This is a genomic window from Rhodanobacter sp. B04 (assembly GCF_002001125.1).
Lineage (GTDB): Bacteria > Pseudomonadota > Gammaproteobacteria > Xanthomonadales > Rhodanobacteraceae > Rhodanobacter.
This window is the reverse complement of record NZ_MUNV01000012.1, coordinates 1-113,111: the sequence shown is the minus strand read 5'-3', so window position 1 is coordinate 113,111 and position 113,111 is coordinate 1. Positions and strand designations below refer to the sequence as shown.

The 113,111-nt window shown below is 64.9% G+C and carries 103 protein-coding genes and 1 riboswitch (1 of these 104 running past the window's edge); of the genes, 44 read left to right on the top strand and 59 right to left on the bottom strand.

Features of this window, described 5'->3' with window-relative positions; all coding sequences use genetic code 11:
- From B0E46_RS11470 to B0E46_RS11445, 6 genes are all read left to right on the top strand, one after another.
- On the top strand, positions 1–1,692 hold the 3' portion of the coding sequence (locus tag B0E46_RS11470) for a pitrilysin family protein (RefSeq protein ID WP_077555922.1). The gene continues 1,179 nt to the left of window position 1, outside the view; 1,692 of the gene's 2,871 nt are visible here — the last part of the coding sequence; the start codon falls outside the window, past its left edge; it ends in the stop codon at positions 1,690–1,692.
- Positions 1,693–1,795: 103 nt separating this feature from the next.
- Positions 1,796–2,200, top strand: a complete 405-nt coding sequence (locus B0E46_RS11465) for a DUF4156 domain-containing protein (RefSeq protein WP_077555921.1) — start codon at positions 1,796–1,798, stop codon at positions 2,198–2,200.
- 146 nt (positions 2,201–2,346) lie between these two features.
- The gene (locus B0E46_RS11460) at positions 2,347–2,841 is read left to right on the top strand and encodes a MarR family transcriptional regulator (protein ID WP_077555920.1); all 495 of its coding nucleotides are present in this window, start codon (positions 2,347–2,349) and stop codon (positions 2,839–2,841) included.
- 3 nt (positions 2,842–2,844) lie between these two features.
- The gene (locus tag B0E46_RS11455) at positions 2,845–4,959 is read left to right on the top strand and encodes an FUSC family protein (RefSeq protein WP_077555919.1); all 2,115 of its coding nucleotides are present in this window, start codon (positions 2,845–2,847) and stop codon (positions 4,957–4,959) included.
- Positions 4,949–5,149: a DUF1656 domain-containing protein gene (locus B0E46_RS11450; RefSeq protein ID WP_077555918.1), complete on the top strand. Its 201-nt coding sequence runs from the start codon at positions 4,949–4,951 to the stop codon at positions 5,147–5,149. The genes B0E46_RS11455 and B0E46_RS11450 overlap by 11 nt, the downstream gene beginning before the upstream one ends.
- Before the next feature lie 8 nt (positions 5,150–5,157).
- Complete coding sequence (locus B0E46_RS11445) at positions 5,158–6,162, top strand: HlyD family secretion protein (RefSeq protein WP_077555917.1); 1,005 nt, start codon at positions 5,158–5,160, stop codon at positions 6,160–6,162.
- 41 nt (positions 6,163–6,203) lie between these two features.
- On the opposite strand, the gene B0E46_RS11440 is transcribed toward B0E46_RS11445, so the two are convergent.
- Complete coding sequence (locus B0E46_RS11440) at positions 6,204–9,701, bottom strand: patatin-like phospholipase family protein (RefSeq protein ID WP_077555916.1); 3,498 nt, start codon at positions 9,699–9,701, stop codon at positions 6,204–6,206.
- A gap of 219 nt (positions 9,702–9,920) precedes the next feature.
- On the opposite strand from B0E46_RS11440, the gene pssA reads away from it, so the two are divergent.
- Positions 9,921–11,321: a CDP-diacylglycerol--serine O-phosphatidyltransferase gene (gene pssA / locus B0E46_RS11435; protein WP_077556049.1), complete on the top strand. Its 1,401-nt coding sequence runs from the start codon at positions 9,921–9,923 to the stop codon at positions 11,319–11,321.
- On the opposite strand, the gene B0E46_RS11430 is transcribed toward pssA, so the two are convergent.
- Both B0E46_RS11430 and B0E46_RS11425 read right to left on the bottom strand, forming a co-directional pair.
- Positions 11,305–11,940, bottom strand: coding sequence for a GNAT family protein (locus tag B0E46_RS11430; protein ID WP_077555915.1), 636 nt, complete (start codon positions 11,938–11,940; stop codon positions 11,305–11,307). The two genes, pssA and B0E46_RS11430, sit on opposite strands and share 17 nt — an antisense overlap.
- Before the next feature lie 30 nt (positions 11,941–11,970).
- Complete coding sequence (locus tag B0E46_RS11425) at positions 11,971–12,177, bottom strand: DUF465 domain-containing protein (protein ID WP_077440623.1); 207 nt, start codon at positions 12,175–12,177, stop codon at positions 11,971–11,973.
- A 111-nt stretch (positions 12,178–12,288) separates the two neighbouring features.
- On the opposite strand from B0E46_RS11425, the gene ttcA reads away from it, so the two are divergent.
- The 5 genes from ttcA (at position 12,289) to B0E46_RS11400 (ending at position 16,971) form a co-directional block, all read left to right on the top strand.
- The gene (gene ttcA, locus B0E46_RS11420; protein WP_077555914.1) at positions 12,289–13,152 is read left to right on the top strand and encodes a tRNA 2-thiocytidine(32) synthetase TtcA; all 864 of its coding nucleotides are present in this window, start codon (positions 12,289–12,291) and stop codon (positions 13,150–13,152) included.
- A 42-nt stretch (positions 13,153–13,194) separates the two neighbouring features.
- Complete coding sequence (locus B0E46_RS11415; RefSeq protein ID WP_077555913.1) at positions 13,195–14,397, top strand: amino acid aminotransferase; 1,203 nt, start codon at positions 13,195–13,197, stop codon at positions 14,395–14,397.
- Positions 14,398–14,491: 94 nt separating this feature from the next.
- Entirely contained in the window at positions 14,492–15,409 is a 918-nt protein-coding gene (locus B0E46_RS11410) for a recombination-associated protein RdgC (protein WP_077555912.1), read from the top strand.
- A gap of 120 nt (positions 15,410–15,529) precedes the next feature.
- On the top strand, positions 15,530–16,300 hold the full coding sequence (locus B0E46_RS11405; RefSeq protein ID WP_077555911.1) for a YgjP-like metallopeptidase domain-containing protein: 771 nt from the start codon (positions 15,530–15,532) through the stop codon (positions 16,298–16,300).
- Between the two features lie 92 nt (positions 16,301–16,392).
- Positions 16,393–16,971, top strand: a complete 579-nt coding sequence (locus B0E46_RS11400; RefSeq protein ID WP_077556048.1) for an isoprenylcysteine carboxylmethyltransferase family protein — start codon at positions 16,393–16,395, stop codon at positions 16,969–16,971.
- A 9-nt stretch (positions 16,972–16,980) separates the two neighbouring features.
- Here B0E46_RS11400 and B0E46_RS11395 read toward each other — a convergent pair whose 3' ends face one another.
- From B0E46_RS11395 to B0E46_RS11385, 3 genes are all read right to left on the bottom strand, one after another.
- Positions 16,981–17,565: a sterol desaturase family protein gene (locus B0E46_RS11395; RefSeq protein WP_077555910.1), complete on the bottom strand. Its 585-nt coding sequence runs from the start codon at positions 17,563–17,565 to the stop codon at positions 16,981–16,983.
- A gap of 152 nt (positions 17,566–17,717) precedes the next feature.
- Entirely contained in the window at positions 17,718–18,707 is a 990-nt protein-coding gene (locus B0E46_RS11390) for an alpha/beta fold hydrolase (RefSeq protein WP_254425128.1), read from the bottom strand.
- A 67-nt stretch (positions 18,708–18,774) separates the two neighbouring features.
- Positions 18,775–20,631 (bottom strand): M1 family metallopeptidase, encoded by a 1,857-nt coding sequence (locus B0E46_RS11385; RefSeq protein ID WP_077555908.1) that lies wholly within the window; start codon positions 20,629–20,631, stop codon positions 18,775–18,777.
- Positions 20,632–21,208: 577 nt separating this feature from the next.
- Here B0E46_RS11385 and B0E46_RS11375 point away from each other — a divergent pair.
- Positions 21,209–22,003: a hypothetical protein gene (locus B0E46_RS11375; protein ID WP_139350515.1), complete on the top strand. Its 795-nt coding sequence runs from the start codon at positions 21,209–21,211 to the stop codon at positions 22,001–22,003.
- A gap of 141 nt (positions 22,004–22,144) precedes the next feature.
- Here the strand turns inward: B0E46_RS11375 and pip are convergent, their stop codons facing one another.
- The 6 genes from pip to rmuC form a co-directional block, all read right to left on the bottom strand.
- Positions 22,145–23,095 (bottom strand): prolyl aminopeptidase, encoded by a 951-nt coding sequence (gene pip / locus B0E46_RS11370; protein ID WP_077555905.1) that lies wholly within the window; start codon positions 23,093–23,095, stop codon positions 22,145–22,147.
- 40 nt (positions 23,096–23,135) lie between these two features.
- Positions 23,136–23,465, bottom strand: a complete 330-nt coding sequence (locus tag B0E46_RS11365; RefSeq protein ID WP_077555904.1) for an EF-hand domain-containing protein — start codon at positions 23,463–23,465, stop codon at positions 23,136–23,138.
- A complete protein-coding gene (folE, locus tag B0E46_RS11360; protein ID WP_077555903.1) occupies positions 23,465–24,058 on the bottom strand; it encodes a GTP cyclohydrolase I FolE in 594 nt (197 codons plus the stop codon). Before folE ends, B0E46_RS11365 begins: the two co-directional genes overlap by 1 nt.
- A gap of 104 nt (positions 24,059–24,162) precedes the next feature.
- Positions 24,163–25,014: a hypothetical protein gene (locus B0E46_RS11355; RefSeq protein ID WP_077555902.1), complete on the bottom strand. Its 852-nt coding sequence runs from the start codon at positions 25,012–25,014 to the stop codon at positions 24,163–24,165.
- A 114-nt stretch (positions 25,015–25,128) separates the two neighbouring features.
- Complete coding sequence (locus tag B0E46_RS11350) at positions 25,129–25,707, bottom strand: FUSC family protein (protein ID WP_077555901.1); 579 nt, start codon at positions 25,705–25,707, stop codon at positions 25,129–25,131.
- Positions 25,704–27,167: a DNA recombination protein RmuC gene (gene rmuC / locus B0E46_RS11345; protein ID WP_077555900.1), complete on the bottom strand. Its 1,464-nt coding sequence runs from the start codon at positions 27,165–27,167 to the stop codon at positions 25,704–25,706. The genes B0E46_RS11350 and rmuC overlap by 4 nt, the downstream gene beginning before the upstream one ends.
- A 355-nt stretch (positions 27,168–27,522) precedes the next feature.
- Between rmuC and B0E46_RS17345 the strand changes: the two genes are divergently transcribed.
- Positions 27,523–27,825: a hypothetical protein gene (locus tag B0E46_RS17345; protein ID WP_139350514.1), complete on the top strand. Its 303-nt coding sequence runs from the start codon at positions 27,523–27,525 to the stop codon at positions 27,823–27,825.
- On the opposite strand, the gene B0E46_RS11335 is transcribed toward B0E46_RS17345, so the two are convergent.
- The 6 genes from B0E46_RS11335 to B0E46_RS11310 all read right to left on the bottom strand — a co-directional run bounded on the left by B0E46_RS11335 (position 27,792) and on the right by B0E46_RS11310 (position 31,871).
- Positions 27,792–28,982 carry a class I SAM-dependent rRNA methyltransferase gene (locus tag B0E46_RS11335; protein WP_077555898.1) on the bottom strand — a complete coding sequence of 397 codons (1,191 nt, stop codon included), beginning with the start codon at positions 28,980–28,982 and terminating at the stop codon, positions 27,792–27,794. The two genes, B0E46_RS17345 and B0E46_RS11335, sit on opposite strands and share 34 nt — an antisense overlap.
- Before the next feature lie 37 nt (positions 28,983–29,019).
- On the bottom strand, positions 29,020–29,355 hold the full coding sequence (locus tag B0E46_RS11330; protein ID WP_077555897.1) for a VOC family protein: 336 nt from the start codon (positions 29,353–29,355) through the stop codon (positions 29,020–29,022).
- 41 nt (positions 29,356–29,396) lie between these two features.
- Positions 29,397–29,834 (bottom strand): hypothetical protein, encoded by a 438-nt coding sequence (locus B0E46_RS11325; RefSeq protein WP_077555896.1) that lies wholly within the window; start codon positions 29,832–29,834, stop codon positions 29,397–29,399.
- Between the two features lie 130 nt (positions 29,835–29,964).
- Positions 29,965–30,429 carry a hypothetical protein gene (locus B0E46_RS11320; protein ID WP_077555895.1) on the bottom strand — a complete coding sequence of 155 codons (465 nt, stop codon included), beginning with the start codon at positions 30,427–30,429 and terminating at the stop codon, positions 29,965–29,967.
- Between the two features lie 57 nt (positions 30,430–30,486).
- Positions 30,487–31,434, bottom strand: a complete 948-nt coding sequence (locus tag B0E46_RS11315) for a serine/threonine protein kinase (protein ID WP_254425147.1) — start codon at positions 31,432–31,434, stop codon at positions 30,487–30,489.
- Positions 31,431–31,871, bottom strand: a complete 441-nt coding sequence (locus B0E46_RS11310) for a hotdog fold thioesterase (RefSeq protein WP_077555893.1) — start codon at positions 31,869–31,871, stop codon at positions 31,431–31,433. The genes B0E46_RS11315 and B0E46_RS11310 overlap by 4 nt, the downstream gene beginning before the upstream one ends.
- Before the next feature lie 54 nt (positions 31,872–31,925).
- Between B0E46_RS11310 and B0E46_RS11305 the strand changes: the two genes are divergently transcribed.
- A complete protein-coding gene (locus tag B0E46_RS11305) occupies positions 31,926–33,008 on the top strand; it encodes a 2Fe-2S iron-sulfur cluster-binding protein (RefSeq protein WP_077555892.1) in 1,083 nt (360 codons plus the stop codon).
- 66 nt (positions 33,009–33,074) lie between these two features.
- Here the strand turns inward: B0E46_RS11305 and B0E46_RS11300 are convergent, their stop codons facing one another.
- The 3 genes from B0E46_RS11300 to B0E46_RS11290 all read right to left on the bottom strand — a co-directional run bounded on the left by B0E46_RS11300 (position 33,075) and on the right by B0E46_RS11290 (position 34,580).
- Entirely contained in the window at positions 33,075–33,521 is a 447-nt protein-coding gene (locus tag B0E46_RS11300; RefSeq protein ID WP_077555891.1) for a rhodanese-like domain-containing protein, read from the bottom strand.
- 105 nt (positions 33,522–33,626) lie between these two features.
- Positions 33,627–34,040 (bottom strand): hypothetical protein, encoded by a 414-nt coding sequence (locus tag B0E46_RS11295; protein ID WP_077555890.1) that lies wholly within the window; start codon positions 34,038–34,040, stop codon positions 33,627–33,629.
- Positions 34,041–34,106: 66 nt separating this feature from the next.
- Complete coding sequence (locus tag B0E46_RS11290) at positions 34,107–34,580, bottom strand: YiiD C-terminal domain-containing protein (protein ID WP_077556047.1); 474 nt, start codon at positions 34,578–34,580, stop codon at positions 34,107–34,109.
- 88 nt (positions 34,581–34,668) lie between these two features.
- Here B0E46_RS11290 and B0E46_RS11285 point away from each other — a divergent pair, with 88 nt between their 5' ends.
- From B0E46_RS11285 to B0E46_RS11275, 3 genes are read left to right on the top strand one after another with little or no spacing between them, the layout of a single operon-like run.
- On the top strand, positions 34,669–35,439 hold the full coding sequence (locus B0E46_RS11285) for a uroporphyrinogen-III synthase (RefSeq protein ID WP_077555889.1): 771 nt from the start codon (positions 34,669–34,671) through the stop codon (positions 35,437–35,439).
- A 54-nt stretch (positions 35,440–35,493) separates the two neighbouring features.
- A complete protein-coding gene (locus B0E46_RS11280; protein ID WP_077555888.1) occupies positions 35,494–36,639 on the top strand; it encodes a uroporphyrinogen-III C-methyltransferase in 1,146 nt (381 codons plus the stop codon).
- Positions 36,636–37,892 (top strand): heme biosynthesis HemY N-terminal domain-containing protein, encoded by a 1,257-nt coding sequence (locus tag B0E46_RS11275; protein ID WP_077555887.1) that lies wholly within the window; start codon positions 36,636–36,638, stop codon positions 37,890–37,892. Before B0E46_RS11280 ends, B0E46_RS11275 begins: the two co-directional genes overlap by 4 nt.
- Before the next feature lie 599 nt (positions 37,893–38,491).
- Here the strand turns inward: B0E46_RS11275 and uvrD are convergent.
- The 3 genes from uvrD to polA form a co-directional block, all read right to left on the bottom strand.
- Positions 38,492–40,687, bottom strand: a complete 2,196-nt coding sequence (uvrD, locus tag B0E46_RS11265; RefSeq protein ID WP_077555885.1) for a DNA helicase II — start codon at positions 40,685–40,687, stop codon at positions 38,492–38,494.
- Between the two features lie 74 nt (positions 40,688–40,761).
- Positions 40,762–40,980, bottom strand: a complete 219-nt coding sequence (locus tag B0E46_RS11260; protein WP_077555884.1) for a hypothetical protein — start codon at positions 40,978–40,980, stop codon at positions 40,762–40,764.
- A gap of 348 nt (positions 40,981–41,328) precedes the next feature.
- Positions 41,329–44,082 (bottom strand): DNA polymerase I, encoded by a 2,754-nt coding sequence (polA, locus tag B0E46_RS11255; RefSeq protein ID WP_077555883.1) that lies wholly within the window; start codon positions 44,080–44,082, stop codon positions 41,329–41,331.
- Positions 44,083–44,172: 90 nt separating this feature from the next.
- Here polA and B0E46_RS11250 point away from each other — a divergent pair, with 90 nt between their 5' ends.
- Both B0E46_RS11250 and B0E46_RS11245 read left to right on the top strand, forming a co-directional pair.
- Positions 44,173–44,652 carry a DUF2782 domain-containing protein gene (locus tag B0E46_RS11250; protein ID WP_077555882.1) on the top strand — a complete coding sequence of 160 codons (480 nt, stop codon included), beginning with the start codon at positions 44,173–44,175 and terminating at the stop codon, positions 44,650–44,652.
- 79 nt (positions 44,653–44,731) lie between these two features.
- A complete protein-coding gene (locus tag B0E46_RS11245) occupies positions 44,732–45,163 on the top strand; it encodes an EamA family transporter (RefSeq protein WP_077555881.1) in 432 nt (143 codons plus the stop codon).
- A 14-nt stretch (positions 45,164–45,177) separates the two neighbouring features.
- Here the strand turns inward: B0E46_RS11245 and B0E46_RS11240 are convergent, their stop codons facing one another.
- A complete protein-coding gene (locus tag B0E46_RS11240) occupies positions 45,178–46,095 on the bottom strand; it encodes a LysR family transcriptional regulator (RefSeq protein ID WP_077555880.1) in 918 nt (305 codons plus the stop codon).
- Between the two features lie 112 nt (positions 46,096–46,207).
- Here B0E46_RS11240 and B0E46_RS11235 point away from each other — a divergent pair, with 112 nt between their 5' ends.
- Entirely contained in the window at positions 46,208–47,212 is a 1,005-nt protein-coding gene (locus B0E46_RS11235) for a bile acid:sodium symporter family protein (RefSeq protein ID WP_077555879.1), read from the top strand.
- A 117-nt stretch (positions 47,213–47,329) separates the two neighbouring features.
- On the opposite strand, the gene purH is transcribed toward B0E46_RS11235, so the two are convergent.
- From purH to cutA, 11 genes are all read right to left on the bottom strand, one after another.
- Complete coding sequence (gene purH, locus B0E46_RS11230; RefSeq protein ID WP_077555878.1) at positions 47,330–48,940, bottom strand: bifunctional phosphoribosylaminoimidazolecarboxamide formyltransferase/IMP cyclohydrolase; 1,611 nt, start codon at positions 48,938–48,940, stop codon at positions 47,330–47,332.
- A gap of 68 nt (positions 48,941–49,008) precedes the next feature.
- Positions 49,009–49,341 (bottom strand): helix-turn-helix domain-containing protein, encoded by a 333-nt coding sequence (locus B0E46_RS11225; RefSeq protein ID WP_077555877.1) that lies wholly within the window; start codon positions 49,339–49,341, stop codon positions 49,009–49,011.
- Between the two features lie 143 nt (positions 49,342–49,484).
- On the bottom strand, positions 49,485–50,330 hold the full coding sequence (locus B0E46_RS11220) for a zinc-ribbon and DUF3426 domain-containing protein (protein WP_077555876.1): 846 nt from the start codon (positions 50,328–50,330) through the stop codon (positions 49,485–49,487).
- Between the two features lie 115 nt (positions 50,331–50,445).
- Positions 50,446–51,396, bottom strand: coding sequence for a 50S ribosomal protein L11 methyltransferase (gene prmA / locus B0E46_RS11215; protein WP_077555875.1), 951 nt, complete (start codon positions 51,394–51,396; stop codon positions 50,446–50,448).
- A 160-nt stretch (positions 51,397–51,556) separates the two neighbouring features.
- Positions 51,557–52,924 (bottom strand): acetyl-CoA carboxylase biotin carboxylase subunit, encoded by a 1,368-nt coding sequence (accC, locus tag B0E46_RS11210; RefSeq protein WP_077555874.1) that lies wholly within the window; start codon positions 52,922–52,924, stop codon positions 51,557–51,559.
- Positions 52,925–52,934: 10 nt separating this feature from the next.
- Entirely contained in the window at positions 52,935–53,396 is a 462-nt protein-coding gene (gene accB, locus B0E46_RS11205) for an acetyl-CoA carboxylase biotin carboxyl carrier protein (RefSeq protein WP_077555873.1), read from the bottom strand.
- Between the two features lie 75 nt (positions 53,397–53,471).
- Positions 53,472–53,930 carry a type II 3-dehydroquinate dehydratase gene (gene aroQ / locus B0E46_RS11200; protein WP_077556046.1) on the bottom strand — a complete coding sequence of 153 codons (459 nt, stop codon included), beginning with the start codon at positions 53,928–53,930 and terminating at the stop codon, positions 53,472–53,474.
- 143 nt (positions 53,931–54,073) lie between these two features.
- Entirely contained in the window at positions 54,074–54,613 is a 540-nt protein-coding gene (locus B0E46_RS11195) for a TlpA disulfide reductase family protein (RefSeq protein WP_077555872.1), read from the bottom strand.
- On the bottom strand, positions 54,613–56,808 hold the full coding sequence (locus B0E46_RS11190; RefSeq protein ID WP_077555871.1) for a protein-disulfide reductase DsbD: 2,196 nt from the start codon (positions 56,806–56,808) through the stop codon (positions 54,613–54,615). The genes B0E46_RS11195 and B0E46_RS11190 overlap by 1 nt, the downstream gene beginning before the upstream one ends.
- 82 nt (positions 56,809–56,890) lie before the next feature.
- On the bottom strand, positions 56,891–57,802 hold the full coding sequence (locus tag B0E46_RS11185) for a DMT family transporter (protein ID WP_077555870.1): 912 nt from the start codon (positions 57,800–57,802) through the stop codon (positions 56,891–56,893).
- Between the two features lie 116 nt (positions 57,803–57,918).
- Positions 57,919–58,242 (bottom strand): divalent-cation tolerance protein CutA, encoded by a 324-nt coding sequence (gene cutA / locus B0E46_RS11180; protein WP_077555869.1) that lies wholly within the window; start codon positions 58,240–58,242, stop codon positions 57,919–57,921.
- Between the two features lie 234 nt (positions 58,243–58,476).
- Here cutA and B0E46_RS11175 point away from each other — a divergent pair, with 234 nt between their 5' ends.
- Together B0E46_RS11175 and groL are read left to right on the top strand one after the other, a co-directional pair.
- The gene (locus tag B0E46_RS11175) at positions 58,477–58,770 is read left to right on the top strand and encodes a co-chaperone GroES (RefSeq protein ID WP_007081521.1); all 294 of its coding nucleotides are present in this window, start codon (positions 58,477–58,479) and stop codon (positions 58,768–58,770) included.
- A 122-nt stretch (positions 58,771–58,892) separates the two neighbouring features.
- On the top strand, positions 58,893–60,545 hold the full coding sequence (gene groL / locus B0E46_RS11170) for a chaperonin GroEL (RefSeq protein ID WP_077555868.1): 1,653 nt from the start codon (positions 58,893–58,895) through the stop codon (positions 60,543–60,545).
- Between the two features lie 107 nt (positions 60,546–60,652).
- On the opposite strand, the gene B0E46_RS11165 is transcribed toward groL, so the two are convergent.
- Together B0E46_RS11165 and B0E46_RS11160 are read right to left on the bottom strand one after the other, a co-directional pair.
- A complete protein-coding gene (locus B0E46_RS11165) occupies positions 60,653–61,042 on the bottom strand; it encodes a hypothetical protein (protein ID WP_077555867.1) in 390 nt (129 codons plus the stop codon).
- Positions 61,043–61,215: 173 nt separating this feature from the next.
- A complete protein-coding gene (locus B0E46_RS11160; protein ID WP_077555866.1) occupies positions 61,216–63,114 on the bottom strand; it encodes an LTA synthase family protein in 1,899 nt (632 codons plus the stop codon).
- Positions 63,115–63,311: 197 nt separating this feature from the next.
- On the opposite strand from B0E46_RS11160, the gene glnE reads away from it, so the two are divergent.
- Together glnE and B0E46_RS11150 are read left to right on the top strand one after the other, a co-directional pair.
- Entirely contained in the window at positions 63,312–66,173 is a 2,862-nt protein-coding gene (glnE, locus tag B0E46_RS11155; RefSeq protein WP_077555865.1) for a bifunctional [glutamate--ammonia ligase]-adenylyl-L-tyrosine phosphorylase/[glutamate--ammonia-ligase] adenylyltransferase, read from the top strand.
- Positions 66,174–66,576: 403 nt separating this feature from the next.
- Positions 66,577–69,498, top strand: a complete 2,922-nt coding sequence (locus B0E46_RS11150) for a ligand-binding sensor domain-containing diguanylate cyclase (RefSeq protein ID WP_168171190.1) — start codon at positions 66,577–66,579, stop codon at positions 69,496–69,498.
- A 39-nt stretch (positions 69,499–69,537) separates the two neighbouring features.
- On the opposite strand, the gene B0E46_RS11145 is transcribed toward B0E46_RS11150, so the two are convergent.
- Positions 69,538–70,515: a mitochondrial fission ELM1 family protein gene (locus B0E46_RS11145; RefSeq protein WP_077555863.1), complete on the bottom strand. Its 978-nt coding sequence runs from the start codon at positions 70,513–70,515 to the stop codon at positions 69,538–69,540.
- Positions 70,516–70,650: 135 nt separating this feature from the next.
- Here B0E46_RS11145 and B0E46_RS11140 point away from each other — a divergent pair, with 135 nt between their 5' ends.
- Both B0E46_RS11140 and B0E46_RS11135 read left to right on the top strand, forming a co-directional pair.
- A complete protein-coding gene (locus B0E46_RS11140; protein ID WP_077555862.1) occupies positions 70,651–71,244 on the top strand; it encodes a malonic semialdehyde reductase in 594 nt (197 codons plus the stop codon).
- A 39-nt stretch (positions 71,245–71,283) separates the two neighbouring features.
- Positions 71,284–71,877, top strand: a complete 594-nt coding sequence (locus B0E46_RS11135; RefSeq protein WP_077555861.1) for a YceI family protein — start codon at positions 71,284–71,286, stop codon at positions 71,875–71,877.
- A gap of 68 nt (positions 71,878–71,945) precedes the next feature.
- Here B0E46_RS11135 and B0E46_RS11130 read toward each other — a convergent pair whose 3' ends face one another.
- Positions 71,946–73,211, bottom strand: a complete 1,266-nt coding sequence (locus B0E46_RS11130) for a Yip1 family protein (RefSeq protein WP_077555860.1) — start codon at positions 73,209–73,211, stop codon at positions 71,946–71,948.
- Between the two features lie 193 nt (positions 73,212–73,404).
- Between B0E46_RS11130 and B0E46_RS11125 the strand changes: the two genes are divergently transcribed.
- The 5 genes from B0E46_RS11125 to B0E46_RS11105 all read left to right on the top strand — a co-directional run bounded on the left by B0E46_RS11125 (position 73,405) and on the right by B0E46_RS11105 (position 80,140).
- Positions 73,405–73,614: a zinc-finger domain-containing protein gene (locus B0E46_RS11125; RefSeq protein ID WP_077555859.1), complete on the top strand. Its 210-nt coding sequence runs from the start codon at positions 73,405–73,407 to the stop codon at positions 73,612–73,614.
- A 77-nt stretch (positions 73,615–73,691) separates the two neighbouring features.
- A complete protein-coding gene (locus B0E46_RS11120) occupies positions 73,692–74,819 on the top strand; it encodes a glycosyltransferase (protein WP_077555858.1) in 1,128 nt (375 codons plus the stop codon).
- A gap of 75 nt (positions 74,820–74,894) precedes the next feature.
- Complete coding sequence (locus tag B0E46_RS11115) at positions 74,895–76,160, top strand: O-antigen ligase family protein (protein ID WP_077555857.1); 1,266 nt, start codon at positions 74,895–74,897, stop codon at positions 76,158–76,160.
- Positions 76,147–76,914: a glycosyltransferase family 2 protein gene (locus B0E46_RS11110; protein WP_077555856.1), complete on the top strand. Its 768-nt coding sequence runs from the start codon at positions 76,147–76,149 to the stop codon at positions 76,912–76,914. The genes B0E46_RS11115 and B0E46_RS11110 overlap by 14 nt, the downstream gene beginning before the upstream one ends.
- Before the next feature lie 895 nt (positions 76,915–77,809).
- Positions 77,810–80,140 (top strand): S53 family peptidase, encoded by a 2,331-nt coding sequence (locus B0E46_RS11105; RefSeq protein WP_168171189.1) that lies wholly within the window; start codon positions 77,810–77,812, stop codon positions 80,138–80,140.
- Between the two features lie 124 nt (positions 80,141–80,264).
- Here the strand turns inward: B0E46_RS11105 and B0E46_RS11100 are convergent, their stop codons facing one another.
- The 5 genes from B0E46_RS11100 to lpxL all read right to left on the bottom strand — a co-directional run bounded on the left by B0E46_RS11100 (position 80,265) and on the right by lpxL (position 85,535).
- Positions 80,265–81,107, bottom strand: a complete 843-nt coding sequence (locus B0E46_RS11100; protein WP_077555854.1) for a class I SAM-dependent methyltransferase — start codon at positions 81,105–81,107, stop codon at positions 80,265–80,267.
- A gap of 86 nt (positions 81,108–81,193) precedes the next feature.
- Entirely contained in the window at positions 81,194–82,351 is a 1,158-nt protein-coding gene (locus tag B0E46_RS11095; RefSeq protein WP_168171188.1) for an acyltransferase, read from the bottom strand.
- Between the two features lie 268 nt (positions 82,352–82,619).
- Positions 82,620–83,696: a glycosyltransferase gene (locus B0E46_RS11090; RefSeq protein WP_077555852.1), complete on the bottom strand. Its 1,077-nt coding sequence runs from the start codon at positions 83,694–83,696 to the stop codon at positions 82,620–82,622.
- Positions 83,693–84,439, bottom strand: a complete 747-nt coding sequence (locus tag B0E46_RS11085; protein WP_077555851.1) for a polysaccharide deacetylase family protein — start codon at positions 84,437–84,439, stop codon at positions 83,693–83,695. The genes B0E46_RS11090 and B0E46_RS11085 overlap by 4 nt, the downstream gene beginning before the upstream one ends.
- A gap of 178 nt (positions 84,440–84,617) precedes the next feature.
- Complete coding sequence (gene lpxL / locus B0E46_RS11080; RefSeq protein ID WP_254425127.1) at positions 84,618–85,535, bottom strand: LpxL/LpxP family Kdo(2)-lipid IV(A) lauroyl/palmitoleoyl acyltransferase; 918 nt, start codon at positions 85,533–85,535, stop codon at positions 84,618–84,620.
- Between the two features lie 94 nt (positions 85,536–85,629).
- Between lpxL and waaA the strand changes: the two genes are divergently transcribed.
- Positions 85,630–86,895 carry a lipid IV(A) 3-deoxy-D-manno-octulosonic acid transferase gene (gene waaA / locus B0E46_RS11075; RefSeq protein WP_077555849.1) on the top strand — a complete coding sequence of 422 codons (1,266 nt, stop codon included), beginning with the start codon at positions 85,630–85,632 and terminating at the stop codon, positions 86,893–86,895.
- Positions 86,896–86,958: 63 nt separating this feature from the next.
- Here waaA and B0E46_RS11070 read toward each other — a convergent pair whose 3' ends face one another.
- Positions 86,959–88,308, bottom strand: a complete 1,350-nt coding sequence (locus B0E46_RS11070) for a TolC family outer membrane protein (protein ID WP_077555848.1) — start codon at positions 88,306–88,308, stop codon at positions 86,959–86,961.
- A gap of 34 nt (positions 88,309–88,342) precedes the next feature.
- Positions 88,343–89,002 carry a protein-L-isoaspartate O-methyltransferase gene (locus B0E46_RS11065; protein ID WP_077555847.1) on the bottom strand — a complete coding sequence of 220 codons (660 nt, stop codon included), beginning with the start codon at positions 89,000–89,002 and terminating at the stop codon, positions 88,343–88,345.
- Positions 89,003–89,269: 267 nt separating this feature from the next.
- Here B0E46_RS11065 and B0E46_RS11060 point away from each other — a divergent pair, with 267 nt between their 5' ends.
- The 3 genes from B0E46_RS11060 (at position 89,270) to B0E46_RS11050 (ending at position 92,784) form a co-directional block, all read left to right on the top strand.
- The gene (locus B0E46_RS11060) at positions 89,270–89,923 is read left to right on the top strand and encodes a TetR/AcrR family transcriptional regulator (RefSeq protein ID WP_077555846.1); all 654 of its coding nucleotides are present in this window, start codon (positions 89,270–89,272) and stop codon (positions 89,921–89,923) included.
- A 43-nt stretch (positions 89,924–89,966) separates the two neighbouring features.
- Positions 89,967–90,062, top strand: a riboswitch (TPP riboswitch).
- Positions 90,063–90,165: 103 nt separating this feature from the next.
- Complete coding sequence (gene thiC, locus B0E46_RS11055; RefSeq protein WP_077555845.1) at positions 90,166–92,043, top strand: phosphomethylpyrimidine synthase ThiC; 1,878 nt, start codon at positions 90,166–90,168, stop codon at positions 92,041–92,043.
- A gap of 144 nt (positions 92,044–92,187) precedes the next feature.
- Entirely contained in the window at positions 92,188–92,784 is a 597-nt protein-coding gene (locus B0E46_RS11050) for a DUF892 family protein (protein ID WP_077555844.1), read from the top strand.
- A 53-nt stretch (positions 92,785–92,837) separates the two neighbouring features.
- Here B0E46_RS11050 and B0E46_RS11045 read toward each other — a convergent pair whose 3' ends face one another.
- Together B0E46_RS11045 and B0E46_RS11040 are read right to left on the bottom strand one after the other, a co-directional pair.
- Positions 92,838–93,854, bottom strand: a complete 1,017-nt coding sequence (locus B0E46_RS11045; RefSeq protein WP_077555843.1) for a zinc-binding alcohol dehydrogenase family protein — start codon at positions 93,852–93,854, stop codon at positions 92,838–92,840.
- Between the two features lie 192 nt (positions 93,855–94,046).
- Positions 94,047–95,267: an MFS transporter gene (locus B0E46_RS11040; RefSeq protein ID WP_077555842.1), complete on the bottom strand. Its 1,221-nt coding sequence runs from the start codon at positions 95,265–95,267 to the stop codon at positions 94,047–94,049.
- A 101-nt stretch (positions 95,268–95,368) separates the two neighbouring features.
- Here B0E46_RS11040 and B0E46_RS11035 point away from each other — a divergent pair, with 101 nt between their 5' ends.
- Entirely contained in the window at positions 95,369–96,289 is a 921-nt protein-coding gene (locus tag B0E46_RS11035) for a LysR family transcriptional regulator (protein ID WP_077555841.1), read from the top strand.
- Positions 96,290–96,318: 29 nt separating this feature from the next.
- On the opposite strand, the gene ppa is transcribed toward B0E46_RS11035, so the two are convergent.
- From ppa to B0E46_RS17340, 7 genes are all read right to left on the bottom strand, one after another.
- Complete coding sequence (gene ppa, locus B0E46_RS11030) at positions 96,319–96,864, bottom strand: inorganic diphosphatase (RefSeq protein ID WP_077555840.1); 546 nt, start codon at positions 96,862–96,864, stop codon at positions 96,319–96,321.
- Between the two features lie 104 nt (positions 96,865–96,968).
- Positions 96,969–97,811, bottom strand: coding sequence for a 2OG-Fe(II) oxygenase (locus B0E46_RS11025; protein ID WP_077555839.1), 843 nt, complete (start codon positions 97,809–97,811; stop codon positions 96,969–96,971).
- Positions 97,812–97,941: 130 nt separating this feature from the next.
- A complete protein-coding gene (locus B0E46_RS11020) occupies positions 97,942–100,032 on the bottom strand; it encodes a prolyl oligopeptidase family serine peptidase (protein ID WP_254425146.1) in 2,091 nt (696 codons plus the stop codon).
- 229 nt (positions 100,033–100,261) lie between these two features.
- Complete coding sequence (locus B0E46_RS11015; protein WP_077555838.1) at positions 100,262–102,328, bottom strand: sodium-translocating pyrophosphatase; 2,067 nt, start codon at positions 102,326–102,328, stop codon at positions 100,262–100,264.
- Positions 102,329–102,502: 174 nt separating this feature from the next.
- On the bottom strand, positions 102,503–102,877 hold the full coding sequence (locus B0E46_RS11010; RefSeq protein ID WP_077556044.1) for an RcnB family protein: 375 nt from the start codon (positions 102,875–102,877) through the stop codon (positions 102,503–102,505).
- Positions 102,878–103,033: 156 nt separating this feature from the next.
- Positions 103,034–104,311 carry a 6-phosphofructokinase gene (locus B0E46_RS11005; RefSeq protein WP_077555837.1) on the bottom strand — a complete coding sequence of 426 codons (1,278 nt, stop codon included), beginning with the start codon at positions 104,309–104,311 and terminating at the stop codon, positions 103,034–103,036.
- 8 nt (positions 104,312–104,319) lie between these two features.
- The gene (locus B0E46_RS17340; RefSeq protein ID WP_139350512.1) at positions 104,320–104,502 is read right to left on the bottom strand and encodes a hypothetical protein; all 183 of its coding nucleotides are present in this window, start codon (positions 104,500–104,502) and stop codon (positions 104,320–104,322) included.
- 1 nt (position 104,503) lies between these two features.
- Between B0E46_RS17340 and B0E46_RS11000 the strand changes: the two genes are divergently transcribed.
- The 6 genes from B0E46_RS11000 to B0E46_RS10975 all read left to right on the top strand — a co-directional run bounded on the left by B0E46_RS11000 (position 104,504) and on the right by B0E46_RS10975 (position 109,851).
- A complete protein-coding gene (locus B0E46_RS11000; protein WP_077555836.1) occupies positions 104,504–105,088 on the top strand; it encodes an adenylate kinase in 585 nt (194 codons plus the stop codon).
- Between the two features lie 47 nt (positions 105,089–105,135).
- Complete coding sequence (gene mpl / locus B0E46_RS10995) at positions 105,136–106,509, top strand: UDP-N-acetylmuramate:L-alanyl-gamma-D-glutamyl-meso-diaminopimelate ligase (RefSeq protein WP_077555835.1); 1,374 nt, start codon at positions 105,136–105,138, stop codon at positions 106,507–106,509.
- A gap of 62 nt (positions 106,510–106,571) precedes the next feature.
- The gene (locus B0E46_RS10990; protein WP_077555834.1) at positions 106,572–107,174 is read left to right on the top strand and encodes an LON peptidase substrate-binding domain-containing protein; all 603 of its coding nucleotides are present in this window, start codon (positions 106,572–106,574) and stop codon (positions 107,172–107,174) included.
- Positions 107,175–107,231: 57 nt separating this feature from the next.
- Entirely contained in the window at positions 107,232–108,050 is an 819-nt protein-coding gene (locus B0E46_RS10985) for an NAD(P)-dependent oxidoreductase (protein ID WP_077555833.1), read from the top strand.
- Between the two features lie 83 nt (positions 108,051–108,133).
- Positions 108,134–109,381, top strand: a complete 1,248-nt coding sequence (locus tag B0E46_RS10980) for an acetylornithine transaminase (protein ID WP_077555832.1) — start codon at positions 108,134–108,136, stop codon at positions 109,379–109,381.
- Between the two features lie 50 nt (positions 109,382–109,431).
- Positions 109,432–109,851 carry a VOC family protein gene (locus B0E46_RS10975; protein WP_077555831.1) on the top strand — a complete coding sequence of 140 codons (420 nt, stop codon included), beginning with the start codon at positions 109,432–109,434 and terminating at the stop codon, positions 109,849–109,851.
- A 40-nt stretch (positions 109,852–109,891) separates the two neighbouring features.
- On the opposite strand, the gene hemL is transcribed toward B0E46_RS10975, so the two are convergent.
- Both hemL and thiE read right to left on the bottom strand, forming a co-directional pair.
- A complete protein-coding gene (gene hemL, locus B0E46_RS10970) occupies positions 109,892–111,172 on the bottom strand; it encodes a glutamate-1-semialdehyde 2,1-aminomutase (protein WP_077555830.1) in 1,281 nt (426 codons plus the stop codon).
- 10 nt (positions 111,173–111,182) lie between these two features.
- Positions 111,183–111,812, bottom strand: a complete 630-nt coding sequence (gene thiE / locus B0E46_RS10965) for a thiamine phosphate synthase (RefSeq protein ID WP_077555829.1) — start codon at positions 111,810–111,812, stop codon at positions 111,183–111,185.
- Between the two features lie 110 nt (positions 111,813–111,922).
- Here thiE and B0E46_RS10960 point away from each other — a divergent pair, with 110 nt between their 5' ends.
- Positions 111,923–112,120: a rubredoxin gene (locus B0E46_RS10960; RefSeq protein WP_077444990.1), complete on the top strand. Its 198-nt coding sequence runs from the start codon at positions 111,923–111,925 to the stop codon at positions 112,118–112,120.
- Positions 112,121–112,340: 220 nt separating this feature from the next.
- Here the strand turns inward: B0E46_RS10960 and B0E46_RS10955 are convergent, their stop codons facing one another.
- Positions 112,341–112,721: a DUF192 domain-containing protein gene (locus tag B0E46_RS10955; protein WP_254425126.1), complete on the bottom strand. Its 381-nt coding sequence runs from the start codon at positions 112,719–112,721 to the stop codon at positions 112,341–112,343.
- Between the last annotated feature and the right edge of the window lie 390 nt (positions 112,722–113,111).

Below are 113,111 nucleotides of genomic sequence, written 5' to 3'. Positions count from 1 at the left end.
GGCCTGGAGAAGGTCGGTGGTTTCGGCGGCAAGGCGGTGATTCTCGCTGAGGGGCAGGTCTATCGCGGCGATCCGGGTGCCTACAAGAAGGACCTCGTGCGTTCCGCAGCGGCCAGCATCGCCAGCGTCAAGGCTGCGTCAGACAAGTGGCTGAGCAAGGGCGATTACCTGCTCACCGTGCTGCCGGCCGACAAGGGTTTCGATCCGGCCGTCGAAGATGCCAAGGTGATGGCGCTGGGCGCGGCGGCGGGTCGACCGCAGCCGAAATTGCCGCCCGCGCATGTCTACAGCGTGAGCAAGAGCGATCTGGATCGCAGCGCCGGCGTGCCGCAGGTCAGCCGGTTCCCCGAGTTGAGTTTCCCCAAACTCGAGCACGGCAAGTTGAAGAACGGCATCGAGGTGATCCTGGCCGAGCGCCACACCATTCCCGTGACCCAGATGCAGTTGCTGTTCGATTCGGGCTACGCCGCCGATCAGGGTCGCAAGCTTGGCACCGCCAGTTTCACCACCCGCCTGATGAACGAAAGCACGAGGGATCTCGACTCGGTGGAAGTGGCCAGGCGCAGGCAGCGACTGGGTGCGATCACCAATGTCGGCTGCGGCCTGGATAGCTGTGTCGCCTCGCTTGATGCATTGAACGATCAGTTGCAGCCTTCGCTGAGCCTGTTCTCCGATATCGTGCGCAACCCGGCCTTCAAGGCAGCGGACATCGACCGCGTGCGCGGCCAGTGGCTGGCCGGTATTGCACAGGAAAAAACCCAGCCCACCGGGCTGGCCCTGCGCACGTTGCCGCCGCTGCTGTATGGCGAGCATCACGCCTATGGCATTCCGTTCACCGGCTCGGGTACCGAAAGCGAGATCAAGGCGTTGACCGATGCGGATCTGGTCGCGTTCCAGCACGACTGGCTGCGCCCGGACAACGTGAAGATCCTGGTCGCCGGCGATACCACGCTGGCGCAGATCATCCCGCAGCTCGATGCCGTGTTCGGCGACTGGAAGGCTCCCGCCACGGCGGTGCCGAAGAAGAACATCGCCAAGGTGGCGGCACAGGCCAAGCCGCGGGTGTTCCTGATCAACCGCGCCGATGCGCCGCAGTCGCTGATCCTCGCCGGGCTGCTGGCGCCTTCGACCCGCGCCGACAATAACCTGGCGATCCAGGCGGCCAACGGGGCGTTCGGCGGCACCTTCACCTCGCGCCTGAACATGAATCTCCGTGAGGACAAGCGCTGGGCGTATGGCGCAAACAGCATGCTGATGGATGCGCAGGGTCAGCGGCCGTTCCTGTTCTTCGCGCCGGTGCAGACCGACAAGACCGCCGAGTCGGCAGCCGAGGTGCTGAAGGAGGCGCGCGCGGTCATCAGTGACAGGCCGCTGACCGCCGCCGAGATCGCCAAGATCAAGGACCAGCGCGTGCGTGCGTTGCCGGGCAGCTACGAGACCACCAGTGCCGTGCTCGGTGCGATCAGCGGCATCGTGCAGTACGGCCGTCCGGACGACTACGTGCAGACCTTGAAGTCGCAGCTGGAAGCGGTCACGCCCGCGGCGGCGGAGACGGCGATCAAGGAAATCGTGCAGCCCGCGGCGATGACCTGGGTGATCGTCGGCGACCTCGGCAAGATCGAGGTGCCGGTGCGCGCACTGAACCTCGGCGAGGTGCAGGTGATCGATGCCGATGGTCAGTTGATGAAGTGAGGGAGTAAGCCGGCGTACAGCACGCCGGTACATCCCCGCGTTAGGATGGAGGCCGGGCCGGCAAGGGTCTGGCCTCTCTTTCATGTCACTGCGGAGCCTTTACATGCGCAAGTCCCTGTTGTTGCTCGTCCCCGTCTTGTTGAGCGCCTGCAGCTGGGGCATCACCCTGGACGATGCCGCCAGGAACGTCCGCACCGCGTGGAGCGGCGATGTCTCCAGCTGCCGCGATCTGGGCAAGGTCACCGTATCGGTGATGGATCACGTCGGTCCGGTCGACCGCAACGGCATCACCGTGCGCGACGAACTGGAAGTGCTGGCGCGCAACGAGGCGGCCAAGATGCATGCGGACACCATCAAGCCGCTGGCCGAACCGGTCGATGGCTCGCAGCCGTGGGGCGCCTATCAGTGCGGTGCACGCCAGATCAATCCGGTGCGTTCGTCGAACGCTCCCGCAACCCCGAACTCCACGCCAGGCAATGCGCAAACCTTCCCGATACATGGCGGCTGAGACCGCACGGTCTTTCTGAAATGATGGGCGCCTTGATGGCGCCTTTTTCTTACCCGTCCGACGGCAGGCTTGTGCACATTCGCGCGCCGGCATAAAATACACAAATAGATATTACATTTATGTATTAAATGTTGGTGAGCCACCCCATGGCCAGCTTTTTCCACACCGAACAGCGTCTGGCAATTACCCGCCAGCGGCATCCTGCATTTCCCCGTGAACCGGCCGTGCTGGTGCGCTTGATCAAGCACATCTACAAGCGCGTGCACGACGATGCGAATGCGTTGCTCAAGCCATGGGGCATCAATCATCCGGAGTACAACCTGTTGATGATGCTGTACGGCACCGACGGGTATACGCTGAACCCGACGCAGCTGGCCGAGGCAGCTGGCGAGAAATCCGCCAACATCACCCGGCTGACGAACGAGCTGTGCGACAAGGGGCTGATCGAGCGCACCGCCAGCGACGAGGATCGTCGAAAAATTGCGCTCACCCTGAGCAAGGCAGGCATCGCGATGATCGAGAGCTTTCTGCCTGACATCTGCAGCTTGCTGCAACGCCAGGCCTCCGGCCTGCAGCCGCGTGAGATGGCGCAGCTGGAAAAGCTGTTGAAGAAATTCCTCGGCCGGCTCGAGCAGGTCTGAACAGTGTCGACTGTGCCCGCCACCGAACCCGTGCCGGCCTCGTCGCGTTGGCCGTGGCTGGGCGATTTTGTTGCCGGCGAATGGCGCGCCTGGATCTTCGTGGGCAAGTCGCTGCTGGCGATCTATCTGGCCGCGTGGCTGGCGATGTGGCTGCAGCTGGAGCAGCCCTCGACGACCATGATCACGGTGTCGATCGTGATGCATCCGCACAGCGGCATGGTGCTGGCGAAGAGCTTCTACCGCGCGATCGGCACGCTGGCCGGCAGTCTGTTCGGATTGGCCCTGATGTCGCTGTTTCCGCAGCAGCGCGAACTGTTCCTGCTGAGCCTGTCGGTATGGGTGGCGTTATGTGCCGGTGGCGCCACGCTGTACCGCAATTTCATGTCCTATGGTTTCGTGCTGGCCGGTTACACCGCCGCGATCGTCACCTTGCCGGCGATCAACAATCCGCTCGGCGTATTCGACTCGGCAGTGATGCGCGTCAGCGAGGTCCTGCTCGGCATCCTGGTGGCCGCCGTGGTCAGCGATCTGGTCTGGCCCGAACGGCTGCGCCTGCTGCTGCGGCAAAGTGCGCAAGCGCAATTCAATCTGTTCATCGACTTCGTGCGCGACAGCACGGCCGGCAACATGCCGCGCGAGCGGATGGAGCACGCGAACCTCGCGCTGGCACGCGCCGCGGTGCGCCTGGAGGACATGCGCGCATCGGTGATCTTCGAGGATCCGGAAGTACACGCGCGCAGCACCCGCATGCGGCTGCTCAACCAGCGCTACATGGCTGCCGCGACCAGTTTCCAGTCGTTGCATCACCTGATCAACCGCTTGCAGCGCAGCGGCAGTCCCACCGTTGCCGATGCGTTGATCTCGCTTTACCGGCCGCTGGCTGCGGCGCTCTCGCCCGGGCTGGCGCAGCAACATCAGTCCGCCGTGCTGGCGGCGCGTCTGGGCGAATACGTGGCGCGGTTGCCTGCGCAGGTGGTGGCCTTGCGCGCGCCGCTGCCTGCGCCGCTGGCGCAGCTGGAATTCGACACCGGTGCCACGCTGCTGCAGCGTTTTGCCGCCGAGTTGCGCGATTTCGCCACGCTCGAAGGCTCGCTGCGTGAGGCGCAGGTGCGTGGCAGCGTGGAGAAGGTGCACTTTCTGCGTGGCAACGATATTCCCGGTGCCTTGGTCGGCGTGCTGCGCACCTTCCTCACGATGGTGGCGCTCAGCGCCTTCTGGCTGGCCAGCGGCTGGCCCTTCGGCGCCAGCGCGATGTTGCTGGCGACGATCTTCAGTGGCCTGCTGGCCGCTTCGCCGAATCCGGTGAGTGCCGCGACGCACACCTTTTACGGCTATGCGTCCGGCATGCTGGCAGCCTTCGTGGTGGTGTACGGGCTGCTGCCGGGCAGCAACGATTTCGCTTCGCTGATGGGTGCCAGCGCGGGCTTCATGTTGATCGGCCCGTACCTGAGCACGCGCGATACGCTGCCGGGCGTTGGTGCCGGCTATACGCTGGGCTTCGTCTACATCCTCGCGCTGAAGAATCCGATGGTGTACGACCCGACGCACTTCCTCAACGACGGCATTGCGCAGGTTGCTGGCCTCGCGCTGGCGGGTGCCGCCTTCATCCTGCTGCCGAGCGTGATTGGCAGCGGCTGGCAACGCACGCGCCAGTTCCGGCGTTTGCGCGAGCAGGCGGTATTGGCGGCGACCGCTCCGCTGGAAGGTCTGGCGTGGCGCTTCGAAAGCCTGGTTCGCGATTTGTTCCAGCAAGTGGTGACCTATACGCGGCCGGGCAGTGACGAGTCGCGCAGCCTGCTGGCCTGGGCGCTGGCCGTGCAGGAAAGTGGCCGCACGATGATCGAGCTGCGCCAGCAGCTGGCCTCGGGCGGCGACATCGCGCCTGCCGCGCGTCGTGCGGCAACGACGGCAATGCACGCGATCGCGCGGCTGTACCGCGAGCCCGATGCCGCGCGCTGGCGCGAAGCGGACGCTGCCGTGCATGCGGCGATCATCGCCGCCGCCGGGCAACCGGTCCGCCTGCATCTGTACCAGTTGCGCAGCGCGCTACGTGATGATGAGTCGCCCTTCGCCAGGTACATCCCGTCATCTTCGCCGGAGTCCGTTCATGCCGCATGAAATCGCCATCTATGGCGTGCTGGTGCCGGGCTTGCTGCCGGTGTTCCTTGTTTGCCTGCTGCTGATGGTGCTGCTCGACATGCTGGTCGGTCGCCTTGGGTTGTATCGCCAGGTGTGGCATCCCTCGTTGTTCCGGCTTGCCCTGTTCGTCTGTCTGTTCGGCATCGCCGGACTGTTGCTGATCCACTGAGTCATCCCATGAAAACCCAATCGCTGTTGCGCTTCCTGATCACCGCCGTCGTTGTCGTCATCGCGCTGCTGCTCGGCCATGCGCTGTGGAAGCACTACCTGTATTCACCGTGGACGCGCGACGGCCGCGTGCGTGCCGAAGTGGTGCGCATCGCGCCGGATGTGTCCGGGCTGGTGACCCGGGTGGCGGTGCTCGACAACCAGGCCGTGCACAAGGGCGACCTGTTGTTCACGATCGATCCGGACCGCTACAAGTACGCGGTGGCGCAGGCGGAGGCCAACCTTGCCGCCGCGGAAGCAAGTGCGCGTGCCGCCGGGGCCAGCATCAATGCCGCGCTGGCCGCCGCCGCCGCGCGCAAGACCGAGTTCGAGATGCGCCAGCAGCAGGCCGCGCGACGCCAGCAGCTCAGCGACGTGATCGCCAAGGAAACGCGTACCGATGCCGCCTCTGCCGCCGAAGCCGCCCGCGCCAGCTGGCAGCAGGCGCAGGCCAGCGGCAGCCAGGCCAGTGCCGCGCGCGAACAGGCGCTCGCCGCGGTGGAGCAGGCACAGGTCGCGCTGGATACCGCCAGGCTCAACCTCGCCCGCACCGACGTGCGCGCGCCGACGGACGGCTACGTCACCAACCTCGACGTGCGCGTCGGCGACTATGCTGCCGTCGGCAGTCCACGGTTGGCCTTGATCGACAGCCACAGCTATTACATCTACGGCTATTTCGAGGAAACCAAGTTGCCGCAGTTGCGTATCGGCGATCCGGTCGATATCCGCCTGATGGCCGGTGGCGTACATCTCAAGGGCACGATCACCGGTATCGCACGCGGCATCGGTGATCGTGACAACCCGACCGGCAGCGACCTGCTCTCCAACGTCAATCCCACCTTCAACTGGGTGCGGCTCGCGCAGCGCGTGCCAGTGCGCATTGCGATCGACAGCGACCACCTGCCAGCCAACCTTGTGCTTGCCGCCGGCATGACTGCCACGATCGAGGTGCAGCCCGACACGGGCAGGCGATAGATGCTGGCGAAAGTCCGCGCCTGGTTCGACGCCGCATGCGATTACTCGTGTGCCGGCGCGGCCACGGTCGAGGCTTGCGGTATCCAGAATTCGATCACGTCGGATCGGCCACGCAGCCGCACCGGAAGAGGCATGGCAGCGGCCTTGGCTTTTCCAAAGCCCGGTTGCAGATCAAGCCAGTTTGCCATCGCCAGCGCGCAAGCTTGCCCCTGTTCGCTGTAGCTGCTGTAGAGAAACACCGGCTTGTCCCATGCGATCGGCGGTTTGCGACCTGCGCGTGCGGCGGTGGCCATGACGTTCTCGATGCCGGCGGTCGTCAGGCCCATGTCGTCGAGTTGCTGCAACAGAGGCTTGATGCTCTCGCGCTGTGCCTCGGTGTAAATCTGCGTGTAGAGGACAAATCGTTGCGGCGGCACCAGCCCGGTTTTGTTGCATGCGGCGAGCACCGTGCTGGCGGCATCTCCGGCGGTGGCAGTCTGTCCGACGATGCCCGGTTCCGGGGCGGGTGCCGCAGGTGGTGCCGGCGCGGTTGGGCCGGCTGCTGCGCTACCCGGAGATGCGGTAGTGGCCATCCGTGATGACTGATCCATTAAACGCCATCCATGCATCCAGTCGCGCCAGGTTGAAGACGTCGCCGCCGAAGCCTGATACTGGCTGGCCAGGCTTGCCCAGCCGGAGGGAGGGCTGGCTATGGCCGCCAGTCCATGGCTGTCCTGCGTGCAGTCGTTCAGAAGCGGATCGTCCGCGTGCAGCTTGCCGCAGGCGGCGCCGATCTCGGTGGACAGACTGATCAAGGCAGCCTTTACGTTCTCATCGATCTGCAGGCCATCGGAATTCCGCATGAGTCGATAGACCTCGTCATGCAGCGGTTTGTACGGCGAGTTGCTGTCCATGGTCGCCAACTCGGTGTGCAGGCTGTTCATGGCGATCTGGATGGAAGCGACGTCCTGGTGCAGCGCCTTCTGTTGGGATTGGACTGCGCCGAGATGAGCATCCCAGGCCTGCCAGCCGGCAAACAGCGCGGTGACCAGCGCGCCCGCGCTCAACGAGGCGCCTATGGTTGCGCCGATGCGTTGGCGTCGCGTGAGACCGCTTTTCTGTTCCTCGCTGCTGACGGCATTGGCTTGCACGATGACGCCTTTCTTGACCAGCGCCGGCAGGATGTGCAGCAGGGCGTCGTCGATCGGTTCACCGAGTACCGTGCCCAGCTTGCAGTAACTCTCCCACTGGGCTTCGTCGAAGAACTGGTCCGCGGTGCTTTGCTGCGGGAAGTCCTGATTGCGGTCGGCGTAACCTGCCACGTCCAGCGGCAGCTCGCAGGTAAGGCGAGGCTTGACTACCAGCAGGTATCCGGTGGCGTCGCCCGGGTAGCTGATCCGTGCCAGCAGCAGATGCTGCGAGCCGGGGCCGGGCATGATGCTGTCCGGCGTGCCGAAGCAATCACGAAGCACCTGGCGAACGGAAAGGCTGGCCGGATCGATGAACTCGATCCTGGTGTCCAGATCGATGCGCGCCTTGCGCACGAGATTCTCGATGTCGGCGAAGACGTAGCTCGGGTCGGCGCCGCAATCGGCCAGCACGATCAATTCGAGTTTTCGCTTCAGCAGCGGGTAGACGCCGGTATTGTCGAAATGCCCGCCATCGGACAGATACCAGACCGGGCTGCGCACGCCCGGAAAGCGGGCCAGCATCTCCTGCAGGGCGGCCCGCGATTTTCCGAGCCACGACCATGAGAACGAAGCTGCACCCACGGGATTGCGCCACCAGTAGCCCAGGCGAAAACCGCTGAGGAAACACAACGCCGCCAGTCCGGTCCGGGTCAGCGAACCCATGCCCGAGCCGGCAGCCGCACCCGAGATGGCGATCCACTCGGCCAGCGTCGTTCCAGCCAGCGGATGCGCAGGTCCTGGCTGCGCCGGCTGGAACGGCGAGGAGCCGATTTCCATGCCCAGCGAACTCAGACTCAGATAGACGCCCTTGCGGTCGGCGCTATAGACATCGGTGCGGTCGTCGATGGTCTGGTTGATGCAGCAGTTGATCAGGTGGATGGGGCCGCCATGCTCGTGCGGCGCGTAGTCGGGCAGGGCGATATCGTCCCCTTCCAGCAATTCGCTGAGCTTGGCGATCCCGCTGGCCATGCCGGAGGCCTTGCTGGACAGCGGCGACGCCGGAAAGCGGGTGTGCCCCGGCTTGCCGGTGGGTGGGCTATTGCCGACCGAGACATAGGTGCGCGCCAGCCGCGAACGGTAGAACGGATGCAGCGACGAGCGATTGATCTGTTGCAGGTTGCGCCCGGTGAGGATGATGTAGAGCAGGCTAGTGGCGAGGATCATCATCCAGCGCAGCGGCAGACTCCAGAACGACGCGAAGAAGACGAAATACTGCAGCGCGCCCAGCCAGAGCATCGCCAGCAAGACCAGCAACACCATGCCGCTGATATTCGCGATCAGCATGAGTGGAGGCCGGCCAAGCGATGGCTTGCCGTGTGGTTGCAGCAGCGGCAGCGTGAAGCGTCCGAGGGCGGCCAGGATCGCCGTCACGCCGGTCCCGCCGATGATCTGCGCGTGCAACGTACCCTGGGCGAGCTGATCGGCCAGGAACCAGCTGAACAGATCGGCCGCGCCCGCGACCAGCAGGCCGAACAGGCATAGCAGCGTCGCGCTCAACGCGGAGGTGTAGCGAATCCGGCCCTGGGCAGGATTGTCCAGCAGCGTTTTTCCCCGTAGCCATGTCCATATCCTGGCGAGCGGCGCCGCCAGGAGGGCGAGCGCGATCAGCGTCAGGCTCCAGGCGGCGTCATGCCAGCCTTTCGTCAACAGGCACAGGCCAGGTACGAGCGTGAGCAGGCAGATGGCCAGATCGCTCAAGACCGACGCAGGCGAAACGTCCTCGGGGTCCCGCAACCACCAGTAGGCAAAGCCCATGAACATGCCGAGCCAGCCGGGCAGCAGCATGGCCAGCCACCAGAAGGTGATCGGTAGCGGCAACGTGCTGTCCAGCGCGGCATAGCCAAGCAGATGGGGCAGCACGATCAGGACCGATGCCAGCACGATGAGTGCGGCCACTTCGAACTGGGTGGCAAGAAACCCCCGCAGTTGTGCCGCCCATGCCCGCATCAGGTCGCCGGCGCCGGCAGGCGTCAGATAGCGCCCGTTGCTGCGCAACCACCAGAGCAGCAGCGAGGTGTCGTCACGCAAACCTTGCTCGACGCTTGGCTGTGTCGATGTGGGCGCTGGGGGCACCGGATCTGCCGGCGGCACCTGTTGGTTGAACAGCCGTCCAAACGCTGCGCCGGTGTAGCCTCCGCCGGAGACTGTGGACAGATAATCGAAGCGGTGCAGCACACCGTTTCTGGCCAGCGCCCGCAACAGGCCGAGGCAGAAGGTCGCGCTGCGGATGCCGCCGCCGGACAGGGCCAGGCCCATGCCGGGGGCGCCTGGCGGGACGCCGGCCTTTTCCCGTCGATGCCAGAAAGCCTGTTCCTCGCCCGTGGCGGGCAGGGCGCCCGTAAAGGGTTGCGCTTCCGTTACCTGCCCCATGATCGGCCCTCCCGTCTGGCGTCGGTAATGCGCTATCGCAGATTGCCCCCGCGGCAGTTATGCGCCGGCAGGGAACGGCCTGCAAGTGCCGTGCTGGTGCATAGTGACGACGGCTTGGATCGCCTCGCGACGGGCCTGGTCGGGGCGTGTGCTGGCTGCAGCTATGCGCATCTGCAAGGGTTTGCGATGATGCGCGGTGCCCTGGACGCCATGCTTCCCATGAACAAGTTGATGACCACTCCACGTCGCCTGGCGCGGCGCATGCTGTCGCCGCTGCGCAGGCCGGCAACGCAGGCGCTGCTGGAGACGTTGCCGGCGTATGCGGTGCCGGCCATGGCGATCGATGTGCTGCCCGATCCAGCCGCGTTCCGGCAGGCCTTGCTGCGACACATTGCGCAGGCCACCCGCCGTATCGTGATCGTCGCGCTGTACCTGCAGGATGACGAGGGTGGGCGTGAAGTGCTGGATGCGCTGTATGCGGCAAAGGCGCGGCATCCGGCGCTGCAGGTTTCGGTGTTCGTCGACTGGCATCGCGCGCAGCGCGGGCTGATCGGCAAGCAGAAGAGCGAAGGCAACGCGAGCATGTACCGCGATTACGCCGCGCGGCTCGGGCCGGGCGTCGACATCTACGGCGTGCCGGTGCAGAACCGCGAGCTGTTAGGCGTGCTGCACCTGAAGGGTTTCGTGATCGACGACGCCGTGCTGTACAGCGGTGCGAGTCTCAATGATGTCTACCTGCAGCGGCATGGACGCTACCGGCTCGACCGCTATCACCTGCTGCGGCATCAGGGTCTGGCCGATGCGATGGCGGATTTCGTGCAGCGTTGTTTCGCCAAGAGCGATGCGGTGCGTCGATTGAACGTGCCGGACGTTCCCGCCACGCGTGCGCTGCAGACGGCGATCCGCGAATTCCGTCAGCTGCTGCAGCAAGCCCACTATGACGTGCCGCATGCCGCACGGGGGGCGGATGACGTGGCGGTGACGCCATTGCTTGGTTTCGGCCGCGGCGCCAACGCACTCAACGACACCATGCTGGCCTTGCTGCGCAGCACGCGCGAGCGGGCGATCCTGCTGACGCCGTATTTCAACCTGCCGCGGCCGGTGCGGGTCGTGCTCGGCCAGTTGCTGCGGCGAGGCTGCACGATCGACATCATGGTCGGCGACAAGACCGCCAACGATTTCTACATTCCGCCGGGGCAACCGTTCAAGACGATCGGGTTGCTGCCCTACCTGTACGAGAACAATCTGCGGCGCTTCGCACGGGCGCATCGCCGGCAGATCGCCAGCGGCCAGCTCAACCTGCATCTGTGGCGCGACGGCGACAACAGCTATCACCTGAAAGGCCTGTTCGTCGACGACGACATGGCCATGCTGACCGGCAACAACCTCAACCCGCGTGCATGGGCTCTGGACCTGGAAAACGGATTGCTGCTGCATGATCCGGCGCGCCTGCTGCATGCAAGGCATCAGGCCGAGTGGGTGGCGTTGCGACGGCATGCCACCCGGCTATCCGATCATCTGGCGCTGGAAAGCCCGCGGCATTATCCGGCGGAAGTGCGCAAGCAGCTGAAGCGGCTCAATCGCACGAGCCTCGACCGGCTGGTCAATCGCCTGCTGTAGCCGTGCCTGCCGTGGTTGTCCGCGTGTCGCTCAGGCGCTCCAGCCGCAACCCCAGCCATCGATCCACATCCGGCCATTCGCGGGCGAGAATCGAGTAGCAGACGGTGTCGCGCAGCGTCCCGTCGGGACGTCGCTTGTGGGCGCGAAGCACGCCTTCACGCTGCGCGCCGAGGCGCTCGATCGCGCGCTGCGAATCGAGATTGCGGTGGTCGGTGTGGAGCTCCACCGCCACGCAGTCCAGCGCCTCGAACGCGTGCCTGAGCAGCAAGCGTTTGCAGGCGGTGTTGAGATGGCTCTTCTGCCAGCGCTTTGCATACCAGGTATAGCCAATCGCCAGCCGCGGCAGCTCGGGAACAAAGTCGTAATAGCGGGTGGTGCCGACGATGTCGCCGCTCGACCGTTCGCGTACGGCGAACGGCAGCATCACACCGGTGGCCTGGCCTTGCAGGGCCTTCTCGACATAGGCATGCGCCTGGCCCGGTGCCGGTGCGCTGGTGAACCACAGGTTCCACAGTTCGCCGTCTGCGGCGGCGGCTTCCAGGGCTGCCGCGTGATCGAGGCCCAGCGGCTCCAGTACGACGTATTCGTCCTGCAGGCAGGTCGGGGTCAGGCGGTTCATCGATAGTCCGGCGGGCGAGGCGGATGGCGTTCAGGCGTCGAGGTCGGGGATCAGCTTGCTCTCGAGCCGGGCGATGTGGTCCTTCAGCAGGAGCTTGCGCTTCTTCAACCGGGTCAGCTGCAGCTCGTCGCGGCCGATCGCGGAGGCCAGTTGCTCGATGGCCGCATCCAGATCGCGATGCTCCATCTTCAGCTCGGCGAGCAGATGGACGATTTCGGCGTGATCCTGAACCTGCATGGCGGCGGCAACGGCTAGGGAGAACCGCCTTAGTCTAGCGCCGTTTGGCATCTCCGGAAGTCGATCGGCCAGCCGGCTACAATGGCGGTTCCTTTTGCCCGATTGGTCGTCATGTCCGCCCACCCTCATCGTTCCCGCACGCCAGCCGCCGAGGCCGACAAACTGGCCGCGCGCTTACGTCGCCAGGTGGGGCAGGCGATCGGCGACTTCGGCATGATCGGGGACGGCGACAAGGTGATGGTATGCCTGTCCGGCGGCAAGGATTCCTACACCTTGCTGGACATCCTGCTGCAGCTGCAGGCGAAGGCGCCGGTGCGCTTCGAGCTGATCGCGGTGAACCTGGACCAGAAGCAGCCGGACTTCCCCGAACACGTGCTGCCGGAGTACCTGACGGCACGCGGCGTGCCGTTCCACATCATCGAGCAGGACACCTACAGCACGGTGACGCGGGTGATCCCTGCCGGCAAGACCATGTGCAGCCTGTGCTCGCGGCTGCGCCGCGGTGCGCTGTACAGCTGGGCGGCGGCCAACGGCATCAGCAAGATCGCGCTCGGGCATCATCGCGACGACATCCTTGCCACGTTCTTCCTCAACATGTTCTACCAGGCACAGCTGAAGGCGATGCCGCCTAAGTTGCGTTCGGACGACGGTCGCCATGTGGTGATCCGGCCGCTGGCGTATTGCCGCGAGAACGACATTGCCGAGTACGCGGCGCAGCAGCGGTTCCCGATCATTCCGTGCAACTTGTGCGGCTCGCAGGACAATCTGCAGCGCAAGGCGGTGCAGCGCATGCTGGCCGAGTGGGAACAGCTGCAGCCTGGTCGCAGCGAGAACATTTTCCGCGCGCTCGGCCATGTGTCACCCTCGCAACTGGCCGATCGCAAGCTGTTCGATTTCAGTCTGGGCGCGCCGGCGGCGGAAATGTCGGCATGGACGGCCGACGCAGCGGATGAGACCGTGGCCGCGCAAGCTTGAACACCCCGCCTACCTTTCCACACCACCAGCCGAGTAATCACCGTGTCCTTCTTTGCATCCGTTGAAATGGCCCCGGGCGATCCGATCCTGGGTTTGACCGAGACCTACCTGGCCGATCCGCGTCCGGGCAAGATCAATCTGGGCGTGGGCATCTACATCGACGAACAGGGCCGCATCCCGCTGCTGCCGACCGTGCACGAAGTGGAGCAGGCGCTGGTCGCGGCCGGCAAGCCGCGCGGCTACCTGCCGATCGACGGCCTGCCGGCGTACAACCTGCTCACCCAGCAACTGCTGTTTGGTGCCGAATCGCCACTGCTGGCAGCGGGTCGGGTGGCGACCGCGCAGACCATCGGTGGTAGCGCCGCGTTGCGTGTGGCGGCCGATCTGCTGAAGCAGGTGGCCGGCGCTGGCGCGAAGATCGCGATCAGCAACCCGAGCTGGGGCAACCATCATGTGGTGTTCCGCACCGCCGGCTTCGAGTTGCTCGAGTACCGCTATTACGACCCGACCAGCCATGGCCTGGATTTCACCGGCATGCTGGAGGATCTCGGCAAACTGCAGCCGGGCACCGTGGTGCTGCTGCACGCGTGCTGCCACAACCCGACCGGCGTGGATCTGGATGCGGCGCAATGGCAGCAGGTGATCGCACTGCTGCAGGAACGCCGGTTGCTGCCGTTCATCGACATGGCCTACCAGGGTTTCGATCAGGGTACCGAGCAGGATGCCCTCGCGGTGCGCCTGCTTGCGGCGTCGGGGATCGAGGCGTTCGTGGTCGCGAACTCCTATTCCAAGTCGTTCTCCCTGTATGGCGAGCGCGTCGGCGCGCTATCGATGGTCGGTGCCGATCGCGACGAGGCAGTGCGGCTGCTGTCGAAGATCAAGCAGACCATCCGCGCGAACTATTCCAGCCCGTCCACGCACGGCGCCAGCCTGGTCGCCGGCGTCCTCGGCAGTGCCGAGTTGCGCGCGCGCTGGGAGCAGGAACTGGGCGAGATGCGCTCGCGCATCCATGCGATGCGTGCCGGCTTCGTCGACAAGCTGGCCGCGCTTGAGGCACCGGATTTCAGCTTCATCAACAAGCAGGCCGGCATGTTCTCCTATTCGGGCCTGAGCAAGGCGCAGGTGCACCGGCTGCGCGACGAGTACGCGATCTACGCGCTCGACAGCGGCCGCATCTGCGTGGCGGCGTTGAATCGTGCCAACCTCGATACCGTGGCCGCTGCCGTAGCTGCTGTCAGCGGCTGATCCTCTCACCCGTCATCATGCGGTCATTCCGGCCTGGACCAGAATGACCGCATGGCAAACTTCGCCTTCGGGCCGCACCTCATCCGGATCTTGAATGTTCTTTCGCAATCTCACGCTGTTCCGCTTTTCCCCCGCCGTTGCCACCGATCTGAAACGCCTCGATGAAGCGCTGGCCGAACACCGGCTGCGTCCGTGCGGGCCACTCGAGATGTTCACCAAGGGCTTCGTGCCACCGGTTGGTCGCGGCGAAGGCGAGCCGCTCACGCATACGGTGAAACACTGCACCCTGCTCACCGTGGGCGGTGAGGACAAACTGCTACCGGCCGCGGTGATCAACGACGAGCTGCACCGCAAGGTGCAGAAGATCGCCGAGGAGGAAGGCCGCAAGGTCGGCGGCCGCGAGCGCAAGCGGATCAAGGAGGATCTGCTGAACGAGCTGCTGCCGCGCGCGTTCGTGCGCAACTCGCGGATGTCCGCCTATGTCGACACGAAAAACGGCTGGCTGGTGCTGGATACCTCCAGTCGCAAGTCGGCCGAGAACGCCCTGACCCAGGTCCGCGAGGCGCTGGGCAGCTTCCCGGCGGTGCCGCTGGCGCCGGAGGAAGGCCCGCGCGTGCTGATGACCGACTGGCTGGCCACCGGCAACCTGCCGGCCGGGCTGGCCTTGGGCGACGAATGCGAGCTGCGCGACCCGGCCACCGCCGCCGGTGCGATCGCCCGCTGCCGCCGGCAGGACCTGGACGCCGAGGAAGTGAAGGAGCATCTGCGCAACGGCAAGCAGGTCTTCCTGCTCGGTCTCACGTTCGATGAGCGGATCAGCTTCGTGCTGGGCGAGGATCTGATCATCCGCAAGCTGAAGTTCCTCGACGTGGTGATGGACGAGCTGGGCGACAGCCAGCAGGACGCCCAGGCCGAGCTGGACGCCAGTTTCGCCCTGCTGACGCTGGAACTGGAGCGGCTGCTGGGCAAGCTGGAGGAATGGTTCGGGCTGCCGCGCCCCGCCGACAGCTGAACGAATGGCCCATTCCCGTTTGGCCTGCCGCAGCGGCATACTGGTCGTCCGCCCGCTTGCGGGCGGTGCGGACTTCCTGATTTCCAATACCGACAGGCCGGGGTAAGAACGGGCAGGCTCATGGCGCAGCATCTGGAAGGCGATTGGCTGGAACTGGCGACCGTAGGCGGCAGCATCATTCGGGTGCTGAAGGCCGCCCATCCGCGCGCGCGCCGGTTGCGGCTCACCGTCACGCCCAAGGGTGCGCGGGTGACCTATCCGTACGGCACCCACCCTGCCCAGGTCAGCGCGTTCCTGCGCAGCCACGCCGAGTGGCTGGAACAGAAGCTCGACGAGCTGCACCTGATCGTGAAGCCGCTGCCGCCGCTGCGGCTGGGTTATCCCTGCAGCTTCCCGCTGCGCGGCGAGATGGCGGAGCTGGACTGGGCCGAAGGTGCCTATCCGAAGATCGAGCCGCATGCCACGGGGCTGACCCTGGTGATTCCGCGCCCGCATACCCGCGCATTGCCGATCGCCCGCGGCCTGCTCGCTTCACACCTGGAGGCGTTGATCCGCCGTGACGTCTCGCGCTGGCTGGCCGGCTACGTGCCGCAGCTGGGGCTGGCACCGACCGCGCTGAAGATCCGCCCGATGAAAAGCCTGTGGGGCAGCCTCGACACGCGCGACCGCATCAATCTCGATCTGGCGCTGGCGCTGGCGCCGCCGGCTGCCTTGCGTTACGTGCTGGTGCACGAGTTGTGTCATCTCAAGGTGCGCAATCATTCGCCGCGGTTCTGGGCGCAGGTCGGCAACCTGTTTCCGGACTGGCGCGAGCAGCGCGACTGGCTGCGCCAGCATGGCGCGGTGCTGAAGGCGGAACTCGACCGGCTGATCGACGACGTCGCCGATTGAAGCCGGGGCTTTTGCCCGCGGGCGCAGCTGCGCGGGGACGGTAGAGCGGCCGAATCGGGACTTCATGTGGCAGGGGGCGTCTGAGGTCGATGATGGATATCTCGTTCACGACATTGGCAGTGGCGGCGTGGCTGTTCTTCCTGGCCTACTGGCTGTGGAGTGCCCGGCGGCTGAAGCCGTCCACGCGCGCGGAGCCGGCGCTGCCGCGATTCTTCAAATACTGGTTGCCGATCATCCTGGCGATCCTGCTGATGTGGCCGTCAACCTGGCTCGACGGCACGCTGCTAGGCGGGCATTTGCTGCCGGATACCTATGCGACGGCGCTGGGCGGCCTGCTGCTGATCGTGGCCGGCGTGCTGTTCGCCTGCTGGGCACGTTACATCCTCGGCAGCAACTGGAGCAGCGAAGTGCAGCTGAAACAGGATCACGAGCTGATCGAGCGTGGGCCGTATCGCTGGGTGCGCCACCCGATCTACACCGGCATCCTGTTGGCGCTGCTGGGCACCGTGGTGCTGCTGGGCGAATGGCGCGCGTTGTTGGGCTTCGCCATCATGTTCGTGTCGTTCTGGCGCAAGCTGCGACTGGAGGAAACCTGGCTGGGCGAACACTTCGGCCCGGCCTACGCCGACTACATGCGGCGGGTCAAGGCGCTGATACCCGGCATTCTCTGAGAGCCCGGCTCAGCCCTTGCGCGGCTGCCGCACGTAGCGCGTACCCAGCAGCACGTCCCACAGCGGCGTGGTGACCCCGAAATTGCTGTCGGGGTGATAGTGATGGACATGGTGCGACGCGGCCCAGCGGCGCAGCAGCGGTTGCCGGAAGCGTACGTGGTGGATGGTGAAGTGGCTCAGGCCGTAGGCGATGTAGCCAAAGGTCATCGCACCGGCCATCAGCAGTGCGACGCCGAGTGGCATGACCAGCACCAGCAGGCCGGTCAGGCACAGCAGCACCGCCGACGGCAGGAAGAACGGCAGCGAGTCGTAGCCCAGCGGTTGCGCGTGATGCATGCGGTGACCCTGCTCGAACAGCGGGATCCGGGTGTGGAACATCCACCGGTGGAAGAAGTACTCGATGAAGCTGAAAGCGAGCAGGCCGAGGGCGAGCGCCAGCAGCGAAGTCAGCGGGCTGGTGCGGTGCATCCAGCCTTCCACCAGCAGGACCAGGCACAGTGTGACGTCCAGGGCCACCTCGGCCCAGTAGTTCGCCCGGGTGGAGGACATCCGCACGATGGCGTCCACGCCCGTGCGTAGCAGGTTTCGTTTCATCGGTCGCTGCATGGTTCCGTTTTCTTGCATGAAAGCACGCCGCCCTTGGAGGCTGTGCCCGCATTCTCCCATGTTGTCACCGGCAATTCACAATGATGTGCTCCGCCAAGCTGACTCGCATATGACCGGAGGGTCCGATTTTCCAGGCCGGATCAATGCGAAAGCGCGAATCCGGTGAGGATTTGCGCGGTTTCCTCGGGCTTTTCCAGCATCGGCATGTGGTTGCAGCCACTGAGCACGCTGGTGCCGATCGAGCTGGCATGGGTCAGGTTGCTGCGCAGACTGTCCAGCGCCGAGATGTCGGCGATCTTGTCGTCGTGGCACCACAGGCCGAGTACCGGCATGCCCAGCTGGCCCAACCGGTTCTGCAGCGCCAGGTATTGCGACGGGTCGCGCAGTTCATTGAAGTTCCGCTCGATGAAGGTTCGATCCCGCTGGTTGCGTTTGACCAGCACGTCCACGAAGCGGCCAGGGAGGTCGAGCGGCTTCTCGAAGGCCAGCGCGGAGGCACGTGCAAAGCCGGCGCGGTCGTCGAACAGGAATGGGTTCTTGCCGGCGAGTGCTTCGCGGGCAAACGCGTTCTCCTGGGACTTCAGGCCGTAGGCGTCGACCAGCGCCAGTTCCCGCACGTGCTCCGGGTTTTCGCTCGCGTAGACGCCGGCCACGGCGCCACCCAGCGAATGGCCGACCAGCACGAAGTTCTGCAGTCCGAGCGTCTGCGCGAACGCCTGCAGCCGCGCCGCCTGGGCATCGACGTTGTAGCTGGCACCGGTGTTGCGCGAGGACTCGCCCCAGCCGGGCAGGTCGGGAATGATCAGGTGGAAATGCGGCGTCAGCCGTTGCGCGACCTCCAACCATACTTCCTTGTTGGCGGCAAAGCCGTGCAGCAGCACGATGGTCGGGCCGTCGCCGCCCTCGTAGTAAACCCAGCGGGTATCGCCAGCCTGCACGGAATGCTTTGCCAGATGTGCGGCCATTGCCTCGCGCATGAAGTTGGCACGCATCAGCAGCTGCGGCGCAAACAGATAGCTGCCGCCCAGCACGATCGCCAGCACGGCAACCAGCCATGCTAGGAATTTCAGCCGGCGCAGCAGCATGCGTTTCCATAGCGGCGTGGTCGTGGGGTTTGCGGATGACGGCATGGGCAAGTCTTGAAGTGGGGGGAAGGTGGGGCGCGCCCGCATGGCGGACGGACGCGCCATGGACGTCTTACTTTCCGGCTTTCCTGGCCTTGGCAAAGATCGCGTCCACCGCCTGCTGGGTCAGCGGGTGGTAACCGTCCTTCGCCTTGGCGTAGACCTGCTCGGCATAGCTCAGGCCGGCCGGTGTTTTCACCAGCGCCTGGTAGAGCGGCAGGGTGAGATACAGCCGGCCGATCCGCGTCATGTGCTCGGCGGCGGCGGGCCACACGGCCTTGTCGCCGGCGGCGATCGCATGGCTGTACCAGCGCATGCCGATCTCGGCGTTCGGGGTGCCGGTGAGATGCCAGGCGGCATCGAGTTCCTGCATCTTCGCCAGCGGCGGGGCGTCGGGCAGGCGATCGAGGAAGTACATCCATTCCTGCGTGTTCCAGTCTTTGGCGCCGAGCTTGTCGGCCGCCATCTGGCCGGCGAGGAAGGCGCTGCGCTCCTGGTCGATGGTGTCGAAATGCGGCGACTCGGGCAGCGGCGCATCCTTCGGGATGCCGGTGCCGTAGACCCAGTCCTGCACTTCGGCCCAGCTCATCTTGCCGGGGTATTTCTCGATCAGGTTCGGCTTCATGTAGCCGAGCATCTGCTCGGTGGTGATGCTCTGGAACGCGAAGTGGTCGAAGTAGCCCTTGAGGTAGTTGTCGAACGCATCGCGGCCGAAGCGCTGCTCCAGCGTGCGCAGGAACCACGAGCCCTTGTCGTAGGCGACGTCGGACAGCGAATCATCGGCATCGATGCCGCGCGGATCGGGAGCCAGCTTCTGCGAATTCGCGGGCATGTCGCCGATCTCCTTCTGCAGCGCATGGGCCGACAGCAGCGCTTCTTCGTCGGCCAGGCCCTTGCCGTACAGCGCTTCGGTAATGCGGCCCTGCACGTAGGTGGTGACGCCTTCGTTGAGCCAGATGTCGCGCCACGATGCAGCGGTGATCAGGTTGCCCGACCACGAATGCGCCAGCTCGTGCGCGACCAGCGAGACCAGGCTCTTGTCGCCGACCAGCACGGTCGGCGTGGCGAAGGTCATGTCCGGGTTTTCCATGCCGCCATACGGGAACGACGGCGGCAGCACCAGGATATCGTAGCGACCCCAGCGGTACGGGCCGTACAGCTTCTCCGCGGTGGCGATCATCTGCTCGGTGTCCTCGAACTCGTGCGCCGCCTTGCCGACCACCGATGGCTCGGCATACACGGCCGAGCGCGGACCGGTCTCCTTCACCGCGATGTCGCCTGCGCCGATCGCCAGCAGATAGGACGGAATCGGGTGCGGCTGGTCGAAGTGGAAGTCGCCGTTCAACGGATGCTTGGCATCGTTGAGCGCGCTCATCACCACGCGGATGTCCTTCGGTGCACTGACATGGGCGTCGTAGGTGAAGCGGATCGCCGGCGAATCCTGCAGCGGCACCCACGAACGCGCATGGATCGACTCGGACTGCGAGAACATGAAAGGCAGCTTCTTGTCCGCCGTCTGCGCCGGGGTCAACCATTGCAGGCCGGAGGCGCCGGGCGAAGTGGCATAGACGATGCGCACCTGGGCCGGATGCGCGGGCGCGGCGATGGTGAGTTTCTGGCCGAGCTGCTTGTCGCGCGGCGCCAGCGCATATTTCAGCGGCGTGACCTTGCCATCGGTGCCGACTGCTTCGATTTTCGCGATCTTCAGGTCACGCGTGTCCAGCACCAGCGATGGCGCCTGCGGGTTTTTCCAGTCCAGTTTCAGCGTGGCCTGACCGTCGAGTTGCTTGTGCGGAAAATCAATCTTCAGGTCGAGATCGAGATGGGTCACGACCACCTGGTCGGGCTGCGCATACGAATGCGGCTCGCTGGCATAAGCTGTCAGCGGCAACACAAGCACCCCCAGGGTGAAGGCGGAAAGCAGGCGCATGATGAAACTCCGATGCAGGGGGATGACGTAAACCCCGAGTATGCCACCGCCGCGCGGTTGCCCGCCTGTGACGGAAGGCCCGTCAGGTCCAGCCGTCCATGCGAGGTACGGCTGGAAATTCCGGCGGCGCCTCGAGCTTGGTAACCCACGCACGAAAGTTCGCATGCGACATTCCGATGCCTACGGTCCACGTGATTCAGGCGAGGATGGCCATGCCGCCGATGGTGTAGCCCTCATCAGCGATGAATGGCCGCGTCGACGGCCTGCGCCTCAACGCGCCGTGCATTCTTGCGCATGGCTTCGGTCGGATCATGCGGCCGGCATGGTCATTCGCCGGCATGCCTCCAAGTGCTGCGGCGTGCCGATCGCGCTCCTGTTCGAAGCTCATCCAGGGCAGCACTTTGCTGCGTTCGGCCGGCAGATAGTGCCGGAGGCTCGGCCGATTCGTGCGACCGGGTCAACCTGTCATATACATGAACGTTAGAGTAACGATTCGCAAGTTTTTGCTGTGCCGATCCCGATGCCTGCATTCGGGAAGTCGGGCGTCCGGGTAAGTGTGAAGAGGGAGCGACAAGGCATGAAACACCATTTGTTGATCGCAGGGACAGGGCGGGCGGGAACCACGTTTCTTGTGCAGTATCTACACGGTTGCGGGCTGGAAACGCATCTGACGCAGCATCCGAAGGCTTCGTTGTTCAAGCATGCGAACGCCGGGCTGGAAGACATTCCGACCCCGGGAAAGAAGCTGCCGTATGTCATCAAGACACCTTGGCTGTACGAGTTCGTCGACCGCCTTTTGAATCGCGGCGACATCACCATTGATGTCGCCGTATTGCCGATGCGCGATCTGGTCGAAGCCGCATCCAGCCGGGTCACTCTCGAAATGCGCCAGCGTTACGCAACCCTGCGTGACCCCGAGCTGATGGAGGAGTGCACAAAATGGGAAACCTGGGGCAAGACGCCCGGCGGCGTGGTCTATTCCCTGAATCCCATCGATCAGGCGCGAATACTGGCGGTCGGCTTCCATCAGGTGATCCATGCCCTGGTCGGGCGCAGGGTGCCGATCGTGTTCCTGGATTTTCCAAGAATGGTCGAGGACGGCGAATACCTCTACGAGCAGCTCAAACCGTATCTGGGTTCTGCGATCGATCAGGAGGCCGCGTTGGAGTTGCACAGGTCTCTGGCGAATCCCGATCTGGTGAGAGTCGGGAGCGAGCTCAACCCCGAATCATCCGTAGCGCCAGCGAATGAGGCAGCGCAGGCATTCCCATCGGTGGAGTCGCTCGATCGGATGGCGCTGCTGCGCGAATTGAAGGCGGCGAAAAATGCGCGTTCGCCGCTGCTCAAGAGATTGTTCAAACGACGCCAATAAGGTCGTCGAGGCAGTCGCGCCGGTGGGCGCAAGGGTGTTTGCCGGCTTTGGCGCGCAGCCTTGGGAGAATTCACCGGCACCGCGTGCGCCGAAGGCTGCAGCCGGCGCACGACACCCGTTTCTTGCGCCGCATTCGGATATTCAGGTGTAGCGATCCGCCAACCGGTCGGTAGCCTGCACCAGCTGATCGATGATCGCCGGTTCCGACGCGGCATGTCCGGCCAGCACGATGTGGAAGTCGGCCTCTGGCCAAGCGGCGTGAAGGTCGCAGGCGCTCCTTGCCGGGCAGATGATGTCGTAGCGGCCGTGCACGATCGTGGCGGGAATGTGGCGGATCTTCGCCACGTCGCGCAGCAGCTGGCCGGGCTCGAACCAGCCGTGATGGCGGAAGTAGTGCGCCTCGATGCGCGCCAGGCTCAGCGCGACGTCGGGTGTGGCGAAGCTGGCCTCGGTGCCGGGGCTTTCCTCCAGCGTGATGCTGCCGCCCTCCCAGGCGCCCCATGCCTGCGCGGCGGCGAGCTGCACCACCTCGTCGGTCGAGCTGAGCCGGCGCCAGTAGGCTTCCATCATCTCGCCGCGCTCTTCGGGCGGAATCGCTGCGGCGTAGCGTTGCCACTTCTCGGGCAGGATCCACGACGCGCCGCCTTCCTCGTAGAACCAGCGGATCTCTTCAGGCCGGCACAGGAAGATGCCGCGCAGCACCAGGCCGAGCACGCGTTCCGGATGCGTCTGCGCGTAGGCCAGCCCCAGGGTGGAACCCCACGAGCCGCCGAACACCACCCAGCGTTCGATACCCAACTGCTCACGGATCACCTCGATGTCGGCGACCAGATGCCAGGTGGTGTTGTCGGTGAGGTTGGCGAATGGCTTGGAGCGTCCGGCGCCGCGCTGGTCGAACAGCACGATGCGGTAGCGCGCCGGATCGAAGAAGCGGCGGTGGTAACTCGCCAGTCCCGCACCCGGGCCGCCATGCAGAAACACCACCGGCACACCGGCGGGATTGCCGCACTCTTCCACATAAAGCGTGTGGATCGCATCGACCGCAAGGCGATGCGTGCGGTATGGCTCGATTTCGGGGTACATCTCGCGCATGGGGAATTCTCGATATTCCGCTGCAGGAAGGGGCTGGCGGTCAGCCTTGCGGTGGCGCGGTGAGTTCCTGTGCGTTGAGGTAGCCGTGGTGGTGACGGTCGAGCTTGTGGAACTGGCGGCGCAGGTTTTCCTGGTATTCCTTCAGCGTGATCGGCTTGCCGCGGCCGCCCGGCAGCTCGTTGGCCTCCAGGATACCGTCGTGGTTGGCGTCCATGCGGTAGAAGCCCTGGCTCATGTAGGCCACGTATTCGGCCTCGCTGACCTTGCCGTCACCATTGGTGTCGAACTGCCTGAGGTATTCGGCTGGCGTGCTCTGCGCGAACGTGGCGCAGGGAACCGCCAGCGCCAGCGCAAGCAACAGGCGGTGCATCAGCGCACGCCGCCGTGGATGCCGATGAACTGCAGGAATTCCGCGCGGGTACGCGCGTCGTCGCGGAAGGTGCCGAGCATCTGGCTGGTCACCATCGACACGCCGCGCTTGTGCACGCCGCGGGTGGTCATGCATTCGTGGCTGGCGTCGATCACCACCGCCACGCCGGCCGGCTGCAGGGTTTCCTGGATGCACTGGGCGATCTGCGCGGTGAGCTTCTCCTGCACCTGGAAGCGGCGTGCAAAACCCTCGACTACGCGCGCCAGCTTGCTGATGCCGACCACGCGGTTGGTCGGCAGGTAACCCACATGGGCGCGGCCGATGATCGGCGCCATGTGATGCTCGCAATGGCTTTCGAACTCGATGTCGCGCAATACCACCATCTCGTCGTAACCATTCACCTCCTTGAAGGTGCGGCGCAGGTAGTCGCCCGGGTCGCTTTCGTAACCGCTGAACCAGTCGCGGTACGCCTTGACCACGCGCTTGGGCGTGTCGAGCAGGCCCTCGCGGGCCGGGTCCTCGCCGGCCCAGCGCAGCAGGATGCGCACCGCCTCTTCAGCCTGTTCGCGGGTGACGTCGTGCTGGTCGCTCATGGGGATTCCTTCGGTTCTGCGGATTCCCGCCAGTTTAGCGAATGCGCCAGGCAATACCCGTATTTCCACCCTGCAAGGGCATCCCCGCGGTGATGCGCTGGTGCTCAGGGATCGGGCACGAAATGCTCCGGGAACGGTTCCGGCGTGCGCGGGCGCGGCGTCGGCACCACGCCGCGGGCAAGCAGGTGTTCCCAGGTGTCGTAGTACAGCGTGATCACTTCGTCCGGCGTGCGGGAGGCGCGCTCGAAGTCGACGTAGGTGATCGAGGAGTCCTCGCGCTGGCCGTGGCCGGTACCGAGCGGGCCATCGGCCTGGGCCTTGGCCTGCGGCAACAGATTCATGGAAGTTCGGGTGGTCGGTGCAGCCATCGACGGACTGGGAGCGGCGGCGGAACGGGACATCGATTCCGCGGCTGGAGCCTGGGCTGGAGCAGGTGCGGGCATCGGTGCATAGGTTTCACGAGATGCCGCATCGGCCACGGGTGCCGGCATCACCTGCAGAGGGTATACGCGCTGGCGGCGGAACACCGCCACGCCGATCACGCCGACATTGTCGGGGCGACCGGTGCGCACCGCGTAGCTCTGCGCGTAATCCGCAAACACGAAATCGGCGACCTGCGACATGCTCTTGCGCCAGCCGAGCACGTCGGTACTGGCGTAGGGGTCCAGCACATAGCCGGTTTGCGACCAGTCCGCGTTGTCGCCGGAGATCGCATTCACCGCATCGACCGAGAGCACTGCCATCACGTCGGCACCGGCACGGTTGCGCAGGCTGATCTGGTAGCGATGCCCCGGTTCACCGGCGATGTAGTAGCGGCCATCGTGCCGGTACACCGGCAGTGCGCGCTGGCTGTCGCGGTCATACACGCTCAGATCGACCAGGCGGCCCACCGCCAGGGCGGACGAGGCATCGGCCAGGCTCGCCGCGAAGGCGAGCGCGAGCAACAGGGTTTTCATGGGGCGCCTCCGGCATGCATCGCGAACCGATGCATGGGTTGAAACGCCGTAGCGCTGTCGATGGGGTTAACCCACGATCGGATTTCGGCGACGTCCGCCGGGGTCAAGTCGTCTTTACGATGAGGCGCGACCGGCGAACAGGCGTCGTTCAAGCATGTCGAACACGAGCGTCACCAGCAGGGCCGCAGCGGCACCGAGGGTGACTTCGCCCAGCCGGAACAGGGCGAATTGCCAGAATGCACCGGTGTGCGGCACCAGCATGATGATGGTGGTGGTGGTGCCGCTGATGCGGCCGGCGGCGCCTAGGTTGAAGGCCGAGCAGAGCATCATGCCGGCGATCACCGCCAGCACGTAGGCCAGGTAGTGATCATGGCCGAGCATCGCGGCGCCCATGCCGATCAGGCCGCCCATGATCGCGCCGACGAACTGGTCGCGCGACGAGTTGCGCACTTCCGCATAGCTGCTCTGGCTGACCGAGATGGCGGTGATCGCGGCCCAGAAGCCCTGGCCCAAGCCCAGCCCGAGCGCACCGTAGTAGCTCAGGCTCGCAGCCAGCACGGCGCGCAGTGCGTGCGTGAATCCGACGATCAGGCGGTCCCTCGCCGGCAGCGCCTGCCGCAGCCGCAACAACTCATCGGCCAGAAGTCCAAGCTGGAAACGATGTGCAGCCAGCGGTCGTTGCGGTTCGTTCATGCTTCTTCGTCCGCTTCGGTGTCGGGGCCCGTGTCGCCGCCGTCGTCTTCGATCAAGGTCTGGCCGAGAAGTTGGGTGGTGTCTTCGGCAGACAGAGACTCCACACCGCGAAGTTTCTTTTCGATCGTGCGGGTCTTCTTGCCGGCATCGCTGATGCTCTTGCTCACCGTGTTGAGCTGGCGTTCGGCCTTTTCCAGCACGAGGCCGAACTTGCCGAACTCGTTTTTCACCGCCCCAAGCAGCTTCCACACCTCGCTGCTGCGCTTGGCGATCGCCAGCGTACGGAAGCCCATCTGCAGGCTGTTGAGCAGGGCGCTCAGGGTAGTGGGGCCGGCCACGGTGACGCGATGGTCGCGCTGCAGGCTCTCGAACAGCCCGGGCCGGCGCAGCACCTCGGCATACAAACCTTCGGTCGGCAGAAACAGCACGGCGAAATCCGTGGTGTGCGGCGGCGCGACGTACTTGGACCGGATGCGCTTGGCTTCCTCGCGCACGCGGACTTCCAGTGCGCGCCCTGCGGCGGCCGCTCCGTCAGCGTCAGCCGCGTCCTGGGCTTCGAGCAGGCGCTGGTAGTCCTCGACCGGGAATTTCGAATCGATCGGCAGGTAGACGTTCTCACCATCACTCTGGCCCGGCATGCGGATCGCGTACTCGACCCGTTCGCTGCTGCCGGGCACGGTGGCGACGTTGGCGGCGTATTGCTCGTTGGTCAGCAGGTCTTCCAGCAGGCCGCCGAGCTGCACTTCGCCGAGGATGCCGCGGCGCTTCACGTTGGTGAGCACGCGCTTCAGGTCGCCCACGCCGATCGCCAGATTCTGCATTTCGCCGAGTCCGCGCTGCACCGCCTCAAGCCGCTCGGAAACCAGCTGGAACGATTGGCCCAGCCGTGTCTCCAGGGTGCTCTGCAACTTCTCGTCGACGGTGGCTCGCATCTGTTCGAGCTTGGCGGCGTTGTCCTGCTGGATCGCGCCGAGCTTCGCTTCCAGCGTGGCGCGTACTTCGCCCATGCGCTTCTCGTTGTCGCCGGTAAGCGCGGCCAGGCGCTGCTGCTGCTGCTCGCCGAAACGGTTGAGTGACAGGGTGACTTCCTCGCGACTCCTGTGCGCATCTTCGGCGAGGCGTTGCGCCAGCGATTGCAAGCCGTTGTCGGTACGTTCGGTGAGCAGGTTCAACCGCTGGCCGAAGCCGTCGATGCGTTCGGCCTGCTGCTGGTTCATTCCCGCCAACTGTTCGCCGACATGGCCACGGAAGCGATCGAAGCCCTGTTGCAGTTCCTCGCGGCCCGCGCGCTGTTCGTCGCGCAAGCTGCGCTGCAGGCGCTCGTTGTCATCCTTCAAAGCATCCAGCCGGGGACTCAGGCCGGCATCGCCACGACCGCGCAGCAGCGACGCCAGCTGCAGCAGCAACACGGCGGTGACAATCACGACGAGGACGATCAGCAGTGTTTCAGTCGATGGCATGGATGGTTTCCCTGATTCTGGCTGCCAAGTGTACGTGGCGGCGTCTCATCCGCTGCGTTTTGCCGGGTACTTCGCAGGCGCGCGGCTCGGCGCATCATGAGCCATGGGCGGGCATGGAGCACGTCCACGATTATCTGATTGTGGGTGCCGGCAGGACTGCGGATGCGGCCGTGGCCGAGCAGGCCGGTTTGCAAGTCGATGACGGCATCGTGGCCGATGCGCGGTTGCTCACCCGCGCCTCGACATCTGGGCGGCCGGCGACGTCGCCAATTTCTTCAATCCCGTACTCGATCACCGCCTGCGGGTGGAGCACGAGGGCGCAGCGGTCGGCATGGGGCGGCACGCGGGTCGCCCCATGGCGGCCATCGGCGATTTCTGTACCACGTTGCCGTACTTCTATTCGGACCTGTTCGATACTCGGCTGGAGGCGGTCGAGGACTGGTGCGAGCCGCACCGGGTAGGTGTGGTGTATTACCTTGACGCAGGTCGGGTGCGCGGCGTGCTGCCGTGGAACGTGTGGGAGCAGGTGGAAGCCGCGCTTCATGGTCGCGCAGCCGGGGCGATTCGATTCGGCAGTGTTGCGTGGGCGCTTGCCACACGGTTGAGTGCAGGCTGTAGGGGGTGTTATTCCACCCGGCAGAACACCGCCTTCAGATAACGCCCTTCCGGTACATCGGTGCGGAACGGATGGTCGGCCCCGGCGCCACGCACTTCCAGTACCTGGATCTCACGGCCGGCGTTGAGCGCGACCCGGCGCAGCATTTCCAGGAATTCGCTTTCGCCGACCAGGCCGGTACACGAGCAGGTCAGCAGCAGGCCGCCCGGCGGGATGATGTCCAGTGCCATGCGGTTCATCGCGAAGTATTTCTTCAGCGCGTCCATCACCTTGCTGCGGTCGCGGGTGAGCTTGGCCGGGTCGAGGATCACTGCGTCGTACTGCTCGCCGCGCGCGACCGCAGCGCGCACCCAGTCGAAGATGTCGGACTGCTCGAAACTCACGGTGACATTGTTGGCGTTGGCGTTGGCGCGGGCGATCTCCAGGATGCCTGCATCCAGATCGACCCCGACCGCTTCGCGCGCGCCGGCCGCCATCGCATGCACGGCGAAACCGCCGGCGTTGCAGCACAGGTCGAGCACGCGGCGCCCCTTGGCCAGTTCGGCGAAGCGCTTGCGGTTGTCGCGCTGGTCGGCGAAGAAGCCGGTCTTGTGGCCGGAGCCGGGCGCGGCATGGAAGCGCAGGCCGTGCTCGTGCACCTCGAACGCTGCCGGCACGTCGGGGCTGCGACAGTCGAACGATTCCTGCTTCTGCACATGCGACTCGGCGAACCAGTACAACTGGGCGCCGGGGAAATGGTCGAGCAGCGCGGCGTGGATCGCCTCGCGGAAACGCCACATGCCGGCGGCAAAGTATTCGATCACGAGGACGTCGGCGTAACGGTCGACGATCAGTCCGGACAGGCCGTCGCCTTCGCTGTGCACCACGCGCCAGGCATCGCTGAGCTGGTCGAGCTGCAGCCACTCGCGGCGCAGCTGCACGGCACGGGCGATGCGTGCGGCGATCCAGTCCGCATCGATCGCCTGGCCCGGATGACTGTCGAGCAGGCGCAAGGCAATCCGCGCATGGCCGTTCCAGAACGCGCGGCCGACGAAACGGTCCTTCGCGTCCTGCACCTCGACCACGCTGCCCGGCGGCAGCTTCGATTCCGGCTTGTAGATCTGCGCCGACCACACCCACGGGTGACCGGGGTTGCGATCGGATTTCAGGCGAATGACGGGCAGGCTCGGTGCCTGCGGCAACTGGTCGGGAGATTTCATTCGCCCATGATAGCGTGCGCGCCCCGTCGAGCAGGCCTCAATCGGCCTGCATCACCGCCAGCTCATTGCCGTGCGGATCGAGAAACTGGAAGCGGCGACCACCGGGAAATCCGAAGATCGGCCGCACGATACGGGCCCCGGCCGCAATGACCGCGGCCAGCGCGGCCTCCAGGTCGTCCACCGCGATCACCGGCAACGGCGCGCGGGCGGCTTCGGCCAAGTCGCCTTGCAGGCCGATATCAACATCGCCGGTCATGGTGCAGGCGTAGGTCGGTCCGAAACCGGTCAGCTCCCAGCCGAATGCCTGAGTGTAGAAGGCTTTGGCCGCCGCGATATCGCTGGCTGGCAGTTCGATGTAATTGGGACGCGCCATGCTCGGCTCCGGTGCGTGAACGATCGAATTGAGTGAATGGCTCAGCGCAGCCGGAGTACCAGCCACGACAGCAGGGCCAGCAGGTTGATGCCCAGCCGCGAGACGCCAGGGCCGGCCAAGGCCAGCACAAAACCCTGGCTGCCGAAATGCCAGTCGATGCCCAGCCGCGGCGCGGCTTGCAGCGTGGCGAACACATTCACGAAAGCGCCGCAATGCAGCGCATAGCTGAACACCGGCAGCGCGATCAGCGGCAGCTGCAGCAGCTGCGCCCAGCCGGACATGCGCACGCCACGATCGCTGCCATCGAGCAACTGCACGCCGGATGCCAGCACAAACCCGTACAGCGCCAGGCCGAGCAGCGCGATCACGCTTTCGTGGGCCGGGCCGAACGGCAGCAGCCGATGCAGCATCGCCGCCACGCCATACAGGCCGCCGCCGATTTCGAGGATGCCGATCAGGCGGAACAGGATGGTGCGCATGCATGGCCTCGCTGACAAAGACGCAAGCTTAGCCGAGCCGCCAGGCGATCAGCACGACACATGCTTCCTCGATGGTCGCATGCGGCACGAAGCACACGAGTGCAGAGAGGTTCTTGCGACAGCCGTGCAGCTATTCGCATGCCCGCGGTAGTGGCGGAGGCTGCGGAGAGGGCATCAGATCGACGCGCAGGAGTACGCCCAGCATGGCGATTGCCAGCACATTGGCGCCGATAATGAAGTGGACTTCCGACGTGGCACCGGGACGAATGGCCAGCATGAACGACGAACCGAGCAGGCCGCGCAGGCCGAATTCGCTGCCGCCATAAAGCAGGCCGATCGCGCCGGTGTAGAACACGTAGGTGAAGCCGGTCGATTGGATCACGGGAATCTGCGCGAGCAGCAGCAGGCGCGTCCACTGCAGCCCGAGGTCTTCGCCGAACCAGAGTCCTACGGCCGCCGCGCCAATGGTCAGATACATCAGGACGGCCATTGCGCATATCAATCGCGCCCCGAGTTGGGGTGCACCCATGGCCATGATGCCGAGCATGATGCCAATCACCGCGCCCGCGCCCAGCGTCACGCAGATGGCACGCACCAGCTAGTGGGTTTCATGGATCGTCGTCATCGGTTATTTCCCCCTGCGCCTATTCCATCACGTGGCGAGTTCGTCAACCAGTTCATGCAGGTCGGCGATGTGCTGCTCCCACCAGCGCGACTCGGCGGCGAACGGGAACGCGGCGGGAAACGCCGGGTCATGCCAGCGCGCAGCGATCCAGCCGGCGTAGTGCAGCTGGCGCATGGCGCGTAGCGCCGGGATCAGCAGCAGTTCGCCGTCGTCGAAATCGCGGAACTGGCGATAGCCCTCGAGCACTGCATTCATCGCACGCTCGTCGCCGGCGAGCATCCACAGGTCCTGCACCGCCGGGCCGGTGCGCGCATCGTCGAGGTCGACGAAGTGCGGGCCCTCATCGGTCCACAGCACGTTGCCGGGATGGCAGTCGCCGTGCAGGCGCAGCTGCCGCACCGGGCCGACCGCTTCAAGGCGCAAGGCAATCGCGGCATCGATGCGCATCGCCGCCGCCCGGTAATTCGTCTGCAGCGATGCCGGCAGCAAGGACGACTCGAGTACTGCCTGCATCGGTTGCTGCACCATGGTGTCGCGATCGAGCCGACCGCGATGAGCAAACGGCTGGCGCGCACCGACGACGTGCATGCGCGCGATCAGTCGCCCCAGCCATTGCAGTTGATCGGACGCTTCCAGTTCCGGTGCGCGACCACCGCGGCGCGGGGTCAGCGCGTAGCGGAAACCGTCGTGCAGCAGCATGGTGCGGCCACCGAACACGAGCGGCGCGACCACCGGCAACTCGGCCGCCGCCAGTTCCTGGGCAAACGTGTGCTCCTCGACGATCGCCGCGTCGCTCCAGCGGCCGGGGCGGTAGAACTTCGCAATCACCGGCGCGGTATCTTCCAGCCCAACTTGCCACACCCGGTTTTCGTAGCTGTTCAGCGCAAGCAAACGGCCGTCCGGCCACAAGCCGCAGGCGGCGACCGCATCGAGTACGAGGTCGGGGCTGAGGTTGGCGTACGGCGTGTCGTTCAACGCGGGCCCACGACGCGTGCCGGCACCACCGCCATGGTGATGCGCGAGATGCATACCAGCGCGCCTTCCTCGCTCTCGATGCGGATTTCCCACACCTGGGTGGAGCGACCGATATGCAGCATCTTCGCGGTGCCGGTGACGATGCCGCTGCGCACGCCGCGGATATGGTTGGCGTTGATGTCGAGGCCGACCGCGAGCTCCTTCTCCGGATCGAGCGTTAGCATCGCCGCGCTGCTGCCCAAGGTCTCGGCCAGCACCACCGAGGCGCCGCCGTGCAGCAGGCCGTACGGCTGGTGGGTGCGATGGTCGACCGGCATGGTGCCCTGCAGCCAGTCGTCGCCGATCGCGGTGATGCGTATGCCCAGCGTCTCCATCATCGTATTCGCGCTCCAGGCGTTGATCCGCGCCAGGTCGGTGGGCTGTTTCCAGAGGCTCATCGTTGATTCCTGTTTGCCGAGCCCGCATTGTTGTCCGCTGCGATCGCAACGACAATGCACCTGGTGTTTACCGTTACCCTTAAATCCTCCGGCCGCCAGTTTTCGGTCGCCACCGGTGAGACCGTGCTGGAAGCGGCGCAGCGGGCAGGCGTGGCGTTGCCGTATTCCTGCCGGGCCGGTGTCTGCGGCAGCTGCAAGGCGACCTTGCTGCAGGGGTATTGCGAGTACCCGCGCAATCCGCCGCTGGCATTGAGCGCCAGCGCACTGGCACACCATGCGGTGCTGTTGTGCCAGGCGGTGCCGAGCAGCGACCTGCTGCTGGAGGCGCGCGAAGTGACCTCGGTCGAGGACATCGCGCGGCGCCAGCTCGGCATGGTGGTGACCGAAAAATGGCAGCTGGCACCCGATGTGATCGGCCTACGCCTGCTGCCTGCGCACGGCGAGCGCCGGCTCAACCGGTTGCCCGGCCAGTATGTGGACGTGTTGCTGGAGGACGGCAAACGGCGACCGTTCTCGATCGCCAACGGCCCGCAGGCGGACGGCATGATCGAACTGCATGTGCGGCACGTGGCGGGCGGCGGCTTCACCTCGTGGGTCAACGACACGCTGAAAGTGGGCGACCACCTGCGCATCGAGGGTCCGCTGGGCACCTTCGTGCCGCGCGAGGATTCGGAGCGGCCGATGCTGTTCATGGCCGGCGGCACCGGTTTCGCGCCGGTCAAGGCGATCGTCGAGCATTTCATCGCGCTGGGCACGCGCCGGCCGATGCAGGTGTACTGGGGTGCGCGCACGGCGGCGGATCTGTACCTGCTTCCGTTGGCCGAGCACTGGGCGCGCGAGGTGCCGAACCTGCAGTTCCACGCGGTGGTGTCCGATCCGGATCAGGCCGAGGGTCTGCGCACGGGTCTGGTGCATGAGGCGGTGCTGCGGGATCAGCCTGACCTGTCCGGCCACGATCTGTACATGAGCGGGCCGCCGGCGATGATCGATGCGGGTCACCCGCTGTTTCTGGATGCCGGCCTGCCGGAAGAGCGGCTTTACTACGACTCGTTCGACTACGCGCCGGACGTGCTGGCGCAGATCATTGCCGCTCGCGCTGGGATCCATGACAGCGGAGAAGTGAGAGAAAAGGAGTGAGGAGTGAGAGAAGAGCGTCGCTGTGCATGCCTTCTCTCACTCCTCACTCCTCTCAACGCACTCCTGCTACTTGTTGCCCTTGGCCACCGGCAGCTGCGCCGCGTGCCAGGCCAGCACGCCGCCGCCGAGCGTATGCACCTTGACGAAGCCGGCCTTGACCAGCCGCTGCGCGGCCTTGATCGAATTGCCGCGGCCATCCTTGTCCATCACCACCACCGGCAGTTCCTTGGCCTTGGCCAGATCCTTGTTTTCCGGATCGAACTGGCTCATCGCCACGTGCTTCGCACCGGGCACGTGCATCTTCTCGAAGTCGGCGATCGAGGACAGGTCGATCAGCAGCGGTGTCTCGCGGTTGATCAGCAGGGTCAGGCCGGCCGGGGTCAGCTCCTTGGTCTTGCCGAACAGTTCGGCGATCTGCATGGCGATCAACGCCACCAGCAGGATCGCGAACAGGGCCGCCAGGGCCGCATGATTGCCGATAAATTCGGGCAGCTTGTGCAGGATGTCGTTCATCGTCAGTCCACGGGTGCGTGGGTCGCACCGACTCGGGTAAACCGGCGATTATACGGGCAGGACGCGACCGGCAGGCGGCCAGCTGACCGAATCGGCGCAGAGGGTTCAGTCCTGCGTGATATCCGGCAGGCCGCTGATCAACCACCAGTGCTTGCTTTTCTCGTCGTAGTGCCAGGTCTGGTGATCAATGATGGTGCGCTCGGTCTGGGTGTGGATGTTGACCAGGCTGATGTGCACGGTCTGCTTCACCTGACCCTCGCCGGCCGGCACCGGGCCGGCGCCTTCGTCGTATCCGCTGACCTTCACCTGCTGGTAGCGCTCCATGTCCAGCTTGCTCAGCGGATGATCGGCGCGGATCTTCGGGTCGATGAACTGCACGGCGCTCTGGAAATCACCCCAGCGCAGCGTGCTGCTGTAGGCGGTGAGCGTGGTGGTCAGTGTATCGCTGCGCGACTGGGTGGCACAGCCGGCCAGCAGCACGGCGGACAGGACAATCAGAAGGCTCAGGATGCGGCGCATGGGTGGACTTCCCCGATGAATGGCGCGCCCATTCTGCCGCAAGCGACGGTCTGCGTCTGTGCCGGCTCAACCGCGCCGCTTGGCGACAAAGCGCGCGTTCAGCGTGGCAGCGGGCTTGCCATCCTCGCCGGGGATCAAGCAATCGACCTCGATACGTGCCCTGCCGCGTGCGTTCAGCGTGCCGAAGAACGTGCTCCAGTCGGCCTCGGCAGCCAGCCGCGATTCGCTGCGGAAGTCCTGCCACAACGGCGCCAGGTAGCGCACGCTGGATTCGGCCACGAACACGTCACAGTCATGGCCTTGCCGACGCAGTGCCAGTTCCACCAGCGCCCAGCCGCTGAGCGTCATCAGGCTGACCAGGCTGCCGCCGAACGCACAACCCTTGTCGTTGACGTTCGGCGGCAGCGGTGCCAGCAGGCTGAGCATGTCGTCGTTGCATTCACCCAGTTGCAGATCCATCGCGCGGGCCAGCGGAATCTCGTCACGGATGAACTGGATCAGCTGCTGCGCTGGTGTGGTTGCGTCGTCAATGGCGCTCACGTCGATCAAGGCCGTACCGGGGAAGGGACCTACCAGTGTAGGGCGACCGTTACACTGGGGCCATGGCCATGACGGATGCGATGTGCGGATGCAGCGGCAATCCTGGGTGAACAACGAGGGCCTGTGTGGCCGAACCGTGGTGATCACCCGCCCCGCGGGCACCGCGGCGGCGTTGGCGCGCCGGATCCGCGTGCGCGGCGGCGTACCCTTGCTGTTGCCCGGGCTGGCCCTGCGTGGCGTGGCCGATGAAACCCGGGTGAGCAAGGATCTCCGGGCCGCCCTGCGGGACGAGGTCGTGATCTTTACCAGTCCGGCCGCGGTGCGTTTCGCCGCGGCGTTGTTGCCGCTGCGGACCAGGGCGGTGCTACTGGCCGTGGGCCAAGGTACGGCGCGGGCCTTGCAGCGGCACGGTGTCCGCATGCCGCTGGTGCCGCCGCGGCAGGATAGCGAGGGCCTGCTGGATCACCCGGCCCTGCATGACCTGCGTGATCGTCGCGTGGCCCTGATCGGCGCGCAAGGCGGTCGTGGCCTGCTGCGGGAACAGATCGCCGCACGCTGCGCACGGCTGGATGAGCTGCATGTGTATCGGCGGGTGCCGCCGCGGCTGGACCGTCGGCATGTCGATGCAGTGCTGCAGTTGCCGGCGTCTGCCCAGGTGCTGCTGTCCAGTGCGGAGGCCTTGCAGAACCTGCAGCAGCTGCTGCCGCCGCCGGCATGGGCACGACTGTGCGCGGCGACCGCCGTGGTCAGCAGCGAGCGACTGGCCGCAGCCGCCCGTGACCGCGGTTTCTCGCGCATCGCACGGGCTGCTTCGGCACTGCCGGCCGATCTGCTCGACGCGGCCATCCGCGCGGGCTGAGCCTTCACATCAAGCCGCTACGAACGCGGGCGTATGGGCTGTTAGCATGCGCATATGAGCAACGTAGACAAGCCCAACGAGTCCGCTGCGCCCACGGGCGCCCGTCCTGATGTGTCGTCGGCACGAGCCGCGACAGCTACGCGCGAGCCACGACCACGCGGTGGTGGCAGCCTGGCGCTGGCCTTGCTGCTGTCGCTGGTCGCCGCAGGGGCTTGCGGCTATGTTGCCTGGCGCCAGTGGCAGCAGGAACAGGGCAATGCTGCCGACAGCCGGAACGTGACCAGCCTGCAGCAGCGGGTGGCTGCGCTGGAAACCACGTTGTCCGGCGTCAGTGGCGAGCGTACAAGCCTCAACCAGCGCTTGAATGACGCCGCCGCGGTCAACCGCTCATTGCGTGAGGAATTGCTGGGCCAGGCCGAGCGCACGCGCAATCTCGAGGACGCCGTGGCCAAGCTCGCCGAGAAGAGCCTGTCGGGCCACGATGCCACGCTGCTGGACGAGACCGAGTCGCTGCTGCGCATGGCAGGCGAACGTTACACCCTGTTCCATGATGCCCAGGGCGCGGCCGCTGCCTATACCCTGGCCGACCAGGCCCTGGCGGCGGTCAACGATGGCGCATTCTCCGCAGTGCGCCAGAGCATCGAGGCCGAACGCGACGCGCTGGCGAAAAGCCAGCCGGCCACCCAGGCCAGCGCGTTGCAGCAGCTGACCGTTTTGCGCGGCACGCTGGCAACACTGCCGCTGAAGCCGCTGGATGCGCCGGACACCACGCGGGCGCCGGATGCCTGGTCGCGCATCCGCCATGCCCTGGCCGGCGTGATCAGCGTGCAGCGCGACAACGGCGCGCCGCTGGCGGTGGCGGATGCACGCTTTGCGCGCGAACTGGCGGAACTGGATCTGGCCCAGGCGCAGGTCGCGCTGATGGCCTACGACGGCCCGACATATGCCGCTGCGTTGCAGCGCGCGGATACCGCCTTGTCGACCCAGTTCGACGGCCACGCCGCCGAAGTGCAGCAAGCAAGCGCCTCGCTCAGGCAACTTGCCGCTGCGCTGCCGGTGAATGCGACGGTGCAGTTGGGCGCCGCACTGAGTGAGTTGCGCAATCTGCGCACGGTGCATGCGCTGAAACCGGAGGCGGACAATGCCGTGCCGGCGGCACTCGGCAACACGACCAAGCCGGCTGTCGGAGCCAAGCCATGAGGGTATGGCGCTGGATCCTGCTGCTGGTGATCGTCGCCGCGCTGGCCGCGTTCGGCTGGCACTGGGTAGCGGCCGATCCCGGTTATGTTTTGCTGCGTCTGCGCGGCTGGCGGGTGGAAACCACGGTGGTCGCTGCCGTGCTGATCCTGCTGTTGGCGTGGGCGCTGCTCACCGTGCTGTGGCGCTTGCTGCGCTGGCCGTTCGGCGCGTTCTCGCGGCGCCATCGCCGGCTCAGCCAGCAGCGCATGGGCGAGGGCCTGGTCGCCCTGGTCGAGGGTCGTCACGGCGATGCCGAGCGTGACCTCAACCGCGCCTCGCGACTGCACAGCCTGCACGGGCCGGCCCTGCTGGCCGCCGCCGAAGCGGCCTCGCGCCGCGGAGAACACGGTCGCGCGCTGGAAGCCTTGAACCAGGCCTCGCAGTCCGCTCCGCAAGCGGCCCGTGTGCTGCGCGCCCGCGTGCTGCGCCGCGATGGCAAGCCGGCCGAGGCGCTGGCACTGCTGGCGCCGGAAGCCGACAAGGGTACGTTGACGCCAGGCGGTTGGCGCGAAGTGGCGCTGGCGGCGCTGGCCAGTGGCGATATCCGGCGCGCGCGCGACGCGCTCGATCCGCTGCAGAAGAGCGGCGCACTCGGCAGCCGTCCGTACGCTGCGCTGGAGGCAAGGATACTCATCGCGACAATCAACGCCGCAGCGGATGGCGCCGCCCTGAACACACTGTGGTCGCAACTGCCCAAGGCGCAGCGTCGGGTACCTGCCGTGATCGATGCGTATGCGCGCCGTGCGGCGGGCTTCGGCCTGATCCTGCCGGCGATGGACGAGGTCGAATCGGCGCTGCGCCGCGAATGGTCGCCATTGCTGATCGAAACCTACGGCACTCTCGGCGGCGACGATATCGAGGCGCGCCTGCGTCGCGCCGAAAGCTGGTACGACGGCCACCCGAATGACGCCGTGCTCCTGCTCACGCTCGGTCGCATGTGCGTGCGGCTGAAACTGTGGGGCAAGGCACAGCAGCACCTGCAGCGTTCGCTGGCGCTGGCGCCCAGCGCTGGCGCGTGGGAAGCGCTAGGCGATACGTTTGCCGGACAAGGAGAGGCGGAACAGGCGCAGCGCTGTTATCGCAATGCGCTGGCGATCGGTCGCGGTGATGCGCTGACGCCGCTGGCGCAGCGCGCGCAAACTGGCCAACTCGATACCCAACCGATCGCGATCGAGGAGCGCGATGTGCATGGTGTGCCGCGGCTGCGGGAGTAGTCATGCCAGGCAAGCCATTCCTTCGCATCTCAATAGTCAAATCGCTGCTGCTTTTGTCCCGGCTTCCTTACCGGTGGAATGGTTTTCGGCCAGGCGTGGTACCTGCGGAGTTCCTATCAGGAGATCTACGACCGTGCCTTGGTTGTCAGCGTCACTGCGCTCGGAGCTGAGTACGAGAAGCAGTTGAATGGGGAGATGATGAACAAGTCGATCGGCACAATCATTTGCGAAATGCGCGCGAAGTCGTCCGCAGGCGAATGCAGCTGTATATACGGTGGTCGGCTATATTCTTAGCGACGGGAAAATGATCAATCCTCTGGCATTGCCAGCCAATGACGTTGCCTTTTGTTTGAGTCAAGGCATCAGCACGCTGGCTTTTCCGCCGCCACCTGCCCAATACACACCCTATGCCATTGCGATCCGGTTCGATGGCAAGACAGCGCATCGAGTCTCGCCCTTCCCATCGTTCGATCAGCCACCGCCTTCACGCTAATAGAGCTGGCGCATACGACAAAGTGCGGGAATGGGCGTTGCCATCGGTTGGCCGAGGCAAATATGCGGTTTCCAATGGATAAGGGGGAGCGGAAGACAGGAAACATTCACAGCGGCGTCAGATTCGCATAAGCCGCCACCAGCCATTTGCTGCCCGCGCCTTCGAAATTCACCTGCAGCCGCGTATGCGCGCCGCTGCCTTCGGCGCTTAACACCACACCTTCGCCGAAGCTGGGGTGGCTGACGCGCTGGCCGAGTTTCACCGGCAGGGCTTCCTCAAGCGATGACGAGGTTGCGCGCGGGCGGCCGGCATACATCGGGCGGGTGACCTGCACGCGCGGGCGCACTTCGTCGATCAGTTCGGCCGGGATTTCGCCAAGGAAACGCGAGGGCCGCGCCAGCATCTCGGTGCCGTGCATGCGCCGCGATTCGGCATGGGTTACGAACAGTTTTTCGCGGGCGCGGGTGATGCCGACGTAGGCGAGTCGGCGTTCCTCTTCCAGCCGGCCTTCGTCATCGACCGAGCGCTGGCTGGGAAACAGGCCCTCCTCCATGCCGACCAGGAACACCGCCGGAAACTCCAGTCCCTTGGCCGAGTGCAGGGTCATCAGCTGCACGCAGTCGTCCCAGGCCTCGCCCTGGTTCTCGCCGGCCTCCAGGGTGGCGTGCGACAGGAACGCGGACAGTTCGCTCAAGCCCGCGTCGATATCTTCCTGGGTCGGTTCGAAGCGGCTGGCGACGTTGACCAGCTCGTCGAGATTCTCGACGCGCGACTCGGCATTGCCGCGCGAATCCTTCTCGTAGAAGTCGCGCAGGCCGGTATGGGTGATCGCGTGGTCGATCTGTTCGGCGAGGGTGAGCGCTTCGCCGCCGCCATGTCCGACGAAGGCTTGCGCCATCTCCTCGATCAAGGCGAGAAACGCCTTCACCGCATTCTTCGCGCGGCCGGCCAGCTCGCCGCCGCTGCTCAATTCGGTGAGCACGGCCTCCCACATCGAGGTGTTGTCGCCACGCGCGCGGCGACGCAGCGCATCCAGCGTGCGATCGCCGATACCGCGTGGCGGCGTGTTCACCGCGCGCTCGAACGCCGCATCGTCGTGGCGGTTCGCGCTGAGGCGCAGATAGGCCAGTGCATCCTTGACCTCGGCGCGCTCGAAGAAGCGCTGGCCGCCGTAGACGCGATACTTGATGCTGTGCTGGGTCAGCTGCTCCTCGAAGTTGCGCGACTGCGCGTTGGAGCGATACAGGATCGCGCAGTCTTTCGCGTGGCCATGCTCGGCGATGTATTCACGGATGCGCTCGATCACGAAACGCGCTTCGTCCTGTTCGTTGTAGGCGGCGTACAGCGAGATGCGCTCGCCGTCCTCGCCAGCGGTCCACAGCTGCTTGCCGAGGCGGCTGCCGTTGCGCTGGATCACGCTGTTGGCGGCTTTCAGGATGGTCGAGGTGGAGCGGTAGTTCTGTTCCAGCTTGATCGTGCGGGCGCCGGGGAAATCGCGCAGGAACTGCTGCATGTTCTCCACCTTGGCGCCGCGCCAGCCATAGATCGACTGGTCGTCGTCACCCACGGCAAAGACCTTGCTGGTGTTGCCGGCGAGTACGCGGATCCACGCGTACTGCAGCGTGTTGGTGTCCTGGAATTCGTCGATCAGCAGGTGGCGCCAGCGCTGCTGGTAATGCTCCAGCACGGCCGGGTTCTTCAGCCACAGTTCGTGCGCGCGCAGCAGCAGCTCGGCGAAATCGACCAGGCCGGCGCGGCGGCAGGCGTCTTCATAGGCCTTGTAGATGTTGACGAACGTATGCGTGACCGGGTGATCGCGATGCTCGATGCTGTCCGGGCGCTTGCCCTCGTCCTTCCAGTTGTTGATCTGCCAGCTGGCCTGGCGCGGCGGATACTTCGCATCGTCCAGCCCGAGCCCGGCGACGACGCGCTTGACCAGCCGCAGCTGATCGTCGGCATCGAGGATCTGGAAGGTTTCCGGCAGGCCTGCTTCACGCCAGTGCCGGCGCAGCAGCCGATGCGCGATGCCGTGGAAGGTACCCACGGTGAGGCCTTGGGTCCCGCCGGGAATCAGCGCGTCGAGCCGCGCGCGCATTTCGCCGGCAGCCTTGTTGGTGAAGGTGACGGCGAGGATCGCCCACGGCGGCACGCGTTCGACCTGGTTGAGCCAGCCGATGCGGTGAGTGAGTACGCGGGTCTTGCCGGAGCCGGCGCCGGCCAGTACCAGGTAATGGCCAGGCGGGGCGCAGACGGCTTCGCGCTGCGCGTCGTTGAGCAGGTCGATCAGGTACGAGACATCCATCCTGCCCATTCTAGCGGGCCGCACATGAAAACCGCCGCGAAGGCGGCGGTTTTCCATGAGGCCAGCGAACGCATTCAGCGCTTGCTGATGAAGCCGCCGACCGCCAGCAGGCCACCGATCACGATGCCGGCGATGCCGATCCATTGCGGTACGCCCTTGTCATGCGTGGCGGTGATCTTGGCCGAGCCGACCTGCAGCAGCGTATCGGTGTCCTGGTAACTGGCATGGCCGGCGACGATCCAGATGCCGGCCGCCAGCAAGATGATGCCGACGATGATCAGTCCTGCGCGCATGAATGTTTCCCCTCGATGGATGTGGCCCGAGTATGCCGGCTGCCGGTGTGCACAAAAAGTACACGTTGAACGTACCGGCCAAAACGCAGGCAAAAAAAGGCCCCGAAGGTTAGGGGGAACCTTCGGGGCCGGGCGGACGCGAGGGACCCAGGGGAGAGGTTCGCGTCCGTGGCTGCTCAGGGAGGTAAGCTCGCCGTGGATGCCGTTGCGTGCATCCGAAGACTTAGATGCGGATTCGGTGGGAAAGTTTCAACGGCTGACGGAAAAATTTATTGCCGGTTCAGCTGATGAAACCTTAACGCGCAAGCCGTTGTTGCATATGCGATGCTCCGCATCGAGTGCGCGAGCTCAATGTGCCTCGTCCCAGTTCGCGCCCACACCGACATCGACCAGCAACGGCACCGCCAGTTCCGCGGCACCGGACATGCGCTCGATCACGGCAGCGCGGACCACGTCGACTGCATCGGCGCGTACCTCGAACACCAGTTCATCGTGCACCTGCATCAGCATGTTTACGTCATCGCGCCCGTCGATCCATGCGGCCACCGCAATCATCGCGCGCTTGATGATGTCGGCCGCGCTGCCCTGCATCGGCGCGTTGACCGCGGCACGTTCGGCGCCCTGGCGCAGGCCCTGGTTGCGCGAGGCGAGATTTTCCAGATACAGCCGGCGACCGAAGATCGTTTCGACGTAGCCGTCGCGATGCGCCTGCGCGCGGGTGGCCTCCATGAACGCATGCACGCCGGGATAGCGGGCGAAGTAGCGCGCCATGTAATCGCTGGCTTCGCCGCGATCCACGCCGAGCTGACGTGCCAGCCCGAACGCGCTCATGCCGTACATCAGGCCGAAGTTGATCGCCTTGGCGGCGCGACGCTGGTTGGTGCTGACCTCCTCCGGCCTGAGCCCGAACACTTCCGCCGCGGTGGCTCGATGCACGTCGCCGCCTTCACGGAACGCGCGCAGCAGGCCTTCGTCGCCGGACAGGTGCGCCATGATGCGCAGCTCGATTTGCGAGTAATCCGCCGCCATCACCTTCCAGCCCGGCGGTGCGATGAAGGCCTGGCGGATGCGCCGGCCTTCCTCGGTGCGCACCGGGATGTTCTGCAGGTTAGGGTCGGACGAGGATATCCGCCCGGTCGCCACCGCGCCCTGGTGGTAGCTGGTGTGCACCCGGCCGGTGCGCGGATTGACGATGCCGGACAGCTTGTCGGTATAGGTGGAGCGCAGCTTGGCGAGGCCGCGATAATCGAGGATCAGCCGTGGCAATTCGTGCGTATCGGCAATCGCCTCCAGCGCTTCCTCGTTGGTGGACGGCTGGCCGGTCGGCGTCTTCAGCTTGGCCTGTAGGCCTAGTTCGTCGAACAGGATGGCCTGCAGCTGTTTGGGCGAATCGAGATTGAATTCGCGGCCGGCCAGGGCGTATGCCTGTCGCTGCAGTTCCAGCATGCGCTTGCCGAGCTGTTGGCTCTGCTTGCGCAGTTCGTCACCATCGATCAGCACGCCGCGGCGTTCCATCGCGGCCAGCACCGGTACCAGCGGGATCTCGATGTCCTCATAGACCTTGCGCAAGGTCGGTACGCTTTCCAGCTTCGGCCACAGCGCATGGTGCAGGCGCAAGGTGATGTCGGCGTCCTCGGCGGCGTAGCGGCAGGCGGTGTCCAGATCGACCTGCGAGAACGAAATCTGCTTGGCGCCCTTGCCGGCGACCTGTTCGTACTTGATCGTCTCGTAGCCGAGGTACAGCTTCGCCAGCGAGTCCATGTCGTGGCGCGTGGCAGTGGCGTTCCACACGTAGGATTCCAGCATCGAATCGTGCTTCAGGCCCTGCACGGCGATGCCGTAATGCCACAGGATGTTGATGTCGTACTTCGCGTGCTGGCCGAGCTTGGGTTTGTTCGCGTCCTCGAAGATCGGTTTCAGCGCGGCCAGCACGCTGTCGCGATTGAGTTGCCTCGGCGCACCGGGATAGTCGTGACCCAGCGGGATATAGCAGGCATGTCCGGGTTTGATGGAGAGGCTGAGACCGACGATGTCCGCACGCATCGCGTCGATGCTGGTGGTTTCGGTGTCAAACGCGATCAGCTCGGCGCCGTGCAATTTTTCCAGCCATGCGTCGAGTTGCGGCTGGGCAGTGACGAGTTCGTATTCGCCCGGCGCGGACCATGCCGGTTGCAGGAGCCCACCCTGTGCGCGATCTGCTTGCGCAGAAATCTGCGGTTCGGCGTGATCGCGCACAGGCTGCGCTGCTACAGGTACCGCCACGGCGTCGAGTTCCTTCAGCGCCGCCTTGAACCCATAACGCTCGTACAGCTCGCGCAACTGCGCGGTATCGGCCTCGCGCTGGGCCAGCTCGGTCGGGCCGAACTCGAGCGCCACGTCGGTCTTGATCGTCACCAGTTCGCGCGACAGTGGCAGTTGCGGCAGGGCGGCGCGCAGGCTTTCGCCGATCTTGCCGCCGATCTTGTCGGCGTTCGCGATCACACCATCCAGCGTGGCGTATTCGGCGAGCCACTTGGCGGCGGTCTTCGGGCCGCACTTTGGCACGCCCGGCACGTTGTCGACGGTGTCGCCGGTGAGCGCGAGGAAGTCGATGATCTGGTCCGGCCGCACGCCGAATTTCTCCATCACGCCGGCGCTGTCCATCACCGTATTGCTCATGGTGTTGACCAGGGTGACGTGCGGGTTCACCAGCTGCGCCATGTCCTTGTCGCCGGTGGATATCTCCACCTCGATGCCGAGCGCCTGCGCCTGCACGGCCAGCGTGCCGATCACGTCGTCGGCTTCGACGCCGGGCACGCGCAGGATCGGAAAACCCAGTGCGCCGACGATCGCCAGCATCGGTTCGACCTGCGCGCGCAAGTCGTCCGGCATCGGCGGCCGGTTCGCCTTGTACTGGTCGTACAACGTGTCGCGGAAGGTAGGGCCGGGCGCGTCGCTGACGAAAGCGAGATAATCCGGCTTCGCCTTCAGCGTGGCACGCAGCATGTTGACCACGCCGAACAGTGCACCGGTGGGCTCGCCCTGGGCATTGCTCAGTGGCGGCAGCGCGTGGAACGCGCGGTACAGGTAGGAGGAGCCGTCGATCAGGATGAGTTTGGCCATGCACCATTCTCGCATGCAGGGAACGTCATGCTTCACGGAAGGTCTGCTGGTGCACTGCTATGCTCTTGCCATCCGATCGAGGCCTCCGCCATGAAAATCCCTGTTCTGCTGGCTGCGGCCAGCGCTCTGCTCGCTTCGCACGCTTTTGCGCAATCCGCACCGACCAATGTGCCGCCACCCCCTGGCATCAATGATCCGGGCGTGAAGGCGGTGGCGCCAGCGACCGCAGCATCGCAGGGTGGCAATCCGATGACCCGGGAGCCGCCGGCGCTGCCGGCGATGCAGGATGCCGGTAACGGCAGGCAGGCGTCGCTGCCGCAGATCAGGGTGCGCCAGGAAGGCGACAACACCATCCAGGAATACAGCCACAGTGGGCAGGTCTACATGGTGGTGGTCACGCCCAAGCACGGCATACAGCAGACCTACATGGTCGATCCCCAAGGGCGGCTGGTCGACGAGCATGGCAAGAAACCGGTGGGGCCGGCGATGTACAAGGTGCTGGAATGGGGCAAGAGCAAACCGGCCGCCGCGGACTCGAGCGAGACGCCGGCGGACGACGGCAGCCACTGAGTCGGGTGTTGCGTATCGTCACCGGTGCATGGCCTGGTGACGATGCTTGAGACGGATCCCGGGCGGGGAGTACGGCGCAATGCAACTGCGTGAAAGCTGGCTGCTGTTTGCCTTGGGCTCGGCTCTGTTCGCTGCGCTCACCGCCTTGTTCGGCAAGCTCGGCGTGGTCGGCATCAATTCCAACCTCGCCACCTTCATCCGTACCGTCGTGATCCTGGTTGTCACCGCCGGCATCCTCAGCCTGCGCCAGGAATGGGCCAAACCGACCGGGTTGCCGCTGCACAGCTGGTTGTTCCTGGTGCTGTCCGGCATTGCCACCGGCCTGTCCTGGCTGTGCTATTACCGTGCGCTGCAACTGGGGCCGGTAAGCAAGGTGGCGCCGATCGACAAGCTCAGCGTGGCGATGGCGATCGTGCTGGCGCTGGTGTTCCTTGGAGAAAAGCCGAGCCTGCCGCTGCTGATCGGCGGCGGCCTGATCGTGGCCGGTGCGATGGTGATCGCGCTGGCCTGATCCGCATGAGCTGATCAGCCTGGTTTCGACGATGCACGGTGGATCGGCGTCAGCCGTGCTGCCGTTTCGCGGATCTGCGCCCAGACCAGCTCGGCCACCGGCGACAGCGAGCGGTGCCGTCGGCGGATCAGGGTGACGGCGCGTTTGGCCGTGGGAGTCAGCGGGCGTACGGTGAGCTGCTCCGATGCCGGCAGTGACAGGCTGGGCGAGACGCTGATGCCCAGGCCTGCCTCGACCATACGGAAGGCCGTGTGCGTATGCCCGGTCTGCTGCATCACGCGGGCCTCCACACGATGCGCGGCCAGCTGCTGGTCGATCAGCCGGCGGCTGCCCGAGGCGTAGTCGAGCAGCACCAACGGTTCGCCTTGCAGCTTCTTCCATGGCACAGCCGCCAGCCTGGCCAGCGGATGCTCACGCCGGCAGATCAGCACGAACGGATCGTGCAGGATCGTCTCGCTGTCGAAAGCCTCGCTGTCGGCCGGTTCGATCGCCAAGCCGAAATCCACTTCGCCGCCACGCACGCTGTCCAGCACCAGGCTCTGCACTCGGTCGTGCAATTGCACGGTCAGTGCGGGATAGCGGCTGGTGCAGGCGGCAATGCATTGCGGCATCAGTCCGGCCGAAAGCGTGGGCACGGCGGCGACACGCACCTTGCCTTGCTTGCGTTCACTTTCGGAATGGACGTGGGTCAGCACGCCATCGAGTTCCTCGAGTACGCGTTCCACCGCACTTTGCAGATAGCGGCCGGCGTCGGTGGGGATGACCTCGCGCGTGTTGCGGTCGAACAACCGCACGCCGAGTTCGGCTTCCAGGTCCGCGATGTGCCGGCTGATCGCCGGCTGGGTCAGGTGCAGGCTTTCGGCGGCACGGCGGAAATGCTGCAGTCTGGCAACGGCCAGGAAGGCTCGCAGTTGGCGCAGGCTGACATTCATATTCAAATTGTATCAGTGAATAAGATAAAGCGATTTGATTTATCAATGTGATGACGTTGCAATAGTGGCATCCCAATGCCACGCCGTCGTTCGTACGGCATGCAGCCAACCGATGCTCAAACGATTTCTTCCCGATCGCTTCACCTGCGCACTGTTGTGTACCGTGCTGCTGGCCAGCCTGTTGCCGTGCCGCGGAGTGGCAGCGCAGGTGTTCGGCGTGCTCACCGATGTGGCGATTGCGCTGCTGTTCTTCCTGCACGGCGCCAAGCTGTCGCGCGCGGCGGTGGTTGCCGGCGTCACCAACTGGCGGCTGCACGTGACCGTGCTGGCCAGCACCTTCGTGCTGTTTCCCCTGCTGGGTCTGCTGCTGCGGCCGGTTTTGTCGCCATTGGTGACGCCGGATCTGTATCTGGGCGTGATGTTCCTGTGCGCATTGCCGTCGACGGTGCAATCGTCGATCGCATTCACCTCGATCGCACGCGGCAATGTCTCTGCGGCGGTCTGTTCGGCGTCCGCCTCCAGCCTGCTCGGCATCTTCATCACCCCATTGCTGGTGGGCGTGCTGCTGGAGGCGCATGGACATGGCGGCATGTCGTGGGGTGCGGTGGGCGGCATCGTGCTGCAGCTGCTGGTGCCGTTCGTGGCCGGTCAGGTGGCGCAGCATTGGATCGGCAGCTGGGTGCAGCAGCACAAGCCGCTGGTCGGGCTGGTCGACCAGGGCTCGATCCTGCTGGTGGTCTACAGCGCGTTCAGCGCGGCCGTGCTGGAAGGGTTGTGGAAGCAGGCGCCGCTGCCGGTGCTGCTCGGCTTGCTGGCGATCAACGCGGTACTGCTGGCGCTGGCGCTGCTGATCACCTGCTACGGCTCACGTGCGCTCGGTTTTGGCAGGGAGGACGAGATCACCATCGTGTTCTGCGGGTCCAAGAAGAGCCTGGCCAGCGGCGTGCCGATGGCCAAGGTGCTGTTCGCCGGTCATCCGCTGGGGATGATCGTGCTGCCGATCATGCTGTTCCATCAGATCCAGCTGATGACCTGTGCGGTGCTGGCGCGGCGTTACGCGCGGCGCATCGAGGCCGGGGCGCGAGTCTTGGAGGTGGATACGGCACCCGCGGACTGAGGCCTGTCGGATGCGCCAACGAACAAGGCCCGGGTTTGCCCCGGGCCTTGCCGTGTTAGATGCGTGGCTCATTTCCGTCACTTTCAGCGACGAGCCAGTTGGATTTACTTCTGCCACTCAGTGACGGAAGTGGCGCATCCCGGTGAATACCATCGCCATGTCATGTTCGTCGGCGGCGGCGATCACCTCGGCGTCGCGCATCGAGCCGCCGGGCTGGATCACCGCGGCAATGCCGGCCGCGGCGGCGGCGTCGATGCCGTCACGGAACGGGAAGAACGCATCGGAGGCCATCACCGAGCCGCGTACTTCGAGCTTTTCGTCGGCTGCCTTGATGCCGGCGATCTTGGCGCTGTAGACGCGGCTCATCTGGCCGGCGCCGATGCCGATGGTCTGGCGGTCCTTCGCATAGACGATGGCGTTGCTCTTGACGAACTTGGCCACCTTCCAGGCGAAGATCAGATCGTGGATCTGCGCTTCGGTCGGCGCGCGGCGGGTGACGATCTTCAGATCCTCGGCGCCGACCATGCCGAGGTCGGCGCTCTGGATCAACAAGCCTGAGCCGACACGCTTGGAGTTGTTGCCTGGATGGGCGTGCAGCAGGCTGCCATCGGCGGGCAGCGGAATCACCAGTACACGCACGTTGCCCTTCTTGGCGAACGCCTTCAGCGCCTCGTCGGCGTAACCCGGCGCCAGCACCACCTCGACGAACTGGCGCGCCACGATGGCCTGCGCGGTGGCGCCGTCCACCTCGCGGTTGAACGCGATGATGCCGCCGAAGGCCGAAGTGGGATCGGTCTGGTAGGCAAGGTCATAGGCCTTGCCGATACCGTCCAGGCTTACAGCGACGCCGCACGGGTTGGCGTGCTTGACGATCACGCAGGCCGGCTTGGTGAAGCTGCGTACGCACTCCCACGCCGCGTCGGCATCGGCGATGTTGTTGAACGACAGCTCCTTGCCCTGCAGCTGGCGGAACGTGGCGAGCGTGCCCGGCGCCGGATACAGGTCGCGGTAGAACGCCGCCTGTTGGTGCGGATTCTCCCCGTAACGCAGGTCCATCAGCTTCACGAAGCGGCCGTTGGCCTGGCCGGGGAAGGCGTCATGTCCTGCGATGGCGTCCTGCGTCTCGTTGAGCTGCAGCGCCGACAGGTAGTCGCTGATCGCGCCGTCGTAGTTGGAGACGTTGTTGAACGCGGCGACCGCCAGCTTGAAGCGGGTGGGCCGGCTGAGGCCGCCATGCTGTTCGATTTCGGCCAGCGCGGCGTCGTATTGATCGGGCGAGGTCAGCACGCCGACATCGTTCCAGTTCTTCGCCGCCGAGCGCAGCATCGCCGGGCCGCCGATGTCGATGTTCTCGATCGCGTCTTCCAGTGTGCAGCCGGGCTTGGCCACGGTGCTTTCGAACGGGTACAGGTTCAGCACCAGCAGGTCGATCGGCGCGATGCCGAGCTCGGTCATGACGGCATCGTCCGTGCCGCGCCGGCCGAGCAGGCCACCGTGCACCTTCGGATGCAGCGTCTTGACGCGGCCGTCCATGATTTCCGGGAAACCGGTGACCTCGCTGACGTCGGTGACCGCAATGCCGGCCTCGCGCAGGGCCTTGGCGCTGCCGCCGGTGGAAAGCAGTTCAATGCCCTTGGCGGCCAACCGTTGGCCCAGGTCGATCAGGCCGGTCTTGTCGGAGACGCTGAGCAGGGCGCGTCGGACCGGGACGAGCTGGGGCGTGGGCATGAGCGGGTTTCCAGGAGGGGAAAGCCGCTCATTATAGCCGTCTGATTGGTCGACGGCTTCGGCAGGCGTTACAGCAGGCCGTGGGCGGCCAGCTTCTTGCGCAGCGTGGCGCGATTGATGCCGAGTGCGCTGGCGGCGCGGCTCTGGTTGCCGTCATGGAATGCCAGGACCTCGCGCAGCAGCGGCACTTCGACTTCGCGCAGCACCAACGCGTGCAGGCCTTCGGCGCATTCGGTATCGCCGATATCGGCGAGATAGCGGCGCACCGTACGGCTGACGCATTCGCTCAGTGCGCTATGAGAGCCGGCATTCTGCGAGCCGACACCCTTCGAATCGGCGTCCTGCAACGAGGTCTGTTTTGCGGCCTCGACAGCAGGCAGTCTTACGGCATTCACGGACATCTTCCCTCACGGACAAGGCCGCGGCTACATGGGCCGCTGCGTATGGTTATGACTATTGCTGCAGGGTACGCTGCGTATTGAGCGGCGGTTGGCAGTCTGCGCGAAGGGTCGAGTCTACCCGTGCGTGCCGATAATTTTAAGTGCTATTCGAAACCAAATTCGAAGGCCACGGCTTTGTCGCCGGGATCCTCCACCTCCAGCAGCAGCACGGCGCTGGTGCCTGGAGCGAGGCCCCGGCGCAGAATCGCAGGGTCATCGAGGTATTCGTTCGGCTGCAGCCGGCGCATCGCGATGCGCTGTCCATGCGCGTCGGACAGGGTGATCGTGAGCACCGGGTACGGTTGGGCGAATGCGGCATCGTTGCGCACGCTGGCGCTGATCATCAAGGCGCCGGCGACGCTGGGATGCGCCTGCACATTGCTGGCGAGCAGCCGCAGCTGCCGTGGTGCCGAGACCAGCGGAAGCTCGCAGTTGAGCACGTTGCAGCTGCTGCGCAGCCAGCCGCCTACCGTGGGATCGCGGATCAGCGGACTGCGTTCGGCCCAGGCCAGTTGAATAGCGAGCAGCAAGGCGAGCACGCTGCATGCGACAACCCATGGCCAGCGGCGCTCGCCCGGTGCAGGGTTGCGCCGTCGGCGCGCCGGACGTGCGGGTCGGCGCGCGCGCGCCTCGCGGGCAAAGCGTGGCGCAAATACCAGTTGCGAGAAATCTTCGGCGGCAGGTGCTTCCGCTGCCACCGCCTCGCTTTCGATGACCGCAGGCGGATCGGGGCGTGGCCGGTAGACCACCAGATCCACGCACGGCGGCTCGAATGCGGGTTCGTTAACCGGCAATTCGTGGAAGGGTTCCGGCGGCAGTTGTTCGGTCAGCGTGGCGATGCTGTCGAAGCCGGCCTTGCAGTGCCCGCACACCACGTGGCCGTGTGCCTGCACGAGCGTGTGCACATCCAGCGAAAACACGGACAGGCATTCGGGGCATTGGGCGTACATGCGGGCCGCTTCAATCAGTATGCGGCAAGCTTAGCAGGGAGCCCCGACGGGTTCGTGCGCGCACTAGGCAGGCAGAGTGGCGTGGCAACAAACCCACGGCGTGATGCTGCGGTGTTCAGGCGCGGCGGCGGCCGCTGATGCGTACCCAGTCTTCGCGAGTGTCCACGCGCAATTCGTCGAACCATTCGGCATAACGTTGCAGCAGTTCGCCCTGTTGCCCTTGCAGGATGCCGGAGATCGCGAACGGCGCGCCGGGTTTCGCGGCGGCAGCAAAGGTCGGTGCCAGGGCGCCGAGCGGCCCGGCCAGGATGTTGGCGATGAACACGTCGGCTTCCGGCGCGCATGGATGCGCTAGTGCCGCGCGCGCAGAATGCGCAGGAGCGGCCTGCATGTTGAAATCCTCGGGCAGGAACACGGCAAGGCGATCGGCGACCTCGTTGCGTTCGGCGTTGTCGATGGAGGCAATGAGCGCCTGCGGGTCGTTGTCGACTCCGATCGCGCTGGCCGCACCGAGCTTCAGCGCTGCGATCGCGAGGATGCCGGAGCCGCAGCCGTAGTCGGTGACCGTCTTGCCGGCCAGGTCGAGGCCGTCCAGCCATTCCAGGCACAGTGCGGTCGTCGGGTGCGTGCCGCTGCCGAAGGCCAGGCCGGGATCGAGGCGCACCACGACCAGTTCGTCATCGGCCGGCGGTTCGATGTTCCATGGATAGATCCACAGCCGGCGACCGAACGGCATCGGCTTGAACTGGTCCATCCAGGCACGCTCCCAGTCCTGGTCGGCGACCTCGCGGAACGTCAGCTGGTCCGGCTCCAGCCAGGGCAGCAGCTCGCCGAGTGCTTCGGTGAGGCCGCGACGGTCGGTGTGCTCGTCGAACAGTGCGTTCAGCGTGATCGTCGGCCACAGCGGCAATTCGCCCACACCTGGCTCGAAGATCGCCTGTTCGTCCGGTGTCTCCGCATTGGCGTCCTGCAGCGTGATCGACAACGCACCGAGATCGTCCAGCGATTCTTCCGCGTGCGGCTGCTGCTCGACGCGGATGCTGAGGGAGAGTTCGAGAAAGGGCATAGGGTTGAGGAGTGAGTGAGGACGAGTGAATTGAAAGAGGCGCGGGCACAGTGACGAGTGTGTCGGGCTGGAGAGAGACACTTCGGTCCATGGCGAGAAGCGGGGCGTGCCTGCTTCTTCTCAACTCCTCACTCCTCTTCACTCACTTCTTTTCCTTCGGTCAGTGTCCGGTGGCGGGGTGTTCCTTCTGCTCCGCCATGCGCTTCTCCAGATAGTGGATGTTCTGGCCACCATGCTGGAAGCCGACATCGGCCATGATCCGCTGCTGCAGCGGGATGTTGCACTTGACCCCTTCGATGACTGTCTCGGCCAGTGCCAGGCGCATGCGCGCGATCGCGGTTTCGCGATCCGGTCCGTGCACGATCAGCTTGCCGATCATCGAGTCGTAGTTCGGCGGGATCTTGTAACCGTCGTAAAGGTGCGTGTCGACGCGCACGCCGGGGCCGCCGGGTGCCTCGAAGCGCTTCACCGTGCCGGGGCTCGGCATGAAGGTGTCGGGATCCTCGGCATTGATGCGGCATTCGATCGCGTGGCCGCGGATGACGATGTCTTCCTGCCGGATCGACAGCTTCTCGCCGCCGGCGATCAGCAGCTGTTCGCGCACCAGGTCGACGCCGGTGATCAGCTCGGTCACCGGGTGCTCGACCTGGATGCGGGTGTTCATCTCGATGAAGTAGAAGCGGCCGTTTTCGTACAGGAACTCGAACGTGCCGGCGCCGCGGTAGTTGATGCGGATACAGGCATCGACACAGACCTTGCCGATCGCGGCACGCTGCTCCGGCGTGATGCCCGGTGCCGGCGCTTCCTCGACCACCTTTTGGTGCCGACGCTGCATCGAGCAGTCGCGTTCACCCAGATGGATCGCGTTGCCCTGACCATCGGCGAGCACCTGGATCTCCACGTGGCGCGGATTCTCCAGGAACTTCTCCATGTAGACCTGCTCGTTGCCGAACGCGGCCTTGGCCTCGGCCTTGGTCATGGTGATCGCGTTGCCCAGGTGCGCCTCGGTGCGCACCACGCGCATGCCGCGGCCACCGCCGCCGCCGGCGGCCTTGATGATCACCGGGTAGCCGATCTCGCGGGCGATCTTGATATTGGTGTCGACATCCTCGCCGAGCGGGCCGCCGGAGCCGGGCACGCACGGCACGCCAGCCGCCTTCATCGCGCGGATCGCCTCGACCTTGTCGCCCATCAGGCGGATCACGTCCGCGGTGGGGCCGATGAAGATGAAGCCGGACTGCTCCACCTGCTCGGCGAAGTCGGCGCGCTCGGACAGGAAGCCGTAGCCCGGATGGATCGCCTGGGCATCGGTGATTTCCGCTGCCGCGATGATGCGCGGGATGTTGAGATAGCTGTCGACCGACGGGCCTGGGCCGATGCAGATCGACTCGTCGGCGAGGCCGACGTGCTTCAGATTGCGGTCCACGGTGGAGTGCACCGCCACGGTCTTGATGCCCAGACTGTGGCAGGCGCGCAACACGCGCAACGCGATTTCGCCGCGGTTGGCGATGACGACCTTCTCGAGCATCCGGGCGGCCTCAGGCAATCACGAACATGGGTTCGTCGAATTCCACCGGCTGGCCGTTCTCGACCAGGATCGCCTGCACGGTGCCGGCCACGTCGGCCTCGATCTGGTTGAACATCTTCATCGCCTCGATGATGCCCAGCGTTTCGCCGGCCTTGACCTGCTGGCCGACCTTGACGAAGGCCGGGGTGCCGGGCGTGGCGGACGCGTAGAACGTGCCGACCATCGGCGCCTTGACGACGTGGCCGGCTGGCAGCGCGGCCGCCGCCGGTGCTTCAACAGCGGCGGCGACAGGTGCCGAAGCCACCGCGATCGGAGCGGGCGCGGCGGCCACGGCCGCCGGTGCAACGGCCGGCGCGGTGTTCTTGGGTACCCGCGACAGGCGGACGACTTCTTCGCCCTCCTTGATCTCCAGTTCGGCGAGGTTGGATTCCTCGAGCAGGTCGATGAGTTTCTTGATTTTGCGCAAATCCATCGGATCAGCCTTTTCAGTCATGCCACCGCAGGTGGCCGGAAGGGTAGGGGTTGGCCGTGCGGGCCGGGTTTCGCTCTATGCCGCGGCGGGCGCTGGCGTGCGCAAGCGCTGGATTGCCGCTTCCAGGGCCAGTTGATAGCTGTCGCTGCCGAAGCCGCAGATCACGCCGACGGCGAGATCCGCCAGATAGGAGTGATGGCGGAACGGCTCGCGTGCGAACACGTTGGACAGGTGTACCTCGATGAACGGGATCGCCACCGACGCCAGCGCATCGCGCAGGGCAATGCTGGTATGGGTAAACGCGCCGGCATTGATCAGGATCATCGCGGTCCGGTCGTCGCGACCCTGATGGATGCGACCGATCAGCTCATGTTCGGCGTTGGACTGGCACCAGGCCAGCTCATGCCCGGCGGCCTGCGCGCGTTCGGCCAGCCGCTGGTTGATATCGGTCAGCGTGTCGCGGCCATAGATCTCCGGCTCGCGTACACCCAGCAGGTTGAGGTTCGGTCCATGCAGGACCAGGATTTTTGCCACGACATCGTCCAGCTTGCGTCCGGCGGCTCCGGAACCCGGCGCAGTGTGCGCGCAGTCGTGGATGATGTCCAGTTCGCGGCAGATCGACGATGTTTGGCGGAGAAGTCCGGTGTTTCCGTGCGGCAGCGTATGTCGGCGATGATTCAGCGCCTGACTGGCGCAGGTGCCAGCCACTGTTCCAGCTCCGGTGCAGGCAAGGCCCCCGCTTGCGTGGCCAGGATGCTGCCATTTGCATCGATCAGGACGCTATATGGCAGTACTTCATGCGCATCGCCAAATTCCACCGTGGTGCTGGGAGAGTCGAGCTGACCCAGTAAAATCGGGTAATTCACCGGATGTGTGGCCAGAAAGGCGCGGATCCGGGCCGGTTCATCCATCGCAATTCCGAGCACGATCGCTCCCTGTTCGCCGAACTTGGCTTGTGCCCGGTTCAGTGCCGGCATCTCGTCCAGGCATGGGCCGCACCAGCTGGCCCAGAAATTGAGCAGCACGCGGTGGCCGCGATAGTCGCTCAGCGGGTGTGGCTTGCCGTCGAGATCGGCCAGGATCATCGCAGGTGCCGGCTGGCCGATCAGCTTGGAATCCGTGGACACAGGCTGCCGGTGGCGATGCTCTGCATATCCGCCAAGGGCGGCAGCCAGCACGGCCAGGCCGAGGATCAGCCTGTTGCTGCGATCGAGCATCAGCGGGCCGCCTCGGTCAGCGCCTGTTCGACCATCGAGGAAGTCAGCACGGTCGACAGCTGCTTGCCCGGGCCGCCATGTTTTGGAAACACCACGTAGAGCGGCACACCGGGCGAGTGGTACTGCTGCAGGAAGGCGCCGATGGTCGGGTTGACGTCGGTCCAGTCGCCTTTCATGTAGACCGCGCCGGTGCGCTTGAGCAGGTCGCGGAACGCCTCGGTATCCAGCACGGTATGCTCGTTCGCCTTGCAGGTGACGCACCAGTCGGCGGTCATGTCGACGAACACCGGCGTGCCGGCGGCGCGCAGTTCGGCCAGTTTGTCCGGGCTGTACGCGACAACGCCGTCCTCGCTCGCGGCAACCCTGGACGGCGCTGGCACGTGGGCGAGCAGATACATCGGAACCAGGGTGGCCAGCGCGAGGAGTGCGACCAGCGACCGACTGACCGCGCCGCCCGAGCGGTTGCGCTCGAACCACCACAACGTCATCGCCAGCAACACCATCGCCACCAGCACCAGGCCCACCGCGTCGGCGCCGCGCTGGTTGGCCAGTACCCAGACCAGCCACGCCGCGGTCAGGTACATCGGGAACGCCAGCACCTGCTTCAGGGTTTCCATCCAGCGTCCCGGCCGCGGCAGCAGACGTGCCAGTGCGGGCACGAAACCGATCAGCAGGAATGGCAACGCCAATCCGATGCCCAGCGCCAGGAACACCAGCAGGGCGGACAGCATCGGTGCGGCAAACGCATATGCCAGCGCGCTGCCCATGTACGGCGCGGTGCAAGGGCTGGCCACCACCACCGCCAGCACGCCGGTGAAGAAGTCGCCGCTCGGCCCGGAGCGCGTGGCAAGCGAGGCACCGGTATTGCCCAGCGTGGCGCCGAACTGCACCACGCCGGACATCGACAGCCCGACCGCCAGCATCACCAGCGCCAGTGCGCCAACTACGAGAGGCTGTTGCAGCTGCGTGCCCCAGCCCAGCGCGTGGCCGGCCGAGCGCAAGGCCAGGATGCCCAGCCCCAGCGCGGCGAAACTGCACACTACGCCGGCGGTATAGAACAAGGCATGGCGGCGCGCTGTCGCACGGTTCTCGCCGCTTTCCAGCACGCTGACCGCCTTGATCGACAGCACCGGCAGCACGCACGGCATCAGGTTCAGCACCAGGCCGCCGCCGAGCGCGAGCAGCAGCGCGGCGATCAGGCCGACCTGCAACGGAGCCTCGCCGAGATCGGCTGGCGGCGCTGCCGCTGCCGTGGTCTGGCTTGTGGCTGCAACCCCGCTGCCGAGGTCGATGCTTAGCGCACGCGTCATCAGCGGATAGCACAGGCCGCCGTCCTGGCAGCCCTGGAAGCTGGCCTCCAGCGTCAGTTGCCGGCGATCACCGAGATCACCCTCGACCGTTACCGGCAGTTCGACCTGGTCGAAGTACACAGTGACATCGCCGTAATGCGTGTCGTGATGTGCGGTGCCGGCCGGCCACGCCGGTTTCAGGCTGAGGCTGGCGGCATCCTTGAGTTTCAGCGCGGTCTGGTCGCGATACAGGTAGTAGCCTTTCGGCATTGTCCAGCGCAGCAACAACTGATGCGGGTCATGCGCCAGCGCTTCGAGGCGGAACGCCTGTTCGGCTGGCAACGGTGCGCTGTCCATGCCGGCGGGTGCGCCGCGTGCGCGGCTGCCTAGTCGCGCGAGCGCGGCGTCGAGTGGATTGTTGCCGGCAGATGGGTTGGTGCTGCCGAGGGGCGCCGGCAGCGGCAGATCCAGCTGTTCGGTATGCGGCGGGTAGCAGATCTTCGGATCGACCTCGTGGCAGCCCTGATACTGCACGCTCAGTTTCAGCCGCGTGGTGCCGGCAGCGACGGCGTACGGCAATATGGCGTCGATGCCGTGGTGGTACGTCTCGACATCGCCCAGGTATTCGTCGTGGTGCTTCTCGCCATCCGGCAGCTGAGGCTCGCCCAGCGTCACGCCGACGCCGGCCTTGAATTTCATGCGGCCGCGATAGAGGTAATAGTCCGGCGCGATCGCCCAGTGCAGCTTCAGCACGCCTGGCGTGGCGGCATCAGCAGCCAGCTTGTACGCCTCGGTGACCGGCAACAGGTCGGCGGTGTCCTGCGCCAGAGCGGTCTGCGTGCCCGCCAGCAGGACGAGCAGGATCGACAACAGCGCGGCCCGGTGGCCGTGGAAAATCGAGCGCATTGCAACTCCGCAGTTCTGGATCGTGTTTCGACGTGAACGCGGATTATGGCCCAGCTTTCGATCGGTGCCCTGATATGCGGCCTTATGCCTTTTCGGCCTGATCGAGCGGGGCGATGGTGCCCGCCCCGAAATGCAGCATGCCGGTGGTCAGCGCCACGCCGAGCAGGATCACCACGCAGCCGCCGGCCATGGCGACGGTGACCGTCTCGCCGAGGAACAGCGCGCCCCACAGCACGCCGAATACCGGAATCAGGTACAGCACCGCCATCGAGCGGGTCGAGCCGATGCGCGCCATCAGTCGGTAAAACAGCACGTAGGCTAGCGAAGTGCAGGCTGCAGCGAGGCCGAACATGGCGAACCATGCCTGCACCGTCGGCGCTTTCGCCGGCCATAGCCAGACGGTGAAGGGCAGCAGCAGGAGCGCGGCGGCGAACTGGCTGCCGATCGCCACGGTCATCGGCGTCACCACCTGCAGGCGGCGATGGCTGTAATGGGCGCCGACGGTGTAGCAGAGATTGGCGCCGACACAGGCGGCCATCGCCCAGCCGACCGAGCTGCCGCCATGACCGAAACCCAGGCTGCCGCCGATCAGCCACACCACGCCGACCAAACCGATCAGCAGGCCGCTTGCGCGTGAAAGGTCGAGCCTTTCGCCCAGCCATAGCCAGCCGGAGGCCGCCACCAGCAACGGCGCGATCGCGTCGAAGATGGCCGAGAGGCCGGCCGGCAGGCTTTGCGCGGCGTAGGAGAACAGGATGAACGGCAGCGCCGAATTGGCGATGCCGACGATGAGCACCGAGCGCCAGTGCGTGCGCAGCTCGGCCAGGCGCTCACGTGAGTTCAGCAACGGGATGGAGCAGATGGCCGCGCCGATCGCGCGCATGCCGGCCAGCGCCATGCCACCGAACTGGTTGGCACCCATGCGCATGAACAGGAACGAGGCGCCCCACAAGGCGCCAAGCAGCAACAGGGCGGCGGCGTCGGACTTTTTCATGGCATCGGTCGGAATGTGGCGGAGCACACAGGCTAATTCCGCGCACTGACAGGATCTGTCAGCAGTCTTGCCCGGACGCATGCTTGAGGCATGGGGTGTGCGGGACAGACGCCGCATCAGCCGCCGACGGTCTGCCGCACCCAGTCCAGATAAGCGGTGTGACCGAACTCCACCGGTACGGCGATCAGCTCCGGCAGTTCGTAGGGGTGCAGTTGCAGCAGGCGGCCTTTCAGCGCCTCGAAGCGTCCGGCGGTAGTCTTGATCAGCAGCAGTTCCTCGTCGTCGGTGGCCACGCCGCCTTGCCAGCGATAGGTAGAGCGGATGCCGGGCACACGATTGACGCAGGCGGCCAGCCGTTCACCCACCAGCGTTTCGGCGAGCACCTGGGCGCTGGCTGCATCAGGGCAGCTGCAGTAACAAAGCAGGACGGTGTCGTGCATGCCTTCAGCCTAGCGTGCGTTCGTGCGCTCCTCCAAATTTGTGGAGGCATGGAGCCGACGGCCCTTGAAACCCGTCCCTGCCCACCCAATTAGCTGTGCATCCCCGGTTCAAATGTTCTTGCAGCGGCGTGGCATACCCGTAAAATTGGCACTCATTAACCCCGAGTGCTAACAAGACTGCCGATCCGGGTCTTCAAAGCCTTGTCCCACCTCAATAGTCAGCTGGAGTTGTCCATGAGCACACTGCGTCCGTTGCACGACCGAGTCATCGTCAAGCGCCTGGAAGAGGAGCGCGTCTCCGCCGGCGGCATCGTCATCCCCGACAGCGCCACCGAAAAGCCCACCCGCGGCAAGGTCGTCGCCGCCGGCACCGGCCTGATCATGGCCGACGGCAAGGTGCGCCCGATGTCGCTGAAGGCTGGCGACACCGTGCTGTTCGGCAAGTACGCCGGCCAGGAAATCAAGATCGACGGCGAAGATCTGGTCTTCCTGAAGGAAGACGACATCGTGGCCGTGATCGAAGGCTGATAGTCGGGTTTGGGGATTCGCAAGAGCGCGTACCCGCAGCACGCTGATCCTCATACGGCTTCTGATCCTTCTGCTTTAAAAGCAAACCCCATTCTTATTCAATTTTTTGAGGCAAGAAAATTATGTCCGCTAAAGAAGTACGTTTCGGCGAAGACGCCCGCGCCCGCATGCTCAAGGGCGTGAACACCCTGGCCAACGCGGTCAAGGTCACCCTCGGCCCGAAGGGCCGCAACGTCGTGCTCGAGAAGAGCTTCGGCGCGCCGACGATCACCAAGGACGGCGTGTCCGTGGCGAAAGAGATCGAACTGGCCGACAAGTACGAGAACCTCGGCGCGCAGATCGTCAAGGAAGCCGCTTCCAAGACCTCCGACGTCGCCGGTGACGGCACCACCACCGCGACCGTGCTGGCCCAGGCGTTCATCCAGGAAGGCCTCAAGGCCGTTGCCGCCGGCATCAACCCGATGGATCTGAAGCGCGGCATCGACAAGGCCGTGGCGGCCGCCGTCGGCGAGCTGAAGAAGCTGTCGAACCCGACCGCCGACGACAAGGCGATCGCCCAGGTCGGCACGATCTCGGCCAACTCCGACACCAACATCGGCGACATCATCGCCACCGCGATGAAGAAGGTCGGCAAGGAAGGCGTGATCACGGTCGAGGAAGGCTCGGGTCTCGAGAACGAGCTCGACGTGGTCGAGGGCATGCAGTTCGACCGCGGCTACCTGTCGCCGTACTTCATCAACAACCAGCAGAGCCAGCAGGTCGAGCTGGACGATCCGTACATCCTGATCCACGACAAGAAAGTGTCGAACGTGCGCGAGCTGCTGCCGGTGCTGGAAGCCGTCGCCAAGGCCGGCAAGCCGCTGCTGATCGTCGCCGAGGAAGTGGAAGGCGAGGCACTGGCCACCCTGGTGGTCAACACCATCCGCGGCATCGTCAAGGTCGCCGCCGTCAAGGCGCCGGGCTTCGGTGACCGTCGCAAGGCGATCCTGGAAGACATCGCGGTGCTGACCAACGGTCAGGTCGTGTCCGAGGAAGTGGGCCTGTCGCTGGAGAAGACCACGATCGCCGACCTGGGTCGCGCCAAGCGCATCGTCATCACCAAGGAAAACACCACGATCATCGATGGTGCCGGCGACGCGGAGAAGATCCAGTCGCGCATCGGCCAGATCAAGGCGCAGATCGAGGAGACCTCGTCCGACTACGACCGCGAGAAGCTGCAGGAGCGCGTGGCCAAGCTGGCCGGCGGCGTGGCGGTGATCAAGGTCGGTGCCGGCACCGAGATCGAAATGAAGGAAAAGAAGGCCCGCGTCGAAGACGCCCTGCACGCCACGCGCGCAGCCGTCGAAGAAGGCGTGGTCCCGGGCGGCGGCGTGGCGCTGATCCGCGCGCTGAAGGCCGTCGAAGGCCTGAAGGGCGACAACACCGACCAGGACCTGGGCATCGCGATCACCCGCCGCGCGCTGGAAGCGCCGCTGCGTGCGATCGTCGCCAACGCCGGCGAAGAGCCGTCGGTGATCCTCAACAAGGTGAAGGAAGGTCAGGGCAACTTCGGCTACAACGCCGCCACCGGCGAGTTCGGTGACATGGTCGCGATGGGCATCCTGGATCCGACCAAGGTGACCCGTTCGGCCCTGCAACACGCCTCGTCGGTCGCCGGTCTGGCGATCACCACCGAAGCGATCGTTGCCGAGCTGCCGAAGAAGGACGAAGGCCACGGCCATGGCGGCGGTGGCATGGGCGGCGGCATGGGTGGCATGGGCGGCATGGACTTCTAAGTCCACCGTACAATGCAGTAAAGAGAAAACCCCGCCTTGGCGGGGTTTTCTTTTCTGCGGCAGCCGGACCGTGTCGTGTTGTTGTGCGCAGGAGTCGTCAGTGCCGCTCAATGGCCACTGGTATTGGCCGGAGCGCTGGCCGGGCTGACCGTCGCATTGCTGTTCATGGTCGCGGCGCTATCCATGGTGGCACCGGCATCCACGGTGGCACCGGCATCCACCGTCGCGCCGGCATCTATCGTGGCGCCCGCATCCACGGTGGCGCCGCGGTCGACGGTTGCCGAATGGGTGCCGAGGGTTTGCGCGCTCGTCGTCGTGCTGCCGCCGCGTGCCTGGGAGAGGATCTGGCTGAGCGTGCGTGTCGTGCTGGAAGGGGGCGTGCCGGCTTTTGCGCTGGTCGCAATTCTGCCGCTACTGCCCAGATTCACTTGGGCGAATGCGGGGGCGGCGAGTACGCAGGCGCCGACAACGAAGGCAGCTAGCATGGTTGTGCGCATCGGATGAATCTCCAGGATAAGTGTTTGCCGTGAAGTGCACAGTGCGAGGTTGCCTCATGGCATGTGGCGCATGCTAGGCCTTGCCCGCCCCAAGATGTCTGAACAAGGCGATCTGCGATTCAGTCGACAGACAGCCCGGCAGCATCGCATCGTTCGATCGTTAAAAGTCTTGATCAGGGCGGCAGCGCGGCAGGAAGCGGTTGTCCGGATGGCGGGTTGTCGATGTGGGCAATGCCGCCGGCAGAGGGTGTTTCGGCCTTCGGCAGCAGCTTGTCGAGTTTGCCGCTCATGCGCAGCTGGTTGACGCTGGCCATGGCATCGTCGAGTTTCCGTTGCTCGCTGTCTTCGTCCGGTGGCGTGGCTCCGGGTGCTTCGGTCAGTGCGGCGAGCTGCGGGCCGACCAGGCCAGTCAGTGCGAAGTAGGCATCATCATGGATGCCGGCCTGTGCGAGCAATCTGCCGGGAAGCAGCCATGCGGCCGTATCCTCATGCAGCGGCTGGCCCTGATAGTGCGGGTCGACCAGCAGCCACGTGCCTGCCTGGCTCAGCATGTCCTTGTCGTCGACGAAACCGGTGACCTCGTAGCTGCTGCTGAGCGCCGGCAGGTGATCGCCATAGAACAGCACCAGGCTCGGCCGCTGGCGCTGCGCCAGCCATGTCACCAGCCGGCCGAGTTCGGCGTCGGCGTGTTGCAGGTGGTAGAGATAGGTCTGCAGCTCCTGCTTGTCCGTGCCGGCGATGCCGTCCGGCACCGGGATGGCATCGCGCTCGGCACGGTTGGCCGGTTCGACATCGTAGGGGCCATGCGCCTCGATGCTGATCGCGAAGATGAATTGCGGCGGCCCGCTGTCCTTCAGCTGGCGCATGATCTGGTCGGTCATCGCGCTGTCGGCCATGTACTTGCCGTCCGTCGGCGCATGGGTGGGGAAGGATGCTTGCGACACGAAGCGGCTGAAGCCCAGCGACTTGAACGCCGTGGTACGGTTCCAGAAGGCGGGGTCGTTGCCATGCAGCGCGGTGGTTTCGTAGCCATGTGCGTTCAGCGCACGCACCAGGCTCGGCACGGCCTTGTGGCTCATCTGCAGGTAGGGGAATTGCAGGTTTTCGAAGTAGCGCAGCGACAGTCCGGTGAGCACCTCGAACTCGGTGCGGATGGTGCCGCCGCCGAAGGTCGGCACATGCAGGGCGCCGCTGATGCCGTGCGCGGCCAGCCGGCGCAGGTTGGGCGCGAAGTTGCTCTGCTCGTAGCCGCGCATGATGGTGGGGTCGAAGAACGATTCGCTCTGTATCACCACGATGTCGGGCAGCGCCTCGCCCGTGCCGGGGGTGTGCATCGACTGCTGCAGTGCGGCGGCGGACTGGCCGATCAATCGCGTCGCAGCGGCGCCGTCGAGCTTGCGCCTGCCCTGGCCATATTGCAGGTGAAACATCACCAGTGAGCTGATCAGGCCGGAATGCTCGCTGGTGGACGAGGCCGACCACGGCTCCAGCCAGAGTACTTTGCCGTTGTAGATATTCGCCCAGGCGGACTGGCCGACCAGCAAGCTGGCCAGCGTCGCCGCCAGCACGCTGCCGGCCAGCAATCGCTTGCCGCGGGTGCGTGGCGGGAACAGCGGTGGCTCATGGCGCCACATCGCGACGATCAGGGCCAGCCCGGCCAGCAGGCCGAGGTATGGCCACGGGCTGTGCGGCAGGTAGCCGAATAGCAGGTGTGCGCCACCTTTGCGCAACTGGCCCACCATGCGGAAATCATCCGGCAACAGCGGGGTGCCCAGGTTCGCCACCTTCAGCAGGTTGACGGCATACACCAGGCCTTGCAGCAGGAACGCCAGCCCGAACGACAGCAGTGCGCGACGACTGATCATCAGCAGGACGCCGGCCAGCAGCAGGCCGGGCCACGCATTGGCCAGCGGGAAACGTGGTTGATCGAGTATCTGCGACGGGGCCACGCCGATGCCGCCATCCAGCAGGCCGGTCAGCAGCACGAATGCCAGCGCCAGCAACAGCAGCAGCGCGCTGCGGGTCGCCAGCGCGCGCCAGGGGCGAGAGTGGCCAGTGGAATTCAACGACATGGCAGTCCTGCGGTTGCTGTCATGGAGTGGACACAAAAATGTAATTGCATCCAGATGAACCAAGTGTTGGCGCCGGACCGGCAAGTTTCGAGCCGGTGGGTGACGTTGTACAACGTGCCGTCGCGGCAACGGTGTACCCGGACTCCCGGCACTCATTCGGCGCAGCATCCCTTGCCGCACTGCGGCACAATGGCTGGATGCCTGTTCATGAATCCGCTGCGCTGCGAGCGCTGATCGACGACCGCTACGGCGAACTGGTGGCCCGCTGCCGTGCCGCGGGCGTGCCCCTGCACGACGATGCCGGCGTGGCTGAACGCATACGTCGCACCCTGCTGGCCAGCGACTTCGCTTTCGATGTGTGGTGCCGCCAGCCGCAATGGCTGGCGCCGCAGGGGCTGGAGCGCCTGCGCTCGGGCGGCGATGCCAGCGTGCGCATCGATGCCATCAAGCTTTCCGGCGACGAAGCCACCAGCATGGCGGCATTGCGGCGCTTCCGGCACGCCGAGGCGTTGCGGCTGGTGTTCCGCGACGTCAATGGGCTGGACGAACTGCCGGAAACCCTGTCGGCCACCAGCGTGCTCTACGAGGCCCTGCTCGGCGTATCGCTGGACTGGTCCGAGCATGCGCTGGCGACGCGCTACGGGCATAGCCGCACGCATGAAGGCGTGCGGCAGCGGCTGCTGGTGATCGGCTTCGGCAAGCTCGGTGGCAGCGAACTGAACTTCTCCTCCGACATCGACCTGGTGCTGGCCTACCCGCACGGTGGCCAGACCGACGGTGCACGCCCGCTCGACAACAGCGAGTACTTCATCCGGCTCGGCCGCCAGCTGGTGCGCCTGTTGAACGAGCCGACCGTGGACGGCATCTGCGCGCGGGTCGACCTCCGGCTGCGTCCGTTCGGCAACGCCGGCCGGCTGGCATTGTCCTTTTCCGCGATGGAGCAGTACTACCAGAGCGAGGGGCGCGATTGGGAACGCTATGCCTGGATCAAGGCGCGCCCGGTCGCCGGCGACCTTGCCGCCGGCAAGCAGCTGCAGGAGCTGCTGCGTCCGTTCGTGTATCGCAAGTACCTCGACTACACCGCCTTCGCCGGCCTGCGCGAGATGAAGGCGTTGATCGATGCCGAAGTCGCACGCAAGGACCTGGCCGACAACCTCAAGCTCGGCCCTGGCGGCATCCGCGAGATCGAGTTCATCGTGCAGCTGACCCAGCTGATCCGCGGCGGCCGCGAACCCAGCCTGCGCGTGCGCGGCCTGTTGCCGGCGCTCACCGCCTGCGAGGCGCGCGGGCACATCGGCGCGGCGCGCGCGCGCATGTTGCGCGAGGCGTACATGTTGTTGCGCCGGGTGGAGAACCGCGTGCAGATGCTGCGCGACGCACAGACCCATGACGTTCCCGATGACGCATTGAGCCGCGAGCGCCTTGCACTGAGCCTCGACTATCCCGACTGGGACAGCTTGAATGCGGCGCTGGCCAAGCATCGCGCCATCGTCAGCGAGGAATTCGCCGCGGTGCTGATGCCGCAAGGCGGTGCCGCTGCCAGCGTGCCGGCCGCCGATCGCGTGCTGTGGCAGCGCGCCTGTGCCGAGTCGCTCGATGCCGGCGTGCTGGAAGCTTCCGGTTTCACGCCTGGCGCCGAGCTGGCCGAGGCCTTATTGAAACTGCCGCAGGCCGCGCCGGTGCGCGCGATGTCGGCGCGCTCGCGTGAACGGCTGGACCAGCTGATGCCGCAGCTGTTCGCCGCTGCCCGCAGCAGTGCCGCGCCGGTAGCGTGCCTGCTGCGGCTGTGCCGGCTGATGCAGGCGGTGGCACGCCGGTCGTCGTATCTTGCCCTGCTGGAAGAACAGCCTGCCGCGCGCAAGCGGCTGGTACGCCTGTTCGGCGACAGTGCCTTCCTGGCTGAACGGGTGATCGTGCAGCCGTTGCTGCTGGACGACGTGCTCGATCCACGCATCGACCAGCTGCCGTTCAAGCGCGCCGACATTGCGGCGGAAATTGCCCGCGTGCTGACCACGCTGGAGGAGCGTGAGGCCGAGGCGGAACTCGATCGGGTGAACGAATTCAAGGCATCCACCGCATTCCGGCTCGGCCTTGCCTTCAACGACGGCCGGGCCGATGCGGTGGCCACCGCGCGCCGACTGGCAGCCTTGGCCGAATCGGTGGTGGGGGCCGTGCTGGCGCTGGCGGAGCGCGAGTTGATCGTCCAGCACGGTCGCTTGCCTGGTGCAGGTTCCGGTTTCTCCGTACTCGGCTATGGCAGCCTGGGCGGGGAGGAGCTGGGTTTCGCTTCCGATCTGGATCTGGTGTTCGTCTTCGACGGTCGCCGTGCGCAGGCGTTGAGCGACGGCGCGCGCCCGATCGAGGGTTCGCGCTGGTACCAGCGATTGGCCCAGCGCGTGATGAACTGGTTGACCGTGCTGACCCGCGGCGGACGTTTGTACGAAGTCGATGCACGACTGCGTCCGGACGGTTCCAAGGGGCTGCTGGTCAGCAGTCTCGATGCCTTCGCGGCCTACCAGAAAAGCCGGGCATGGACGTGGGAGCACCAGGCGCTGCTGCGCGCTCGCCCGGTGGCTGGAGATGTGGCGCTCAATCACGAGTTGGCCGAAGTGCGCCGCGAAATCCTCGCGGTGCCGCGTGAGCGCAGCACCGTGCTGGAAGAGGTCAGCAGCATGCGCTCACGCTGGCGTGCCGAACGCGATCGTTCGGATGCGAACCAGTTCGATCTGAAGCAAGGCCACGGTGGTCTGCTCGATATCGAATTCGCCCTGCAAGGTCTGGTGCTGGCGCACGCGGCGCAGCATCCCGAGTTGCTGGCGGTCACCGCCAACGCCGCACTGATCGAGGCCTGTCGCGCTGCCGGTCTGCTCGACGCCAATCAGGCTGCCATCCTGACCGTGGCGCATGCCGACCTGTTGCGGCGTGCACTGGCCTGCACGCTCGATCTGCGCTCGCGCATCACGCCGCGCGATGCCGGGCTGCAACAACTGTGCGGCAGTGTGCGAGATGTCACGGATGCGCTCGGCTTCGCATTCGGCCGATCCGCTCATGCGGTGTAGCCCGTCCGGAGCACGAGGTTAGTTGTGCGGGGCGGAGATATCTCGAGTGCCGTCAAGATGCGCAGGCATTCCCTGCAGGATCCTGCGTGCCTTCCTTTCGAAAATGGTCATGTCACGCAACGACTCACGAGGCTGTTGCGTTGGCGGCACTGCGAAAGAGCCGGCGGACGGATCAGTGCCGATGTTGATCCGTCGTCATGTCGGCCCGGTCTGGTGACCGAGCAGGCGGAACTGCCGGCGAGAACGCTTGTATGGCACCTCGCCGACAGGGCAAGATCGCCGCAAGCAAGCTGCGCACTTCGGCTGGAGCGTAGCTTCGGCAAGGGGGAACATGGCTCGGACGTTGTACGCGGTCCTGTTCGCGATACTGATCTGCATATTCGGTATGCGGTCGGCTGTTGCCTTGGATCCACAGACGCCGATTCATGCCTTTGTGGTGGATCACTGGAGCATCGAACAAGGCCTGCCGCAGATCACCGTCCTCGGCATTGCCCAGGATCGCGCGGGCTTTCTGTGGGTCAACACGCAGACCGCGGTGGCGCGTTTCGATGGTGCGCAATTCGTCACGTTTGACCGCGCCGGCACCGGCATCGACACCAGCATGCTCTCGGCGGTGTGGGCGGATCCGCTGGGACAGGTATGGTTCGGCGGAGCACACGGCCTGCTGCTCGAGCATGACGGTCGCTTCACCGCGCTGGGCGGCAATGCGGTCAATGCGATCATCGATGCCGGTGACGGCACGCCGCTGCTGGCCACGTCCCAAGGGCTGGCGCGTATGCAACATGGCCGGATCGTGCCGGTGCCCGGCTACAGCGGCCCAGCCTACAGTTTGCTGCGCCAAGGCGACGGGGTGTGGATTGGCGGCCTGGGGCGTGTGTGTCGTCTTGCTGCCGTGATGAATCCGCCGGCGGCCACATGCACGCAGCAAGACAGCGCCGCCGCGCAGCCGACAGCCATCAACCAGTTGGCGAGTACCCGCGGCAGCCTGTGGCTGGGGACGCACCTTGGACTGATGCGCCTGGACGGAAGGCGCATCGTCCGTTCGGGACTGAGCCCCGAGCTGGATGCCACGTCGATTGAAAGTCTGCTGACCGATCGCGATGGTGCGTTGTGGATCGGTACGGTGCCAGCGGTATACCGGCGCTTGCCTGATGGCACCCTGGAGCACGCGGACGACAGCGATATCGCCCATCACCCATGGGTCGAGGCCTTGTACGAGGATCACGCCGGCAACCTGTGGATGGGTACCCACATCGGAGGCCTGTACCGGGTCTGGAACGGCTGGACGCGACGTGTGTCGCTGCGCGATGGATTGGCCGATGCCCTGGTGTGGAGCGTGGTGCGCGCACCGCAGGGCGGGATCGTGCTTGGCACCAATTCCGATGTGGAAATCTTCGACGGCAAGCACGTAAAGCCGCTGATTCCCGGCAAGGCGCTGCCGAATCCGTCCGCCTACGAGCTCTACTACGACCATCGGGGGCGGCTGTGGATCGGCACGCGCGCCGGCATCGCAGTTTACGAGCATGGCCGCGATGTGACTCCGCCAGCGCTCACTGCGCTGGCCAGCTGGCAGATCAACGATGTGCGCGAACTGACGGAGGACGACATCTGGATCGGCACATCCGGCGGCCTGTACCGCTGGCACGACAGCATCCTCGATCGCGTCGATCCCGGGGCGTCGGTAGCCGCCGCAACCATCCGCTCGATCCTGCCGCTGGCACCGAACCACCTGTATCTGGGTACCGAGGATGGGGTGCGCGAGTGGCGTGACGGCAAACTGAGCGAGCCTGCCTGGGCCGAACCCCTACGCGGCCACTTCGTCTCCCGCGTGGCGCTGCTGACTCCGGGCATGCTGGGTGTGGCCACCACCGATGCAGGCATCGGCGTCATGGTGAACGGCCAGCTGCGCATGATCACCCAGCAGGATGGTTTACCCAGCGACAATGCGTGGACACTCGACATACACGATGGCGAGCTCTACGTCGGCTCGATTGCCGGTGCATGGCGGTTGCCGCTGGCGCAACTGCCGCTGCCGGGCATGCCCGCGCAGCCGCTGGTGCCGCAGCTGCTGGCCGGCGAAGAACGTGCCACCAGCCTGCACAATACGCACTGCTGCAACGGCGGTGCCGGCGCACGCAGCCTGATCGTCGGCGATGTCGTCTGGTACAGCACGACGGACGGAGCCCTCGGGCTGGATACACGGGCACTCGGCACACAGCCGAAATCGCCGCAGGCGCTGATCGAATCGATCGAGCACCAAGGCCACCAGCTTCCGGGCGAGGCCTTCGATCTGCGCCAGGGCGCGCGCGATCTGGCCATCCATTACACCGCGCCATACTTGCGCATGGGCTCGGTGCGCTTCCGCTACCAGCTGGAAGGCTATGACACGGGCTGGCAGGACGTGGGCGCTCGGCGCACCGCGTTCTATACGCATTTGCCGCCGGGGAAATATCGTTTCCGTGTCGCCGCGGCGCTTTCCGGGGGCGCCGCGTTTGGCCCCGAGACGAGCCTGGCGATCCAGGTAGAGCCGCATTGGTATGAGCGCCTGTTGGTGCGGGTCGCTGCGATCCTGCTGTTGTGTCTGGTGATCGCCCTGCTGGTCGGGTGGAGCCTGCGCGCGCAACGTCGCCGCAATGCACGACTGGAAGCGCAGGTCGTGCAGCGCACCGAGCAGCTTGCGCGCGCGATCGAACGCCTGCGCGTGGCCAATCTCGCGCTGGCCGAAGAGAGCCACACCGACGCATTGACCGCCTTGCACAACCGGCGTTACTTGCTGGCCCGATTGCCCGAGGTGCTTTCCGGCGACGAGTGCACCGGGGTGCTGCAGATCGATATCGACTACTTCAAGCAGGTCAACGATGGTTACGGTCATGCGGCGGGCGATGCGGTTCTGCGTGCACTCGGCCGCGTACTTGCGGCTGCGCGACGGGGCAGCGATATCACCGTGCGCTGGGGCGGCGAGGAATTTCTGCTGCTGCTGTCCGGCGTCGATGCTGCCGGTGCGCTGAGCATTGCGGAGCGCCTGCGCCGGGACATCGCGATGCAGGATTTCACGGACGGTCGCGGCGGCAAGATCCGATTGACCTGCTCGATCGGCTTCAGCCTGCATCCACTCGCCCTGCATGCCGACAGCAAGACGTTCGATGCCGCGCTGGAACTGGCCGACCTTGCCCTCTACCGGGCCAAGCAGGATGGGCGCAATACCTGCGTCGGGCTGGTGGCCGCCAGTCCGTTGTCGACCGAAATCCTGTCTAGCCCGCTCGCGCCGCAACTCGATGCGTTGCTTGCCGACGGTCGACTGCGCTGGGTACGTGAAGCGCCATGAAGCATCTTGGGCAGCTGATCGCCGCCTTGAATGGCGTGCCTAACCAGGTTTGCGGCGCAGGATTCGTTCGCGCAGCTCGGTGGCGATCACGGCGGTTTCGCGCAAGGGCGCAGCCGGTTCAGGTGGTGCTGGCGCATCGAGATCCTGCAGCAGCCCGGCTTCGCGCAGCGAATGGTGGAAGCGCGCGATCTTCGGCGGCAGCGATCCCATGACAAAGGTTTGCACCGGGCAGCCGACGGCACAGGCTTCGCTGAGCATGTTGACCGAGTCGGGCGTGACGATGAGGCGATCGGCCCAGCCGAGCACGCCCGGATAGGGATTGCGGCCGTCATCGCGGCCGGCCCAGACCAGGCCGGGCACGCCTTGCAGGTGCTGCCGGAACATATCGATCAGTGCGGGTGGAGTGCGTCGCGAGGCGAGCACCAACAGGCTGCCTCCTGCCTGTCGCTGGCGGGCCAGCAGACGGGTAGCCAGCTGTTGGGCGTAACCGGCATCCAGCGCGATGCCCTTGCGCGGGCCGCCCAGGAGCACGCCGATGCGCGGCTGTGGCAGTTCGGCGAACTGCGGGCAGGATTCGCGACCGTCGGCCAGCCAGGTGTCGTCCACGTTATTCAACGAGCCGAGCGGTTGCAACACATTGGCGCCGTCGAGCTGGTCATGCCGTGGCGCGATCACTGTATCCCAGTGCGCCGGGTCGATGCGCGGATCGAGGATCTGCACGGTATAGCACTGCCCAAGAGACAGCCGACGCAGCAGGCGGGTGAACAGGGCGGCGGCCCGACCGCAGCCGATCGCCACACTTGGCCACGGGGGGGCAAACAACTTGCGTTGGCTGGCTGGCAGGACAAGTGGTTCGCCCAAGCTGAAGCGCGGCGCCAGCCACGACCATGGCGCGCGCGGTGTCAGCACCAGGTGGCGGAACGGTGTCTGCAGGTGTTCGGCCAGTGCCAGTGCCTGCCGCTGGTTGCCGGCGGCGGCATCGGTGATCACCCAGCATTCACCCTGAAGCTTCAGCATGGGCGCTGGCGGCGTGTCATTGTTTCCCTGGTCAACACAGTACGTTCCCCAAGTCGTGATCTGTTGGCGCTCGCGCGCCTATACACTTGCAAGTTGCAGCGCCATATCGGCGCGTCGATTCAGCAGAGGATACCCATGAGCGAGTTGCTTTCCGAGACCGGCCTCGACCAGTTGTTCCGCAACGCCCGCACGTTCAATGCGTGGCAGCCCAAGGACGTGAGCGATGCCCAGCTGCACCAGCTCTATGAACTGGCCAAGTTCGGTCCGACCAGCGCGAACGCGTCGCCGATGCGGGTGGTGTTCGTGAAGTCGAAGGAAGCCAAGGAGAAATTGGCGCCGTTTCTGTCCGAGGGCAACCGTGCCAAAAGCATGGAGGCACCGGTGACGGCGATCATCGCCACCGATCACGAGTTCTACGAGCAGCTGCCGAAGCTGTTCCCGCACGCCGATGCGCGCAGCTGGTTCGTCGGCAACCAGCCGCTGATCGACACCACTGCCTTTCGCAACGCCACCCTGCAGGGTGCCTATGTGTTGATGGCCGCACGCGCGCTCGGGCTCGATTGTGGCCCGATGTCCGGTTACGACCAGGCTGGTGTGGACGCGGCGTTCTTCGCCGGCACCGCCATCAAATCCAATTTCCTGATCAACATCGGTTACGGCGACGCCGACCGCAACCTGTTTCCACGCAGTCCCCGCCTCACGTTTGACGAAGCCTGCACCATCGCCTGAAGCAACATTGCCTTCCCCGTCCTCAAGGAGTCATTAGCCATGCGCGCACTGAAATATCTCGCTCTCGCCGGTCTGCTCGGCGCCGCCGTATCGGTGCAGGCCGCGCCGGTCACCTACAAGCTCGATCCGGGCCACACGATGGTGCTGTTCAGCTGGAACCATTTCGGCTACTCCAACCCCGTTGCCGACTTCGGCCTGGGTGACGGCACCCTGGTGTTCGACGAGCAGCATCCGGCCCGGTCCAGCGTCGAGGTGACGCTGCCGCTGGCCAACCTCGACACCCATGTGCCGGCGCTCGACAAGCATTTGAAGGAAGCCGATTTCTTCGACGCCGACAAATACCCGACAGTGACCTTCAAGAGCACCAAGGTGCAGCCGCTGGGCGGCGGCAAGTTCAAGGTCACCGGCGACCTGACCGTGCATGGCGTGACCAAGTCGGTGGTGCTGGACGCCACCTTGAACAAGGTCGGCCCGCACCCGATGACCAAGGCCCAGGCGATCGGCTTCGATGCCACCGCCACCTTGAAGCGTTCGGATTTCGGTGTCGGCGCGTACGTGCCGAAAGTCAGCGACGAGATCAAGATCCGCATCACCACCGAAGGTGAAGTGCCGAAGGCCGACGCGGCGAAATAAGCACTCGCAGTGTTCATGAAAAAACCGCGCCGGTATGGCGCGGTTTTTTTATGGACCATGCCGCTGGATCAGTTGGATTTCACGCCCGCATCCTTCAGCGATTCCAGTTTGCTCAGGTCGATGCTGGTGACGGCCTGCTTCAGCTGATCGATGCTGTCAGGGTTGCCGTTCGCCTTGACCGTGAAGCGCTGGCCGAGCACCACGCTGTATTCGCCGGACTTGGACTGGGTATCCCATGCCTCGTGCACCATATTGCCGTCGACGGTGTGGGTCTTCTCATAGCTGTGGTCGGTCTCCTTGTCCTCTTCGGGCGCCATCGCGGCGGCCATCGCCACAAAGCCCTTGGCGCCGCCGGTATCGGTGACCTCCAGCGTGATGTGCTGGCCGCTGTCGTTGCCGTACTCGGCGCTGGCATCGGAGACCTGCATGCCCATCGCGTTGTTGCGCTGGGCCGAGATGCTGGTGCGCTTGAGGCTGCCGAGGCTGTCGGGCAGGAAAGCCTTGATCTGATCCGGCGCAAGCGCCTCGACACTGCCGTTGGTGCCGGATACCGCGCCCATCATCTTACCCATCGCGGCCTGCTGCGCGGCGTTGTCGCCGGATTTCTGCGCAGCGTCGAGTTCCTTGCTGGCCTGTTCCGCCTGCTGACCCATCGCGGCCAGCTTGCCGAGGGCGCTGTTGCCGTCGACGCTGACGCTGCTACCGTCGCTGCTGGTGATTTGCATGCCGCTCATCGCGCCGCCGCCTAGCGCGGCAACTGCGAAGACGGAACCGATGACGATGCTGATGATCCAGCCCAGCACGATGGCGATGATCACGCTCACCGCCGTGTAGCCGGCCGCCTTGTCCGACGGGCATTTCATGGTATGCGGCAAGCCCACGTAGAGCAGATAGATCGAGTAGATGCCACCGAGGATCGCGATAAGCCAGCCCAGCCAGGGCACGATCAGGGCAATGCCAGCTACCCAGTAGGCCGTCCAGGCGTAGGCGACGGTCTTCAATCCCTGCGTGGTGTCCTTCTGGCCGCCGAAGCTGGGTGCCAACAGGCTGATGATCAGCGCGACGACATAGGCGAGCACCAGGGTCAGCACATAGCGCAGCAGCATCTCGCCGATGCCAAAACCGATCGGCATGCGTACCGTGATGCCAAATGCGCCGGTGCCGATCAGACTGCCCTTGATGAAGCCGGCGATGGCCGGCAACGCCGCGAGAATCGCGATATAGCCACTGTACAACCCGCTGACCGTCGCCGGTTCGGCCGCAGCCACCGGCCATTCGGTCTGGGGTGTCGTCAAGATGCCCTTGACACGTTCAATGATCTTTCCAGAGTCCATGGTTTGCTCCTGAACGAGTGAATCCCGGCGCATGGCGCCGGGGCGAGGATGTATGTCCGTGCCTGATGAAATTCACATGAATCCAGCCAGCAGACATGGCTGCCGGCTCCCCACGAGCCCCTTCCGTCGCCCCCCGACAGAAGGCTTCAGCCTGCTACCATTTGCGGCCTGATGTCCAGTCTGGAGTTCCCTCATGTCGCGTCCCCTTTCCGCGGCCGTGCCGCTGGTGCCGGCAAATGCCGAAAATCGTTACGAAGTGACGCGTACGGACCTGCCGTTGTCCTGCCCGATGCCGGGCATGGAGCTGTGGAATTCGCACCCGAAGGTGTATCTGCCGATCGTCGATGACGGTGGTGAGTCAACCTGCGCCTACTGCGGCGCGCATTACGTGCTGCGCGATTGACCGGTTGAGTTCATTCGAGCAGCTGGCGGCATTGTTTTTGCTTGCCTCTGGGAATGAAAGCGTCCAGTCCAGAGCTCATGTCCAGCATTGTCGTACCCGCCAGGCTGCTGACTGTGGTCCAGTTGATCCCCGCGCTGCATTCGGGCGGCGCGGAGCGCTCGGCGCTGGAGATCGCACGGGCGCTGGTGCAGGCGGGTCATCGCTCGGTCGTGATCTCGGCCGGCGGCCGGCTGACCGAGCAACTGCTGGCCGAGGGCAGCGAACACATCACGCTCGATCTCGGGCGCAAGTCGCTGGGTACGCTGACCCGCCTTGGCGCCTTGCGGCGTGTGCTGCACGAACTCAAGCCCGACATCGTGCATGCCCGCTCGCGGTTGCCGGCATGGATGGGCTGGTGGGCCCTGAAAGGGATGGCAGTGCGGCCGCATTTCATCACCACCGTGCACGGGCTGAATTCGCCGGGCAGTTACAGCGCGATCCTGTTGCGCGGTGAGCGGGTGATCGCGGTTTCGCAAACCGTGCGTGACTACGTGCTCAGCCATTACCGCTGGCTGGAGCCGGGCAAAGTGAAGGTGATTCCGCGTGGGATCGACCCGGCGGCGTTTCCTTACGGGCATCGCCCGGACGATGCGTGGCAAAAGGCCTTCTTTGCGGAATTTCCGGCACTGATCGGTGCGCCGATGCTGACCCTACCCGGGCGCGGTACACGGCTGAAGGGTCATCACGACGCGATCGAACTGCTGGCCGACCTGAAACGTCGCGGGATCGAGGCACGCCTGTTGCTGCTGGGCGTGATCGAGCCCGGTCGCGAAGCCTACGTGAAGGAACTGCGCGAGCTGATCAGCATGCGCGGGGTCACCACGCAGGTGGTGCTGACGCCGCCGCGTAGCGACATCCGCGACATTTATGCGGTGTCGTCGCTGGTTTTGCAGCTGTCGAACAAGCCCGAATCGTTCGGGCGAACCGTGATCGAGGCCTTGTCGCTGTGCCGGCCGGTACTCGGCTATGCGCACGGTGGCGTCGGCGAATTGCTGGCCGAGCTGTATCCGGCCGGGCGCGTACCGCCGGGTGATCGCGAGCGGCTGGTCGAGCGTGCCGCCGAGTTGTTGCGGGTGGCGCCGTCCATCTCTCCGTTGCAGAGCTATCGCCTGATCGACATGCAGCACAGCACGCTGGCGCTTTACGACGAAGTGGCCGGCAGCTGAAGTCTTGGCGGGCTCCGGGTCCGCGGCTGTGCCCGGTCGCCTACAATGCCGGATCGCCTTCGCCTCGATCCGCGCATGAATTCCTTCGGTACCTCGCTCAAGGCAGCACTGCGTTCCCCGCTGTTGCCGTACTGGCTGGTGGTCGCCTTGCTGCCGTTCGGGCGAAGTTCCGAACTGGGTACCTTTCTTTGCCTGCTCGGAGTGCTGCTGCTGTTTGCACGTGAGCCGTGGGCCTGGCGGCAGCATCCGGGGGCGCGACTGTTGTTGTGGTTGCTGGCGGCTTATGCGGGGGCTGCGCTGTTGTCTGCGTTCGGCTCCGTGGTGCCGGGCAAGAGCTGGGGCACCGTGCTGGCGCTGCTGCGCTATGCGCCGCTCGGCCTGTATGCGTGCTTTGCGATCCGCCGTGACAGCAAGCTGCAGGCGCTGTATGCGGCGGTCGCGCTGGTGCTCGCGCTGTGGACCGTGGATGCCTGGATGCAGGCGCTGACCGGCTGGAGCGTGGCCGGACATGCCGAGGCCGAGCGCATCTCCGGTATCTTCGGCGCCACCGATCTCAAGCTGGGTCCAACCCTTGCCGTGCTGTCGCCGTTTGCGTTGTGGGCGGCGCGCCGGCGCTGGGGCCGGGCAGGTCTGTTGCTTGCGTTCGTGCTGGTGCTGGGCCCGGTGCTTCTGGCCGGCTCGCGTGCGGCGTGGGTGAGTTACGCGCTGGTGGCGCTCGGTTTTGCCTGGCGCGAAGCGCGCTCGCCGCTGCGCTTTGCCGGGCTCTGCGCGATCGGTGCATTGCTGCTGGTGCTTGCCGGCGGCATCGCCTGGAGAACCTCGACGCGCTTTCAGATGCGGATGGATCGCACCCTGCTGGCCTTGCAAGGCACGGGGCAGTCCGTCGATACCGCGCTCAGCGGCCGGCTGGATATCTGGCGTACCAGCGTGAAGATGGTTGCAGCGCATCCGGTCGATGGCGTCGGCGTGCGCGGTTTCCGCTATGCCTATCCGCGTTACGCACCGGCAAATGATCACTTCCTTACCGCGGAGTCCTGCGGCGTGGGCGAGGGCGCGTGTCACCCGCATCAACTGGTGCTGGAGATACTCACCGAAACCGGCGTGCTTGGCTTGTCATTGTGGCTGGCCGCCGGCGTGCTGGCATGGCGTGCATGGCGCAGGGTAGGCGAAGCGGCGCGCATGCGCGCGTTCCCCGCCACTCTGGCGCTGGCTGTCATGCTGTTTCCGTTGAACACCCATCTGGCCTTCTATTCGGCATGGTGGGGTCTGCTGTTCGGCTGGCTGCTCGGGCTATGGTGTGCCGCACTGTATGTGGTGGGAGGTGACGATGAGCCAGCGTGAACCGTTGTCGGTCGTGGTGACCACAATGAACAACGCCGGCACGCTCGACGCCTGCCTGCGCTCGGTAGCCTGGGCCGACGAGATCGTGGTGCTGGATTCGGGCTCGACGGACGCCACGTTGGCGATTGCCGCGCACTACGGTGCACATATCCATAGCCAGCCGTTTGCGGGCTACAGCGCGCAGAAGCAGGCAGCCATCGACCTGGCCAGCCAGCGCTGGGTGTTGCTGCTCGACTCCGATGAGTCGCTCACGCCGGCGGGCGCCGCCATCCTGCAGCAGGCATTGCAGGCACCAGTCCATGCGGGCTATCAGCTATGGCGCCGCGAGTGGCAGTTCTGGCGCTGGCAGTCATTGCACAGCCGGCTCAATCATTACGTGCGGCTGTTCGATCGCCAGCGCGCGCGGATGAGCGATCACCAGGTGCATGAGTCGGTGCTGGTGGATGGTCCGATCGGGGTACTCGACGTGGTGATTGATCATGCCGGCGAACCCGATATAGCCGGACGTGTTGCCAAGGCCAACCGCTACTCCACCATGCAGCTGGCGGATCTGGCTCCGCGCAAGCTGTCCTGGCTGCGTCTGCGCATGGTGCTCTATCCGGCAGTGGCCTTCCTGCGTTACTACGTGCTGCGTGGACATTACCGCTCGGGCTGGGCCGGCTTCATCGCCGCCCGCATCCACGCGTTCTACGCGTTCCTGAAATACGCCAAGTTGTACGAGCTGCGGCGATCTGCTCAGCGAGTGGATCGTTAATGGGGTCTAGAAAAATCGTGCCCTTGCTTGTCATCCCTGCGAACGCGCCGCACAGGATGGTGATGGTTCTGCGAGGTTCGCCGATGCGCATGCGATAACCTTTGGTTATATCAAATGCTGCGCAATTGCTTGCGGATATTTGGCTGCGTGTTGACTACACACTCGCTGGTTTATGCCATTGATTATAATGGCGTGGGAAATTGTTGCTGACGTATTGCCGACGCAATTTATTTCGACACGGGCGAAGCACCATTCCGGATCCATCACGAATGGCTTTGCCTATGCCATTGACTTGCTGGCACATTTGAAATTGATGCCATGAGCTTCGCCGCAATATTTATCTGCAATTATTTTCGCCCATGACGTGAAATCGCAATTTATTGCAATGCGATGACTTTATTGGGATAACGAATTTGGCGATCGAGTTCATGGAAAATTGCCTGCAAATAGCATTGCAGGCATTAATTGGTCGGCGCACACTTCAAGCGGCAACTTGAGACGTTTCCTCATCGGTCTTTATGAAGGCAACGCTACGCAGGGCATGTATCCGGGTGATCGGTGAGGGAATCGGATTTGTATGAATTGCACATGGCTCGTTGCCGTGGGGGGTTCTTTTTTTTCATTGTTGAGCAACGGCAGATCAACACGCGGGAGTTGCTGTTGCCTACGGTGCAGTAAAGGCGAATGAACGGCGTCCCCGTTCATTCGCAGTGGAGGGTGGGGAAGTTTCGGTAGTAGTGGGCGTAGGTGTGCACGCAAGGTGCAGTTCGCAAAGTGGATCTGGCAAGTGCGCCATCGACTTTTTGACCAACTTACATAGGGAGCTACAAAGATGAAACAAAGATATTTCATTCTCAGTGCGTCGATTGCGGCAGCGCTTGCCAGTACGCCAGCCATGTTGCTTGCGCAGGCACCGGTTTCCGTGAAAAACCTGGCTTTGGCGGGTATCAATACCACGGAGGCCTCGAGGGTCACCGGCACGGTCAATAACAACACGCTGGTAGCGCTCCCGAACACGCATCTGGGATTCGTCACCAAGGCGGCAAGCAATCATGTTCCCGATACGGCCAAGATGAACCATATGCAGCTGGTTCTCCGGCCCAGTGCGCAGCGCCAGGCAGCGCTGAAGCAGCTCATCGCAGACCAGCATGATCCGAAATCGGGCAAGTTCCGTCAGTGGCTTACGCCGCAGCAGTTCGGCGAGAATTTCGGCGTGACCGACGGCGATATCGCTGCGGTGACCAGCTGGCTGACCTCGCAGGGTTTCAAGGTCAACAGCGTCTACCCGAACAAGACGCAGATTGATTTCAGCGGTACCGCTGGCCAGGTGCGCCAGGCGTTCCATACCCAGGAGAATGCCTACACGATCAACAAGGTGAAGCACCTGGCGAATGCCACCGACATTGCCATTCCGGTGGCGCTGAAGGACGTGGTGGTTGGCGTGATGGGCCTGAACGATTTCCATGCGACGGCGCAACATGTGAAGCCGAAGATCGCGCAATGGAATGCTTCCACGAAGAAGTTCGATCTCAAATCCGCAGCGGATGTAGCGTCCCAGAAGGCACTTCAGCAAGTGGCGAAGGTGCAGGCAGCCACTGGACAGGCGATCAAGCCACAAGCGATCAACTTCGTGGGTGGCGCACGTGGCCTGGTGCCCTTCGATCTCAACCAGATGTACAACGCCAATGTGTTGCGCAAAGCAGGCGTGACCGGTGCAGGCGTGACCATTGCCGTCGTCGAAGACCAGGACATGGTGCCCGCAGACTGGACCAACTTCGTCAGTACATTCAATCTCACCCAGTACAACGGCACCTTCAGTCAGATCAATCCGGCACCGACCAGCGGCCCGACCAACTGCAATGACCCCTCCGTCGCCGACTTTGGCGAGTCGGGCGAGACCCTGCTTGATGCAGAGTGGTCCACCGCGATGGCTCCGGGTGCAAATATCGAGGTCGCCAGCTGTTCCGATTACACCGCTGATTTTTCGGGCTACGCGACGACGAATTTCTTCGGCGGCGTTTTCATTGCGGCGACCAACCTGATCAACGGTACGACTCTGCCGAACATCATCAGCGCCAGCTATGGCTATGGTGAATATTTCACGGATTCCACCAGCAAGACGGCGATTGATGCCATGTGGGCACAGGCCGATGCCGAGGGTATTTCCGTCTTCGTGTCGACCGGTGACTCCGGTTCCAATCCGAGCTTCAATGGCGGTCTCATTAATGGCTACAACGGCGCTTCGGGCGTCGATGCCAACTCGTTTGCCACCTCACCCAACGTGACGGCTGTGGGCGGCACGGATACCGCTGACGTCCTCGACGGTACCACCAGCAAATACTTTGCCAGCACCACGAACGCCTATGGCGGTTCGGCATGGGGTTATGTGCCGGAGATCCCGTGGAACCAGTCCTGCGGCAATGGCGTGGCTGCCCAATCTTTCGGTTTCAGCTCGGTTCTGGCGTTCTGTCAGGAATACCTGAAGTACGATCCAGAAGGGTATTACGCGACCTCCGAGGCCGGCAGTGGTGGTCCTTCGTCGGTGGATGCCAAGCCAGCATGGCAGTCGGCGGTATACGACGCTGCGCTGGATACATCGCGCGACCTGCCGGATGTGGCCCTGTTTGCCGGCTCGTATGGCGGCGCCACCTGGGTGGTGACTTGCACATCCTATTATCCCTGCACACCCGACTTCTCGGGTCCGGTGGCGCTCAGTGGCGGCACCTCGCTGTCTTCGCCGATGTTCGCCGGCATCCAGGCGTTGATCGATCAGGGCCTGGGCACCGCCGGCAGTCCGGTCAGTTCAGGCAATGCGGCACCCACTCTGTACGCTCTGGCGGGTCAGGAGTACGGCACCAGTACCTCCAATGATCCGGTGCCGACGGCCTGCGCCAGTACGGATCCTGCTCCCGGGAACATCAGCGGTTGCGTGTTCCACAACATCACTCGCAGCGCGATTTCCTCGCAGTGCTATCAGCCGAGCAATCTGGCGTTCACCACGGCGAACTGTTACTACTATGGGACAGTGGAGCAAGGTGCATTCCAGCTGGGTCTGACTACCCGGGACGCGGCGCCCACCAGCTATACCGTCAACAACCGGGCCTTCGGGGCTCGGCCGGGCTGGAGCTTCGCTTCTGGCCTGGGTTCTGTAAATGCGGCGAACCTGTTGGCCGCATGGAAGATCTATGCTGCCACGCCGCCACCAACTGTGGCAGCAACGAAGTAATCGTTTAGCCGCTGCGCGTTTTCAGGCGGCCACCACGAAGCAAAAAATCCCCGGCGGTTCGCTGCCGGGGATTTTTTGTGGTGCGTCCGGAAGGGCGCGCCAGCTTTGAGGTGAAAGTCCGCGTTCAGTCGGATGTTCGGCGTAGCCAAAGGCTTCCGCCATTCATGGGGTTATCGCCAAGCAGCGCGGCCAGCGAGGCGGTATGGCATTCACGGGCTATGGCACTCCCGTAGACCACCTTGAAGCGTGGATTGAAGGCGAGAAAGGCGTGCAGCAGATATTGTTCGTTCCACGAAAAGCCCAATTCGCAAACCCATCGTTGCGGGTAATCGCAAGGCAGAAAAATATCGTGGAAGTGCACGTAGACGCCCGGCGCGAGTATCGGAAGGATATCCAGCACCAGTCGATTCACGTCACTGCCGGTTTTGGCGACATGCGAGGAGTCGATGAACAGGATGTCTCCATCACGCAGGTCCGCGAACATGCCTTCGTCGACTTCCTGCACGCGCTGGCGCAGAAGCGCGATATGTCCGGCTGAGCAGGCCCGAGCCAGGAAAGGGCGGGGATATGGCTCGATGCACGTGATTGCCGCGGTGCCATCCAGGAAGCGATGGTTGACGTCGGTCATGAGAAGCGTGGAATAACCCGAACCCACCTCGACGATGCGTCGAGGTCGAATCATGCGCAACAGGCAGAAGAGTACACGTGGATCCTGCCGGTCGAACTGGCCATTGAAGTCATAGAAGTGATCCAGTTCCTCATCTGGCGATCCGCTGGCGGGGTAGCTGAAGTCTTTGAGCAATGGCGGGAAAACCGTGCCGAGAAGCTCCTCATGCCCTGCAGGATTGAGGTCGACCCCCCTGGTCACTCTTCCCGTTGGCCAGATGCGTTGTGCGTCACGCATTGCCTCATCGGGATCAACGACTGGAGAGTAGAAGTGACCGTCAGGAAAAGCTGGCTGTGCCATTCAATACAATTTCCAGAAATTGCGGACTGGCGAATTGACGTTGTCGCTGGTGATCGCTTGATACCGCCGGTCGTCGTTCCGCGACATCAGGCGATGCGCTTGATGAACTGGATCCATCTGTAGCGAGTTGCCCATTTTTTCCAAAGCTGCGCGGGAACGCGTTTGAGCTTGAGCGCAGGTTTTTCAATGGCATGCCAGGACAATATGCCAAGACTCAGGGCCAGGGGAAATGCCATCAGCGAGTTGGCCAACGGCGGAAGCGTCGGGAAATGGTGCGCAATCACCTGCTGCATGGGGAAACCCCAGATGTAGAGGCCGTAGGAATAATCGCCAAAACGATTGTAGCCATGCCATGGCGTGCAGTAGGCGAATGAAAAACAGAATTGGGCCAGAGTGATGCCAAACGCATACGGATAGACAGCGGTATCTCGCAGCAGGTACGCCGTCACCCCGAGTACAGCGACGCATGGCCAGCCGATAGGAATGATGCACCGATGGAGATAGCACAGCGCACCTAGTGCAAACATGGCAGCAATGTGCAAATAGATATCAGGCAGCATCAGAATGGCGCTGTTCGGCAGGAAGATACCCAGCAGTAGCAGTGCGGCAATCACCAGGCTGCCGAGCCATCGTCGGGACAGCGCGCCAAATAGACCCAACGCGGCGGCCCATAGATACATGCGGGCTTCGGCGGGAAGGGTCCAGATCGAACCATTGATGGTGTCCAACTTTGGATTGTCGACAAATACTCCCGGAAGCTGCCACGCCATGTGAGTCTGCAGCTTGATGTTCTGTATCACATAGTTCAGGACGACCGGATCTTTTAAATAGGCACTGGTGGGCATGTTTGTGTATACCGCACCCAAGACGAAACTGGACACGACAAGACAGAACAAGTAAGCCGGGAAAATTCGCAGAATGCGTGCCCACAGGAAATCGAACAGATGTTTCCGGCGCAAATAGCTTCCGGTAATCATGAAGCCGCTGACCACAAAGAACATGTCGACGGCTAGCTTGCCCGAGTCGATGCCCCATCCCAGCCATGGAAGCAGGTCGCGAAAGCCGCTGCCTCCGGTTACGGCGCCGCCATGGCGATAGATCACCAGGGCGGCGGCCAGGAGTCTCAGCAAGAGAAAATTGTCCTGTTTACCTCGCAGCCCGGTGTCCAGTGCCTTGACTGATTTCAGTATCCGCAACTTGCCGGGATACCTGGACTGATCCGTTTGCTCAGGAGCATGGGTCATGAAAATTCCGGGGTGCCATGATGGCTGAGGTGACCAGAACCAAGCTGATCCTGGCCGCTCGAACAGCAATGTGCAGCCGCTGCATGGAGATCGCGTCTTTGCTGGGGTAAGACCGCCGGCTGCAGTGGCGAAAGTAGGCCTCATTCTGCCGCCGGTGATCAAGCACCTTGTCCGGCCATCGGCATCGTGGCCGGGCTCATGCGGTGCTTGAACCCATAAAACTTGTACATGCCTTGGCGGCAGCCCTCGGATTGGCTCGATGAAGCCATCAGCCCTCGGCCAGTATCCGCTGGAGCTCGTTGGCGATCACGCAAGTGCTGAAGCGTTGCTGCACGTATTGATGTGCAGCCGCGCCCATCGATTCGCGCACGGATGCGTCGCACAACTTCAGTATCGCCACGCGCCACGCGGACACGTCGCCTGGGGGCAACAGCAGCCCGGTCACGCCGGCCTGCAGTGTCTCGGGAATTCCACCGATATCGCTGCCAAGTACAGGAATCCCGGCCGCCTGTGCTTCGATCGAGACCCGTCCGAAGGTTTCGGTCGCGATCGACGGGAAGGCCAGCATCGAGAAGGCGCTGTAATAGGGATGGACATCATGGATCCAGCCGGGGAAATGGTGTCGCCCCGTGGTGGGATGCGCGGCAGCGAGGTCGCGCAGGGCCGCTGCATCCGGTCCATCGCCCAGCCACAGGCAGTGCAATCGTGGCTCCACGGCCATGGCGGCGGTGGCGGCTTCGAACAGCGGGAAAATGCCCTTGCCGTCGTGCATGCGGCCGGTATAACCGAGCACGATCGCGTCCTCGCTGATTCCAAGCGAACGCAGGATCTCGCTGCGTTGCTGCGGATCGAACCGGCACAGTTCCATGTTGACCGGGTTGTACAGCACGCGTACCAGGTGTTCCGGGGTGCCGCGGTCCAGGTAAGCCTGGCGTGCATGTTGCGAAACGGCGAAGAAGCGTTGGGCGAGGCGCGGAATCAGGTAGGCGGAAAGTCGCTTCATGGGCGGCGTGCGATGTCGGAACAGTGCGACCGGCACGCCCAGCAACCGTCCGGCCAGGATCAGCGGCCAGTATTCCTTGCCGAAATTGCCGACCAGCCAGTCGGGTTTCAGATCCCGCGCGGCCTTGAAGACGGCGGCATAGCCGCGCAGGTCGAGCACGTTGCGGAATTTCGCCTTGTACAGCCGCACCCGCGACTGCGCCAGTCCCTGCCAGATCAGGCCGTCGGGATAGATCACCGCACTGACCTCATGTCCGGCTTCGGCCATGGCCTGCACCAGGGCGACGAAGTGGCTGGCGGCCCCGGTGTTCTCGGGATTGGTGCCGACAAAGAGCAGTTTCACCCGCGGCGATCCTCATAACCCGACATCACGCGCATGGCGAACTGTGGCAGCAGGTGATGGCGGGCGATCTGCACCCGCGGCAACTGCCACAGGTCCATGCCGGCGCTGGCCCGGCCACGCGCGGTGGTGGTGGCAGCGGCGAAACCCGCTTCGCGCACCACGCCGGCCACGCGGTGGTCGGCATCGCCGTAGGGATAGCAGAACTGCGTGACCGGCATGCCGAGGCGATCCTCCAGCGTCGCCTTGCTGCCGTGGATCTCGTCACGCAGCTGTACGTCGCTGCATTGAGTCAGGCGAGGATGGCTGTGGGTATGCGCGCCGATCTCCATGCCGCCGCGATGCCACTCGCGCAGCTGCTCCACCGACATCAGCGGCTTGCGCACGCCAAGCCGTTCGGCATCCCACTGGTTGTACTGGCCGATGCTGCCACTGACCACGTAACAGGTCGCGCTGAAGCCGTGTTGCTGCAGGAGCGGCAGGGCGTGCTCGAGGTTGTCCGCATAGCCGTCGTCCAGGGTGATCACCGCGACCCGGCCGCTGCGTTCACCGCGCAGATAGGGCATGGCGGCGGACATGGACAGCCCGGCGTAGCCGAATCGGCGCAGCAGCCACAGTTGCCGCGCGAACGCCCCGGGGCTCACGTACAGGCTGCGCCAGCGGCGGATTCCGCGCGGTGCGCGCGCGATGTTGTGGTAGGTGAGGATCGGCAGGGCGTTGGCCCGCGGCAACGTATCGTGGCTCATGCGGCTAAGCGCCTCAAGCAGGATGTGTGCTGCAGGCAAGCGACGCCGCGCCGGCAGCCACAGCCGCACGGATGCGGTCGCGGCTGGCGCGGGCAGGAATGGATGGGCATGGCGGATAAGGCTGGTGGGACGGCGGGCGCCATTTCACACGCGGCCGCCTTTCGCCCGCCTGTCGAACTCAGTACACCGCCGGCGTATCCGGCGGCCGCGTCTTGAAGCGCTTGTGCACCCACAGGTACTGCTCGGGTGCCTCGCGCACCATCTGCTCGATGCAGGCATTGACGCGGGCGGTATCGGCCAGCACGTCCGGGCTCGGGAAATCCGCCAGCGGCGCGCCCAGGCGCAGTGCATAGCCCTGGTTGCCGGGCAGGCGGCGGTGGAAGAACGGGATCACTATCGCGCCGGACAGCCGCGCCAGGTGATGGGTGGCGGTGATGGTGGCTGCAGGCACGCCGAAGAACGGCACGAACACGCTGTCCTTGCTGCGCATGTCCTGGTCCGGCGCATACCAAAGCGTACCGCCGCCGCGCAGGTATTTCACCGTGCCGCGGATGTCGTCCTTGTCGAACATCGCCTCGGCGTAATGCAGCCGGGAGCGCAGCACGGTCCACTCGAATACCGTCGAATCCATCTTCCGGTACATCCCGGCAATCCGGATGCGCTGCGAGACCAGCCGTGCGCACAGCTCCAGGTGCGAGAAGTGGCCGCCCACCAGCAGCACTCCCTTGCTCTGCGCACGCGCCGCTTCCAGGTGCCGCAGTCCCTCGATGCGGGTCGGGATGCGTGCCATGCGGCGATCGCTGCCCATCCAGCCCAGCGCGAATTCCACCAGCATCATGCCGATGTCGCGCAGGTTGGCATCGACCAGCGCGGCTTGTGCGGCGGCATCGAGTTCCGGAAAACACAGCGCGATATTCGTTTCGGCAATGTGTCGCCGTTGCGACGGAACGCGCAGCACCAGCGCGCCGAGCCGGCGGCCGAGCCACAGCAGCGCCGCCTGCGGCAGCTGCGCGATCAGCCAGATCACGGCCACGCCCAGCCATGCCGGCCAGTGGCGCGGCGCAAGCAGTGAGCGGGTGAAGGTGGGGCGGAACATGCCGGGCATCGTCGGCATTGTAGCGGGCCGCACCTAAACAGGCTCGTGGCGGTCGCTCTCGTTATACTCGCGCGTTGCCGGCAAGGAGCGACTGTTGCGCTATCTCTATACCCTAGCGATGTTCCTGGTGACGCCGTTGCTGGTGCTGCGACTGCTTGCGCGTGGCGTGCGGTCGCGGCCTTATCACCGGCGTTGGCCGGAGCGATTCGGATTCTTCCATGCGCCAGGCTTCAACGGCAGCCTGTGGGTGCATGCCGTGTCGGTGGGCGAGGTGAATGCGGCCGAGCCGCTGATCAAGGCGCTGCGCCGGGATTACCCGGACGCGCCGCTGGTGATCACCACGGTGACGCCAACCGGCACGGCACGCGTGCACCAGCTGTTTGGCGACAGCGTGTTCCATGTCTACCTGCCCTACGACTTGCCTTATTCGGTGGCGCGCTTCCTGAAGAAAATCCGGCCGCGTCTTGCCCTGATCGTGGAAACCGAGATCTGGCCCAACCTGTATTTTGCCTGCCGCCGTCGCGGCATCCCGTTGATGATCGTCAATGCGCGCCTGTCGGAGCGCTCGATGCGCGGCTACAAGCCGATGCGCGGCATGGTGCGTTCGGCGCTGCGTTGCGTGCGGCAGATTGCGGCGCAGTCACGTACGGATGCCGCACGCTACCGGTTGCTCGGCGCTGATCCACAGCAGATCGTGGTGGCCGGCAACATGAAATTCGACATGCCGATCCCGGAAGGCGCGGTGGCCGATGGTGCGGTCATGCGTGAACATTGGGGAGCACGGCGACCGGTGTGGATGGCCGCGAGCACGCATGAAGGCGAGGAGCAGGCGGTGCTTGAGGCGCACCTGCAGGTACTCAGGCACTTGCCGGACGCGTTGCTGCTGCTGGCGCCTCGACATCCGGAACGTTTCCGCCTGGTCGAGTATTCGGTGCGCAGCCTGGGCTTCAACGTCGCCACGCGCAGCGTCGACGGTATTCCGCTGCAGCACACCCAGGTGTTCCTGATCGATGCGATGGGTCAGTTGATGCCGTTCTTCGCGGCGGCCGATGTGGCCTTCGTGGGCGGCAGTCTGGTGCCGATCGGCGGCCACAACGTGCTGGAGCCGGCGGCCTTGTCCATTCCGGTGCTGGTCGGGCCGCATACTTTCAATTTCCAGGAAATCACGCACAGCCTGATCCAGCAAGGGGGCGCCCTGCGTGTGAAAGGGTGCGCCGAACTCGGTCCGGACTTGCTGCAGCTGCTGTGCGATGCGGCGCGACGCGAGCGTATGGGGCTCGCGGCACAACAGGTGTTCGAGCGTGAACGTGGTGCCGTGAAGCGGATCATGCAGCTGATCGATGCCTTGCTGCAGGAGTAGCCACAAAAGCCAACGGCCGGGGGTGAGCCCGGCCGTTGCGCTGATGTGATGCGCGCAGGTGGCTTACTGCAGCAGCGCGTTGATCTCTTCGAGATCCTTGAAGTCGGCGGTGCCGGCCGCCTGTTTAAGCAGCAGCTTGTTCAGGATGAACTGGTGGCGGGCCTGCGAATAGCTGCTCTCCGACGAGGTCAGGGTCTGGATCGCCAGCAGCACGTCGGTCATGGTCTGGGTGCCTACCGAGTAGCCGGCGCGGGTGGCGTCCAGCGCTTCCTGGCCCGATTGCACGGAGGCCTTGCCCGACTGCACCTGGGCGATGCCGGAAAGCACCGAGCGGTAATAGTTCAGCGTGCTGGCCTTGACCTGGCGGCGCTGGGATTCCAGCGAGTCCTGGGCGGCATCGCGCTGGTAGATCGATTGGCGCACCTGCGACTGGGTGAGCCCACCGGAGAAGATCGGCACGCTCAGGGTCAGCCCGATCGTGGTCGAGGCCGGGGTGTTCGAGTGGATGTCGGAGTTCTGGTACCAGCTCGCGCTCTTGCCGTAGCTGAGGTTGGCGCTGATCGTCGGCAGGTGGCCGGCACGGGCTGAAGTAATGTTGTGCTCGGCCGTCTCCACGTTGTCCTTCTGTGCGAGCAGGCTGGGGTTGGATTCCAGTGCGGTCCTTACCCACTCATCCGGATCATTCGGCGCCGGCGGGGTGAGCGGCAGGTCATCGCGCAGCTTTTTCAGGTCGCCGGTCGGCTTGCCGGTGATCTGGCTCAGCGCCTCGCGGTCGTTGTCGAGTGTGTTCTGTGCGGCAATCGTCTGGGCCTTGGCTGCCTCGTAGGCGGCCTTGGCTTGGTAGGAGCCGGTAATCGCCGCAATGCCGACCTTGTACTGCTGATCGGCCTGGTCATACTGCCGCTTGAGGGCTTCTTCGTTGGCCTTGGCAAAGGTCAGCTGATCCTCGTCGGTCAGCACGGTGAAATAGGCCGTGGTGACGCGCACGAACAGGTCCTGCACGGCGGCCTGGTAGGTCTGGTCCTGTGCCGCTGCGGCGGAGTGGGCAGCCTTGAGGTTGGCGTACTTGCTGAAGTCGAACACGCTCTGGCTGAGCTGGCCGCTGATGTCCCGCGTGCGGGTATGGCCGAAACCGCTGGTGCTGATGAATTGGCCGGGATTGTTCGGATCCTCGAAGGTCTGGCTGCCCGAGCTCTTGCTCTGGCTCAGCGTCATGCCGGCGGAAATCTGCGGCAGCAGCAGCGCACGGGCCTGATCCACACCTTCGCCGGTGGACATGCGGGTTGCATCGGCTTGCGCCAGCACCGGGTCGTTGGCACGCGCTTGCTGGTAGGCATCGAGCAGATCTTCGCCATGACTGGGCAGCGAAGTGGCGGCCAGTGCCAAGGCCAGGGTGAGCAGCTTCAAACGCATGGGTTGCCTCGTGGGAAATCGGTCGGGGGCGTAATCAGAAGACAAACCGTTGTGCTGGTTCGGCGTGAGTCAGATAGGGCAGGTCGGTTTCGAACAGGGTTTCTTCGCGGTAGCGGCCTGCGCCCTCCTGGGTCAGCAAGGTGACCTGCTGCACCGGCGACTGGCCATGCACGACCAGCGCGCGACCACCGGGCTTGAGCCAGGTCAGCCAGCGTGGGGGAATTTCGGACACGGCGCCGGTCGCCACCAGCACGTCGAACAGCCCCTGCGGCTGCCAGGCCTCGACTGCTTCGCCAGTGACCAGGGCGGTGTTGGCGATGCCGGCGGCGAGCAGGCGCTGGGTGGCGGCGGCAATGAAGTCGGCGTGGATGTCCAGGCTGGTCACCTGGGCCGACAGTGCCGCCATGCAGGCGGTGAGAAAACCTGAGCCTGTGCCGATTTCAAGCACGTGATCGGCCGGCTGCAAGTCCAGTGCCTGCAATACGCGGCCTTCGACCACCGGCTTCATCATGACCTCGCCATGGCCCAGCGGCAGGCACAGGTCGGCGAAGGCCAGCTGGCGGTGCGCGGCATCGACGAAATCCTCGCGGCGTACACGGCTTAGGACGTCCAGCACCCGGGCGTCCAGCACCTCCCACGGGCGAACCTGGTTTTCCACCATGTTCAGACGCGCCTGTTCGAAGTTCATAGCCATTTGCTGAAGTCCCGTGCGGATCGAAAAAGGTCAAAAAGGATAAGCGCTTGAGCCTGGCCCCACAACGATGATCTGCAATGGTGGCAAGCCTGCCGCTTGTAATCCGGGTCACGAAGTGCCGGAAGTCATCGCGAGCAGCTGACGGCCGTCATCTCGCGCCATCGCTCCGGAATGGAGCGTTGAGAAGTCTGGTGAAGAGCTGTTCTGGAAAATAATTGAACCGCGCCGTATAATAAAGTCTGGCTATTCATTTGTGAAGGTGCGGGCATGGCAATCAGCGCGCAAATCAGCTCCCAGCAAGGTCCTGGTCGCCCGAAGGACATGGAGAAGCGTGCGGCGATCCTGGCGGCGGCCAAGGCACTGTTCATCCGCAATGCGTTTGCCGGCACCAGCATGGATGCCATCGCAGCGGACGCCGGGGTGTCCAAGCTCACGGTGTACAGCCATTTCGGTGACAAGGACAACTTGTTCCGCGAGGTGATCCGCTCGCGCATCCAGGATCTGCTGCCGGAGGAAACGTATGCCTTCGATGCACACGTCGATATCCGCGAGACCTTGCTGCGGGTGGCGTTGACGCATGCCCACCTGGACTGCAATGCGGAAACCGTAGGTACCTTCCGGGCCATTCTCAGCGACTGTCGGCAGGGCAATCCACGCTATGGCCGGCTGATCTGGGAGGAAGGGGAGACACGCACGCATGCCCTGATGGAACGTCTGCTGCAACAGGCGGTTGACGCCGGCCAGCTGGAGATCGAGGACGTGCCGCGTGCCTGCGTGCAGTTCCTCACCCTGATCAAGGGCAATCTGATGATGCGCCAGATGTTCGGCTGTACCGATTGTCCCGACAGCTATGCCCAGGAAATCGAGGCCACCGCGCGGGCCGGCGTCACCATGTTCCTGCGCGCCTATCAGACGCGCTGAACCACGACACTCGCCGATCACGCCGCTTCATGCTTGAATACTCCGGTTGAAGCGGGGGTGCCGGCAGCAAGCCGGCTGAGAGAGTCCCTTTGAACCTGATCCGGTTAGCACCGGTGTAGGGAGCTTCGTCGCACGAGGTCAGCCATCGTGCGTCCGGCGCCGTCGCTTCTGTTGTTGCATGCGAGTTGCTCGCAACCGCACTTTCACGTGTGGAACTTTCAACAGACGCCGGACACCTGCCGATGAATGCCCAACCCTCCGACCTTGCGCGCGCCGCGCAGGAACTCTCCGAAGCCGTTGTTCGCCCGATCCCCGGTTCGCGCAAGATCCACGTGCAGGGCAGCCGGTCCGACCTGAAGGTGCCGCTGCGCGAGGTCTGCCAGGCGCAGACGCCGACCCTGTTCGGCGGCGAAGCGAATCCGCCGATCACCGTTTACGACACCTCCGGCCCGTACACCGATCCGGACTATGTGGTTGACCTGGCCAGCGGCCTGCCCGCACACCGTGCCGCGTGGATCGCCGAACGCGGCGATACCGAGCAGCTCGACGGGCTAAGCTCCGAATTCGGTCGCAAGCGCGCTACCGATGCCAGGCTAGATCCGCTGCGCTTCGCCGCCACCCGTGTGCCGCGTCGGGCCAAGGCCGGCGCCAACGTGACGCAGATGCACTACGCCCGGCGCGGCATCATCACGCCGGAGATGGAATACATCGCGATCCGCGAGAACCAGAAGATCGAGGCACTGAAAGGTAGTGCCCTGCTCGACCAGCATCCGGGCCAGTCGTTCGGCGCCGCGCTGCCGAAGCTGATCACGGCCGAGTTCGTGCGCGACGAAGTGGCGCGCGGCCGCGCCATCATCCCGGCCAACATCAACCATCCGGAAAGCGAGCCGATGATCATCGGCCGCAACTTCCTCACCAAGATCAACGCGAACATCGGCAACAGCGCGGTGAGCTCGGGCATCGCCGAGGAGGTGGAGAAGCTGGTGTGGTCGATCCGCTGGGGCGCGGACAACGTGATGGACCTGTCCACCGGCAAGCACATTCACGAGACGCGCGAATGGATCATCCGCAACTCGCCGGTGCCGATCGGCACCGTGCCGATCTACCAGGCGCTGGAGAAGGTTGATGGCGTGGCCGAGAACCTCACCTGGGAAATCTATCGCGACACCTTGATCGAGCAGGCCGAGCAGGGCGTGGATTACTTCACCATCCACGCCGGCGTGCTGCTGCGTTTCGTGCCGCTGACCGCCAAGCGCGTCACCGGCATCGTCTCGCGCGGCGGCTCGATCATGGCCAAGTGGTGCCTGGCGCATCACAAGGAGAACTTCCTCTACACGCATTTCGAAGAGATCTGCGAGATCATGAAGGCGTACGATGTATCCTTCAGTCTTGGCGATGGCCTTCGTCCGGGCTGCATCGCGGATGCCAACGATGCCGCGCAGTTCGGTGAGCTGGACACCTTGGGCGAGCTGACCCAGATCGCCTGGAAGCACGACGTGCAGGTGATGATCGAAGGTCCCGGCCACGTGCCGATGCACCTGATCAAGGAAAACATGGATCGCCAGCTGGAGAAGTGCGGCGAGGCGCCGTTCTACACGCTGGGGCCGCTGACCACCGACATCGCGCCGGGCTACGACCACATCACCAGCGCGATCGGCGCGGCGATGATCGGCTGGTTCGGCACCGCGATGCTCTGCTACGTGACGCCGAAGGAACATCTCGGGTTGCCGAACAAGCAGGACGTGCGTGACGGCATCATCGCCTACAAGATCGCCGCGCATGCGGCGGATCTGGCCAAGGGCCATCCGGGTGCGCAGGTGCGCGACAACGCGCTGAGCAAGGCACGCTTCGAGTTCCGCTGGGACGACCAGTTCAACCTGGGTCTGGATCCGGAGAAGGCCAAGGAATTTCACGACGAAACCCTGCCGAAGGATGCGCACAAGAGTGCGCACTTCTGCTCGATGTGCGGCCCGAAGTTCTGCTCGATGAAGATCACCCAGGACGTGCGCGACTACGCCGCTGAGCATGGCGTCGAGGCCTTCGAGGCGATCGACGAAGGCATGGCCGAGAAGGCGGCCGAGTTCCGCGCGACCGGCGCCGAGGTGTATCACAAGGCCTGATCAAACGAAGCGTCATGCGGTGAATCCCAGCCAGGTGAGGTTACCATCACCTGGCTTTTTCACGCCCGCACTTACGCTCGGCGGACTGTCACGGCATTGATGGGTGCCGTCGGTGCCACCTTCCCACGTTCGCCGGAGCAAGCCATGGCCAAGAGCAAGCCGTTCGTCAGCGACATCGAGAACATCCGCAAGCGCGCCCGCAAGGACATCGAAAAAGGCGCGATGACCGCGGGCTACAGCGCCGACCGCGCTACCGTGGTCAAGCTGCTCAACCATGCGCTGGCGACCGAACTGGTCTGCGTGCTGCGTTACAAGTACCACTACTACATGGCGTCGGGGATCAACTCGCAAAGCGTCAAGGCCGAGTTCCTGCAGCATGCGAACGAGGAGCAGGCGCACGCCGACCTGATCGCCGAACGCATCACCCAGCTCGACGGCAAGCCGAACCTGTCTCCGGACGGCCTGCTCAGCCGCAGTCATTCCGACTACGTCGAGGGCGACGACCTGGTCGACATGATCAAGGAGAACCTGGTCGCCGAACGCATCGCGATCGACAGCTATCGCGAGATCATCAACTACATCGGCACGGACGACTCGACCACGCGGCGGATGCTGGAAGGCATTCTCGCGATGGAAGAGGAGCACGCCGAAGACATGAACACCTTGCTGGAGCAGCTGGGCAAGAAAGGCGAGCCGGCCAAGCCGGCGCCGGACAAGAAGCCGGCGACCAAACGCGGTTGATCGAATCGGTGCGGCCGGCGCGCGTCTGCGTGCCAGCCGTCATTCGACAGTGATCACCAACCGGCCAAAGCCAGCTTGCCGATCGTCGTGCCTGACTCCAGTCGGCGATGCGCCTCGCGCAGATTCGTGGCATTGATCGGTGACAGCGTTTCGGTACGCGTGCCGCGCAGTTCGCCGGCATCGATCAATACCGCGATGCGCTCGAGAATGCGTCCCTGCTCGGCCTGATCCGCCGTCTTGAAGCGCGGGCGGGCGAACATCATTTCCCAGTGGATGCCGATGCACTTGGCCTTGTACGGGTCGCCAATCTTAAGCGCGCCACTGGGCTCCACGATCAGGCCAACATGGCCTTGCGGCGCCAGCAACTCGCCCAGCGGTTCCCAGTAACGCGAGGTGTCGGCGAGATTGATCGCTGCATCAATCTGCGTGAAACCCAACGCGGCCAGTTGCGGCGCCAACGGCTCACGATGATTGATCACATGCTGCGCGCCCATCGTGCGGCACCACGCGATGGTCTCGGGACGCGAGGCCGTGGCAATCACCGTGAAGCCGGCGCGACGCGCCAGCTGTATCGCGATCGAACCGACACCGCCGGCACCACCAATGACCAGCAGTGACTTGCCTTCGCCACCGTGCTCGCTGTCGAACGGCATGCGCTGGAACAGCAGTTCCCATGCCGTGATCGCCGTCAGCGGCAGCGCCGCCGCGTCGGCCAGATCCAGCGACTGTGGCGCATGGCCGACCAGTCGCGCATCGACCACCTGGTACTCGGCATTGCTGCCCGGGCGGGTGACATCGCCAGCGTAGTACACGCGGTCGCCCGGCTTGAAGCCGGTGACGTCAGTGCCGATCGCTTCGACCGTACCGGCGGCGTCATAGCCGAGCACTTTCGGCTGCGCCTCGACCTGCGGTTTCGGCGAGCGGATCTTGGTGTCGACCGGATTCACCGAGACGGCGGCGACGCGAACCAGCAGATCGTGTACGCCGGCAACCGGTTTGGGGAGCTCGACATCGACCAGGGATTCGGGGTTGTCGACGGGCAAATAGCGGGTGAGGGCGACGGCTTTCATGGCGGAACTCCAATGGCGCCGATGTGGCATGGAGAAGCAATCCGGGCGGCCGGCGGATTGCATTCGGCAAACGGGTCATTTCAACACGGGTGGCACCGCCAAGACGGCGGGATGGTGCAGGTGGCATCGCATCGCGTATCTGTGCGTGACGGAAGGACAAGGTGGCTGAGGGGAGTCGGAATGTCCACGCCTTCAGACCTCGGTACATGCGCACGCGGCGCCGGGCAATGCGCACTGGCGCGCGCTTTCCAGTCGCGAGCCGCTGGCGGCGGCAACGAGACCCAGCAGTGTGACGAGGGCTGCGACCCAGGTCACCGCGCCGAGGCCGGGGCCGTGCTCGATCACCACGCCGCCGAGCCACGCACCCAGCGCATTGCCGAGATTGAAGGCGCCGATATTGAGGCTGGAAGCCAAACTCTGCGCGCCTTCGGCGTTGTGCAGCACCCATAGCTGCAGCGGCGGCACAGTGGCGAACGCAGCCACGCCGAGCAAGCCGGTGAAGATCACCGTCAGCATCTGGTTATGCAGGACAAAACCCATCACGCCCAGTACCGCCGCCAGTGTCGCCAGTGTCAGCAACAAGGCAGGCATCAATCGGCGATCGGCGAGGCGGCCACCGAGCAGGTTGCCGGCGATCATGCCGACGCCGAACACCAGCAGGATCGGCGATACCGCGCTTTCGCCGAATCCGCTGACCTGGGTGAGAATCGGCTGGATGTAGGTGTAGACCGTGAACACGCCGGCGAAACCCAGCACCGTCATCAACAAGCCGAGCAGTACCGGCCGACGGGCGATCGCCTTCAATTCCTCGCGCACCGCAATCGGCGCGGTGTCGGCGTGACCGGGCGGCACCTGGGTGGCGATCACGAGGGTGGCGATCACGCCGATCGCGCTCACCGCCCAGAACGTGGCGCGCCAGCCGAAGTGCAGGCCCAGCCAGGCGCCAGCCGGCACACCGAGCAGGGTCGCCACGGTGAGCCCGGTGAACATGATCGAGATCGCCGAAGCCCTGCGGTCGGCAGGAACCAGACCGGTGGCCACCACCGCGCCGACACCGAAGAAGGTGCCGTGCGCCAGCGAGGTGATCACCCGCGCGAGCATCAGCAGCGGGTAATCCGGCGCCAGCGCACAGGCGAGGTTGCCCAGCGTGAAGATCACCATCAGCGCCACCAACACCGCCTTGCGCGGCATCCGGCTGGTCGCCACGGTGAGCAGCGGTGCACCGACGAACACGCCCAGCGCATAGCCGGAGATCAGCAGGCCGGCGGCGGTGATGCTGACATGCAGGTCGGCGGCGACCTGCATCAACAAACCCATGATCACGAATTCGGTGGTGCCGATGCCGAACGCGCCGACCGTCAGTGCATAAATCGCCAGCGGCGTGCGGGGTTTGGAGTTGGCAGGGATGGCCATGACGAGGTGTCCGGAATATTGCGATGCAACAGGCTAGGCCGTGACATCCTTTTGAAAAACCCGCAGCATGGCTAATAATTTTCAACAAATGATTGATAATCATGGATCGCGTCGGCGACCTCAGCCTGTTTCTGCGCGTACTCGATCTGGGCTCGATCAGCGCGGCTGCACGCAGCCTGGACCTGTCGGTGGCGGTGGCCAGCCAGCGCCTGAAACGGCTGGAGCGCGACCTCGGCGTGCGCCTGCTGCATCGGACCACGCGCCAGCTGCACCCGACACCGGAGGGGGTGGCACTGGCCGAGCGAGGTCGGGTCCTGGTGGAGGACCTGGAAGCGTTGACCGGTGGCCTGCGCCAGAGCGCCACCGAGGTTACCGGTACCTTGCGAGTCACCATGTCGGCCTCGTTCGGTCGTCAGTATGTTTCACCCTTGCTGCCGGAATTCCTGGACCTGCACCCGCGGGTGAAGCTCAGCGTCAACCTCAACGACCAGATGCTGGATCTGGTGGCCTCCGGTTTCGATCTGGCGATACGCGTCGGTGCGCTGGGCGACTCCGGCCTGGTGGCGCGCAAGCTGGCGGCGAACCAGCGCGTGCTGTGTGCGTCACCGGATTACCTGCGTCGACACGGCACGCCACGCGCGCCAGCGGATCTGGCTGAGCACGACTGCCTGTTGCTGGTCGGCAGTCAGGGTCGACAGGACGTGTGGCATTTCGGTGATGGCAAGGGCGGCGAAATCGCGCAGCGAGTGCACGGGCGTTTCGAAAGCAATCTGGGTGAACTGCTGCGAGATGCCGTGGTGGCCGGGCTTGGCATTGCCCTGCACTCGGTCTGGCATGTGCATGAGGAACTGCGTGCGCAGCGGCTGCACGTCGTGCTGCCGGATTATCCGATCGTGGAAACCGGTATCTACGCGGTGATGCCGCAGCGTCGGCTGGTGCCGCCGCGAGTACGCGCCTTCGTCGATTTTCTGGCCGAACGGCTGGGTGAGGTTCCGCCGTGGGAGCGGACGCGCCACCGTTGAAGGGGGGCGCGCCGCCGATCGGTCAGGCCTCAGGCCTTGGCAGGCTGGCTTGCCTGGTAACGCTCGACACCGGCCAGGATCTCTGCCTTCGCCTCATCGGCGCCGGCCCAGCCTTCGACCTTCACCCACTTGCCCTTCTCCAGGTCCTTGTAGTGCTCGAAGAAGTGGCCGATGCGCTCCAGCCAGTGCGGCGAAACGCCCTTCATGTCGTTGATGTGCGCATAGCCCGGGAACACCTTGGGCGACGGGATCACGATCAGCTTCTCGTCGCTGCCGGCCTCGTCGGTCATCTTCAGCATGCCGACCGGATGGCAGCGGATCACCGAACCGGGGATCAGCGACAGCGGCAGGATCACCAGCGCGTCCAGCGGATCGCCGTCGCCGCCCAGGGTGCCCGGCACATAGCCGTAGTTGCACGGGTAACGCATCGGAGTGGACAGGATGCGGTCGACGAAGATCGCGCCGCTTTCCTTCTCCACCTCGTACTTGACCGGCTCGGCATCCTTGGGAATTTCGATGACGACGTTGATTTCGTTCGGCACGTCGCGGCCGGCGGAGACAAGATGCAGACCCATGGGATGTCCTTGCACTGATGAGAAAGTTGGCCTGCAAGGATACGCCAAACGCTGCTGCGTCGCAGCAATAAAGCGAAGATCAGCAGGAGGGCTTATGCCCGTGGTTACTTACGGAAGGGGCGTTCGCGCAGCCATTTGGTGGCGATCCACTTCTCGCCGCGCAGCACCGGCAGGCCGGCATGCAACGAGCTGCGGTCGCCAGTTTCATAGGCGAAATAGACGGCCGAGCCGCGTCGCGCGGTGACCGTCAAGCCGATCTCGGGGAAGGCGGTGCCGCCGCCTTGCTCCGGCGTATTCAGATACATCACCACGCTGGCGATGCGCTGGCCGCCGATCTCGGTGACCGGGCCGTAGCCGGGCTGCTCCGGATCGAACCAGTCGAAATGCGGTTCATATTCCTGGCCGGGCAGGTAATGCAGGATTTGCAGCCCCTCGCCGTGGGCCACCGGCATGCCTAGCAGGGCCGCCAGCCGTTGCTCGATCCGGCCGACCAGTGGCAGCTCGTTCAGCCTGAAGAACATGCCTTCGCTGGTGCGCCGCTGATCCACCTGCTGCTTGCCTTCGGGATCGACGGTGAGCGCGCGCTGCATTCGAGGCTGCGCCAGCGCGATCAGCTCGGTGCACTCCTGTTCGGTGAGGATGCCGTCCAGCACGCGCAGCGTCGGGGTGTCGACGCTGAGCGTGACATGGACCGCGTGGCCGTTGACGGTGACGGTGGGCGCCTCGGGTGGCGTTGTGCGCAGTCCTTGCGGAGCCGCCTTGTCGGTGCCGGCGAGCAAGGCAGCCAGCGGCAGTTTCAGCACTTCGGCGACGATGCTGCGGCTCTGCCGCGGGTCGTAGCCGTTGTCCTTCATCAGCTTGAGCACGTCCGGCACGCCATGTCCGGCTCGCGTGGTGGCGAGAATCCATTCGCGCAGTTCGGGGCTGATCGTGGTGCGTGGGTGCATGGCGATGCGCGTGGATCGAGGAGGTTGAAAGGTTACTTCACGCACGGCGGCAGGCGAAGTTCGACGGGTATCCCAATGACGCGAGCCGGCAACAGCCGGCTCGCGTGGAAGGCTGACGGCGAGGGTGGCCTTATTTCAACTGGTCCCACAGGAAGTCGTAAGCCAGCGCGTGCATCAGCGCCGCCTGCTTGTTGTCGGCGCCGGCGCCATGGCCGCCTTCGAGGTTCTCGTAGAACCACACGTTCGAAATGCCCATCGCCTGCATCTTCGCGGCCATCTTGCGTGCCTGCACCGGGCCGACGCGGTCGTCGCTGGTGGTGGTGTAGAACAGCACCGGCGGATAGTGCGCGTCCTTGTGCAGGTTCTGGTACGGCGAGAAGGTCTTGATGAAGTTCCAGTCGGCGGTATCCGGATTGCCATACTCGGCCATCCACGACGCACCCGCGGACAGGTGGCTGTAGCGCTTCATGTCGAGCAGCGGCACCTCGCTGGCGATCGCGCCGAACAGCTGGGGGTACATCGTCAGCATGTTGCCCATCAGCAGGCCGCCGTTGCTGCCGCCCTCGGCACCGAGATGCTTGGCGGAGGTCACGCCGCGCTTGACCAGATCCTCGGCCACCGCGGCGAAGTCTTCGTAGGCCCGCGGGCGATTCGCCTTCAGTGCAGCCTGGTGCCATTGCGGGCCGTACTCGCCGCCGCCGCGGATGTTGGCCACGACATAGACGCCACCACGGTTCAGCCATGCGCGGCCGATGCTGCCGCTGTAATGTGGCTGCAGCGAGACTTCGAAACCGCCGTAACCGTACAAGAGGGTGCGGTTGGAACCATCCAGCTTCATGCCTTTCGGGGCGATCTCGAAGTACGGCACGCGGGTCCCGTCCTTCGAGCTGACAAAGTGCTGGCTGACCTCGAACTTCGCGGCATCGAAGAACGCGGGTTCGTGCTTGATGGTCTCGGCCGGCACGTTGCCGAGCACGCCGCGCTGCAGCGACGACGGCGTGAGAAAGCCGGTGACGCCGAGCCAGTATTCGTCACTGTGATCCGGGTCGGTGTCGACCACGCCGATCGTGCTCATTGCCGGTGCGCCCGGCATCGCCTCGCGCTTCCAGTCGCCCTCGGGCGTCTCCATCAGCGGCGGGGTCAATACTTCCAGCCGGCTCTTGACGTCGTCCAGCACGTCGAGGATCAGGTGATGCCGGGTCCAGTTGTACGAAGCCAGTGAGGTATGCGCATCCGGCTTGAACAACACGCTGAAGGCCCGCTTGCCGGCCATGAAGTCGTCGAACTTCGTCGCCAGCAGGGCGCCCGATGGATAAGTGGACCCACCGACTGTCCACGGCGAGCGCGTCAATACAAGCAACCACTCCCGATGGGCATCGGCACTGGCGTCGGTCGGTACGTCGACGCGAGTGAGCTTGTCGCCGCTGCGCTGGTACAGCTCGCTGTGGAAGAAATCCTTGGCGACGGAAACGAAGTCGCGCTCGTAGCCTGGCGTACGGTCGTGCGAGGCGCTGACCGCAAGATCGGTCGGCTTGCCCTCGTACACGGTCACGGCGGACGAGAGCGGTGTGCCGCGCTTCCATTGCTTGACGATGCGCGGATAGCTCGACTCGGTCATCGAGCCGGGGCCGAAGTCGGTACCGACGTAGATCGTGTTGTCGTCGATCCAGTCGACCTCGGTCTTGGCCACCGGCAGGTCGAAGCCGCCCTTCACGAAGGACCTGTCGGCGATGTCGAACTCGCGCACGTTCACCGCATCGCCACCGTCCGGCGACAGCGAGATCAGGCAGCGGTCGAACTTCGGCTTCAGGCACTGCACGCCCTTGAATACCCAGCGCTTGTTCTCGGCCTTGTTCAGCGCATCGATATCCAGCAGCAGCTGCCACTTCGGCTCGGCCTTGCGGTATTCGTCCAGCGTGGTGCGCCGCCAGATGCCGCGTGGATGCGCCTGGTCGCGCCAGAAGTTGTACAGCCAGCCGTCCATCCGGCTGACCTCGGGAATGCGCGCATCCGAGTCGAGTACCTCGAGGATGCTGTCGCGGGTCCTGGTGAACTCGGCATTGTCGACGAACTGTTTCGTCGTCACCGCATTCTGCTGCTTCACCCAGTCCATCGAGCGGGTGCCGTGGATGTCCTCCAGCCACAGGTAGGGATCGTCGGTCGCCTGGGTGTCCGCGGGCGCCTTGGCGGGTTTGTCATTCTGGGCATGAGCAGGGTTCATGCCGGTGAGTGTGACGCCGAGCGCCAGCATCAGCCAGACCGATTTCATCATGTGCCCTCAGTGTGCGAATGGACGTGCGTGGGATGCGGCGGACAAGATCCGCGCCGATCGAGCGTAGCCGCATGATCATACGGCTGCCTGTGACTAAAGTCAGGGTGATACGGGTCAGTTTGGTATAAACGAAAAGTCCCGCCGGGGCGGGACTTTCGCTGTCACGGTAACGCGTGGCTTACAGCAGCGGAATCAGCAGCAGCGCCACGATGTTGATGATCTTGATCAGCGGGTTTACCGCCGGACCCGCGGTGTCCTTGTACGGATCGCCCACGGTATCGCCGGTGACCGCGGCCTTGTGCGCCTCGGAGCCCTTGCCGCCGTGGTGGCCGTCCTCGATGTACTTCTTCGCGTTGTCCCAGGCGCCGCCGCCGGTGGTCATCGAGATCGCCACGAACAGGCCGGTGACGATGGTGCCGATCAGCACGCCGCCGAGCGCCTGTGCGCCGGCGACGGACGAGCCGGCGAGCCACTTGAAGCCGAACGCGACCACCACCGGTACCAGCACCGGCAGCAGCGAGGGCACGATCATTTCCTTGATGGCGGACTTGGTCAGCATGTCCACCGCCTTGTCGTACTGCGGCTTGCCGGTGCCTTCCATGATGCCGGGGATGTCGCGGAACTGGCGGCGCACCTCCTCGACCACCGCACCCGCCGCACGGCCGACCGCTTCCATCGCCATCGCGCCGAACAGGTACGGGATCAGGCCACCGATCAGCAGGCCGATGATCACGTAGTGGTTCGACAGGTCGAACAGCGTGTCGGTGCCGAAGTGGGTCTTGAGGTTGTGCGTGTAGTCGGCGAACAGCACCAGCGCGGCCAGTGCGGCCGAACCGATCGCATAGCCCTTGGTCACCGCCTTGGTGGTGTTGCCGACTGCATCGAGCGGATCGGTGACGCCGCGCACTTCGGGCGGCAGGTCGGCCATTTCGGCGATGCCGCCGGCGTTGTCGGTGATCGGGCCGTAGGCATCCAGCGCCACGATCATGCCGGCCATCGACAGCATCGCGGTCGCGGCGATCGCTATGCCGTAAAGGCCACCGAGTGCAAACGCGCTCCAGATCGCGGCGCAGATCACGATCACCGGCAGCGCAGTGGACTTCATCGAGATGCCGAGGCCCGCGATGATATTGGTGCCGTGGCCGGTGGTCGATGCCGCGGCGATGTGCTGCACCGGGCTGTACTGCGTGCCGGTATAGAACTCGGTGATCCACACGATCAGGCCGGTCAGCACCAGCCCGATCAGCGAGCAGTGGAACAGCGCGTGGTTGGAAATCACCAGGCCGTCGCCGGTGGTCAGGCCGTCCGGCAGCAGGTTGCCGGTCACGAACCAGAACGCGACGGCCGACAGCACGGCCGATACGATCACGCCCTTGTACAACGCCCCCATGATCGAGCCGCCTTGCTTCACCTTGACGAAGAAGGTCGCGATGATCGAGGCGATGATGGACACGGCGCCGATGACCAGCGGATACAGCACGGCATTGAGGTTGTTGGCGAAGGTGAGGCCGGCCAGCAGCATCGTGGCGATCACGGTCACCGCATAGGTTTCGAACAGGTCGGCCGCCATGCCGGCGCAGTCGCCCACGTTGTCACCGACGTTGTCGGCGATCACCGCCGGGTTGCGCGGGTCATCCTCGGGAATGCCGGCTTCGACCTTGCCGACCAGGTCGGCACCGACGTCGGCACCCTTGGTGAAGATGCCGCCACCGAGGCGGGCGAAGATCGAGATCAGCGAACTGCCGAAGGCCAGCCCCACCAGCGCGTGCAGGGCCAGTTCGCCGCTGATGCCCATGTGGTTGAGCACCAGCCAGTAGCCGGTCACGCCAAGCAGGGCCAGACCGACCACCAGCATGCCGGTGATCGCGCCGCCACGGAATGCCACATCCATCGCCGCGCTCAGGCCGCGTCGCGCCGCCTCGGCGGTACGCACGTTGGCGCGCACGGATACGTTCATGCCGACGTAGCCGGCAGCGCCCGAGAGGACGGCGCCGACCAGGAAACCGATCGCCGTCGGCCAGTTCAGGAAAAAGCCGATCAGCAGCAGCAGTACCACGCCGACCATCCCGATGGTGGTGTACTGGCGGTTGAGGTAAGCGCGTGCGCCTTCCTGGATGGCCGCTGCAATCTCCTGCATCCGATCGTTGCCCGGCGATTGCGCCAGGATCCAGCGCGCGGAAACCGCGCCATACAAAATCGCCACTACCGCACACGCCAGAACGATCCAGCCATACTGCTGCAACATCTGAGCCTCCCCATGGGTTGTAAGCGGCCGCCCGGAACAGGCGGTCTCATGGAGTATAGGCAGACCTTGTTGCACAGGCTGTTGTGCGGCGCAGCGCGTCGATGCGGGCCATCCGTGGGGCAAAGAAAAGGCCATGCACAGGGCACGGCCTGGGGCATCCGGGCGGACGCGGGCTCAGTGCAGCGCAACGTCGAGGATGATGCCGGTGGCGACTGCTACCAGCAGGAAGTCGTTGTCCGCACGCACCCAGTGATAGCCACGCGGGGGCTGACGCAGGCGGTAGTGGCCATAGTCGCGCACGACATAGGTCGGGCCGTTGTAGCGATGGCCACGTTCCCAGTGCAGCCGTCCGTGATGGCGCGGACCGGCATCGTGATAGCCGTGGCCACGACGATCGCCGCCGTGCCGGCTGCGGTCGTCGTGGCGCCGGTCGTGTCCGTGGCGATCGCGGTCATGGCGGCCATGATCGTCACGATCGGGGGCGGCCAGCGCAAGGCTGCCGGTGGTGAGCAGGGCGGCGGCAACGAGCAGGCGGCTGATGGGTTTCATCACGATCTCCTCCGCGAAAGGTCGTGACCGCAACCGTGCGGTCATCGACTCGGGCAGGATGGAGCGTAAAAACATGCGACTGAACGCAAGGCAGCTGGCGCGCTGCCACTTCAGCCCGGACTCAGCAGGCCGTGATGCGCCGCATGGAATTGCGGATCAGCGCAGGAACGGCGGCAGCTTCTTCGCCACCGCCGTGTTCTTCAGCCGCACATAGCGCGGCAGGCCGTCCTTGCCGTAGGGCAGCTCGGCTTCGCCGCGGATCAGTGGCGCGAGGTAACGGCGTGCGGCGGCGGTGATGCCGAAACCGTCGCGGCTGATGAAGTTCTTCGGCATCTTCTTTTCGCGGTTGGCGATCTTCGCCAGCGCTGCCGGCTCGACCTTCCAGCGATACGGTGCGTCGCTGCTGCGAATGATCACCGGCATCACCGCATTCATCCCGGCCAGCGCGTACTCGACCGCGGCCTTGCCGACGGCGAAGGCCTGCTCGGCGTCGACCTTGGACGCGGCATGCCGCGCGGAGCGCTGCAGATAATCGGGCAACGCCCAGTGGTATTTGTAGCCGAGCTTTTCCTTGACGAGGGCGGCAAGCACCGGCGCCACACCGCCGAGCTGCGCGTGACCGAAGGCGTCGCGGGTACCGGCCTCCGCGAGGAACTGCCCGGCTGCATTGCGCACGCCTTCGGAGGCGACCACGGTGCACCAGCCCACGCGCTCGACGGTGGCTTTCACCTTCGCCAGGAACGTTTTTTCATCGAACACGTTTTCGGGGAACAGGATGATGTGCGGCGCCGCGTCCGCACCTTCGCCGGCGAGCCCGGCGGCGGCGGCGATCCAGCCGGCGTGGCGGCCCATCACTTCGAGGATGAACACCTTGGTCGAGGTCTCGGCCATCGAGGCGACGTCGAGGCTCGCCTCCAGCGTGGAGATCGCGGTGTATTTCGCCACCGAGCCGAAGCCAGGGCAGCAGTCGGTGACGGCCAGGTCGTTGTCCACCGTCTTCGGCACGCCGATGCAGCGGATGTCGTAGCCCATCGCCTTGCCCAGCTGCGAGATCTTCAGCGCGGTATCGGCCGAGTCGTTGCCGCCGTTGTAGAGGAACCAGCGGATGTCGTGGGCGCGGAACACATCGATGAGGCGTGCGTATTCGGCGCGGTTGTCCTCCAGCGATTTCAGCTTGTAGCGGCAGGAGCCGAAGGCACCGCCCGGTGTATGCCGCAACGCCGTGATGGCGCCGGCCGCCTCCTTCGAGGTGTCGATCAACTCCTCGCGCAGCGCGCCGAGGATGCCGTTGCGTGCCGCGTATACCTTCACGCCCTTGGCACGGGCAGCCTCGATCACGCCGGCGGCGGTGGCGTTGATCACGGCGGTGACGCCGCCGGACTGGGCATACAGCAAGTTGCCGGCAACGGTGGACGGGCGGCGTTTCGGGCTCATGGGCATCCTCAAATCAGGCAGTGGCGGGTGGATTGACGATCAACGGCAAAGCTTTTCGCAACAATCACTTGGTCGAAGCCTGCCCATGCCGCTGTTTGACGGCATCGGGTGCAGCGGCTAATTTGACGGTCAATTCTGGCAATCTGGCGTGCTGCCGCAGTGTGCGGCAGCACGCCGAACTTGTGGAGCATTATGCGACTCGTCCTACTTGGTGCGCCCGGCTCGGGCAAAGGTACGCAGGCTGCGCGGCTGAAGGTGGAGCTGGGCGTGCCGCATATCTCGACCGGCGACATGCTGCGCGCCGCGGTCGCGGCAGGCACCGCGATGGGACTGAAGGCCAAGGCCGTGATGGATGCCGGCCAGCTGGTTTCCGACGACATCCTGCTCGGCATGCTGGAAGAGCGTCTGGCCCAGGACGACGCCAGGGCCGGTTTCATTCTCGACGGTTACCCGCGCAACCTGGCCCAGGCCGATGCGCTCGACCACCTGCTGGCCAAGCTGGCCCAGCCGCTGGATGCGGTGGTGAAGCTCGAGGTGCCGAACGAGGCGATCATCGCCCGCTGCGAGATTCGCTTCAAGGCGGAAGGCCGTGCGGACGACAATCCGGACACCGTGCGCAAGCGGCTGGCGATCTATGCCGAGCAGACCGCCCCGGTAGCCGACTTCTACGCCAGGCGCGGCAAGCTGCAGGTGGTCGACGGCGTGGGTGAGCTGGCCGATGTCACCGTACGGGTCAAGCGCGCGCTTGAGCAGGAATCGGCGGCAGCGAACGGCTGAGCCCGTTCCTCTGCGAAGGGCAGAGGGATCTCAAGGACTATTCCAGCATGCGCATGCATATCCTAGGCATCTGCGGCACCTTCATGGGTGGTGTCGCCGCGCTGGCGCGCGAGCTGGGCCACACGGTCGAAGGTTCCGACGCCAACGTCTATCCGCCGATGAGCGATCAGCTCGAAGCGCTCGGCATCGAGCTGATGCGTGGCTACACGGCCGAGCATCTGCAGCCGGGGCCCGATCACGTGCGGCCCGATCTGATCGTGGTCGGCAATGCGATGACGCGTGGCAACCCCGCTGTCGAATACATGCTCGACGCGCAGCTGCGCTACACCTCCGGCCCGCAGTGGCTGGGCGAAACGCTGCTGGCGGGGCGCGAAGTGCTGGCGGTCGCCGGCACCCACGGCAAGACCACCACCACCAGCCTGCTGGCGCATTTGCTCGAACAGGCCGGACTCGCGCCGGGCTTTCTGATCGGCGGCGTACCGGGCAATTTCGGCGTGTCGGCGCGGCTCGGGCAGGGCAAGCCATTTGTCATTGAAGCGGACGAATACGACACCGCGTTCTTCGACAAGCGCAGCAAGTTCGTGCACTACCGCCCGCGTATCGCGATCCTCAACAACCTCGAATACGACCATGCGGACATCTTTCCGGATGTCGCGGCGATCCAGCGCCAGTTCCACCATCTGGTGCGTACCGTGCCGGGCAATGGCCGCTTGATCGTCAACGCTCACGACAGGCATCTGGCCGAAGTGCTGGCAATGGGCTGCTGGACGCCGGTGGAAACCTTCGGCATAGGCTCCGGCGACTGGCAGGCCACGCTGGTCGAGGCGGATGGCTCGGCATTCACCGTGCATCGCCATGGCGAGCGGATCGGCGACGTGCACTGGCCACTGCTCGGCAACCACAGCGTGATGAATGCACTGGCGGCGCTGGCGGCGGCGACGGCGGCGGGTGCCGATCCGCGCGCGCTGCTGCCGGCATTTGCCACGTTCGAGAGCGTCAAGCGACGGATGGAACTGGTCGGCGAAGTGAATGGAGTGCGCGTTTACGACGATTTCGCCCATCACCCCACCGCGATTGCCACCACGCTGGCCGGGCTGCGCGCGAAGGTCGGCACGGCACGCATCCTGGTGGCGCTGGAGCCGCGCTCGAACTCGATGCGCCAGGGCGCGCATGCCGAGGCGCTGGCGCCGTCGCTGGCGGATGCCGACAGCGTGGTGTTCCTGCATCGCCCCGAATTGCCGTGGGATGCCGGCCATGTCACCGCGGCGCTCGGCGGCCGCGGCGATACCGCAGCAACCGTCGATGCGCTGATCGAGGCGTTGCATGCGCAGGCACGGCCAGGCGATCAGGTGATCTTCATGTCCAACGGCGGCTTCGAGGCGGCGCCGCGGCGTTTCGTCGAGCGTCTTCGGCAGGGTTGATCCGGCCGCTGGGGTAGCGCCGGTCGCTGACCGGACGCAATGGCACTGGCTACACTCGCCGCATGGCTGCCCAGTTACCCCTGATCGATGTGCCCCTGTTCCCGCTGGCTTCGGTGCTGTTTCCTGGCGGCCAGCTGCAGTTGCGCATTTTCGAGCCACGCTATCTGGACCTGGTGCGCGAGTGCTCGCGCCATGGTACGGGTTTCGGCGTATGCCTGATTCTTGAAGGGCATGAGGCCGGCGCACCCGCGCTGCCCGCGGCGATCGGCACGATCGCGCGGATCAACGATTTCCATCGTGGCGAGGATGGCTTGCTCGGCATCGTTGCCGAGGGCGGTTCGCGCTTCCGGGTCGCGCGCAGCCGGGTGCGCGCCGATGGCTTGCTGCGTGGCGATGCGCAGTTGTGGCCGGCCGAGCCGGAGCTGCCGGTGCCGGTGGAGTTTGCCCTGCTGCAGAGCATTCTTGAACGGCTGATCGAGACGATGGCGCCGCATTGGCGGCACGCACCGCGCAGCGCCTACGACGATGCCAGCTGGCTAGGCTTCCGGCTGGCCGAGCTGCTGCCGCTGGATGCACGCGAGCAGCAACGCATGCTCGAGTTGAGGGATCCCGTGATGCGACTGGCCGAACTGCGTGACATCCTGCCGCGTTTTCAGAAGCCGTGACCGGCAACCGCTAAACTGTGCCGCCGCAACCGGTACTTTCCGATGGAGTCGATACGCATGGGCACCCTGGCAGGCAAGACCTTGTTCATTACCGGTGCCTCGCGCGGTATCGGCCTGGCGATCGCGCTGCGCGCCGCGCGTGATGGCGCGAATATCGTGATCGCGGCCAAGAGCGGCGTGCCGAATCCCAAGCTGCCCGGCACCATCCACACGGCAGCCGCGGCCGTCGAGGCGGCCGGTGGCAGGGCGCTGGCCTTGCAGGTGGATATCCGCGAAGAGGAACAGGTGCGCGCCGCGGCAGCCCAGGCGGCCGAACAATTCGGCGGCATCGACATCGTGGTCAACAACGCCAGCGCGATCTGGCTGGCCGGCACCGCCGAGACGCCGATGAAGCGCTATGACCTGATGCATCAGGTCAACACCCGCGGCACGTTCCTGGTCACCCAGAGCTGCCTGCCGTACCTGAAGCAGGCGGCGAATCCGCATGTGCTGATGCTGTCGCCGCCGCCGAACCTCGACCCGAAATGGTTTGCGCCGCATACGGCCTACACCATCGCCAAATACGGCATGAGCCTGTGCGTGCTCGGCATGAGCGCGGAGTTCGCCCCGCTCGGCATCGCGGTGAACGCCTTGTGGCCGCGCACGGTGATCGCCACGGCGGCGATCGCCATGATCGACGGCGTGAAGCCGGAGCATTGCCGCAGGCCGGATATCGTCGCCGATGCGGCGCATGCGATCCTGACCCGTCCGTCGCGCGACTACACCGGCCACTTCGCGATCGACGAGAATATCCTGCGCGAAGCCGGCGTCACGGATTTCGATGCTTACGCCATGCAGGCGGGCGTCGCGTTGCTGCCGGATCTGTTCCTAGACTGATCCGGGCACGCGTTCCAAGGGCCTGTTGCAGCGCAGACCGAACCATTCATGGGCATCGCTGCAGGCGAGGCCCGGAGCACATCATGCAAACGCAACACGGCAACGAACCCTCCCTGATCGATCTCGGCAAGCGTTACTGGCTGCCGGTGTACAGGCCGCGCGAGGTGGTGCTCGACCACGGCAAGGGGGCGCGAGTGTGGGATACCGAAGGGCGTGATTACGTGGATTTCGGCGCGGGCATCGCGGTGAACGCGCTTGGCCATCAGGACCCGGACCTGCTTGCCGCGCTCACCACGCAGGCGCACAAGCTCTGGCACAGCAGCAACGTGTTCTACACCGAGCCACCGTTGCGCCTGGCCGAGCAGCTGGTGCGCGTCTCGCTCTTTGCCGAACGGGTATTCCTGTGCAACTCCGGTGCCGAGGCGAACGAGGCGGCGATCAAGCTGGTGCGCAAATGGGCAGCATCGAAGGGGCGCCCCGCCGAGCAGCGCACGATCATCACCTTCAAGGGTTCATTCCACGGGCGCACGCTGGCCACCGTCACGGCGACCGCGCAGCCGAAATACCAGGAAGGCTACGAACCGTTGCCGGGCGGCTTCCGCTATCTGGAATTCAACGCCGCCGCCGCGCTAGAAGCGGCTTTCGCCGAGGGCGGCATCGCCGCGGTGATGCTGGAACCGGTGCAGGGCGAAGGTGGGGTGCTGCCGGCGGCGCCGGGCTTCCTCAAGCGAGTCCGCGAGCTGTGCGATCAACACGATGCATTGCTGGTGCTGGACGAGATCCAGTGCGGCATGGGCCGCACCGGCACGCTGTTCGCGCACACCCAGGATCATGTAACGCCGGACATCGTGACGCTGGCCAAGGCGCTCGGTTGCGGTTTCCCGATCGGCGCGATGCTGGCCGGTCCCAAGGTGGCCGAGGTAATGCAATACGGCGCCCACGGCACCACCTTCGGCGGCAATCCGATGGCGGCGGCGGTGGCCTGCGTGGCCCTGGCCAAGCTGGCCTCGCCGGCGGTACTGATGAACGTGGAGAGGCAGGCCAACGACCTGCGCGCCGGCCTTGCGCATATCAACCATGAGCTGAACCTGTTCGCCGAGTTGCGCGGTCGCGGCCTGATGCTCGGTGCGGTACTGGCCGATACGTACAAGGGCAAGGCCGGTGACATCCTCGATCACGCCGCCGCCCATGGCCTGCTGTTGCTGCAGGCCGGTCCCGACGTGCTGCGCTTCGTGCCGCCGCTGACGATCAGCGATGAAGAATTGGCGGAAGGGCTGCGGCGGCTGCATGCGGCGCTGCAGGCCTTTGTGGCAGCGTCAGGCGCGACTTGAGCCTGCGTGGCCCACATGTTGGATTGATCGATCAAGTTCCTGGAGGCCACATGAAATACCTGCACAGCATGGTGCGCGTGCACGACCTCGATGCTTCGCTGCGTTTCTATTGCGAAGGCCTGGGTCTGCGCGAGACGCGTCGCACGGAAGTCCCCGCGGGCAAGTACACGCTGGTATTCCTCGCTGCGCCCGACAGCCCGGAAGCGGAAGTCGAGCTGACCTACAACTGGGGGTCGCAGGAAGACTACGGCTCGGCCCGCAATTTCGGCCATCTTGCGTTTCGCGTGGACGACATCTACGCCACCTGTGCGCGGTTGCAGGCGATGGGCTACACCATCCATCGCCCGCCGCGCGACGGCCACATGGCCTTCGTGCGCTCACCCGACCTGATCTCGATCGAGTTGCTGCAGCAAGGTCACTTGCCGCCGCAGGAGCCGTGGGCGTCGATGCCGAATACCGGCAGTTGGTAAGCGGCCACGCCCGCGTCGCCGATCGACGTGGGCGGATGCGTCACGCGAGTGCTTCGCGCAGGGCGCCGCGGGCTGCTTCCAGCGTATCGGCAATGTCCTGCTCGCTGTGCGCGCCGGACATGAAGCCAGCCTCGAAGGCGGACGGTGCCAGATACACGCCACGCTTGAGCATGCCGTGGAAGAAGCGGTTGAACAGCACGGCATCCGCTGCGGTGGCCTGTACGTAGCTCTCCACCTTCTCGGGTGTGAAGAACAGACCGAACATCGCGCCAACGCGATTGGTGCTGAACGCCACGCCTTCACCGTCGGCGACCGACTGCAGGCCATCGCACAGCAGGCGTGTGCGCGCGGCGAGCTGGTCGTGGAAGCCCGGCGCCTGGATCAGTTCCAGCATCGCCAGGCCTGCGGCCATCGCCACTGGATTGCCGCTCAGCGTGCCAGCCTGGTAAATCGGACCGGCCGGCGCGATCTGCTCCATCAGGTCGCGCCGGCCGCCGTAGGCACCCACCGGCATGCCGCCGCCGATGATCTTGCCGAACGTGGTGAGGTCGGGCGTCACGCCGTAATGTGCCTGCGCGCCGCCGAGCGCGACGCGGAAGCCGGTCATCACCTCGTCGAATATCAGCAAGGCGCCGTGCTGCGTGCACAGCTCGCGCAGGCCTCGAAGATAGCCGTCCTTCGGGAGGATGCAGTTCATGTTTCCGGCGACCGGCTCGATGATCAGGGCGGCAATGTCGTTACCGTGTTCAGCGAACAACATCTTCGCCGCATCGAGATCGTTGTAGGGCAGGGTGAGCGTGAGGTCGGCATTCGCCTTTGGCACGCCGGGCGAGGTGGGCACGCCGAAGGTCAGCGCGCCGGAGCCGGCCTTGACCAGGAAGCTGTCGCCATGGCCGTGGTAGCAGCCCTCGAACTTCACGATCTTCGCGCGGCCAGTGGCACCGCGCGCCAGGCGGATCGCCGACATCGTCGCTTCGGTGCCGGAGTTGACCATGCGCACCATCTCGATCGACGGGATCAACCGTGTGATCGTCTCGGCCATCGTCACCTCGGCCACGCAGGGCGTACCGAACGACAGGCCGTTCTTCACGGCGCGCTCGACCGCCTCGCGCACCGCCGGATGGTTGTGGCCGACGATCATCGGCCCCCACGAGCCGACATAATCGATATAACGCGTACCTTCCACGTCCCACAAATACGCGCCATCGGCACGCGCGGTGAAGAATGGCTCGCCCCCGACCGACTTGAACGCGCGCACCGGCGAGTTCACGCCGCCTGGCATCAGTTGCTGGGCGCGCTGGAAGAGTTCGTGGTTCGTCATGTGCAGGTTCTCAATCGGTGGAATACAGGTCGGTGAAGCGCAGGGCGGCGGCGCGTACGTCGGTGGCGCCGAACACCGCGGAGATCACGGCGAGATAGTCCGCGCCGGCTTCGACCAGGGATGCGCCATTGTCCGGTGTGATGCCGCCGATCGCCACCCGCGGTACGCCGAGCGCGGCGCTTTGCCTCAGCAGCTCCAGCGGGGCATGCGGCGCCAACGGTTTGGTCGGCGAGGGGAAGAAGGCACCAAACGCGATATAGCTTGCACCCGCATGCGCTGCAGCCCTGGCGCGTGCCAGCGAGTCGTAGCACGACACGCCGATGATCGACTCGGCACCCAGCGCGATGCGCGCGGCAGCCGGATCGTCATCATTCTTGCCCAGGTGTACGCCGCCCGCCGCCACGGCAATGGCCAAGGCGACGTCGTCGTTGATGATCAGCGGTACGGCATACGTTGCGCAGAGCTGTTTGAGTGCTGCGGCTTCGGCATGGCGCCGTACCGAATCGGCGCTCTTGTCGCGATACTGCAGCAATCGTGCACCGCCGGCCAAGGCATGCGCTGCGACATCCAGCAGGTCGGGGCGCGGCCCATCGGTAATGGCGTACAGACCTCGGCCTGTCGTTTGTACGGTGGGTTTCAAGAGGGGATCTCAATCGTGTGGATGTATGCCCGGTGGCATCGCCATGCTTTCGCATTGCCGGGCGAGTTGCGAGAATGCGCCATTCAACCTTAAAGCAAAGAAGTCCTACCATGAGCCAGAGTTCCACCGAAACCGCAGCCTTGCGCAAATGGATGTGTGTCGTCTGCGGCTATATCTATGACGAAGCCGTGGGCGTGCCCGATGAAGGCATCGCAGCCGGTACGCGCTGGGAAGATGTGCCCGATACCTGGACCTGTCCGGATTGCGGTACCACCAAGGACGATTTCGAGATGATCGAGATCGACTGAAAGCCGGGTTCCGCCCGCAAACGGCCCGATCCCGTCAGCGTATTGGCCGGGCCGCCTGTTCTGATGTTCCTGCACGCAATCAACCGGCGTGCCAAGCCAAGGAACATGCCATGCAGCAGTTCATTCCGTTCGAAGACGACTGGGACGCTCTGGAAAACCTGCGTCCCGAGGATCTGGTTCCCTATCGCGTCGGCCTGTTGGCACCGTCTGGAATGGCCGCTCAGTGCACCGCTCCCACGTCTCCTGCGATCTTCAGTTCATCGCCCATCTTCACGCCGATGCGTCGTGTCGTGCCGGCTGGGATTTCCAGCACGTAGCGGGCCGGCATGTGGCTTGGGTAGAGCGGGCATGGATCGGCCTTGCACGGCGGCACATCCCACTGCACGGATACCAGCCGGCGATTCGCGTCGAAATAAAGGATGTCCAGCGGGATCAGCGTGTTCTTCATCCAGAATGCCCGCGGCGTTGTATCGGTGAACACAAACAACATGCCGTGATCGGCAGCAAGCTTGGTGCGCATCATCAGGCCGTGTTCGCGACTGGCGTCGTCAGTCGCGAGTTCGACCGAAAAGCGCTGTCCGTGTAGCTCCACGGCAGGCATCACATGATCCGTTGGAGCTGCGTCTGCAAAGCCGATCGCCAGAAGCAGCACTGGTGCAAGCATTCGTTTCATCGTGAGCACACATCAATCGTGGGGCGACGCAGAAGTCTATCGTCCTCGTACTCTGCGTCTTCCGCTGACAGAAAAATTGCACAGCCCCCTTCCCAGACTCGCGCCGCGGCGCTATGATTCTCGCCCCTTCGACGAGACGCCCTCTCACGAAGGTCTCCGCAACAACCGACGCTGAAAAATTTCTTCATCACGGGTGTTGACGGTCGTAAAAAGCGATGTAGAATGGGCGGCTCACCTAGGACGAAACGTTCTGGGGCGCAAACCGGAAACGGGATGCAAGCGAAAGATCTTTGACAGTGTGCGCAGGTGAATTGTGTG

Excerpts from the sequence above, each read along its gene's own strand:
- B0E46_RS11465 (WP_077555921.1), top strand. The coding sequence starts at position 1,796 with ATGCGCAAGTCCCTGTTGTTGCTCGTCCCCGTCTTGTTGAGCGCCTGC.
- B0E46_RS11460 (WP_077555920.1), top strand. The coding sequence starts at position 2,347 with ATGGCCAGCTTTTTCCACACCGAACAGCGTCTGGCAATTACCCGCCAG.
- B0E46_RS11450 (WP_077555918.1), top strand. The coding sequence starts at position 4,949 with ATGCCGCATGAAATCGCCATCTATGGCGTGCTGGTGCCGGGCTTGCTG.
- B0E46_RS11445 (WP_077555917.1), top strand. The coding sequence starts at position 5,158 with ATGAAAACCCAATCGCTGTTGCGCTTCCTGATCACCGCCGTCGTTGTC.
- B0E46_RS11440 (WP_077555916.1), bottom strand. The coding sequence starts at position 9,701 with ATGGGGCAGGTAACGGAAGCGCAACCCTTTACGGGCGCCCTGCCCGCC.
- pssA (WP_077556049.1), top strand. The coding sequence starts at position 9,921 with ATGAACAAGTTGATGACCACTCCACGTCGCCTGGCGCGGCGCATGCTG.
- B0E46_RS11430 (WP_077555915.1), bottom strand. The coding sequence starts at position 11,940 with ATGAACCGCCTGACCCCGACCTGCCTGCAGGACGAATACGTCGTACTG.
- B0E46_RS11425 (WP_077440623.1), bottom strand. The coding sequence starts at position 12,177 with ATGCAGGTTCAGGATCACGCCGAAATCGTCCATCTGCTCGCCGAGCTG.
- ttcA (WP_077555914.1), top strand. The coding sequence starts at position 12,289 with ATGTCCGCCCACCCTCATCGTTCCCGCACGCCAGCCGCCGAGGCCGAC.
- B0E46_RS11410 (WP_077555912.1), top strand. The coding sequence starts at position 14,492 with ATGTTCTTTCGCAATCTCACGCTGTTCCGCTTTTCCCCCGCCGTTGCC.
- B0E46_RS11405 (WP_077555911.1), top strand. The coding sequence starts at position 15,530 with ATGGCGCAGCATCTGGAAGGCGATTGGCTGGAACTGGCGACCGTAGGC.
- B0E46_RS11400 (WP_077556048.1), top strand. The coding sequence starts at position 16,393 with ATGGATATCTCGTTCACGACATTGGCAGTGGCGGCGTGGCTGTTCTTC.
- B0E46_RS11395 (WP_077555910.1), bottom strand. The coding sequence starts at position 17,565 with ATGAAACGAAACCTGCTACGCACGGGCGTGGACGCCATCGTGCGGATG.
- B0E46_RS11390 (WP_254425128.1), bottom strand. The coding sequence starts at position 18,707 with ATGCCGTCATCCGCAAACCCCACGACCACGCCGCTATGGAAACGCATG.
- B0E46_RS11385 (WP_077555908.1), bottom strand. The coding sequence starts at position 20,631 with ATGCGCCTGCTTTCCGCCTTCACCCTGGGGGTGCTTGTGTTGCCGCTG.
- B0E46_RS11375 (WP_139350515.1), top strand. The coding sequence starts at position 21,209 with ATGAAACACCATTTGTTGATCGCAGGGACAGGGCGGGCGGGAACCACG.
- pip (WP_077555905.1), bottom strand. The coding sequence starts at position 23,095 with ATGCGCGAGATGTACCCCGAAATCGAGCCATACCGCACGCATCGCCTT.
- B0E46_RS11365 (WP_077555904.1), bottom strand. The coding sequence starts at position 23,465 with ATGCACCGCCTGTTGCTTGCGCTGGCGCTGGCGGTTCCCTGCGCCACG.
- folE (WP_077555903.1), bottom strand. The coding sequence starts at position 24,058 with ATGAGCGACCAGCACGACGTCACCCGCGAACAGGCTGAAGAGGCGGTG.
- B0E46_RS11355 (WP_077555902.1), bottom strand. The coding sequence starts at position 25,014 with ATGAAAACCCTGTTGCTCGCGCTCGCCTTCGCGGCGAGCCTGGCCGAT.
- B0E46_RS11350 (WP_077555901.1), bottom strand. The coding sequence starts at position 25,707 with ATGAACGAACCGCAACGACCGCTGGCTGCACATCGTTTCCAGCTTGGA.
- rmuC (WP_077555900.1), bottom strand. The coding sequence starts at position 27,167 with ATGCCATCGACTGAAACACTGCTGATCGTCCTCGTCGTGATTGTCACC.
- B0E46_RS17345 (WP_139350514.1), top strand. The coding sequence starts at position 27,523 with ATGGCGGCCATCGGCGATTTCTGTACCACGTTGCCGTACTTCTATTCG.
- B0E46_RS11335 (WP_077555898.1), bottom strand. The coding sequence starts at position 28,982 with ATGAAATCTCCCGACCAGTTGCCGCAGGCACCGAGCCTGCCCGTCATT.
- B0E46_RS11330 (WP_077555897.1), bottom strand. The coding sequence starts at position 29,355 with ATGGCGCGTCCCAATTACATCGAACTGCCAGCCAGCGATATCGCGGCG.
- B0E46_RS11325 (WP_077555896.1), bottom strand. The coding sequence starts at position 29,834 with ATGCGCACCATCCTGTTCCGCCTGATCGGCATCCTCGAAATCGGCGGC.
- B0E46_RS11310 (WP_077555893.1), bottom strand. The coding sequence starts at position 31,871 with ATGAGCCTCTGGAAACAGCCCACCGACCTGGCGCGGATCAACGCCTGG.
- B0E46_RS11305 (WP_077555892.1), top strand. The coding sequence starts at position 31,926 with ATGCACCTGGTGTTTACCGTTACCCTTAAATCCTCCGGCCGCCAGTTT.
- B0E46_RS11300 (WP_077555891.1), bottom strand. The coding sequence starts at position 33,521 with ATGAACGACATCCTGCACAAGCTGCCCGAATTTATCGGCAATCATGCG.
- B0E46_RS11295 (WP_077555890.1), bottom strand. The coding sequence starts at position 34,040 with ATGCGCCGCATCCTGAGCCTTCTGATTGTCCTGTCCGCCGTGCTGCTG.
- B0E46_RS11285 (WP_077555889.1), top strand. The coding sequence starts at position 34,669 with ATGCAGCGGCAATCCTGGGTGAACAACGAGGGCCTGTGTGGCCGAACC.
- B0E46_RS11280 (WP_077555888.1), top strand. The coding sequence starts at position 35,494 with ATGAGCAACGTAGACAAGCCCAACGAGTCCGCTGCGCCCACGGGCGCC.
- B0E46_RS11275 (WP_077555887.1), top strand. The coding sequence starts at position 36,636 with ATGAGGGTATGGCGCTGGATCCTGCTGCTGGTGATCGTCGCCGCGCTG.
- uvrD (WP_077555885.1), bottom strand. The coding sequence starts at position 40,687 with ATGGATGTCTCGTACCTGATCGACCTGCTCAACGACGCGCAGCGCGAA.
- B0E46_RS11260 (WP_077555884.1), bottom strand. The coding sequence starts at position 40,980 with ATGCGCGCAGGACTGATCATCGTCGGCATCATCTTGCTGGCGGCCGGC.
- polA (WP_077555883.1), bottom strand. The coding sequence starts at position 44,082 with ATGGCCAAACTCATCCTGATCGACGGCTCCTCCTACCTGTACCGCGCG.
- B0E46_RS11250 (WP_077555882.1), top strand. The coding sequence starts at position 44,173 with ATGAAAATCCCTGTTCTGCTGGCTGCGGCCAGCGCTCTGCTCGCTTCG.
- B0E46_RS11245 (WP_077555881.1), top strand. The coding sequence starts at position 44,732 with ATGCAACTGCGTGAAAGCTGGCTGCTGTTTGCCTTGGGCTCGGCTCTG.
- B0E46_RS11240 (WP_077555880.1), bottom strand. The coding sequence starts at position 46,095 with ATGAATGTCAGCCTGCGCCAACTGCGAGCCTTCCTGGCCGTTGCCAGA.
- B0E46_RS11235 (WP_077555879.1), top strand. The coding sequence starts at position 46,208 with ATGCTCAAACGATTTCTTCCCGATCGCTTCACCTGCGCACTGTTGTGT.
- purH (WP_077555878.1), bottom strand. The coding sequence starts at position 48,940 with ATGCCCACGCCCCAGCTCGTCCCGGTCCGACGCGCCCTGCTCAGCGTC.
- B0E46_RS11225 (WP_077555877.1), bottom strand. The coding sequence starts at position 49,341 with ATGTCCGTGAATGCCGTAAGACTGCCTGCTGTCGAGGCCGCAAAACAG.
- B0E46_RS11220 (WP_077555876.1), bottom strand. The coding sequence starts at position 50,330 with ATGTACGCCCAATGCCCCGAATGCCTGTCCGTGTTTTCGCTGGATGTG.
- prmA (WP_077555875.1), bottom strand. The coding sequence starts at position 51,396 with ATGCCCTTTCTCGAACTCTCCCTCAGCATCCGCGTCGAGCAGCAGCCG.
- accC (WP_077555874.1), bottom strand. The coding sequence starts at position 52,924 with ATGCTCGAGAAGGTCGTCATCGCCAACCGCGGCGAAATCGCGTTGCGC.
- accB (WP_077555873.1), bottom strand. The coding sequence starts at position 53,396 with ATGGATTTGCGCAAAATCAAGAAACTCATCGACCTGCTCGAGGAATCC.
- B0E46_RS11195 (WP_077555872.1), bottom strand. The coding sequence starts at position 54,613 with ATGCTCGATCGCAGCAACAGGCTGATCCTCGGCCTGGCCGTGCTGGCT.
- B0E46_RS11190 (WP_077555871.1), bottom strand. The coding sequence starts at position 56,808 with ATGCGCTCGATTTTCCACGGCCACCGGGCCGCGCTGTTGTCGATCCTG.
- B0E46_RS11185 (WP_077555870.1), bottom strand. The coding sequence starts at position 57,802 with ATGAAAAAGTCCGACGCCGCCGCCCTGTTGCTGCTTGGCGCCTTGTGG.
- cutA (WP_077555869.1), bottom strand. The coding sequence starts at position 58,242 with ATGCACGACACCGTCCTGCTTTGTTACTGCAGCTGCCCTGATGCAGCC.
- B0E46_RS11175 (WP_007081521.1), top strand. The coding sequence starts at position 58,477 with ATGAGCACACTGCGTCCGTTGCACGACCGAGTCATCGTCAAGCGCCTG.
- groL (WP_077555868.1), top strand. The coding sequence starts at position 58,893 with ATGTCCGCTAAAGAAGTACGTTTCGGCGAAGACGCCCGCGCCCGCATG.
- B0E46_RS11165 (WP_077555867.1), bottom strand. The coding sequence starts at position 61,042 with ATGCGCACAACCATGCTAGCTGCCTTCGTTGTCGGCGCCTGCGTACTC.
- B0E46_RS11160 (WP_077555866.1), bottom strand. The coding sequence starts at position 63,114 with ATGTCGTTGAATTCCACTGGCCACTCTCGCCCCTGGCGCGCGCTGGCG.
- glnE (WP_077555865.1), top strand. The coding sequence starts at position 63,312 with ATGCCTGTTCATGAATCCGCTGCGCTGCGAGCGCTGATCGACGACCGC.
- B0E46_RS11145 (WP_077555863.1), bottom strand. The coding sequence starts at position 70,515 with ATGCTGAAGCTTCAGGGTGAATGCTGGGTGATCACCGATGCCGCCGCC.
- B0E46_RS11140 (WP_077555862.1), top strand. The coding sequence starts at position 70,651 with ATGAGCGAGTTGCTTTCCGAGACCGGCCTCGACCAGTTGTTCCGCAAC.
- B0E46_RS11135 (WP_077555861.1), top strand. The coding sequence starts at position 71,284 with ATGCGCGCACTGAAATATCTCGCTCTCGCCGGTCTGCTCGGCGCCGCC.
- B0E46_RS11130 (WP_077555860.1), bottom strand. The coding sequence starts at position 73,211 with ATGGACTCTGGAAAGATCATTGAACGTGTCAAGGGCATCTTGACGACA.
- B0E46_RS11125 (WP_077555859.1), top strand. The coding sequence starts at position 73,405 with ATGTCGCGTCCCCTTTCCGCGGCCGTGCCGCTGGTGCCGGCAAATGCC.
- B0E46_RS11120 (WP_077555858.1), top strand. The coding sequence starts at position 73,692 with ATGTCCAGCATTGTCGTACCCGCCAGGCTGCTGACTGTGGTCCAGTTG.
- B0E46_RS11115 (WP_077555857.1), top strand. The coding sequence starts at position 74,895 with ATGAATTCCTTCGGTACCTCGCTCAAGGCAGCACTGCGTTCCCCGCTG.
- B0E46_RS11110 (WP_077555856.1), top strand. The coding sequence starts at position 76,147 with ATGAGCCAGCGTGAACCGTTGTCGGTCGTGGTGACCACAATGAACAAC.
- B0E46_RS11105 (WP_168171189.1), top strand. The coding sequence starts at position 77,810 with ATGTTGCTTGCGCAGGCACCGGTTTCCGTGAAAAACCTGGCTTTGGCG.
- B0E46_RS11100 (WP_077555854.1), bottom strand. The coding sequence starts at position 81,107 with ATGGCACAGCCAGCTTTTCCTGACGGTCACTTCTACTCTCCAGTCGTT.
- B0E46_RS11095 (WP_168171188.1), bottom strand. The coding sequence starts at position 82,351 with ATGACCCATGCTCCTGAGCAAACGGATCAGTCCAGGTATCCCGGCAAG.
- B0E46_RS11085 (WP_077555851.1), bottom strand. The coding sequence starts at position 84,439 with ATGAGCCACGATACGTTGCCGCGGGCCAACGCCCTGCCGATCCTCACC.
- lpxL (WP_254425127.1), bottom strand. The coding sequence starts at position 85,535 with ATGTTCCGCCCCACCTTCACCCGCTCACTGCTTGCGCCGCGCCACTGG.
- B0E46_RS11070 (WP_077555848.1), bottom strand. The coding sequence starts at position 88,308 with ATGCGTTTGAAGCTGCTCACCCTGGCCTTGGCACTGGCCGCCACTTCG.
- B0E46_RS11065 (WP_077555847.1), bottom strand. The coding sequence starts at position 89,002 with ATGGCTATGAACTTCGAACAGGCGCGTCTGAACATGGTGGAAAACCAG.
- B0E46_RS11060 (WP_077555846.1), top strand. The coding sequence starts at position 89,270 with ATGGCAATCAGCGCGCAAATCAGCTCCCAGCAAGGTCCTGGTCGCCCG.
- thiC (WP_077555845.1), top strand. The coding sequence starts at position 90,166 with ATGAATGCCCAACCCTCCGACCTTGCGCGCGCCGCGCAGGAACTCTCC.
- B0E46_RS11050 (WP_077555844.1), top strand. The coding sequence starts at position 92,188 with ATGGCCAAGAGCAAGCCGTTCGTCAGCGACATCGAGAACATCCGCAAG.
- B0E46_RS11045 (WP_077555843.1), bottom strand. The coding sequence starts at position 93,854 with ATGAAAGCCGTCGCCCTCACCCGCTATTTGCCCGTCGACAACCCCGAA.
- B0E46_RS11040 (WP_077555842.1), bottom strand. The coding sequence starts at position 95,267 with ATGGCCATCCCTGCCAACTCCAAACCCCGCACGCCGCTGGCGATTTAT.
- B0E46_RS11035 (WP_077555841.1), top strand. The coding sequence starts at position 95,369 with ATGGATCGCGTCGGCGACCTCAGCCTGTTTCTGCGCGTACTCGATCTG.
- ppa (WP_077555840.1), bottom strand. The coding sequence starts at position 96,864 with ATGGGTCTGCATCTTGTCTCCGCCGGCCGCGACGTGCCGAACGAAATC.
- B0E46_RS11025 (WP_077555839.1), bottom strand. The coding sequence starts at position 97,811 with ATGCACCCACGCACCACGATCAGCCCCGAACTGCGCGAATGGATTCTC.
- B0E46_RS11020 (WP_254425146.1), bottom strand. The coding sequence starts at position 100,032 with ATGAACCCTGCTCATGCCCAGAATGACAAACCCGCCAAGGCGCCCGCG.
- B0E46_RS11015 (WP_077555838.1), bottom strand. The coding sequence starts at position 102,328 with ATGTTGCAGCAGTATGGCTGGATCGTTCTGGCGTGTGCGGTAGTGGCG.
- B0E46_RS11010 (WP_077556044.1), bottom strand. The coding sequence starts at position 102,877 with ATGAAACCCATCAGCCGCCTGCTCGTTGCCGCCGCCCTGCTCACCACC.
- B0E46_RS11005 (WP_077555837.1), bottom strand. The coding sequence starts at position 104,311 with ATGAGCCCGAAACGCCGCCCGTCCACCGTTGCCGGCAACTTGCTGTAT.
- B0E46_RS17340 (WP_139350512.1), bottom strand. The coding sequence starts at position 104,502 with ATGCTCCACAAGTTCGGCGTGCTGCCGCACACTGCGGCAGCACGCCAG.
- B0E46_RS11000 (WP_077555836.1), top strand. The coding sequence starts at position 104,504 with ATGCGACTCGTCCTACTTGGTGCGCCCGGCTCGGGCAAAGGTACGCAG.
- mpl (WP_077555835.1), top strand. The coding sequence starts at position 105,136 with ATGCGCATGCATATCCTAGGCATCTGCGGCACCTTCATGGGTGGTGTC.
- B0E46_RS10990 (WP_077555834.1), top strand. The coding sequence starts at position 106,572 with ATGGCTGCCCAGTTACCCCTGATCGATGTGCCCCTGTTCCCGCTGGCT.
- B0E46_RS10985 (WP_077555833.1), top strand. The coding sequence starts at position 107,232 with ATGGGCACCCTGGCAGGCAAGACCTTGTTCATTACCGGTGCCTCGCGC.
- B0E46_RS10980 (WP_077555832.1), top strand. The coding sequence starts at position 108,134 with ATGCAAACGCAACACGGCAACGAACCCTCCCTGATCGATCTCGGCAAG.
- B0E46_RS10975 (WP_077555831.1), top strand. The coding sequence starts at position 109,432 with ATGAAATACCTGCACAGCATGGTGCGCGTGCACGACCTCGATGCTTCG.
- hemL (WP_077555830.1), bottom strand. The coding sequence starts at position 111,172 with ATGACGAACCACGAACTCTTCCAGCGCGCCCAGCAACTGATGCCAGGC.
- B0E46_RS10960 (WP_077444990.1), top strand. The coding sequence starts at position 111,923 with ATGAGCCAGAGTTCCACCGAAACCGCAGCCTTGCGCAAATGGATGTGT.
- B0E46_RS10955 (WP_254425126.1), bottom strand. The coding sequence starts at position 112,721 with ATGCCTGCCGTGGAGCTACACGGACAGCGCTTTTCGGTCGAACTCGCG.